General features: G+C 39.1%; 88 protein-coding genes (2 of these 88 cut by a window edge). 34 read left to right on the forward strand and 54 right to left on the reverse strand.

Annotated elements, in window-relative coordinates:
• Positions 1-889, reverse strand: the 5' portion of a protein-coding gene (mgrA, locus tag Q4597_RS07920; RefSeq protein WP_303405694.1) for an L-glyceraldehyde 3-phosphate reductase. The gene continues 122 nt to the left of window position 1, outside the view; the window shows 889 of its 1,011 coding nt (coding positions 1-889); its start codon is at positions 887-889; its stop codon lies beyond the left edge, outside the window.
• A gap of 213 nt (positions 890-1,102) precedes the next feature.
• Here mgrA and Q4597_RS07925 point away from each other — a divergent pair, with 213 nt between their 5' ends.
• Positions 1,103-1,330, forward strand: coding sequence for a CDGSH iron-sulfur domain-containing protein (locus Q4597_RS07925; RefSeq protein ID WP_215439353.1), 228 nt, complete (start codon positions 1,103-1,105; stop codon positions 1,328-1,330).
• Positions 1,331-1,384: 54 nt separating this feature from the next.
• Here the strand turns inward: Q4597_RS07925 and lpdA are convergent, their stop codons facing one another.
• Positions 1,385-2,791, reverse strand: coding sequence for a dihydrolipoyl dehydrogenase (gene lpdA / locus Q4597_RS07930; protein ID WP_303405696.1), 1,407 nt, complete (start codon positions 2,789-2,791; stop codon positions 1,385-1,387).
• Between the two features lie 131 nt (positions 2,792-2,922).
• On the opposite strand from lpdA, the gene nhaC reads away from it, so the two are divergent.
• From nhaC to ribB, 10 genes are all read left to right on the forward strand, one after another.
• Entirely contained in the window at positions 2,923-4,404 is a 1,482-nt protein-coding gene (nhaC, locus tag Q4597_RS07935) for a Na+/H+ antiporter NhaC (protein ID WP_215439349.1), read from the forward strand.
• 237 nt (positions 4,405-4,641) lie between these two features.
• The gene (locus tag Q4597_RS07940; RefSeq protein WP_215439347.1) at positions 4,642-5,286 is read left to right on the forward strand and encodes a peroxiredoxin; all 645 of its coding nucleotides are present in this window, start codon (positions 4,642-4,644) and stop codon (positions 5,284-5,286) included.
• A 92-nt stretch (positions 5,287-5,378) separates the two neighbouring features.
• Positions 5,379-5,693, forward strand: coding sequence for a co-chaperone YbbN (locus Q4597_RS07945; RefSeq protein WP_215439345.1), 315 nt, complete (start codon positions 5,379-5,381; stop codon positions 5,691-5,693).
• Positions 5,674-5,931 carry a DUF6952 family protein gene (locus Q4597_RS07950; RefSeq protein ID WP_215439343.1) on the forward strand — a complete coding sequence of 86 codons (258 nt, stop codon included), beginning with the start codon at positions 5,674-5,676 and terminating at the stop codon, positions 5,929-5,931. The genes Q4597_RS07945 and Q4597_RS07950 overlap by 20 nt, the downstream gene beginning before the upstream one ends.
• A 175-nt stretch (positions 5,932-6,106) precedes the next feature.
• Complete coding sequence (gene tpx / locus Q4597_RS07955; RefSeq protein WP_215439341.1) at positions 6,107-6,613, forward strand: thiol peroxidase; 507 nt, start codon at positions 6,107-6,109, stop codon at positions 6,611-6,613.
• Entirely contained in the window at positions 6,606-6,974 is a 369-nt protein-coding gene (locus Q4597_RS07960) for a diacylglycerol kinase (RefSeq protein WP_215439339.1), read from the forward strand. Before tpx ends, Q4597_RS07960 begins: the two co-directional genes overlap by 8 nt.
• Positions 6,975-7,515: 541 nt before the next feature.
• Complete coding sequence (locus Q4597_RS07965; RefSeq protein ID WP_289040044.1) at positions 7,516-9,906, forward strand: DNA translocase FtsK; 2,391 nt, start codon at positions 7,516-7,518, stop codon at positions 9,904-9,906.
• Positions 9,907-9,932: 26 nt separating this feature from the next.
• On the forward strand, positions 9,933-10,577 hold the full coding sequence (locus Q4597_RS07970) for an outer membrane lipoprotein carrier protein LolA (protein ID WP_303405699.1): 645 nt from the start codon (positions 9,933-9,935) through the stop codon (positions 10,575-10,577).
• 31 nt (positions 10,578-10,608) lie between these two features.
• The gene (locus Q4597_RS07975; RefSeq protein WP_303406056.1) at positions 10,609-12,162 is read left to right on the forward strand and encodes an LptF/LptG family permease; all 1,554 of its coding nucleotides are present in this window, start codon (positions 10,609-10,611) and stop codon (positions 12,160-12,162) included.
• An 8-nt stretch (positions 12,163-12,170) separates the two neighbouring features.
• The gene (gene ribB, locus Q4597_RS07980) at positions 12,171-13,301 is read left to right on the forward strand and encodes a 3,4-dihydroxy-2-butanone-4-phosphate synthase (protein ID WP_303405700.1); all 1,131 of its coding nucleotides are present in this window, start codon (positions 12,171-12,173) and stop codon (positions 13,299-13,301) included.
• Between the two features lie 20 nt (positions 13,302-13,321).
• Here the strand turns inward: ribB and Q4597_RS07985 are convergent, their stop codons facing one another.
• The 9 genes from Q4597_RS07985 to Q4597_RS08025 all read right to left on the reverse strand — a co-directional run bounded on the left by Q4597_RS07985 (position 13,322) and on the right by Q4597_RS08025 (position 31,258).
• Positions 13,322-17,359 (reverse strand): hybrid sensor histidine kinase/response regulator transcription factor, encoded by a 4,038-nt coding sequence (locus Q4597_RS07985; protein WP_303405701.1) that lies wholly within the window; start codon positions 17,357-17,359, stop codon positions 13,322-13,324.
• A 63-nt stretch (positions 17,360-17,422) separates the two neighbouring features.
• A complete protein-coding gene (locus Q4597_RS07990; protein WP_303405702.1) occupies positions 17,423-19,732 on the reverse strand; it encodes a GH92 family glycosyl hydrolase in 2,310 nt (769 codons plus the stop codon).
• Positions 19,733-19,745: 13 nt separating this feature from the next.
• Positions 19,746-21,800, reverse strand: a complete 2,055-nt coding sequence (locus Q4597_RS07995) for a glycosyl hydrolase 115 family protein (RefSeq protein WP_303405704.1) — start codon at positions 21,798-21,800, stop codon at positions 19,746-19,748.
• 106 nt (positions 21,801-21,906) lie between these two features.
• Positions 21,907-23,556: a RagB/SusD family nutrient uptake outer membrane protein gene (locus Q4597_RS08000; protein WP_303405706.1), complete on the reverse strand. Its 1,650-nt coding sequence runs from the start codon at positions 23,554-23,556 to the stop codon at positions 21,907-21,909.
• A gap of 17 nt (positions 23,557-23,573) precedes the next feature.
• Positions 23,574-26,618 (reverse strand): TonB-dependent receptor, encoded by a 3,045-nt coding sequence (locus Q4597_RS08005; protein WP_303405709.1) that lies wholly within the window; start codon positions 26,616-26,618, stop codon positions 23,574-23,576.
• 380 nt (positions 26,619-26,998) lie between these two features.
• Positions 26,999-27,784 (reverse strand): DUF1080 domain-containing protein, encoded by a 786-nt coding sequence (locus Q4597_RS08010; protein ID WP_303405711.1) that lies wholly within the window; start codon positions 27,782-27,784, stop codon positions 26,999-27,001.
• A 121-nt stretch (positions 27,785-27,905) separates the two neighbouring features.
• Entirely contained in the window at positions 27,906-29,096 is a 1,191-nt protein-coding gene (locus Q4597_RS08015) for a DegT/DnrJ/EryC1/StrS aminotransferase family protein (protein ID WP_303405713.1), read from the reverse strand.
• A gap of 78 nt (positions 29,097-29,174) precedes the next feature.
• Positions 29,175-29,807 carry an NAD(P)H-dependent oxidoreductase gene (locus Q4597_RS08020; RefSeq protein WP_303405715.1) on the reverse strand — a complete coding sequence of 211 codons (633 nt, stop codon included), beginning with the start codon at positions 29,805-29,807 and terminating at the stop codon, positions 29,175-29,177.
• A gap of 152 nt (positions 29,808-29,959) precedes the next feature.
• A complete protein-coding gene (locus Q4597_RS08025; protein ID WP_303405717.1) occupies positions 29,960-31,258 on the reverse strand; it encodes a DUF2254 domain-containing protein in 1,299 nt (432 codons plus the stop codon).
• 172 nt (positions 31,259-31,430) lie between these two features.
• Between Q4597_RS08025 and rlmF the strand changes: the two genes are divergently transcribed.
• Together rlmF and lpxD are read left to right on the forward strand one after the other, a co-directional pair.
• Positions 31,431-32,384, forward strand: a complete 954-nt coding sequence (gene rlmF / locus Q4597_RS08030; protein ID WP_303405719.1) for a 23S rRNA (adenine(1618)-N(6))-methyltransferase RlmF — start codon at positions 31,431-31,433, stop codon at positions 32,382-32,384.
• 282 nt (positions 32,385-32,666) lie between these two features.
• Positions 32,667-33,662, forward strand: coding sequence for a UDP-3-O-(3-hydroxymyristoyl)glucosamine N-acyltransferase (gene lpxD, locus Q4597_RS08035; RefSeq protein ID WP_303405721.1), 996 nt, complete (start codon positions 32,667-32,669; stop codon positions 33,660-33,662).
• A gap of 141 nt (positions 33,663-33,803) precedes the next feature.
• On the opposite strand, the gene Q4597_RS08040 is transcribed toward lpxD, so the two are convergent.
• The 3 genes from Q4597_RS08040 to Q4597_RS08050 form a co-directional block, all read right to left on the reverse strand.
• Positions 33,804-34,445: a response regulator transcription factor gene (locus Q4597_RS08040; RefSeq protein ID WP_215439307.1), complete on the reverse strand. Its 642-nt coding sequence runs from the start codon at positions 34,443-34,445 to the stop codon at positions 33,804-33,806.
• Between the two features lie 725 nt (positions 34,446-35,170).
• On the reverse strand, positions 35,171-37,030 hold the full coding sequence (locus Q4597_RS08045; protein ID WP_303405724.1) for a PorP/SprF family type IX secretion system membrane protein: 1,860 nt from the start codon (positions 37,028-37,030) through the stop codon (positions 35,171-35,173).
• A 172-nt stretch (positions 37,031-37,202) separates the two neighbouring features.
• Positions 37,203-38,339: a cell envelope biogenesis protein OmpA gene (locus tag Q4597_RS08050; RefSeq protein ID WP_303405726.1), complete on the reverse strand. Its 1,137-nt coding sequence runs from the start codon at positions 38,337-38,339 to the stop codon at positions 37,203-37,205.
• Between the two features lie 493 nt (positions 38,340-38,832).
• On the opposite strand from Q4597_RS08050, the gene Q4597_RS08055 reads away from it, so the two are divergent.
• From Q4597_RS08055 to Q4597_RS08070, 4 genes are all read left to right on the forward strand, one after another.
• The gene (locus Q4597_RS08055) at positions 38,833-39,393 is read left to right on the forward strand and encodes a TetR/AcrR family transcriptional regulator (RefSeq protein WP_303405727.1); all 561 of its coding nucleotides are present in this window, start codon (positions 38,833-38,835) and stop codon (positions 39,391-39,393) included.
• A 54-nt stretch (positions 39,394-39,447) separates the two neighbouring features.
• Complete coding sequence (locus Q4597_RS08060; protein ID WP_215439303.1) at positions 39,448-39,894, forward strand: DUF1348 family protein; 447 nt, start codon at positions 39,448-39,450, stop codon at positions 39,892-39,894.
• A 202-nt stretch (positions 39,895-40,096) separates the two neighbouring features.
• Entirely contained in the window at positions 40,097-41,086 is a 990-nt protein-coding gene (gap, locus tag Q4597_RS08065) for a type I glyceraldehyde-3-phosphate dehydrogenase (RefSeq protein ID WP_303405730.1), read from the forward strand.
• A gap of 122 nt (positions 41,087-41,208) precedes the next feature.
• A complete protein-coding gene (locus tag Q4597_RS08070; RefSeq protein WP_303405732.1) occupies positions 41,209-42,303 on the forward strand; it encodes an aldose epimerase family protein in 1,095 nt (364 codons plus the stop codon).
• Between the two features lie 26 nt (positions 42,304-42,329).
• Here Q4597_RS08070 and Q4597_RS08075 read toward each other — a convergent pair whose 3' ends face one another.
• The 8 genes from Q4597_RS08075 to Q4597_RS08110 all read right to left on the reverse strand — a co-directional run bounded on the left by Q4597_RS08075 (position 42,330) and on the right by Q4597_RS08110 (position 51,266).
• The gene (locus Q4597_RS08075; protein WP_303405733.1) at positions 42,330-43,178 is read right to left on the reverse strand and encodes an SDR family oxidoreductase; all 849 of its coding nucleotides are present in this window, start codon (positions 43,176-43,178) and stop codon (positions 42,330-42,332) included.
• Positions 43,179-43,199: 21 nt separating this feature from the next.
• A complete protein-coding gene (locus Q4597_RS08080; RefSeq protein WP_215439299.1) occupies positions 43,200-43,397 on the reverse strand; it encodes a hypothetical protein in 198 nt (65 codons plus the stop codon).
• A gap of 130 nt (positions 43,398-43,527) precedes the next feature.
• Entirely contained in the window at positions 43,528-43,977 is a 450-nt protein-coding gene (locus tag Q4597_RS08085; protein ID WP_303405735.1) for a MoaF-related domain-containing protein, read from the reverse strand.
• Between the two features lie 97 nt (positions 43,978-44,074).
• Complete coding sequence (locus Q4597_RS08090) at positions 44,075-44,938, reverse strand: AraC family transcriptional regulator (RefSeq protein WP_303405737.1); 864 nt, start codon at positions 44,936-44,938, stop codon at positions 44,075-44,077.
• Between the two features lie 220 nt (positions 44,939-45,158).
• The gene (locus tag Q4597_RS08095; protein ID WP_303405739.1) at positions 45,159-46,274 is read right to left on the reverse strand and encodes a fasciclin domain-containing protein; all 1,116 of its coding nucleotides are present in this window, start codon (positions 46,272-46,274) and stop codon (positions 45,159-45,161) included.
• 112 nt (positions 46,275-46,386) lie between these two features.
• The gene (locus tag Q4597_RS08100; RefSeq protein ID WP_303405740.1) at positions 46,387-48,234 is read right to left on the reverse strand and encodes a cytochrome-c peroxidase; all 1,848 of its coding nucleotides are present in this window, start codon (positions 48,232-48,234) and stop codon (positions 46,387-46,389) included.
• Positions 48,235-48,321: 87 nt separating this feature from the next.
• Positions 48,322-49,857 carry a hypothetical protein gene (locus Q4597_RS08105; RefSeq protein WP_303405742.1) on the reverse strand — a complete coding sequence of 512 codons (1,536 nt, stop codon included), beginning with the start codon at positions 49,855-49,857 and terminating at the stop codon, positions 48,322-48,324.
• Positions 49,858-50,126: 269 nt separating this feature from the next.
• Entirely contained in the window at positions 50,127-51,266 is a 1,140-nt protein-coding gene (locus Q4597_RS08110) for a Gfo/Idh/MocA family protein (protein WP_303405743.1), read from the reverse strand.
• Between the two features lie 147 nt (positions 51,267-51,413).
• Here Q4597_RS08110 and Q4597_RS08115 point away from each other — a divergent pair, with 147 nt between their 5' ends.
• From Q4597_RS08115 to Q4597_RS08135, 5 genes are all read left to right on the forward strand, one after another.
• Complete coding sequence (locus Q4597_RS08115; RefSeq protein WP_303405744.1) at positions 51,414-51,698, forward strand: hypothetical protein; 285 nt, start codon at positions 51,414-51,416, stop codon at positions 51,696-51,698.
• 73 nt (positions 51,699-51,771) lie between these two features.
• A complete protein-coding gene (locus tag Q4597_RS08120; RefSeq protein WP_303405745.1) occupies positions 51,772-52,245 on the forward strand; it encodes a hypothetical protein in 474 nt (157 codons plus the stop codon).
• A 13-nt stretch (positions 52,246-52,258) separates the two neighbouring features.
• Positions 52,259-52,945, forward strand: a complete 687-nt coding sequence (locus Q4597_RS08125) for an SGNH/GDSL hydrolase family protein (RefSeq protein WP_303405746.1) — start codon at positions 52,259-52,261, stop codon at positions 52,943-52,945.
• Positions 52,946-53,051: 106 nt separating this feature from the next.
• Positions 53,052-54,755 carry an NAD(P)/FAD-dependent oxidoreductase gene (locus Q4597_RS08130; RefSeq protein WP_303405747.1) on the forward strand — a complete coding sequence of 568 codons (1,704 nt, stop codon included), beginning with the start codon at positions 53,052-53,054 and terminating at the stop codon, positions 54,753-54,755.
• 110 nt (positions 54,756-54,865) lie between these two features.
• Complete coding sequence (locus tag Q4597_RS08135; protein WP_289040074.1) at positions 54,866-55,078, forward strand: hypothetical protein; 213 nt, start codon at positions 54,866-54,868, stop codon at positions 55,076-55,078.
• 8 nt (positions 55,079-55,086) lie between these two features.
• On the opposite strand, the gene Q4597_RS08140 is transcribed toward Q4597_RS08135, so the two are convergent.
• The 4 genes from Q4597_RS08140 to Q4597_RS08155 all read right to left on the reverse strand — a co-directional run bounded on the left by Q4597_RS08140 (position 55,087) and on the right by Q4597_RS08155 (position 62,800).
• Positions 55,087-56,247, reverse strand: coding sequence for a mandelate racemase/muconate lactonizing enzyme family protein (locus tag Q4597_RS08140; RefSeq protein ID WP_215439274.1), 1,161 nt, complete (start codon positions 56,245-56,247; stop codon positions 55,087-55,089).
• A gap of 27 nt (positions 56,248-56,274) precedes the next feature.
• On the reverse strand, positions 56,275-57,579 hold the full coding sequence (locus Q4597_RS08145; protein ID WP_215439272.1) for an MFS transporter: 1,305 nt from the start codon (positions 57,577-57,579) through the stop codon (positions 56,275-56,277).
• Between the two features lie 248 nt (positions 57,580-57,827).
• Complete coding sequence (locus tag Q4597_RS08150; RefSeq protein WP_303405748.1) at positions 57,828-59,579, reverse strand: RagB/SusD family nutrient uptake outer membrane protein; 1,752 nt, start codon at positions 59,577-59,579, stop codon at positions 57,828-57,830.
• Between the two features lie 20 nt (positions 59,580-59,599).
• Positions 59,600-62,800, reverse strand: a complete 3,201-nt coding sequence (locus tag Q4597_RS08155; RefSeq protein ID WP_303405749.1) for a TonB-dependent receptor — start codon at positions 62,798-62,800, stop codon at positions 59,600-59,602.
• Positions 62,801-63,081: 281 nt separating this feature from the next.
• Between Q4597_RS08155 and Q4597_RS08160 the strand changes: the two genes are divergently transcribed.
• Both Q4597_RS08160 and Q4597_RS08165 read left to right on the forward strand, forming a co-directional pair.
• Positions 63,082-66,462: a VCBS repeat-containing protein gene (locus tag Q4597_RS08160; protein ID WP_303405750.1), complete on the forward strand. Its 3,381-nt coding sequence runs from the start codon at positions 63,082-63,084 to the stop codon at positions 66,460-66,462.
• An 86-nt stretch (positions 66,463-66,548) separates the two neighbouring features.
• Positions 66,549-67,826: a family 43 glycosylhydrolase gene (locus Q4597_RS08165; protein WP_303405751.1), complete on the forward strand. Its 1,278-nt coding sequence runs from the start codon at positions 66,549-66,551 to the stop codon at positions 67,824-67,826.
• A gap of 70 nt (positions 67,827-67,896) precedes the next feature.
• On the opposite strand, the gene Q4597_RS08170 is transcribed toward Q4597_RS08165, so the two are convergent.
• The 18 genes from Q4597_RS08170 to Q4597_RS08255 all read right to left on the reverse strand — a co-directional run bounded on the left by Q4597_RS08170 (position 67,897) and on the right by Q4597_RS08255 (position 89,280).
• Positions 67,897-70,434, reverse strand: a complete 2,538-nt coding sequence (locus Q4597_RS08170) for a glycoside hydrolase family 2 TIM barrel-domain containing protein (RefSeq protein ID WP_303405752.1) — start codon at positions 70,432-70,434, stop codon at positions 67,897-67,899.
• A gap of 112 nt (positions 70,435-70,546) precedes the next feature.
• A complete protein-coding gene (locus tag Q4597_RS08175; protein WP_215914498.1) occupies positions 70,547-71,563 on the reverse strand; it encodes an L-rhamnose/proton symporter RhaT in 1,017 nt (338 codons plus the stop codon).
• Positions 71,564-71,622: 59 nt separating this feature from the next.
• A complete protein-coding gene (locus Q4597_RS08180) occupies positions 71,623-72,666 on the reverse strand; it encodes an aldose epimerase family protein (RefSeq protein WP_303405753.1) in 1,044 nt (347 codons plus the stop codon).
• A gap of 31 nt (positions 72,667-72,697) precedes the next feature.
• Positions 72,698-73,792, reverse strand: a complete 1,095-nt coding sequence (locus tag Q4597_RS08185) for a mandelate racemase/muconate lactonizing enzyme family protein (protein WP_303405754.1) — start codon at positions 73,790-73,792, stop codon at positions 72,698-72,700.
• Complete coding sequence (gene aldA / locus Q4597_RS08190; protein ID WP_252735937.1) at positions 73,793-75,247, reverse strand: aldehyde dehydrogenase; 1,455 nt, start codon at positions 75,245-75,247, stop codon at positions 73,793-73,795.
• A gap of 4 nt (positions 75,248-75,251) precedes the next feature.
• Positions 75,252-76,646, reverse strand: a complete 1,395-nt coding sequence (locus Q4597_RS08195; protein ID WP_303405755.1) for a sulfatase — start codon at positions 76,644-76,646, stop codon at positions 75,252-75,254.
• Between the two features lie 42 nt (positions 76,647-76,688).
• Complete coding sequence (locus tag Q4597_RS08200; protein WP_215914840.1) at positions 76,689-77,453, reverse strand: SDR family NAD(P)-dependent oxidoreductase; 765 nt, start codon at positions 77,451-77,453, stop codon at positions 76,689-76,691.
• A gap of 30 nt (positions 77,454-77,483) precedes the next feature.
• The gene (locus Q4597_RS08205) at positions 77,484-78,500 is read right to left on the reverse strand and encodes a zinc-binding dehydrogenase (RefSeq protein WP_215439254.1); all 1,017 of its coding nucleotides are present in this window, start codon (positions 78,498-78,500) and stop codon (positions 77,484-77,486) included.
• 15 nt (positions 78,501-78,515) lie between these two features.
• Entirely contained in the window at positions 78,516-79,739 is a 1,224-nt protein-coding gene (locus Q4597_RS08210; protein ID WP_215439252.1) for a family 43 glycosylhydrolase, read from the reverse strand.
• A gap of 45 nt (positions 79,740-79,784) precedes the next feature.
• The gene (locus Q4597_RS08215) at positions 79,785-80,474 is read right to left on the reverse strand and encodes an AraC family transcriptional regulator (protein ID WP_289040084.1); all 690 of its coding nucleotides are present in this window, start codon (positions 80,472-80,474) and stop codon (positions 79,785-79,787) included.
• A 253-nt stretch (positions 80,475-80,727) separates the two neighbouring features.
• Complete coding sequence (locus Q4597_RS08220; RefSeq protein WP_303405756.1) at positions 80,728-81,519, reverse strand: IclR family transcriptional regulator; 792 nt, start codon at positions 81,517-81,519, stop codon at positions 80,728-80,730.
• Positions 81,520-81,876: 357 nt separating this feature from the next.
• On the reverse strand, positions 81,877-83,481 hold the full coding sequence (locus Q4597_RS08225; RefSeq protein ID WP_303405757.1) for a sulfatase: 1,605 nt from the start codon (positions 83,479-83,481) through the stop codon (positions 81,877-81,879).
• A gap of 173 nt (positions 83,482-83,654) precedes the next feature.
• A complete protein-coding gene (locus tag Q4597_RS08230; protein WP_215439235.1) occupies positions 83,655-84,539 on the reverse strand; it encodes a phytanoyl-CoA dioxygenase family protein in 885 nt (294 codons plus the stop codon).
• A 64-nt stretch (positions 84,540-84,603) separates the two neighbouring features.
• A complete protein-coding gene (locus tag Q4597_RS08235; protein WP_303405758.1) occupies positions 84,604-85,398 on the reverse strand; it encodes an alpha/beta hydrolase family protein in 795 nt (264 codons plus the stop codon).
• Between the two features lie 6 nt (positions 85,399-85,404).
• A complete protein-coding gene (locus tag Q4597_RS08240; RefSeq protein WP_303405760.1) occupies positions 85,405-86,523 on the reverse strand; it encodes a Zn-dependent alcohol dehydrogenase in 1,119 nt (372 codons plus the stop codon).
• Between the two features lie 21 nt (positions 86,524-86,544).
• A complete protein-coding gene (locus Q4597_RS08245) occupies positions 86,545-87,801 on the reverse strand; it encodes an NAD(P)/FAD-dependent oxidoreductase (RefSeq protein WP_303405762.1) in 1,257 nt (418 codons plus the stop codon).
• 1 nt (position 87,802) lies between these two features.
• On the reverse strand, positions 87,803-88,111 hold the full coding sequence (locus Q4597_RS08250; protein ID WP_194527603.1) for a 2Fe-2S iron-sulfur cluster-binding protein: 309 nt from the start codon (positions 88,109-88,111) through the stop codon (positions 87,803-87,805).
• Positions 88,112-88,116: 5 nt separating this feature from the next.
• On the reverse strand, positions 88,117-89,280 hold the full coding sequence (locus Q4597_RS08255) for a cytochrome P450 (protein WP_303405764.1): 1,164 nt from the start codon (positions 89,278-89,280) through the stop codon (positions 88,117-88,119).
• 186 nt (positions 89,281-89,466) lie between these two features.
• Here Q4597_RS08255 and Q4597_RS08260 point away from each other — a divergent pair, with 186 nt between their 5' ends.
• From Q4597_RS08260 to Q4597_RS08300, 9 genes are all read left to right on the forward strand, one after another.
• Entirely contained in the window at positions 89,467-90,306 is an 840-nt protein-coding gene (locus Q4597_RS08260; RefSeq protein WP_303405765.1) for an AraC family transcriptional regulator, read from the forward strand.
• Between the two features lie 170 nt (positions 90,307-90,476).
• A complete protein-coding gene (locus tag Q4597_RS08265; RefSeq protein ID WP_303405766.1) occupies positions 90,477-92,018 on the forward strand; it encodes an alpha-L-fucosidase in 1,542 nt (513 codons plus the stop codon).
• 173 nt (positions 92,019-92,191) lie between these two features.
• Positions 92,192-93,208 (forward strand): zinc-binding alcohol dehydrogenase family protein, encoded by a 1,017-nt coding sequence (locus tag Q4597_RS08270; protein ID WP_303405767.1) that lies wholly within the window; start codon positions 92,192-92,194, stop codon positions 93,206-93,208.
• Between the two features lie 47 nt (positions 93,209-93,255).
• Positions 93,256-94,908, forward strand: a complete 1,653-nt coding sequence (locus tag Q4597_RS08275; protein WP_303405768.1) for a UxaA family hydrolase — start codon at positions 93,256-93,258, stop codon at positions 94,906-94,908.
• 39 nt (positions 94,909-94,947) lie between these two features.
• Positions 94,948-96,396 carry a tagaturonate reductase gene (locus Q4597_RS08280; RefSeq protein WP_303405770.1) on the forward strand — a complete coding sequence of 483 codons (1,449 nt, stop codon included), beginning with the start codon at positions 94,948-94,950 and terminating at the stop codon, positions 96,394-96,396.
• Between the two features lie 22 nt (positions 96,397-96,418).
• Positions 96,419-97,246 (forward strand): amidohydrolase, encoded by an 828-nt coding sequence (locus tag Q4597_RS08285; protein ID WP_303405771.1) that lies wholly within the window; start codon positions 96,419-96,421, stop codon positions 97,244-97,246.
• An 87-nt stretch (positions 97,247-97,333) separates the two neighbouring features.
• The gene (locus Q4597_RS08290) at positions 97,334-98,128 is read left to right on the forward strand and encodes an SDR family oxidoreductase (protein ID WP_215439211.1); all 795 of its coding nucleotides are present in this window, start codon (positions 97,334-97,336) and stop codon (positions 98,126-98,128) included.
• Positions 98,129-98,153: 25 nt separating this feature from the next.
• Positions 98,154-99,500, forward strand: coding sequence for an L-fucose:H+ symporter permease (gene fucP / locus Q4597_RS08295; protein WP_303405774.1), 1,347 nt, complete (start codon positions 98,154-98,156; stop codon positions 99,498-99,500).
• Positions 99,500-99,841, forward strand: coding sequence for an L-rhamnose mutarotase (locus Q4597_RS08300; RefSeq protein ID WP_215439207.1), 342 nt, complete (start codon positions 99,500-99,502; stop codon positions 99,839-99,841). Before fucP ends, Q4597_RS08300 begins: the two co-directional genes overlap by 1 nt.
• 40 nt (positions 99,842-99,881) lie before the next feature.
• Here Q4597_RS08300 and Q4597_RS08305 read toward each other — a convergent pair whose 3' ends face one another.
• The 7 genes from Q4597_RS08305 to Q4597_RS08335 form a co-directional block, all read right to left on the reverse strand.
• A complete protein-coding gene (locus Q4597_RS08305) occupies positions 99,882-100,601 on the reverse strand; it encodes a 3-ketoacyl-ACP reductase (RefSeq protein WP_303405776.1) in 720 nt (239 codons plus the stop codon).
• A gap of 22 nt (positions 100,602-100,623) precedes the next feature.
• On the reverse strand, positions 100,624-102,159 hold the full coding sequence (locus tag Q4597_RS08310) for a Dabb family protein (protein WP_303405778.1): 1,536 nt from the start codon (positions 102,157-102,159) through the stop codon (positions 100,624-100,626).
• A gap of 7 nt (positions 102,160-102,166) precedes the next feature.
• On the reverse strand, positions 102,167-102,658 hold the full coding sequence (locus tag Q4597_RS08315; protein ID WP_408065832.1) for a GlcG/HbpS family heme-binding protein: 492 nt from the start codon (positions 102,656-102,658) through the stop codon (positions 102,167-102,169).
• Between the two features lie 196 nt (positions 102,659-102,854).
• Positions 102,855-104,534 carry a sulfatase gene (locus Q4597_RS08320; protein ID WP_303405780.1) on the reverse strand — a complete coding sequence of 560 codons (1,680 nt, stop codon included), beginning with the start codon at positions 104,532-104,534 and terminating at the stop codon, positions 102,855-102,857.
• 151 nt (positions 104,535-104,685) lie between these two features.
• Positions 104,686-105,789, reverse strand: a complete 1,104-nt coding sequence (locus tag Q4597_RS08325; RefSeq protein ID WP_303405781.1) for a 6-bladed beta-propeller — start codon at positions 105,787-105,789, stop codon at positions 104,686-104,688.
• 64 nt (positions 105,790-105,853) lie between these two features.
• Entirely contained in the window at positions 105,854-107,368 is a 1,515-nt protein-coding gene (locus Q4597_RS08330; protein ID WP_303405783.1) for a DUF1501 domain-containing protein, read from the reverse strand.
• 25 nt (positions 107,369-107,393) lie between these two features.
• Positions 107,394-110,642, reverse strand: coding sequence for a DUF1553 domain-containing protein (locus Q4597_RS08335; RefSeq protein WP_303405785.1), 3,249 nt, complete (start codon positions 110,640-110,642; stop codon positions 107,394-107,396).
• 231 nt (positions 110,643-110,873) lie between these two features.
• Between Q4597_RS08335 and Q4597_RS08340 the strand changes: the two genes are divergently transcribed.
• Positions 110,874-111,737, forward strand: coding sequence for an AraC family transcriptional regulator (locus tag Q4597_RS08340; protein WP_303405787.1), 864 nt, complete (start codon positions 110,874-110,876; stop codon positions 111,735-111,737).
• A 3-nt stretch (positions 111,738-111,740) separates the two neighbouring features.
• Here Q4597_RS08340 and Q4597_RS08345 read toward each other — a convergent pair whose 3' ends face one another.
• The 3 genes in view from Q4597_RS08345 to Q4597_RS08355 are tightly spaced (at most 8 nt apart) and all read right to left on the reverse strand, a layout consistent with a single transcriptional unit that may run on beyond the window.
• Entirely contained in the window at positions 111,741-113,063 is a 1,323-nt protein-coding gene (locus tag Q4597_RS08345; RefSeq protein ID WP_303405788.1) for a Gfo/Idh/MocA family protein, read from the reverse strand.
• A gap of 3 nt (positions 113,064-113,066) precedes the next feature.
• Positions 113,067-114,890 carry an arylsulfatase gene (locus Q4597_RS08350; RefSeq protein ID WP_303405789.1) on the reverse strand — a complete coding sequence of 608 codons (1,824 nt, stop codon included), beginning with the start codon at positions 114,888-114,890 and terminating at the stop codon, positions 113,067-113,069.
• Positions 114,891-114,898: 8 nt separating this feature from the next.
• Positions 114,899-115,343, reverse strand: partial view of a two-component regulator propeller domain-containing protein gene (locus Q4597_RS08355; protein ID WP_303405791.1) — the 3' end only. The gene runs 3,788 nt beyond the window's last position; 445 of the gene's 4,233 nt are visible here — the last part of the coding sequence; the start codon falls outside the window, past its right edge; it ends in the stop codon at positions 114,899-114,901.

Here is a 115,343-nt window from a genome sequence, read left to right on the forward strand (position 1 = left end):
GCCTATTTAAAAGCCAAGCAATGGCCATTTGAGATAGCTTTTGGCCCCGCTTATCCGCAAGAGCTGCCAAATTTTTAATCTTATCCAGGTTTTTTTCTACTTGTTCCCTGTCCAGGTAGGTCAGATTTTTTGCCGCTCTAGAGTCATCTGGCACACCATTTACATATTTGTTGGTAAGCATTCCCTGTGCCAAAGGAGAAAAAGCAATGCAGCCCACTCCACTATCCCCTAAAGTATCTAGCAGCCCATCTTCTACCCACCTATCAAAAATTGAATACCTAGCTTGGTGCAGTACAAACGGAACCTTTAACTCCTTTAGTAAAGCAGCTGCTTCTGCCGTTTCTTTAGGCTGATAGTTGGAAATACCCACATAAAGAGCCTTTCCTTGACGAACAATATCCGCAAGAGCAACCATAGTTTCCTCCAAGGGCGTATCCGGATCAGGCCTGTGGTGATAAAAAATATCAACATAATCCAATCCCATTCTTTTTAGACTCTGATCAATACTGGCCATTAGATACTTTCTAGAGCCCCAATTGCCGTAAGGCCCGGGCCACATATCAAATCCCGCTTTAGAAGCTATGAACATCTCATCTCTATACCCTTTAAAATCTTTCTTAAAAAGCACTCCAAAATTTTCTTCTGCCGAACCATAAGGAGGTCCATAATTATTGGCCAAATCAAAATGAGTAATACCTAAATCAAACGCTGTTCTTAAAATTTCCCTAGCGTTATGCTGATTATCTATAAAACCGAAGTTATGCCACAAACCAAGGGAAATAGCGGGCAGCAAAACACCACTATTTCCACAGCGATTGTATTTCATTGTGTCATACCTCTTAGAATCTGCAGTATATTCCGTAATACCTGACTTGTCATTTATATGCATTGAAAAATGTTTTAATTACTAAAACCTAAAGCTACATAGAAATTACGAATAGAGATATCACAGCTCAGAACCGGATCCAGAAAAACATTATCGACTTTACACATCCGAAGCAACATGTTATTAGGACTGAATCAAAATAGACGGTAAAACATAAACCCTTGAAAGGATTCTACTATTTTTATCCCTTCAACTAAAAACAAAACAATAGCAAACATGAGCGATAAAAAGTTTACCCCCGTTAAATTGGCATTGGAAAAAGATAAGAGATATGCCTGGTGCACTTGCGGCCATTCCGAAACGAATGTTTTTTGCGATGGCTCTCATAAACAACACCAGAAACCCGGCTCTTTAGTTTTTCAAGTTGATGAAGATAAAGACGCCAGAATCTGCACTTGCAAGCTTACAAGCAACCCACCTTATTGTGATGGAAGCCACAAATAAAAAAATCCCGTCTAGAAGTTAGACGGGATTTTTTTTTAAAATATTCTGTAAAGTCTAAATATGCAATGCACGGTTATCCGTAGCTGCAAGAGCAGCTTCTTTTACCGCTTCGGCAAAAGTAGGATGCGCATGGCTCATTCTAGAGATATCCTCAGCAGATGCACGGAATTCCATAGCAGTAACCGCTTCGGCAATTAAATCCGCACTACGGGCACCAATCATATGAACTCCTAAAACTTCGTCCGTTTTCTTATCGGCCAATATTTTTACAAACCCGTCCAAATCCATACTGGCACGAGAGCGACCTAAGGCACGCATTGGAAATTGTCCCACTTTGTATGCTACACCAGCTTCTTTAAGTTCTTCTTCCGTTTTACCAACAGAAGCAACTTCTGGCCAAGTGTAAACCACACCTGGAATCAAGTTATAATCTATATGAGGTTTTTGACCTGCCAATTGTTCGGCAACCAAAGTTCCTTCCTCTTCTGCTTTATGGGCCAACATGGCACCACGAATAACATCTCCAATAGCGTAGATGTTAGAAGCAGAAGTTTGCAAATGGTCGTTCACCTCTACTTTACCTCTAGAATCCAATTTAACACCAGCGGCTTCAACGTTCAATCCATCGGTATAAGGTCTTCTACCCACAGCAACCAAACAGTAGTCACCTTTCAACTCTATCTCCTGACCTTTTTTATCATCGGCCTTAACTACAACCTCGTCTCCGCTTCTCTCAACGGACTTCACTTTACTGGAAAGGTTGAATTTTACCTTTTGCTTCTTTAAAACCTTGGTCAATTCTTTGGAAAGCGAAGCATCCATAGTAGGAATAATGCGATCCATATATTCAACTACGGTAACATCCGCGCCAAGACGCTTGTAAACTTGACCGAGCTCTAAACCAATAACCCCTCCACCTATAATAATTAAATGCTTAGGTATCTCTTTTAGCGTTAAGGCCTCTGTAGATGTAATTATGCGTTCTTTGTCTATTTTGATGAAAGGAAGCGTAGACGGTTTACTTCCTGTAGCTATAATTGTATTTTTAGCTTCAATGGTTTCCGTAGTCCCATCATTTTTCTTGATATTAATATGTGTAGCGTACTTAAAACTACCCAATCCTTCAAAAACATCAATTTTATTTTTGTCCATCAAAAACTTGACCCCATCACATGTCTGTTTTACAACAGCCGCCTTTCTGGCGATCATCTGCTCCAAGTTTACCTTTATCTCGCCAGGAATATCAATTCCGTGATCCGAAAAATGTTTAATGGCATCCTCGTAATGGTGAGAAGAATCCAACAAAGCTTTAGATGGTATACAACCAACATTAAGGCAGGTTCCTCCTAAAGTACTGTACTTTTCTATTATTGCCGTTTTCAACCCCAATTGTGCGCAACGAATAGCCGCCACATATCCTCCTGGTCCTGAGCCAATAATGGCCACATCGTATGAACTCATAAAATTTTCTTTGAATTTGAAATACAAAATTAATACTATTTTCCGGTTTAAGGTACCCTTTATCGATTTATACAAAAGTTGCACAAACCCCATCAAAATTGTAATATTACCTAATAGCTAAACCGTTATTAATGACAAACCAAAATTCAGGGGAGCACAGAGAGAACGAAAACATCGTTAAAAACAAAGAATTAAATATCTGGGAAGCACTCACCCCTGTTATAGCCCTAGTAGCCATGCTGGCCTATAATGTTTATGTATTTGGAGATGATGCGCTTAGCGGATCCAACCAATTTATTCTCCTCTTGGGAGGCGCCGTTGCCGCCATTGTAGGTGTAATGAACAAGGTATCTTACAAGCAAATGATGGCAGAGGTAGCGGAAAACCTGAAATCTACCACCGGAGCATTGCTCATTTTATTAATGGTAGGAGCATTAGCGGGTTCTTGGCTTATAAGTGGTATCATTCCCGCTATGATCTATTACGGGCTTCAGATTCTCAATCCCACTATATTTTTAGCTGCCAGTGTTATTATCTGCGCCATCATATCCATTGCCACAGGAAGCAGCTGGACTACTTCCGCAACAGTAGGCATAGCCCTTATAGGTATTGGCGAAGCACTGGGCATACCATTAGGAATGACCGCCGGCGCCGTATTGTCCGGAGCCTATTTTGGGGACAAACTATCTCCTCTTAGTGACACTACCAACCTAGCACCTGCCATGGCGGGCGGAGAGCTTTTTGAACACATTAGATATATGCTCTACACCACAGTGCCAACGGTTAGCGTTACCTTGATCTTTTTTATCATATTAGGATTTTCAATTGAAACGAAAGGGGCCGCGGATATTGATTCCATTTTAACCTCTATTAATTCCGCTTTCACCATTACACCTTGGCTTTTTCTTGTACCTATAACCGTAGTAGTTCTAATCGTTAAGAAAACTCCGCCATTGGCCGCCCTGCTCATAGGAACTTTATTGGGAGCAATATTCGCCCTTATTTTCCAACCCGATGTTGTAGCAGGTATTACGGAGGCAAAGACACTTACATTTAAATCAGGTTACGAAGGCGTCATTAAAGCCATAACCGTTCAAACCTCCGTACCAACGGATAACGCTGCGCTTAACGACCTATTTTCATCAAAAGGAATGACAGGAATGATGGGTACCATTTGGCTCATTATCTGCGCCATGGTTTTTGGTGGTATTATGGATGGTATTGGCGCATTGGACCGTATTACAAAATCCTTATTAAAAATGGCAAAAACTACATTCGGGCTTTTTGCCAGTACTGTAGGAAGCTGTTTGGCATTGAATATTACCGCATCAGACCAGTACCTTGCAATAGTTGTTCCCGGTAAAATGTTCAGCAAGGCCTATGCCGATAAAAATTTGGCCCCTGAAAACTTAAGCCGAACTTTAGAGGATTCCGGAACGGTAACTTCCGTTCTTGTTCCTTGGAACACCTGTGGAGCATATCATAGCAGTGTTCTTGGAGTTGGAACCGCGGAGTACGCCCTTTTTGCCGTTTTCAATTGGCTGAGTCCAATTATGACGCTTATTTTTGCTGCATTACAGATCAAATTAAAGCAACTGACTACATCGTCTTAAAAAAATAAAGATTTCTTAAAATCGCTTAAATGTGAATATCAAAATAACAGGTCATTAAACTAAGAATTTGGTAATTTAAGCTGTTTGATTTTACCGATTTAACACTTTATGTTAGATGAAATACATCGCATCTACAATACTTATTCTTCTATCAATTTTTTAAATACACATTACTTTTATCGCCATAATATTGATGTAATTTTGTAATCAAATTGAAACATTAAAAAACTATATCATATGGCTTTTGTAGGTAAAAAATTCCCCAATCTGAGTGTAAACGCAATGAACGATTTGGGAGACACATTCAAATTAAACGTTTTAGAGGAGGCTCAAAAAAACAACAAGAAGGTTGTTCTTTTCTGGTACCCTAAGGACTTTACATTTGTTTGCCCAACTGAATTGCACGCTTTTCAGGCTGCTTTAGGTGAATTCGAAAAAAGAAATACATTGGTAATTGGTGCGTCTTGCGATACCGCAGAGGTTCACTTTGCTTGGTTAAGCACAGACAAAGATAACGGTGGTATTGAAGGTGTTACATATCCTCTATTAGCGGACAGTAACCGTAACCTTGCCTCCACTTTAGGTATTTTGGACATTACTGATGAGCAGTACAATGAAGAAACCGGTGTTGTTACTGTTGAAGGAGACAATGTAACCTACCGTGCAACATACCTTATTGATGAAGAGGGTACTGTTTTCCATGAAGGCATCAACCATATGCCATTAGGTAGAAACGTAAACGAGTACCTACGCCTTATTGATGCTTATACGCATGTACAGGAAAAAGGTGAGGTTTGTCCAGCAAACTGGGAAGAAGGAAAAGAAGCAATGACCGCTGATAGAAAAGGTGTTGCCGAGTACCTTTCTGCACATAGCAACTAAATAATTGCTTTAGTTACAAGTTAACCGCTTGTACAATTAGTGCAAGCGGTACTTTTTCAACTCAAATAGTATAAATTTTAAAACCTATAGATATGGTATTGGAATTGGAACAAGACAATCTGCAAGAAATCATAGCAGAGAAGAAAAATGTAGTAGTACAATATTCTGCCGGATGGTGTGGCAACTGCCGTATCATGAAGCCTAAATTTAAGAAAGAAGCTTCGGCTAACGAGGATTTTACTTTCGTCATAGCCGATGCCGAGAAATTCCCTGAAAGTCGAAAATTGGCCAATGTAGACAACTTGCCTACTTTTGCCACTTTCACCAACGGAGAGTTTAAAAATCAAGTACAAACGAACAAATATGATGTTCTAAAAGAATTGATCAGTGAAGCTTCCAGTAATTAAGCACTTAACAAATTTCATTGAAGAGAACGATGAGGATTTTGTTATTGAAACCATTGAGACCTTAGAAGCATTGACCGAAGTGCCTTCTTTAAAGGACGAGGAACTTGATGTTATTGGTGAACTTATATCTAATATGTACGGCGCTCTTGAGGTACAGAAAGGTATAAAGGCCGGCAAACCGCAAAAGGAAGCCTTGAACGAATTTATGCAACGTGTAATGGGCTCTATAGACAAATAGAACACCCCATTTTACAACGATTTAAAGTGAAGTAACTATTGATTTTTTAAAAGAATCAATTAAGTTGTTTCACTTTTTTCATTTTATACGTTTTCATAAACCACATTTATCATATGCAACACCTTTAATTAGCTATAATTTTATATTTTCACAGCGAATCTAAATAGAACATATCATGGCAACAGTAACCTTAAAAGGAAACGAAATACATACTTTAGGAAATCTTCCAGCAAACGGAAGCAAAGCTCCTAGCTTTACATTAACAAAAAGCGACCTTTCACCTGCATCTCTTTCTGACTACTCCGGAAAAAGAGTGGTTTTAAATATTTTTCCCAGTGTAGACACGGGTACATGTGCCCAGTCCGTTAGACAGTTCAACCAAGAAGCTGCCGAACTGGACAATACCGTAGTTCTATGCGTGTCCAAAGACTTACCTTTTGCCCAAGCCCGTTTTTGTGGCGCTGAGGGTATTAAAAATGTAGAAATGTTATCTGATTTCCGTGACGGAAGTTTTGGCAAAGACTACGGAGTTGCCTTCTCCGATGGTCCCCTAGCCTCTTTATTATCTAGATCGGTAGTGGTACTTAATGAGTCCGGTGAAGTAATTCATACGGAACAAGTTACCGAAACGGTAGATGAGCCCAACTACAAAGCGGCTCTTGAAGCTTTAGCCGATGCCTAAAGAAGAGTCGTTTGCAGTAAACAGAATAAAAAGTGTGGGCTTCGCTTTGCGTGGAGCCCTTCTTTTAGTTAGGACGGAGGCCAGTATAAAAATCCAAGTATTTTTGGCCATTGCCGTTACTATTGCCGGATTTTATTACGAAATCTCTGCTACGGAATGGATTTTTCAAGTCTTTGCCATTTCTATGGTCGTAGGCATTGAAGGGGCCAATACGGCCATAGAAAAATTGTGTGATTTTATTCATCCGGATTTTGATGAAAGAATCGGTTTTATTAAAGATGTAGCCGCTGGCGCCGTAATGCTTGTATCCATTGGAGCAATTATTGTTGGCTGTATTATCTATATCCCAAAAGTATTTTAGTCCCTATTTCATCTGCATTTACAATTCTGTTTGGTTGCAATTTTCCATGTTACAATACCAAACCCATCACACACCTGTATTAAACGGAAGACTCCCATATCGGCCAAAAACCATTCCTTCAACAAATATTTTCATCGCTGTAGCTAGCTACCTATGATTCCAAAATGATGTTTCAAAAATTCTAAATTTCGCATTTTCCTACCCTATCCCCAATCAAACGCCCTTATAAAATTTGTTGCTACAAAAATCGGTAATTAAATAGTTTGTGACTCTGCAGGTTATCGATAAGACCCCATAGAACAACATAATCCAGAAAAACCCGTTAAAAACAAAAAAGGACAAATTAGATAGCAAAAAGCTATGTTCAATAGCATACGGAAAGCAGTTTTCATTAGGGCTTTCAAGGGCGAAAAATCAAGTGTCAAAAAAACCATAACCCCCTTTTAGGGAGTATGTACTTTATAAAAACGAAAAGACTTTTCACAATCCCTACTTTGAAAACTTCGTAATACGTATTTTTGCATCCAGTGGAAAAAAAGTAATGGCCAAAAAGAAAACAACGACAACCAAAAAAAAGACGCCCACCAAGAAGGCTAGTCTTAAGGTATCCAAAAAGAACAAGATTATTTTAGGAAGCCTACTGATACTTTTCAGTATGGCACTATTTTTCTCATTTGTGTCCTTTTATTTCACTTGGCAGGATGACCAAAGCCTATTATCAGAATTTGCTAATAGAAACGAACAAGCCAAAAACCTGCTCAATAAGTTTGGGGCTAGTGTAAGCCACTTTTTTGTTTACAAAGGTTTTGGTGTGGCTTCTATTATCTTAACAGTTCTAGTTTGTATTACGGGGCTACACCTGTTCTTAAGCTTGGAGAAAAAAGGGCTTCTAAAAAAATGGATATGGGGTCTAGTCTTTATGATTTGGATATCTATTGCCCTAGGTTTTCTAGCAGACACCAAACCCTTATTGGGCGGACTTGTAGGCTATGAAATGAACGACTTTTTAAGAGATTACACAGGTAATATAGGTGTGGTACTTATTCTTCTTTTTGGTCTGGTATTCATATTAGTGCGTTTCTTCCATTTTACTCCTGAAGGAATGGCCCAGTTTTTCCGCAAAAAGACATCAACCTTAAAATCTGAATTGGAATCTACAACAAAAGAAGCATCCGATACGGTTAGAGATGTAAAGGAATCCATTAAAAAGACCGAAAAGGAAGAACCAATAGTACTTGACACATACACGCATAAAAAAGACATTCCGCCTTTAAAAAAGGAAGAGATTCCTTTAGATGATTTTGAAGTTACCGTTCCCGTGGAAGAAGAAACCACAGATGAACTTTCTATGGAAGTAGAGAAGATTGTGGAGGAGCAGGAAGAAACTGATAATATAGCGGATAAACTAGTGGAGGATTTTGGTGAATTTGACCCTACCCTAGAATTAGGCAACTATAAATTCCCCACCATGGAACTGTTGGACCAGCACGGTGTAACAGGTGGTATCACCATAAATCAAGAAGAACTTGAGGAAAACAAAAATAAAATTGTAGACACCCTTAAGAATTACAAAATTGGTATTTCTCAAATCAAGGCTACCATTGGTCCAACCGTAACCCTTTACGAAATAGTTCCCGAAGCCGGTGTACGAATATCCAAGATTAAGAACCTAGAAGATGATATTGCCCTTTCGCTTGCTGCTCTGGGTATACGTATTATTGCACCTATTCCAGGAAAAGGAACCATTGGTATTGAAGTGCCCAACAAAAATGCGACAATCGTTTCTATGCGTTCGGTTATAGCTTCCAGTAAATTCCAAAAGGCGGAAATGGAACTGCCCATTGCTTTTGGAAAAACCATTAGCAACGAAACTTTTGTTGTAGACTTGGCAAAAATGCCCCACCTTTTAATGGCTGGTGCTACAGGGCAAGGTAAATCCGTTGGATTAAATGCGGTGCTTACCTCGCTTCTTTACAAAAAGCATCCGGCCGAGGTAAAGTTTATCTTGGTAGATCCTAAAAAAGTGGAACTTTCCATCTACAATAAGATAGAAAGGCACTTTCTTGCGAAATTACCAGATTCTGAAGAAGCCATCATTACGGATAATGCAAAGGTTATCAATACCTTGAACTCCCTTTGTATAGAGATGGATGACCGATACGAGTTATTAAAGCATGCCCAAGTACGTAACTTAAAAGAGTACAACGTAAAATTCAAGGCCCGAAAGCTTAACCCCAATGACGGACATAAATTCTTACCGTACATTGTATTGGTGATAGATGAATTTGCAGATTTGATCATGACCGCGGGCAAAGAAGTAGAAACCCCTATTGCGCGTCTTGCCCAATTGGCACGGGCTATTGGTATTCATTTGATCATTGCTACGCAACGTCCTTCGGTAAACGTTATAACAGGTATTATCAAAGCGAATTTTCCCGCCAGGATTGCGTTTAGGGTAACCTCTAAAATAGATTCAAGAACTATTTTGGATGCACAAGGAGCTGATCAGCTTATTGGTCGTGGAGATATGCTCTACACACAAGGAAACGATGTTACCCGTATTCAGTGTGCTTTTGTAGACACCCCGGAAGTAGCCAAAATAACAGAATATATAGGTTCGCAACGCGCCTATCCAAACGCCCATGAACTGCCAGAATATTCGGGCGAGGATTCTGGCACAAGTATTGATGTTGATATAGCGGACAGGGATGCCCTCTTCCGTGATGCCGCCGAAGTAATTGTTACGGCGCAACAAGGTTCCGCATCTTTGATTCAAAGAAAAATGAAATTGGGTTACAACCGTGCAGGTCGTATCGTAGACCAGTTGGAAGCGGCCGGAATTGTAGGTCCTTTTGAAGGAAGTAAAGCACGCCAGGTTTTAGTACCTGACCTTGTAGCCCTTGATCAATTGCTGAGCAACGAACGCTCCTAATTAAAACTCTTAACTTAAACAGTAAAATGAAAAAGATTATTCTAGTATTTACCCTTGTGTTACTTTCAAACGTAACTTTTGCCCAAAATTCAGAAAAAGCAAAAGCCCTATTAGAAGATGTATACGCCAAGGTTAAAAGCTATGACAATATTTACGTAGATTTTAAATACGTACTTAACAATTCAGAAGCAGGTATAAATCAAGAAACACGTGGTGAAGTTACTTTACAAGGAGATAAGTTTATTGGTAACTTCTTTGGCACTACACTATTGTATGACGGCTCTAAAGTCTATACCATTATTCCAGAGAACGAAGAAGTGACCATAGAAGACAAATCTGACGATGGGGGTGCATTGACCCCAGCTAAAATGTTAACTTTCTACAGAGAAGGTCATAATTACGAAATGGATATCCTTCAAAACGTAAACGGAAGAAAAATACAGTATGTAAAGCTTACCCCTATTGATACAGATTCTGAAATAAAGACCATTTTATTGGGTATTGATGCGGAAACAAAGCATATTTACAAATTGATAGAAACCGGTAAAAATGGTACCACTACGACCATTACCGTTAATTCTTTCAAAACTAATCAACCTTTGTCAAAAACCTTATTTACTTTTGACGAGGCCAAGTACAAAAACGACGGGTACTACATAGTAAGAAACTAATATTACCACATTGAGAATTCTAGACCGATATATATTATCGCGGTTCCTTTATAATTTTTTGAGTTCGTTCGTAATATTGATGTTCATCTTCATATTTCAGACGATATGGTTGTTCATTGATGACTTTGCCGGGAAAGGTCTGGATATGGGAATTATTGGAAAATTTTTCTTTTATATGATGCCCAGTTTAACGGAAAAGGTACTCCCGCTTACCGTGCTTCTTGCATCAATACTTACGTTTGGAACGTTGGCCGAGAATTATGAGTTTGCCGCAATGAAAGCCTCTGGTATTTCTTTGCAGCGTTCTATGCTCAGTCTTATTATTTTTATGATAGGTCTAGGTGGCGTTACCTTCTATTTTGCGAATAGCGTTATTCCCGCATCCGAACAGAAAATCTACAATATGCGGCGTAATATAGCCAAGGTTAAACCTGCCGCAGCTATTGAAAAAGGAGTGTTTAGCGACTTTGAGGGTATGAGCATCAAAGTAGATGAAAAGTATGGTGAAAAAGACCGTTTTCTAAAAAACGTAATCATTCATCAAAAGACGCCTACTAACGTAAACAGTACGGTAATAAAAGCCAAAACTGGCGAACTTATCAGTAGTGAAGATTCGGAACTTATTCAATTGGTTCTGCGCGATGGTCATTATTATCGTGACATGGATAAGAAGAAAAGCACTGAAAAGAGAAAATACCCTTTTGCCAAAAGTAATTTTGAAATTTACCGGATGAACATTGAAATTCCGGAAATGGAACAAGATCTTGAAGAAGAGAATGTATCCAATCGTGAGAAAATGAAAAATGTTTCCCGATTGATTAAGGATATGGATTCCATTGAAAAGGATAACAAGAGAATAGTTCAAGCGTTTTCAAAAAACATTGTGTATCGTATGGGCGGTTTTATTCCGCTTTCCCCAAAAGACACTGCTGCTACGGAAAAAATGAACCTGTTGCGCCAAAAAGAAGCCTCTAGCAAGTCTATGACAACAACTGCGGTTGATACTAACAAAGTACAAAATATCGAAGCAGCCCAAATAGATTCGGTTTCTCAAACTAGTAATGTTATTAAGTCTGAAGAGAAAACGGCTCCTAAGGAAATAATTTCATTGTTTAAAGACTGGCAGAAGGTACAGGTAATGAACTCCGCCAAAAATTCGGTTTCCAACATTATGACTTCCATTGAGGGAAAGAAACAAGAATTGAACAAGCGTTATGAAATACATAGGCGACATATTTTTTCATTACACGAAAAATATGCCTTGGCCCTTTCCTGTATTATCCTATTCTTTGTAGGTGCACCTTTGGGAGCAATTATTCGCAAAGGAGGTATAGGACTACCAATGGTAATAGCTATTTTACTTTTTCTTGTCTATTACTTTTTAGGTGTTTTTGCAGAAAATTATAGTTACAAAGGAAATATTCACCCCATTATAGGAGCATGGCTATCTTCAATGGTTATGCTACCTTTAGGCGTTTATTTAACGAGACAAGCTACGGCAGACCAAGGAATGATGAATTTTGGAAATGTCATAGACTTTTTCAAAAAACTTTTTTCAAAAAAAGACAAAACTGAAGAAGAATAAATAGCGATATGGAAAAGAAAATTCAATTGAATACTATTGAGGAAGCTATTGAAGAAATAAGAAAAGGAAAAGTCATTATCGTTGTTGATGATGAGAATCGTGAGAACGAGGGTGATTTTCTTGCCGCTGCAGAACTCGCTACACCAGAAACCGTAAACTTTATGGCCACTCACGGTAGAGGTCTTATCTGCGCCCCGTTAACTGAAGGTAGATGTAAAGAATTGGGTCTGCACATGATGGTCAATAATAATACGGACCCCATGGAAACTGCTTTTACCGTTTCCGTAGATTTACGTGGTGGCGGAGTTACTACTGGTATTTCAGCTTCGGACAGGGCCAAGACCGTACTTGCCTTAACCGATGCCAACACAAAACCACACGATTTAGCTCGCCCTGGACACATTTTTCCACTTGTAGCTAGAGAAGGTGGTGTCCTGAGAAGAACAGGACATACAGAAGCTGCCATTGATTTTGCTAGATTGGCAGGCTTACAACCTGCAGGTTACATTGTAGAAATCATGAACGAAGATGGTAGTATGGCCCGTCTTCCACAATTGGTAGAAGTCGCTAAAAAGTTTGATTTAAAAATTGTTTCTATAGAAGACTTGGTTGCCTATAGAATGGAACATGACAGCCTTATAGCCAAAAAGGAAGATTTTGATATAGACACTCGTTTTGGGCGGTTCCGTTTACGAGCGTATCAACAGACCACCAATAACCACGTACATATTGCATTGACCAAAGGTGCTTGGAGCAAATCCGAGAAAGTTTTGACTCGTATCAACTCCACTTTTGTCAACAATGATATTCTGGGAACATTGACCAATAACCCAGATGCCAAACTTGAAGATATGTTCAAGGCGATAGATAAAGAGGGAAAAGGCGCTATTGTTTTTATAAATCAAGATTCAGAATCATTAAATCTTTTATCCCGGTTGGCCGAGTTAAAAGAGCTACAAAAGAAAGGAATTCAAAAAGCACCAAAAATTGATATGGATGCCCGTGATTTTGGAATTGGGGCACAAATTCTACATGATTTGGATATTGCTAAAATGAGAATCCTATCAAACTCGCCACAAACCAAAAGAGTTGGTATTGTAGGCTATGGCCTAGAGATTGTGGAGTATGTAGCCTACTAGAGCCTGCTCTTATTTCTAATCTATTTTATTAACTGACTGGGCGGATACCCAAATTGTTTTTTAAAACAGCGACTAAAATATAAGGGATCACTAAAGCCTATTAATGTGGTTACTTCGGATACGTTGTATTTTTTGGTACGTAATAACTGTGCCGATTTTTTCAACCTAATTGTTCGCACAAATTCATTGGGTGCCAAATCTGTTAGTTCTTTTACTTTTCGGTATAGTTTTGAAGAGCTCATACCCAATGATTTACACAAAAAAGAAGTGTTTAACTGACTATTGCCCATATTTTCATGAATCAGTTCCGTTAGATTTTCCATAAAAGATTGATCTATGGGCGAGTGTGTTAAGGTGTTTACCTGACTTTCGATTTCCTCGGAAAATCTACTTTTTAGTTCTTTTCTTGAGTTGATGATATTCTCAATTCGTGTTTTTAATAAAGCCGGATCAAACGGTTTTACCAAATAACCATCTGCACCAGAGCTGTAGCCGTTTATTTTATCATCATTGTCCGATAAGGCGGTTAATAAAATAACCGGAATATGGCTAATATCCGCATCGTTCTTCAATGCTTTACAAAATTCCAATCCGTCCTTAACCGGCATCATAATATCTGCTATGCAAATAGCAGGTTTTACGTTTAGGCAAACTTCCAATCCCTTTTCGCCATTTTCCGCTTCAAAGACCTTGTAATAGTCCGATAGGAAATCTACCAAATAATTGCGTAGTTCTGCATTGTCCTCAATAATCAGAATACGCTCTTTTAAATGTGTACTCTGTATAATTTTCTTAGCTGTAATGAGTTGTGGCGAATCTTCGGTAACCTGGTTTTTCTCATATTCAAAAACTTCATCATCTCCATATGCGTTGCGGCTTACAGGAAGTTTTAACGTAAATACACTTCCTTTGTTCAGTTCGCTCTCCACAGTTATAGAGCCTTTATGCAATTCTGCCAAAGCCTTAACCAAAGATAGGCCAATACCTGAACCCGTATTAAGACCGGAACTATTGGGTGCTTGATAAAAACGCGAAAATATTTTCTGCTGACTTTCTTTTGGAATTCCTATTCCGTCATCACTCACTTCAACCATTAAAAAAGCCTTCCCCTCCTCTTCTTTTACTTCTATAAAAAGATCTACATGGCCATAATTGTGGGTGAATTTTAATGCGTTGGACAGGAGATTATATAACATTTTATCATACTTGTCTCGATCAACATACCCTTCGATTGCCTCGTTTTCCGATATTAGGTTGAAATTTATTTTTTTATCGTCCGCCAATTCTTCAAATGATCGAAAGGTATTTTGGGTATACAGAAGAATATCCGTCTTGGTAACCTTTAGGCGCAATTCCCCTGATTGGGCCCTTCTAAAATCCAATACTTGATTTACCAAATTCAACAATCGGTTGGCGTTCTGATGAATAAGGTTATAACGACTCTGCTGAAAATAATTCCCAGAGTCCTTACCGTCCTCCATTAACTGTTTTGCGGGCCCTAAAATTAAAGTGAGCGGAGTTCTAAGTTCATGGGATATGTTGGTAAAGAAGCGCAATTTTTCATTATTCAGTTTTTCATCGCGTTCTCGTTTTACTTTTTCCATCAACCATTGTTGTTTTAAGACAATACGTTCCCTGACCTGTTTACGAATAAAATAAAAAGCCAGTGCCAGTATCAACAGTAGTATAAAGAGTGCTTTATAGGTAAACCAAAAAGGAGGAAGTATTTTAATCTGATATTCAGAAGTAGCACTCCACACCCCGTGACTGTTCATAGCCTTCACCTTGAAGACATAATCCCCCGAAAATAAATTGGTATACTGAACCGTACGCTGCCTCATATCTACTGTATTCCAGTTTTCATCAAAACCTTCTAAAATATAACTGTACCTGTTCTGTCTGCCATTTACGTAGGATGAACTAGAAAAGGTAAGCGAAAAGTTTTTGTTGGCATTTTCCAGAACCAAACTGCGGTTTAGGTTTAAGTCGGTTTTAAGTATTTCCTGTCCGTTTATTACTGAACCAATTTCAATCGCCTTGTTCTGCACCCGTATATTTGTAATTATAGGTTCTGGTGCATACCCATTTACCGAAAGTTCTTTAGGGGAAAAGCTAATAACACCTTCTTTCCCTCCAAGGTACATATGCGTATCATCTGCAAAATAAAACCCTCTGGTACTAAAAACATCCAGCCGGTTGCCACTTTCTGTATGATAGAGTTTTAATTCTTGGGAAGTTATATCATACTTACCCAAATTATTATTGTTCATATTCAACCATAGAAAACCATCTTTCCTAGATACAAGATTTGTAATCCACCTATTTTTTACCCCATCAATATCGTCTACCGGCAAAAAATCATCCAATGCCGAATCATAATAACACAAACCTTTACGGGTAGCTGCCCAGATTTTTCCGGTTTCATCTATAGCAATATCGCTTACATTATTATGGGGCAAACCAACCTTGTCATCAGATTGCGCTTCATACGCCCTGACTTCCATAGATGAACGATTATAGCAAAAGACCCCTGTTTGAGTAGCGAACCAAATTCTGCCATTCTCACTTACCTTAATAGAATTAATATCTACTCCGGGCAACAAATTACCATACGAGGACTTTACATTGTTGGTGTTTAAATCCAAAATTACAGCTCCCTCACCATGCGAAGCAATAACCATTTCATCATTACCCATAGGTTCAAAAGCCAAAATAGTGGCATGCTCAAAACCAACGTCAATTACCTTTTCCGTTTTTTTCTGATAATCGAAAATCAGTACTTTTCCGTTCCAAAGCCCGCAATAAAATATTTTGCCGTCCGGGGAAAACATACTGGAAATATCTTCTTGTGTACGATAAAGCGGGATATAACTTTCTCCGTTAGATATAAACAAACCATTGTGCCTGGTAGCCACAACTATCTTATTATCATACGTTTTGGAAAAATCCCGTATACGAGGAATTTGATTATCTATAAACCTGCTTATAGAGGTATTGTATTTGAACTGGTTCTCATAAGGATCATATTTGTCCAGTCCCTCTTCTGTACCTACCCAAAGTACACCTGAGGCATCAAAATAGAGTGCAGATACCAAATTATCAACCAAAGAATCATCATCCGACAATTCCGAATAATACCAATCATAGCCTTGCTCCCGAACATCTTCAAGTTGGTCTACCCTTAGTATTCCTCCAAGAGTACCAAGCCAATACTTTCCGCTTGATGACTTTGCTACGGATATAAAATAGGGTCCTAGTTTATCTCGTACCTCGGAGTCTTCAATAAATAGATTTTGAAAACGGTCATCAGCTATATTCAATTTGTACAGGCCATTTCTACTTCCTGCAAAAATATCCGACTTATGGTCTTCGTAAATAAAATTTAAATAGGGGCTGGGTTCATTTGTATTTTGGTCAGATAACGAATAGTGCTTTATTTGTACGATTGAGCCTAAGTTATCCAAGGAAATTCTAGCTATTCCCACATTACCGTAGCTACCTATCCACAAACGCCCTGTGGAATCTTCAAAAATTTCTTTTACATAGGTAAACCCATCTAAATCAACTTTACTGAAACTTTCTTTTTTAGGGTCATATAGAAACAAACCTTTATCCCTAGTACCAACCCATACCCTTTTTAAGCGGTCAATATGTACGGACCTAATTTCCTTATCCTGTATTGAGCCTGTTCTATTAGGGTCCGGCAGAAAAACTTTGAACTTGTAGGTGTTTAAATCCAAAAGGGTAAGCCCATCACGCGTTCCGATCCAGAGTTGGTTTCCTTCTTTATCAAATTCCAATGCGGTTATATCATCATTGGGAATTGTATTAACAGCAGGAGTAGCATTGGTGTACGACTTAAACTCGTACCCATCAAACCGATTAAGACCAGAAAAGGTACCGAACCAAAGAAATCCCTCATTATCTTGAACAATGTGTCTTACTGAATTGTGCGAAATTCCACTGGCATCATCATAATGCTCAAATTTTAACGATTGAGCGTATAGTCCCCATAGTGAGAAGACCAACCAGAATACACACGTTAACAGATAGTTCATTGGTTTTTGCGTTGCTACTACACAATTTAAGCTTTTAAAAAACAACACCAAGATTAACCGCGTTTATTCTAGAACAGCATCCGCAGCCATTTCAAAATCTAGTGTACCCCCTTTACTAAGCAAATCATGCGTAATATGATATTGATCATAGGGTTCTCCGTTCAATTGAATGTTTTTCACATAAACATTGCCACTACTAGCACCTAGAGAATTTAGAATCAGTTTTTTACCATTTTGAAGCGTTATGCTAACCTTCTCAAAACTGGGGCTTCCAAATTCATATTTAGGGTTCTCCTCTGTTCCGCCATTCATTTGGAACAGCCCTATTTTCATCAATACCGCTAAACTACCCATTAGTCCTTGATCTTCATCTCCGTTATATCCCGTAGATGGGGAAAGTCCTCCAAAGACAGTACTTGTTACTTGTCGCGACCAATATTGCGTTAGGTCCGGCCTACCCAATTTATTAAATATAAATGCGGTCTGGATAGAAGGCTGGTTTCCGTAATTTATAGGAATGTTTCTATACTCTGGATGCAATTCTTGTGCATGGGAATTCCCTGCCGTAAACCCCAATTTTTGGGCCGTTTTAAACTGTTGGTCTAATTTTTCTACGGCTGCCGAGTTTCCTCCCATTAATTGGGCCAGCCCTTCCGAGTCATGTGGCACGAACCAAGTAGATTGTGCACCATTGGATTCTATAAATCCGTTTTCATGCTCATAGGGACTATAATCTTCTTGCCATTTACCATCTACATCCTTAGGTCTCATCCAACCTATGGAAGTGTCAAATACATTTTTATAATTTTGCGAACGTTTTAAAAAATAGTCCACGTCTTCTTTTCTTCCCAGTTTTTTCGCCAACTGTGCCAAGGTCCAATCTTGGTAAGCATACTCCATGGTCATACTTGCCCCGTCTTGGTGCCCCCCAAATTTACCTTCAGGTATGGGGTGCGGCACATATCCATTTTTCAGATAGTACTCCAGTCCACCTCCAAGTATGGTATTGTGCTCATAGCCCGCTTTTGCCATGATACCACCGGACATATGATTTTTCTTTAAAGCTTCATAAATCCTGTCTAAATCTTCCGTGATGATTCCTTTTTGGATTGCCGTAACTATAAATGGGGTTGATGATGCTCCCGTCATAACATAGGTATAATTTCCGCCGGATGGCCCTCTTGGTAGCATTCCGCCATCTTTATAATATTGCAACATAGAGTGGACAAATTCTTCCATAACATCAGGATACACCAAGCCCCACAGGGTGTTCAAAGTCCATTGTGCGCCCCAAAACGAATCCGAATTGTAATGATTAAATTTAGGTTTTCCATTCTCGTTGAGCGGTATTTGACCTACCCTAAAAGATTCCCCTGTATTATCCGGGTAGGCGCCATTAGTATCACTAATTATTCTTCGGCCTTGCAATGCATGCCACAAATCCGTGTAAAATCTTTTTTGAGCAATTTCAGTACCGCCCTCAACCTTTATTCGGCTCAGTAACGTGTTCCATTCTGATTGAGACTCTTTAACTACTTGGTCAAAATCCCAGTGCTGCAATTCCGTATCGGTATTACCTCTGGCATTCTTAATTGAGGTATAGGATATACCCGCTTTCATAAGAACTTCATCTGCCCCTTCTTTCAAAAAAACTAAATAGTTTCCGGTTTGATCATCTTTTTCTAGGGAAGCAATCTCCGTATTTAAGTCGATAGTAAAAAAAAGTTTTGTGGGCTTAGGCCTCCTACTGGTTTCAGCAATAAGCAATTCGCCCTGTAACGAAGTTTCATTTACTTGTTCCAGTACTCCATCTGTATTTTTATTGGGGCCCAACATTCCGTTTAGATTAAAAAGTACGGCTGCCCTCTTTCTGTTTTTAGGAAAGGAATACTTGTGTAGCCCTACCCTTTTGGTACTCGTAAGCTCTACATCTATATTATATTTTTCCAGTTCCAAGGCGTGATAGCCTGGAGCTACTTTTTCTTTGTCATGGCTGAATTTCGATTTAAAATCTGTGTATATGGATTTTGCATTTGAATCATCAACGGTAACGGGCATGACGGACAGACCGGAAAGTTGCCAAGCGTGAATATGGCTAAATCCTTGAACGGTATCCACCTTATATCGGTAACCACTTCCCCAAGCACCGTCTACCTCTGTATCCGGACTTAGATTAACCATGCCAAAAGGTCTACTGGCAGATGAAAAGAAAAACCATCTTGAATTTTCAGTGTCCAATTGAGGGTAGACCAAATCTACAGGCTCTAAAGCGGTTACCTTTGGTTTGGACTCTACTTTAGTCTCGCAAGATGTGAATGCCATTATTAGCAGGAGACAGATTCCGTAGAAAGAAATTTTTGAAAATAAACTCATATAATACGTTTCTTTAACTTTTTGAATTGAGATTTGATTCAATTTGTTCCAACATTTTAAAAGTTGGAAAACCATTGTTAGGTCTTCTAATTTTAGGGTTGTACCAATTATCCCATTTTGCTGATTTATCGCCACTGTTTCTATTTTCATAGATTTCTTTTAATTGCAATTTAGTTTGAGGCAATAAAGCTTTAATATCCGTAAGTAAGGCTTCATTAGGAACATCTTCATACTCCTTCTTTAAAACGGACATTTGATGCAACGTTCTTTCAAATTGAATTAAATCTTGATATAATACCGCAGGCAAATAAATATAGTCATGGAAAAAAGTCTCATTTTCTGTAGCAAGCTCAAGGCCCTTTTCAGCTTCTTTTACCGCTAGATTTATACGCTCTTGAATGACTTGTACATGTTCCAAATCATTTTCAACTCTGTTGTAATCATGAGAAACAGGTGATTTTCCTGGTCTTTGTATAGGGCTGTCCGATAGATAAGAAATGGCCTCCCTAATTTCCCAAAGGTGCTGCACATAACCAATCCGATTAGGTTGCGCCATATGTAACAACTTCATTGAAGATACGGCCAAGGTAGCACTGTTGTCATTAAAATAGCGTTTGGTCCATTTGCTATAAAATGAAGCAGCTTCAAAATTATCAGGGTCATTACAGACCTCGGAATAGGCTTCTATATTTAGTAGAAAGGGTCTAAAATTCTGTCCGTTTACCAAGCAGAACTTATCTGCATCATAAGTACTGAACATATCCTTCATTACAGATTCTACCTTCTCTGGATAGGGATTGTGCACCGTATGGTTCAGCCAAAAACCTGCATGCATATAGGTCCCAAAGTTATAGCCGTCCGTGGTTTTTGGGAGATGCTCAAAATCTCCAAAACCATGGTCGGACCAGGCAACAATCCAATCTTTTGGCGGTCTAAAGCCATCGTTCCACATTTCCATACCGTCTGAGTAACACACCAACACTTTATCTGCATTGGGCTTGTACTCATCTACCAAATCCCCAAAAGCCTTGTAAACCTGATTGAATACTTCAATTTTACTTTCTCCACAACTACTTTCATACTCCCAATCCCATACCTGATGTCGTGGTCTAAGAATAAAAATATCTGTTTTTCTAAGTGGGGTTTCCTCTAAATAATAGCGCCAAGCTGTTAACCAATCTTCTTTATAGTCTTTCCAACAGGTAGCTTTATCTGCGGACATAGGATGTATTTGATAGCCCAGCGCAAAATCTATCGCCACCTTCATTCCTTTTTCTTGCGCGTAGTCTATCATCTTTTCAACATAGTCTACATCTACTTTATAGTCCGTTAGGTCTTGGTATTCAGGACGAATAAAAAACTCCGGTCTGCCCAACATATCAAATAATTGAATAGCGTTGTACCTGAGTCTTACCAGTGAATTTATCATCTCCGTATAACTCTCCCAATCATACTCCAAAAGCTTACCCCTATAATTGGCCAGCTCATCTACATCATTCTCAAAATAACAAAGAATCGGTACTTTTGGCGGTACTATTTTCCTTTCCGAAAAGGCAAAAAGGTCAATTGCTTTCTTTTTTGGAATTTCTTTTCCCGTCCAATATTGCAATGGATCAATCTCCAAAATTTCTTGGGCATAGTCATAAATGGCATATTGGAGCCCTTGCACATCGGAACCGGCCAATACAATTATCTCTTTCCTCTTCTTACTAGTTACTTTTGACCAAATACCACCTCTGGGACCGGGATTTTCAGCAGTAATATTTATTTTTTTGGATTGATTAAAAGTGGCTATCAAAGAATTTGACTGTGGCGTTCCTATAAGAATTGCCATTGCTTTTTCAGGAACTATATTGATATCATTTACCACTACCACCTCTCCCGATAACACCTTTTCCAAATCCTTTTGTAAATCTTCGGCAACATTTATCTCGGTTTCACTTACTTGCTTTCCGATAACAACATAGCAAATTGGTGATGGTTCTATGCTAAAGGAAGACAAGAGAAACAGCCCTAACAGCGGGAGTAGTGGATAAAATTTTTGGCTAAATGGTAATATCTTCATCATGAATCTTAAATATACATGTACGGACTAGCATCCTTTTAAAAAATATGGACAGGAATACCACTCCCGCCCATATTCAATCAACTCAAATTAACTAAACTCAACTATTCTAGTATCCGGGGTTCTGGGTCAAAGAACCATCCGAAAGTTCCAACTCGCTAGAAGGAATAGGTCTCAAAAGATGAACGTTAGGGTCAAAAGCACCATGATCTTGTACATGTGGATTATGCGCGTTTATGCGTTCTTCCAATTTTCCCGTACGTTTTAGTACGGCCCATCTGTTGGCTTCACCCGCTAGTTCCACAGCCCTCTCATCTAGAATATCATCTATGGTCACTGATGTGTATTCATTAGCTACTCCGGTGGCACGTTCTCTAACGATATTTAAATGGGTTAAAGCCGCTGAAGGATTTCCAGCACCCAAGTAAGCCTCGGCAGCCAGTAAGTGCGTTCCTGCTACCCTAAATACAAAGGTGTCGCGGGCGCCATCCGTGGCTTCACTAAAAATTTCATCATCAAACTTTTTGAAAATAGGAAAGTTGGTACGTTCCGGGTTCAAAGAGTACAAATAATTTACACCAGGTACATTTTCCGGTTGTCCAAATAAATACTGATCGGGTTGGTAAACCCAGTATCTGTCCAAGCGTTCTGCCAATTCTACGGCATCCAAGGCTACTTTAGGGTAGTATACGATCGTATCTCCGGCTACAATTGGGTCAGGCCCTTCCGGCTCATCCCCATCTGCAAGTATGGCCCTGTGTAGTGTTGCTTCGTCCCTGCTATCGTTGTCCGCAAGTAGGGAATAGAAAAACGGAGTAGGCATTGCATTAAAATCACTAAAACCATAGGGAGTTGTAGTTCTATTCACTCCTGGATAATTAGCTACCTGATTCATAAAAATGGAATGCTTGGTATTCACTTGATCAGTAGCAAGCCCATTGGTACCCCATTGAACAGCGAACAAAATCTCATCGTTTTCCTGATTGTCATATGCAAAAACTTCGGCGTAAGATTGACTTCTAATATCGTATGACCCGATTGCTTCTTCGGCAAGAGCTGCCGCAGTATTAAAATCATCCGTACTTCCGAATGAAGTATATGCTCTTGTTAAATATACCTCTGACAATAAATGTTGAGCGGCTCTTTTCGAGAATCTACCCGTTTCAGGCTCATCTAGTAAAACTGGGATAGCGTCTTCTAAATCACTAATAATCAAATTATAAGTTTCTTCTTCCGAACTTCTCGTATAATCCGATCGGATGCTAGTAGGTTCTTCTAAATCTAGAACCAACCCGCCATATTGTTGTACCATATTAAAGAATGCCAGAGCGCGTAACGCCTTTGCCTGAGCAATCCCATATGCTTTATCGCCCAATTTTGATTCAGACCAACTTATCTGGTTTTCGTATCGGTTAATGGCAGTATTGGCCTTGGCCACCACATTGTAATTTTTTGTCCATAAGGAACCCCCAACACCGGAATCAAAACCGAAATAATCATTAACTGCAGAAACAGAATTCAATTCGGCTTTGACCGTAAATAAATCCGTTCCCAAAAATTGCAGATTATAGTCTTTATATACTTCCCTCAGGGTGGAATATACACCTACGACCAACTGATCGGCCGTACCTTCATCAATAAAATTTTCACTTGTTATATCAGAAAAAATATCTTCTTCAATATAACTATCGCATGCGCTAAAAGTAATCATACCAAGTAGTACGACGCCTATATGCTTTATTTTTATATCTAGTTTCATCTTAATTTTTTATAATGTTAAAAGGCAAGTTTAAGACCTAATAAAACTGTTTTTACCGCATAGGTCATGTTGTAAGAGTTCTGAAGCGCAGTCTCTGGATCAGGCCCTTTGTAATCCGTAAATGTGAACGGGTTTTGTACATCAAGGGACATTTTTAATCTTGACATTCTTAACTTGTCCGCCAAAGTTTGCGGAAATTGATAGCCTAAACCTATATTACCCACCCTCACAAAAGAAAGGTCTTCGTACGTCCAACCTGTATCTCCATAATCTGGAATGGGGTAAGTACCATCTGGGTTGTTAGGTGTCCAATAGTTTAAGTCCAAACTATTAAAAACGGCACCGTCTCCCGATGTTGAGAAATTCTGATAGAACTCAGAATGTCCGTAAGAACCTTGTCTGGTGTACACCTGTACATTTAATTCCAAGTTTTTGTAGTTGAAAGTATTGGTCATACCCCCAATCCAATCTGGAGAGTTTTGACCTAGCAACACCTTGTCATCCTGATCAATTGTTCCGTCATTGTTCTGATCAACATATTTGTACTGACCGGGAAGGTCACCATAACTAGCCGCTTCTGCAGCTTCGTCTACTTGCCAAATGCCAGCAACTTCAGTATTCCAGATAGCATCAACAGGTGCTCCAATTTTTAAAACTCCATGATCACCAAAGGGAATTTCATCCAAATCACCATCAATCTCTACAATTTCATTTTTGTTTTTTGTAAAGTTGAAGTTGGTTCTCCATGAAAAATTATCCGTTCTAAAATTAACCGTATTTAAAGTTACCTCTATACCGCTATTACGAACAGAACCAAAATTACCAAGAGCACTGTTATAACCGGATATGTTGGATAAGGTTCTGGCCAGAATACTACCCTCTGTTTTCTTGTTGTAATATTCAAAACCTAAACCTATTCTATTGTTGATAATAGAAAGATCTAAACCTAAGTTATATTCCTTTGACACTTCCCAAGTTAAATTTTCATTAGGCAAGCCAGCAACGGTCTTTCCTACACTGGCATTCTCTCCAAAAAGATAGTTTGAGGCGGAAAGAAACGCTAACGAACTGTATGCATCTACAGTACTGTCATTACCGGCCTCACCATAACTAACACGTAACTTTAGGTTGTTAAGCCAATCTGCATTTTGAAGAAAAGCCTCTTCGCTAGCCCTCCAAGCAAATGCTGCTGATGGGAAGAAATTCCACTTGTTACCAGCAGATAATTTTGAAGAACCATCATATCTTCCGGTAAACGTAAACAAATACCGGTCTTTAATGGAGTAATTTAAACGACCTGCAAAGGAAGCCAAAGTTTCTTTTTGATAGAAACTACCAAAATTGCGTATATCCGTACCCCCTTCGGTATTATAGAAAAGATAGGCATCCGTATCAAAATTTCTGACCTGTATATCACTACCTTCTTTATTGTTGTAATAAATAGAAGAAATTAAAGTGGTCTTTAAATTATGATCTGGAGCCAAATCAAAATCAAAATCCAATATATTATCCCACGTATAAGCAGTATTAAAATCCGACTGGTAGTGAGATTGTATTCTACTAGGATCGTTACGCGATGATTTGGTCAAAAGGCCTCGGTACTCACCAAAACGTTGCGAAGTTATATTAGGCGCAAACTGTGTTTTAAAGTTCAACCATTTTGTAGGCTTATAGTTTAAAAATACGTTTGCGATTACATCTAAAGTCTTTGTGTTTAACCTCCAAGCCCCTTCTGCATCATAAGTTGGGTGAACGAAACGAAGATCTTGATCATCTGGAAACAAAATAGGTTCTCCGTCCGAATCGAAAGGGTTTACGGTTGGTGCCAAACGAAGCGTACTTCTAAACAGTTCCCTACTACCTTCTTCACGCTCCGCAAATGCTAAATAGGCCTTAACACCCACCGTAACTTTGTCCGAAACTTTCTTTGAAACCGAAGCACTTATATTGTACCGTTCGTATCCCTCAATCCCCATTACACCTTCATCACTTAAATATCCTAAAGATGCATTGTAGACCAGACCGTTAGTACCTCCGGACATTCCCAAAGTGTGACTTGTTTGAATACCTGCTTTACGGTAAAGCTTCATCCAATCCGTATACCTACCGTTGGCAACATTATCCGCTTCCTCATTGGAGCTTTGGAATTCTGTAGAGCGGTCTATAACCACATTATTGTAATCCGCTACGGAACCATTTCCTTTCCAAGCTCTTGCCCTTAACACATCGTCAACATATTGTACATACTCTGGACCGTCAAATAAATCGGGAATATTAGTAGCAGTACGAAGGCCAAAAGAAGAATCATATGTAAAAACGGTTTTACCTTCAATACCATTTTTAGTTGTAATGATTACAACCCCATTTGCACCTCTAGACCCATATATTGCCGTGGCTGAAGCATCTTTAAGAATATCCATTTGTTCAATATCCGCAGGATTCAACACGTTAATATCTTCAAAGAAAATACCGTCTACTACGTACAACGGTTTAGAAAGGTCATCGTTGAGATTATCACTTACACCATCACGACTTGCATTGGTGTTGGTAATTACCGTGTTACCTCTAATTTTTATGGAAAGTGGCGCCCCCGGTTTAGAACTCAACGTACGCACATCTACACCGGCAACCCTACCTTGTATGGCCTGGCCTATATCCGTTTTCTTTTGTTCCGTTAAAGTTTCCGTATCCAATGAAGCCACCGCCCCGGTTAAATCGCTCTTTTTTACGGAACCATAACCAATGACCACTACTTCATCAAGGCCCGTTGAGGCTTCTACCAATTCTATGGTATATGTTGATGCGCTTCCTAGAGCAACTTCTTTGGTTTCATAACCAATATATGAAACCACTAAAATTCCATTACCATCAGCTACCGAAATCGTGAAATTTCCATCAAAATCAGATACAACACCGTTACTGGTGCCTTTTACTAAAACACTGGCACCTGGCAAAGGTACATTTGCCTCATCAACAATGACACCCGAAATTTGTGTCTGTGCCCATGAAACAGTTGTCACCCCTATAAAGAGGAATGCCAGTAAAAGTTTGAGTTTTTTCATTTTAATTAAATTAGTTGAACATTAGTCCAAACCTAAGCTTCTTACCTCCCAACCTTATGGACATATTATTCAAAAACATGGATGAATCCCGCAACACCCCATGTTACAAGGGGTTAACATATATCTCAAATACTTATAAAAAACCTTCAGTTTGATAAAATTTCCTTCAATACATTGTTAATCGTTCAATTTTAGAGCTCATATTTATAAAAAAGAAAATTTTACTTCCTTTATTACATGAATGCTAAAACCATACAAAACTCTATCACCAACTAACCCAAATTCCATAAAAAAAACCTCTTGAATTCACATGAATCCAAGAGGTTTTTCAGTTTAAAAAAGACTCTAAATTACCGTCTGTTCAGACTAAAATTTGTGTTCTATAATTTTCTTAACCAAATATTTCTAAACTGAGTTTTGTTACCATGGTCCTGCAATGAAATAACATCATCTCCATGAGCAGAAGGGTAATTATGAAGGCCTATATAATAGGTGTTTCCATTTATTACGGTATGGTTCTGAATCAAAACACCGTTATGAAGCACCGTAATTTCAGCTTTTGAATCCAATGTACCATCTTTTTTAAACCTTGGCGCTCTGTAGATCACATCGTAAGTATTCCATTCTAATGGGCTACGCATTGCATTAACCAAAGGCGCATGGTCTTTGTAAATACTTCCTGCTTGTCCGTTACGGTAGGTTCTATTATTGTATGAATCCAAAATCTGTAGCTCATATCTATTTTGTAAAAATAGACCGCTATTGCCACGTCCTTGGCTTTCTCCTTCTACCTTATCCGGTGCACTAAACTCAATATGCAACTGGCAATCACCAAATTTCATTTTTGTGCTGATACCGCCCGATCCAGGTACTACCTCAAAATGATCGTTATCTACAATTTTCCATGGTGCGGGCTTGGTATTGTCTGTTTGGCTAACCCATTGATCAAGACTACTTCCATCAAACAGAATAATGGCATCGGAAGGGGCATCGCCTAAAGTTTTTGCGGGAGTTACCACAGGGACTTCCGGTTCCCAGATTTCGGTCATTTCCGGCTTCATTGGCATTGGTGATACTTCCGGAGGAGTACTAGAATGTTTCTGTGCCGTTACTTGAAACGAAAGGGCCGCAGCGGCCAAAAAGAAAAAATAATTTTTTGAGTTCATAATGGTAATTACATTTTGTTTTAGTTCAGTATAATTTTAAAAAAACTAAATATAGTTATAACTTCTTAAAAGGAAATTTTATCTATTGAAGAAATATGCTCCGTGCTATTCAATTAATAGATTAAAGCTTAGAAATTACCTCTCGCATTTTTTGAGCGCGTTGCTTAACCTCCGCTTGGGACCACCCTAATTTGATTAAGCAAGAAACGGTACGACCTACCCAATGGTCCGATGTTGAAAAATCGGATTTTGAATAATCTGGTAATTGCCGGTACACTTCAGCCGGTAGTTTCCCCAAGGATTTTTTCTCTATTAAGTGTTGCCATTCACGATAGTAGTGCCAGTTATTATCATACCAATAAAAACAGGCGTCTACTCCTGCTTTTCCTAGTTCCGCGTGAGCTTTTTTTGCTGTTTGGGCATCCGGAAGAAAGAACGTTAGGAATGCATAACTCTCCTCTCCTCCTTCTGGAACTTTTCTAAATTCTACATTGGCCAAGTCTTGTAAAGCTTCCTTCAAAACCGAATAATTGTTCTTCTGAATAGCCAGAAACTCGTCCAACCTTTCTATTTGGGCCAAACCTACGGCCGCATGCAATTCTGAAATTCTATAGTTATACCCTAAAAACGGATGGGTTTCCGCTCCCCTATCTTTTCCTACATGGTCATGACCATGATCGGAATAATGATCGGCATTGGTCTTATATTCGTCGTTGTTGGTTATAACTGCACCACCTTCCCCACAAGTAACGGTTTTCACATAATCAAAAGAAAAACAACCTAAGTCTCCATAACTGCCTAAAGGTTTGTTTTCAAAAGTACCTCCTATTGCCTGACATGCATCTTCCAGTAATAACAAATTATGTGTGTCGCAAATGGACTTTAAGGCTTTTAAATCTGCCATAGAACCGCACATGTGTACAGGCATAACCACTTTTGTTCGTTCCGTTATGGCGTTTTCTACCGCTTTGGGATTTAACGCCAGTGTATCATCTACATCAACTAATATAGGAACGGCACCAATGGCCAAAATAGACTCAAAACTAGCCACAAAAGTAAATGTGGGCATTATGACCTCATCACCAGCTCCAACCCCAGCACTTGCCAAGGCTACGGTTAACGCCGCGGTACCACTACTCACCAATTGGGCATGTTTCACCTGCATTCTATTAGCAAGGACTTTCTCCAGTTCAAGTGCCTTCCAGTGGCCTTTACGCATTCCGTCAAAACCGTAACGCATGAGCACTCCGGAATCCAATACGTCGTTTACCTGTTGGCGTTCCTTGTCTCCAAATAATTCAAATCCTGGCATATGTGTTCTAGTTGTTAGGTGTTAGGTGTTAGGTGTTAGGTGTTAGGTGTTAGGTGTTAGGTGTTAGGTGAAAAAACATCAATTTATCTCAATGATGCTTTCTTCTATATTCTTGCGTACTTTCTTAAATTCCGAAAACATATCATCATTAGCTCTATATCCCACGGGAAGTACCAGAACAGATGTGAGTCCGTTTTTCTTTAAATTCAGCATATCGTCATAGGCGGAAGGAATGAAACCTTCCATAGGACACGAGTCTATTTTTTCCATGGCACAGACCGTTAAAAGATTTCCCAAAGCCAAGTACGCTTGGTTTTTAGACCATTGCTCTATTTCATGTACCTCTTTTTTAGAAAAATCAGCCATCATAGCATTTTTGAACGGATTTAAAATTTCATCGCTCGTTCCCCTTACCTTTCTAATCTGCTCAAAATAGCGATTAATATAATCTTCGTTTATGTCATTCTGAATACAAATAACCAAGACATGAGACGCTTGCCCAACTTGCTGTTGACCAAAAGAATGCTCAACCAGTTTATTTTGAAGGTCTTTATTGTGTATCACGGCCAAGGATATGGGCTGTAGGCCGTAAGAAGTTGCAGTAAGGTTAAAAGCTTGTTTTAAACATTCAATTTTCTCTTCTGAAAGTATTCTTTCCGAGTCGAACTTTTTTACGGCATAACGCCACTCCAAATATTTTATAGAATCCAAATTACTTTATTTAGTTTCCGTTTTGACGGAAAATGATAATTGGCCCTATTATGGGTAGAAGCATACATACAACGGTGCACTATGTTTTCTTAGCCAATCTTTCGCAAAAATAGGATAATTATAAAACACCGCCCAATCTACTCCAACCTTGTCTAAAATTGGTTTATTCCATTTTCATAAAGCGCTAGAAGTTGGTTTTTATCGGTCTCGTTACCAATGTTCGATTTAATATCCTCTTTTAGATTTTCAAGCTCCATATACACAACCTTTCTATTTTCGTCCGAAATGTTGGCGCCGTTAGTTACAAAATGGAGTGCACCTATTAATTCATGCATAACGGTATTATCCTGTTTTGCATATAACCTTATGGGCTGTACCAAAGTGCGCATTAGTTCCGCAGCTGTTATACTATGATATATTAAAACGCATTTACCATTCTCTACGGGTTGTGAAGTTATATGCGGAAATTGCAGATATTTACGCAACAACCTTCCTAATTTGGCAATAGCATCAATAGCCGTTCCCGGATCGTTAATACCTGGAGACATAGCCTTTACGGCAATTTCCATTAATTTAATCATCCCTCCTACACCTTTATCATCCTCATGACGGTCAGATGAAATATCCAGACAGAACATTAAGTTTTCTATCTCCTCGTCAGAAACTGTATCCTTTACTTTTAATATGGGCATTCCTTCCCATAGATGTTTATTTAGGTATGGTAGAACCTCAATCTGATTTTCTTGTTTCTCAATTGACTTTTGGAGCAGTTTGCTATCAAATCCCCTGAAATAACCGGTCTTGTTACTATTTAAGACCTTCCAGCCCGAGGTATCAACATATTGCAGGGCTATTTTTTTTGTATCGGCATTCATTAAAACATTATCTGCATAAGCATTACACCTTTTAAAAATTTTATCGATTATATTCTGAATTTGAATGGCTCCTGAAATACTGTGTATAAAATAAACGAACAACCCTATGCAGGTTAACGAAAGTATTGCGGCAAACATGGTAGAAAGCCCCATAGTATCTGCATCTATACCACGAGCACCCAAAGAAGTAATGATAATGATACAGTAAAGCAACGTACCAACATACATACCTAAAATAAATTGATGTCTACTGTTAGAAACCAGTCCGGGAAGTAATCTGGGTGAAAAATTGGATGATGCCTGGCTTAACACAACCATAACCATTGAAAAACTAAATACAGTAAGTGAAATTATCCCTCCAATAAAAACCGATAAAATAGAACGGGCCGTTTCATAATCCTGAATAAACAAATAAGGCACCTTATCCTTAATAGACCTTACCACTTCCCAATTTTCGGCCGTTAAAGCCAAAATCGCCAGGATGACGCATAATACAGAAATAAGGACTGGATAAAAAGCAATACTCCGCAACACATGTCTATATGTTCTTTGTAAAAATTTTATAATTCTTTTCATTCTTACAGTCAGATTTTAGCGCCCTTTTTACGTTGTTGAATATTATTAAAGTAACCCAATCCAAAAAGTTGGCCCGTTATTTATATCTTGCCACTTTAACAACCAACAATATGCGTAAATATGCTATTAAATTTAGGCACTATTGAAAATCTTTATAACTCTAAAGTAAATCATGTCCTCAGAAAAATCAGCAGAAAAAGCGCGTCTACACCCTCGCAACAGAAATAGGGAACGATATGATCTAGAAGCCTTAAAAGAATCCAACCCAGAGTTAAAAAGCTTTATAAAGCCGAATAAATTTGAGGTGGAATCCATAGATTTTTCCAATCCGCGTGCGGTAAAAGTTTTGAATACAGCTTTGCTGAACCATTATTACGGTATTAAAAACTGGGAATTTCCCGATGAAAATTTATGCCCTCCCATTCCCGGAAGAGCGGACTATATTCACCACATTGCAGATGCGTTGGCCAAATTTAATTTGGGAACAATACCTACTGGTGAAAAAATTTCTTGTTTTGATGTAGGCATTGGGGCCAGTTGTATCTACCCTATTATTGGAGTTACAGAATACGGTTGGCAATTCTTTGGTTCGGACATTAACCCAAAATCAATTGCATCGGCAAAGCAAATTGTTAGTTCCAACCCATCGCTCAGAGGAAAAGTTGAATGTAGATTACAAAAGAGCGCCAGGGATATCTTTCGTGGGGTTCTTTCCCCAGAACAGCAAATTGACTTGGTCATAAGCAATCCTCCTTTTCATTCTTCAATTGAGGAGGCACAAAAGGGAACACGGAGGAAAATCAAAAACCTTTCCGGAAAAAAGGTAAAAACACCAGAACTCAATTTTTCCGGGGTTGGAAACGAACTCATTTATGATGGTGGCGAGGCAAGGTTCATAGAAAATATGATATGGGAAAGTAGAAAATTAGCGCAGAGCTGTTTTCTTTTTTCAACTTTAGTATCAAAAGAATCCAACCTTAAGCGGATTTATAAATTATTGGAAAAAGTTGAGGCACAAACTGTTAAAACAATCCCTATGGGAACTGGCAATAAATCTAGCCGAATTGTTGCCTGGAACTTTCTTTCGGCTGAAGAACAAGACCAATGGCAAAAGAGTAGATGGTAACAAATATTGATTTCTAATCGATAGTTTTATCATCAACCAACTATTTTTTGACTATATTCCCGTGAAAATGTGACAAATAGCAATGTTTATCACATTGTATATTCGCTATGAATTATCAGAACACCTAGAATTGATAATTCAATGGCCAAGTCCTCTCAACATTACACTAAAGACCTGCTAAATAACTAATTATGAATTAATAACCAACAGTAACATCCTTGCTTTTAAAGCAATATTGATTTCACTTTTCTGTTTAATTAATAACTAACCAACCTTAAACCAATGACATCCTATTCAATAAGTGAAATTAACCACATTCTAAAAGGCGAATTAATTGGCTCAACCAGTCAACAAATAGAAGGTCCTGAAGAAATAAAAAAAGCGAATAACAATCAAATTACCTTTATAGGAAATACCAAATATTCTAAATTTTGGGCTACCTCAAATGCCTGTGCGGCACTTGTATGTCCAAAATCTACCATTGAACCCGGAGATAACCGGGCCTTTATCAGGGTAAAAAATGTGGATTTGGCAATGGCCGAAATCTTAACCCTTTTCAAACCTTCTACTCCCAGTTTTGATACGGACATACATCCTACCGCCGTTATACATGAAACCGCAAAAATTGGTGATGGCTGTAAAATTGGAGCCAATTGTTACGTAGGCAAAGATGTAGAATTAGGGGCAAATGTAATTTTGTACCCTAATGTATGCGTATTTGATGAAACCTTAATTGGAGACAGTACAACAGTTTGGTCAGGAACGGTCATACGCGAACGCTGTGTTATTGGCAGTCACTGTATTTTTCATACCAATGTAAGCATTGGCGCAGATGGTTTTGGATATAGACCAAGTGATGATGGCCGAGGACTGGTGAAAATACCTCAAATAGGAAATGTAATCATTGGAAATTATGTTGAAATTGGTGCCAATTCATGTGTAGACAGGGCAAAATTTAGTGCCACTATTATTGGAGATGGTTGTAAAATTGATAACCTAGTTCAAATAGCGCATAATAGCGTTATGGGCCGTTTTTGTATAATGGCCGGACATAGCGGACTTGCCGGATCTGTTACATTAGGAGATGGTGTTATCATTGGGGGCAGTGCTTCAATCAAAGATCACACTACTATACATTCCGGAGCAAGCGTTGGGGCCGGGTCCGGTGTCATGAACGATGTAGAAGCAGGAAAAACCGTTCTGGGCTACCCTGCCCAAGATGCTAGGGATATGCTTAAAGAATGGGCTTCCATAAGAAGGTTGGTAAGAAATAAATAGCATGTTTATCAGTAAAAAGAAAGCCTAATATCCAAATAAAGACTTCATTAAAAAAAAGCTTTACATACAAGATGTAAAGCTTTCTTTATAAGCTGGAGGTCCTCCTATTGAACCTCCAAGGAAAAGCAACTATTCCTGTTTTTATACCAGTGCATTGGAATATTCCAATTCTTGTAACTTTCTAAGTGCTTCCGATTTGGAATTGACATCTAATTTTAAATAGATGTTCTGCACGTGAAAATTGATTGCACTTGCGGTAACGAATAATTTCTCGGCAATGGTCTTATATGTGGCTCCCTGGCACAAATAATCTATTACCTGGTTTTCTCTTTCTGAGAAAAATTCATTGGATTTACGCTGAAACTTTGAAATGATCTGACTAATAATATCATTGCTCATGGTAGCGCCTTCTGACTTGATCGAGTCTAGGGCATTATAAAGGGCGCGTTCAGTCACCGGTTTGGATAGGTAGCCATTTGCGGTATTTTTGAACGCTTTTTTCACCAAGTCAAAATTGTTCTGGGCGCTGAGCATGATAATCTTTACCTTAGGATCCTTCTTTCTAAAAAGACGAATACCTTCTATGCCATTAATTTCCGGCAATGAAACCTCGGAAAAAATAATATCCGGAGAAATACGGTCGTAATCTGCCAAAGCTTCTTTAACCGAAGTATAGATTCCTTTTAAAGAATACTCCGTGTAAGAGCTAAAATACATTTCATAAGATTCATGCGATGTTACATCATTATCGATCACGATAATTTTTAAAATGTTTGATTCCATGGTAGTGGGATTTTTTGGTATCTATTGAAAACCAACAGAATACCTGGTTAAATTTGGGTTAACTATTAATAGATAATCGCTCGGTAAAGCGACATTTTTTTCAAATTTGGGCGTAAGAAGGCTCTTTCCCTGTGATTAAAAAATCAAGAGATTTTGTTATCCATTCTTTTAAAGCTTAGAAAAAGACCTATGGTTATGACAGTATTCTGCCGGGTCTTAGTTTAAAGCTAAAACAGATATACGCGCTATACGCTGGGTGAATCGTTATGTTTTAGTGCTGTAGGTAAGGCGCTAAAACCTAAAATGATTGCTTTGAAATTTTATCTCTATCAGACGCAGAGATGTTGCACTTTTATGAAGTGATCAAGTGTGCTTTGCTTGTAGTGCTGTTGTAGGTAATAATGGTACATGGTTTGTGAGATTTGGGGATTAATAAATAGGTTACTTTTGGTATGATTATAATCAAACTTAAGAATTATTTCCTATGCGCTTACTGTATGATCGCCCATTTTCGTTAAACTACCGCTAAAGTCCCTATCTCATTGCATTATATCGGTAATTTCGTACCAATTATCGATATTTAAAAATCAAAAAAAGAGTTAAAAAAGGTGTGAAACCTATTAAAATAGTGGTAAAAAACAAAAAAAACAGCGGAGCCTCCCCCGCTGTTTATAGCCTAATTTTCTACCAAAAAATCAGGTCCCACTAACCATAAGTTAATATTGTTATTGATCTTCATACATGTTGTTCACTACTGCAGAATGATCATCTACTTGCATAATCCATTTTTCGTCGTTGTATTTTCCGTTTAAATTGGAAACGTAAGCTGTTTTTGCATCTTCTTTATAATTGTAATCTGCCAAGTATACATAGTGCAGACCGTTTTCTTTGTTGTAAAACTGTCTAGCGTTAAGACCTTGCTCCTTTAAAGTCTCCATAAAGGCATTTAAATACTTTTTGTTCTTATAAACATTGGCTATTACGTAATATCCGGACTTTACACCCACTATATCTGACTGGTTCAATATCTTGATAGGAAGCTTTACGTAATCCTTAATTTCTTTCTTATCTGCGCCTTCTTCTACAATTGGCTTTGTTTGAGTCTCTGCCACTACTTCTACAGTCTTCTCTACTTCTTTAGTACTATCTGACATTTGCGTGTCATTGGCGGCCAAGAAATCCTGTACATCATTAAATCTTGCTTCATTGTCTTGCTTAGCTATTGTTTTCTTAGAAGTATTGTTTTCTGTATTTGCAGCTAAAGCCGTATATTCTGGTGGAACAGGCTCCACATCTTCTTCAATTTGTGGTTTTAGGTTCTCTTTAATTTCTTGTTTCAATACGTCTACCAAAGACTTTAAGCGTTCTTCAAAAGCGGCATCTCTTGCGGCATCAATAGAGTCTTGTCTTAAAATCATCTCATCCAAAATCAATCTGTTTTCGTAAGCCATACCGCTCATTTCATCCTCTATTTCGGTAGAAATTGTATTTTTAAAGCTTCTATTTGCCAGAGATGTATTGTTTCTTTGACTGTTCTTTTTACTCTCTTCCTTTAATCTTAAAATCTGTTCCTCATAATTTCTTACGATACGATCTACTTTAGCATCTTCAGAACCATCTGCAAAGGTGTCCATACTAGAGCCATGGTTGTCAAAAGTATAGGCTAAGGATACCTCATGGTTCCATCCTAAATCGGCATCATCTGTCATTAAATCCTTTTCTAACAAATACCCCAAGGACATACGCTTACTAAGGTTAAAACCTAAACCTAAGGAAAGGCCATAATCATCATCAAAATTTGTTTGAAACCAACCGTAGCTAGGCAAGTCCAACAATATAGAACCTACATATCCCAATCCGCCATCCTTGTTCTTACCAACTTGAACCATAGGCATTAAACGAGCGTTGGCAAAAAGACCTCTATTGGCCAAAAACTGGTGAGAATACTGTACCGAAGCTTTTACACTCTTGGTACTTAAGTTCGTTAAAAATTCATTGGTAGTTTGGTTATATTTAAAAAGATCAGTTGCATAAAGTCCAAAATCAAACCCGCCCAATGACAAGGTTACCCCTGGTTGTACCGCTACCTTACTTTCCTTCTTAGCATCCGAAATTTTTGTATCCGTATCTGCTACAACTATTCTATTTTGGTCTAGCCCTTCTGTATAGTAGGTTATGTTCGTGCCAAAAGTTAATTTGCTCTCATCTCCTAATTTTACGGCCGTAGCGTAATTGGCGTTGAACCCAAATTCCTGAACAACCCCGGACCATTGGCTATATACACTAATTCCTAATGCAGCATGATCATTAAGTTTGTTACTAAAACCTAAAAAGTAGTTCTGATTATTATCTTCAAACGTAGCATATTGGTTTCTGTGAAGAATGTTTATGTACGATTTGTTCTCTCTAACCAACGAAAACGTTGGGTTGATCAAAAATCTGTTAAAGAACAACTGGTTGTGATAGGTGCTCTTAGTATTGATCTCTGTAACTGCTTCTTGTCCGTAGTTAGACTGCGTACCAAAGATGGTAGCTAGTAAAAGGAGCAGAAAAATTGTGTTGATATTATTTTTTTTGTGGCTCATGGTAGTGATATTTGGGATTATTGAAAACTGTGGTAATACGGTGAATTCTATAGTTTTGAAATTTGGAACTCTTGTGGTAGATGTCCGCATTTCTTAGAACATTTAGATTACCTAAATTTGGGTTATAAACCGGCGACGGTAATCGCCGGCTTTATCTTATCCCCCATTTTTATTAATCTTCCTCAAACAAATTGGAAGTATACGTTGCTTTGGAATCTACATTAAAAGCTTCTAGCGCTCTATATTCGCCCTCGTCTTCTACGCGTCTTTTGTTGGCATAGGTGAAAGCTACTTTCTGAACCGAGGATTTATTGTTCCCTCGGATAGACATTACATAGCCTTTACCATTGGCCGATGTGAACGATATGGCAAAATCATCTTCACCACTATTGATCGGGCTACCAAGATTAACGGCTAGGTCTACACTTTTTTGACCAACTTGTGTCATATAAACATCCAGTCCGCCCTGGCCCTTTCTTCCTTCGGAAGCAAAGAACAATGTGTTGGTACCAACTACATTAGGATACAGGTCATCTTTTTTAGTGTTTACCTTTTGACCCAAGTTTTTGGCTACACCCATACTACCGTCTTTACGGATCGCAGATACATAAATATCATACTCACCAAAAGTTCCTGGCATATTGGAGGCAAAGAATAAACGTTTACCGTCCGATGATATAGAAGGATGCATTGCAGACGCATGTTTGGGAGCTACGGCAACTTCTTTAAGGTTCCTCCATTCACCATTTACTTTATCTGCCCTGAAGATTTTATGTACCTCTTCACTTTTGGAAAAAACACCGTACAAGGGTTTTATTTTCACTTTTTTACTAAAGTAAGCCGTCTGTCCGTCCGGAGTTACGGCAACGGGCATTTTATACCCATTATGATCTTCGGTCTCCTCACCTAGTAAAGTCCTAAGTTCATTCTCAACTATGGTCTGGTCATCTACTATAAACTGACCGTCCTTACGTTGAAAATCTAATTCTCTATACCTTTCTGTTAAAGGTTGATCTAAAAAATTTTTAGAATTTTGTTTTTTTACTTTATAATCAGACTCAATTTGAGCGACCCAATCATTCATATCGGAACTGGTAGCTGATCCAATATTTTGATATTTGGCCATAGCGTAGTCATAACGCTTCTGATAATTCTTACTTAAAGAGCCGGTACTGCTTACTTCTTTTAACTTATCATACCAGAACAAGGCGGTATCGTAGTTTTTGTTCAAGAAGTTGGCATTACCCAAGTCTTCAAAGATGGCTTTATCCTTATATCCTTGTTTTTTAAGGTATTGATAATTTTCCATCCTCTTGTTGTTAGCCTGGTGAATCTCGGTAGCATTACTACTACTAGAATACTGAGCGTCCATAGAACTGCAACAGCACGAAAAAACGCAGGCAAAAAGCACATTGTAAGTTAGCGCATTTTTCATAATAAATTCGATTAGGGGTTAATATCTTCGACAAAGTTCTATAAAACTCTCCTATCTATACTTAGTAATAATTCATAGGTTTTCACTTAAATCGCGTTTTTTTATGTTAAAATCATCGATAAACTGCATTTTTTACGGTTCAAGAGCAAAAAAATCAGATTAAAGAACATTTTTATTACTAGTAACTACTAGTAATCTTTAAAAGAGTGTTCATATCAAAAAATCACTAAAGGACTAAAAATCAACTCAGAAAAGAACAAGTGTAAAAATTTTAACAAGTAGCATAGTGTAGCATATTAATATTTTTCCTACTTTTGTTGAAGCGTACAGACTTGTCTGTTTATAATAGTCCTGCTACCTTTAATTCATGGGAAAAGAAACCGTAAAGGATAAGATACTATTAACGGCTTGTGAATTGTTTTACAAAGACGGGTATAACCAAACAGGAATCAATAAGATTTTAAAAGTCGCCGAAGTATCAAAAGATAGTATGTACCGGCACTTTAAATCTAAAGAAGCTATTGCCGTTGCGTATTTGGAAAGGCAGCACAAAATGGTGATGTCTCTTTTAAAGAGTAATATGGACAAAGAAGAGCCTGGCGCAGATGCGGTTCTTTCCATGTTTGATTTTTTAATTGACTGGTTAAAGGAATCAGGATACAGAGGATGTGGCTTTCAGAATATTTTTACGGATATCCCAAAAGATCAGAACTCTATTAAAGAGATGGTCTATATGAACAAAAATGAAATTCGGCAACTTGTATATAATGAATTAAATAAAGCCGAATCAAATGAGATGGATATTAAGGAATTGAGCGATGAAATTCTAGTACTATGGGAAGGAGCTATTATCCTTTCTCAAATCCAAAAAAATAATTGGCCCATTTTGGCCGGCAGAAAAGCTTGTGAAAAATTATTAAACCGTTAAACACTATGTAAAACTATCATACAGAGCAATCTGTAGAACTAACACCAACGCATTTTGAAACAACTACTACAAAACCCACCCTTCACCCTAGAAACAGCCAAGCAAAAAGTTCATTTAATTGAAGAGACTTGGAGTACAAAAGACCCTCACCAAATTTCCATGATATACTCCATGGACTGCAATTGGTATGTTAACGAATCTACCCTTCTATCCTGCCGTAGAGAAGTTCAAGAGTTCCTTGAACGCAAATGGCAGAAAGAATTGGATTTTGAAGTAACTAAAACCTATATGGCCCATACGGATAAAAGCATAGCGGTTCAATTTGATTATGACTACAGAATTGAAAATAACAAATGGTTTTGCTCCTATGGAAACGAAATCTTTGAATTTGATGAAGAAGGACTCATAGAAAAATGTATTATGAGAATCAACCATTCTTCTATAGAAGATAGTGCAAGACCTATATCTCAAGACCTACATAATATTTTACAAGATTTATAACACATAAAATATTTTATTGAGCGCAACATTTGCATTCCTATTCTGTACTATGGAATCGTAAAACAAAACCCTGGCATTAACTTCAATTTAACGAAGAGATTGTTGGTTTCAGGGTTCATTTACGACAAACAGAGTGTAGATGACATACAATAAATAATGGTTGTCTACTAAACCTAAAAACTAATAGTATAGAAATTAGACTATGAAAAAAATAGCTATAAATGGAATGGGCCGTATTGGCCGTACCGCATTAAAAGTATTACTTGAAACTCCGGAATTAGAGGTAGTAGCCGTAAATGATATTGCCAGTATTGAGAACATTGCTTACTTATTGGAGTTTGACAGTGTTCATGGTAAATTTGAAAAATCGGTTGATTTTGAAGAGGGTAAACTTATAGTAGATGGCAACGCCATTAAATTCTTTAACGAAAGAAATCCAGAAGACCTCCCTTGGAAAGAACTGGATATAGACGTTGTAATTGAGAGTACCGGTATTTTTACTAAATATGACGATGCGGATAGGCACATCAAAGCCGGAGCCAGAACTGTGGTGCTTTCAGGTCCGGCTAAAAGTCCTGAAATACCAACTGTTGTTCACGGTGTTAACTCTGAGGATGGTAAGACCAGTATCTTTTCCTGTGCCAGTTGTACCACCAATAACATTAGCCCTATTATAGAAATTTTAGGGCGTCGTGTGGGTATTAAAAAGGCTATAATGACTACCATACATGCAGATACCAGTTCTAATGCCATGGTAGATTCTCCCAGCAAAGGGAACTTTAGAATGGGACGTTCAGGTATTAATAACCTAATACCTACCACCACGGGAGCTGCCGTAGCAACCACAAAAGCATTACCAGAATATGCGGGTAAATTTGATGGTATGGCGGTACGTGTTCCAGTTGCGGTTGGATCTATTTCGGACATTACTATTGTAACCGAAAAAACCGTGACCGCAGAGGAAATCAATTCCATATTGGAGGAAGAAGCACAAACGGACCGTTATAAGAAAGTATTACAGACCACTTACGCGCCTTTGGTTTCTAGCGATATTATTAAAAGCCCTTATGGTTCCATTGCAGACCTTTCCCTTACCAAAGTAGTGGATGGCGATTTACTCAAAGTTTTGGCATGGTACGATAACGAATGGGGTTTCACCAATCAGATGATACGCCAAATACAGAGTTTATAAATAGAACTGAATTACTCATAATTCAATTTCAAAAAACAGGTCAAGCTTTATAGTTTGACCTGTTTTTACTTTATGCCCCTTTTTGTTTTTCGTAATTTGATGCGATTTTTAAATTTTAAATTTTGAAAAAGACACTATTCATAGCGGCCTTTTTAATGTTAATCAACTTTACCGTAAAGGCACAGTCCATAGAAAAAGAACATTGGGGAACTGTAAAAGGTAAGGAGGTTTCTCTTTATACCATTACCAATGCTACGGGCATGAAAATGCAGATTATGAATATGGGCTGCATCATTACTTCGCTTTTTGTACCGGATAAAAACGGAGAACTAGACGATGTAGTTTTGGGCTTTGATAATTTGGATGATTACCTGCAAGACCACCCTAGTTTTGGTACAACCGTGGGTAGGTATGCCAATAGAATAAAAAATGCACAGTTTATCATGAATGATTCCGTTTATAAACTTGCTGCAAACGAAGAAGGCACTGCTATTCACGGCGGAAATGAATTTAGGGATGCCGTTTGGGACACCAAGGTTGTCTCCAACGAAAAAGGCGATGGTTTACAGTTTCATTATTTATCTCCAGATGGTTCTTTTGGTTTTCCTGGTAATCTTGATGTTTATGCCACTTACCTTCTGACGAAGAACAATTCAATTTATATCACCTTTGAAGCCAAAACCGATAAGGACACGCATGTAAGTATGACCAACCACAGTTATTTCAACTTGAATGGTGCCAAGGACTTAATCTATGACCATAGGGTTATGGTAGATGCGGACAGGTATACCGAATTTGATGAAGACATTACCCCTACAGGAAGATTGCCCCTTTTAAAAGGTACGGCTTGGGACCTTTCTAACTTTACACGAGTAGGTGATAAAGTTCATGATATACCCCTTAACGGGTATCACCATTGTTACGCACTGAACAAAAAGGGTGATAAAATGACAAAGGCCGCTGAAGTTATAGAACCCAAATCCGGCAGAAAACTAGAAGTATTTACCACACAGCCGGGAATAACGGTCTACGCCAGTAACGGCCTTGATAATATTACAGGAAAGTATAATATCGCTTATACCCCTCACATGGCACTCTGCTTAGAGACCCAAGATTTCCCCGATGCCATGAATCATCCTAATTTTCCCTCTACCCTATTAAAACCTGGAGAAAAATATATGGAAACTATAATTTACGATTTCGGGATTGAAAAATAAAGGGAGGATATTACTATCCATTCCCTTTAACCATTCTTAAAGCAGGCTATCATTTCTTTAGGTGATTTATGTGGCCTTCCCGCAGCTTTTTCATAATCGGATGGTACATCATAAGCTCCATTTCTCATACTTTGATAAATGCCGCCTATTATTGTGCCTATAAACTCCCCTAGTGCTTCTTTACGTTCCTTCTCATAAGTTTCAACGGGTACAGAAGTATATTTTAAATCCGTACCATAAGCACCATTTATGTAATTTGCCAGTTGTTTTTGTGTAATAGGTTCACCCACCAGATTGTAAATATGACCATTATGATTTGCCTTTAAAAGCATTTGCGCATAGGCATACCCCAATTCTTCCCTACTGGTATAACCACATTTTCCGGTATCCGCAGAATTTTGGATTTCACCTTCACTTATATATGTATCTATATATTCCAAATCCGGTTCTATATAAATTCCGTTTCTTCCAATGACCCACTGCATTCCCGAATCCTTCACATCCTTTTCGGTCTGTCTGTTGCTTTCTACCACAGCGCTAAATGCAGACGCTTTCTCCTCTCCAACGATACTGGTGTATACTATTTTTCTAACACCGTTTGCCTTGGCCGCATCAATAACATTCCTATGCTGCTGTATTCTTTTCTTTGGGTCGTCCATACCAGAAACTAACAGAACCGCATTTACACCTTTTAAAGCAACATCAAAATCCTCACGATTGTTATAATCTCCCTTTCTAATTTCAACCCCAAGAGATTCTGCCTTTTCAGGAGTTCTAGCTATACCTATAACATTATCTTTTCCTATCGCATCAATAAGGTGCTTTACAATTGAAGAACCCAATTGACCGCTGGCTGAAGTAACTGCAATTTTCATAACTGTATGTTCTTAAGTAGATTACATTTTTAATTTTAAAGCTTCAAGCTCCTGTTCTAGCTCTTCTGCTTTTTTCTTGAATTTTTCCATGGCCTTTTTCATCTGACCTATTTTTTTAAAGGCCTCTTCGTCTTGAACTGCTTGATAGCTAACAACGCCTTCCTTTTCCTTTACTTTAGATTTGCTCCCACATGTGGGGCATGTTGCTACTTGACTCATAATACAATATTTTGTTGTGCAAAGTTTATAAAACACGAATCACTGTTAAAGGTGAATCCCTGCACAAAAATGGTATATATGGGAATCCATCTTAAAAATCATGGCACCATGATGAACTAAAAGAATACCCCTATTCCTTTATTTTCAGGTGATCTATAATACCACTCTGAGAAACTGTTCTAAGTTTTCTTTCTGGTTTATTCTGATAACCGATTATGATAGAGTTGTGGACAGTCATTGTTTTAAAATCAAAAACAAGGGTCAAATAATCCTTTAAACCCGTTTCATGCCAACTTACCATATATAATTCGTCTCCCATTTTAAGGGATTTATAGGAAATATTCTTGTTTCCATTACCTTTTGATGGCCCTGTAACCCATTCATACTTGGCTTTTCCTTCATCAAATTCCATATGAATAGCGGTACCGTTTTGATATTGAAAATTAAAGGAATAACCATCCAAAAAATACTCTGGCTCTCCAAATTGATATTTACTTTCTTCGGGGGTCTTGTATTGACCAAAACTAGATCCAACACTAAACAGGACCAGACCTATACAGATTACTAATTTTGAATTCATTTTCTTTGATTTAAAAGTTCAGTACAAAATTGGCAAAATGCCCATCTCTAGAGTAGGTAAATCGTTGAAAAAGAATGGTAAATATGAGATTAAAGGTCTACAAGTCTGCTTTAAACCGTTTTGGAGTTACCTCTGTGTGTTTTTTAAAGAATTTGGTGAAGTTGGTTACCTCGTCAAAACCCATGTCATAGGCTATTTCCTTTAGGCTTTTATCCGTACTTAGTATGGCACGTTTTACCTCCAGAACTACATACTGATCAATGAAATGTTTAGGGGTGTTCAATGTAAAAATATGCACTAGTTTCCCTAAATGCTTGGTAGAGATACGCATCTTAGAAGCATAATCCTTCACGTTTCTAGTTGTGGCAAAGTCTTTTTCTACAAGGTTTTTGAATTGAAGAAACAACGGATAGTAATCTCTATCCTGATTGGAGATTCGCTTAGCCCCAGAAATGCGTTCTAACTTTAACAGGTACAGTTCCAGTATTTTGGCTAGAATATTCTGCTGTCCATAACTGTATTCTACCTGTAATTCTTCCCGTAATTGATGGACAAAAGAATCATTTAAACCACTGTTTTGGACCAAGGGGTCAGAAATATGGTAATTGTATAAATGGGAAATGAACTCAATTGATGGTTTTGAAAAAAATCTAAGAATAAAATCTTCTGTAAAAATGACGAGGAAACCTTTATAGCCAATTTTTTGCTGAAAGGCTTGCACTTGCCCTTTTGCTATTTTCAATACTGAACCTACTTTTACCTGGTACCTTTGCAGGTCAATTTCATGATACCCCTCCCCCTCGGTAATGACGAGCAAAGCAAAGAAGTGGATACGATGGGGCTTTTTAGGGTCATGGTCTAAACCTCTATCTATTTTTGCTGATAAGTCGGATATCGTCAGTACGTCGAAATCCTTGATATGTTCCTCTCCTTCAAATGCTATGTTGGGAATATCAATCACCCGTATTCTTTTTTCTGCTGTAATAACGATTCTAAATTGAAGATAGGAAAATTACGAATAAAGAAGGACCATAGCATCATAGAAAGGTATTACCGACTAATCATTGAATCTGTCTATTAACTTTACCAAACAAAAAATCAAAATAAAACCGCCCTATTCCAATGCATAACATCTGAATAGGGCGGTTTAAAAATTTCAAAAGAATCTTGGGAAACTTTGCTTAATTAATAAGCAAAAGTGCTTTTTGAGGGATAAGAATCTTATCTATAGTATGGATAACCCCGTTAGAAGCTTCAATATCAAATTCAACAAAATTAGCTTTAAACTCAGAAGCATCTTGAAGCGCCAAACCTGCGGCTCCTTCTACAACATCTACTGAGTCATCTTCAATTAAAGTGGCCAATGTGCCTACTTTTAAGTCATTACGAGCAATTACCTCTTTTACGGCATGACCTAAAATAATTTCTTTAAGCGCTTGTTTCTCCAAAATATTGGTGAAATCCGAAAATGAATTATAATCATCTCCCAAAGTTTTGAACAACTGTTCTATAGCGGCATTGGTAGGTGCAAAAACCGTATACTCGCCCGTGTTGAATATATCTTCTAAACCAGCTTCTGCAATACCTTCTGCAAACAAGGATAATTCCTCGGTCTGGTTCACTAAATTAATCAAGGTACTTTTTGGGAATAAATCTGCCAAAACGGATTCGGGTATAAGAACCTTATCTATGATATGAAGAACACCGTTGGCCACCTCAATATCCGCTGCAGTTATTCTAGCATCTATCTCCGTAGTATCTATGATATACACATCACCATCTACCGTAATTTTAATTTCTTCGGATTGTAGGGTCTCTAAAATGGAACCATTGGAAAGTTCAGTAGAAAAATTAGCTCCTCCAATAATGGCGTGGTATTTTAATACTTGCGAAAGGATTTCCTTTTCCAAATCCTCATCAAAATCCAAAACATCCGTATACTCTTTTAAAGAAGCTAAAAATCCTGTAAACGCTTCATTGCTAGGTACAAAAAATGTAATCTTTTCGCTTTCATCGGAAAGCATGTTTACTAACGAATCATCTATAGTATCCAACGCATTGGCAGAGATGCTTAAACTATCTACGGATTTAATAAATTCCGCGGCATTCAACAAGGTTTCCTCCGGTGTCCCCTCTTCTGGAGTTTCGGTTACCGGTTCTTCGGTCTTGTCCTCTTCTTTTCCAATCTCGTTCTCTATATCATCTGAAATATCACTTCCTTTGGAACATCCTATAGCCATGGACACCCCCAAAAAGAGCATGCATAAATTTTTAATAAAGCGGGTTGTGCGTATCATTTTCATAACGGTTTTATCTGGGCGACAAATTAGTTCTTTATTAAAATTCATAGCCTAGCCTTAGTTTAATTCTAGGTTAGCTAAACTTTAAATCTAACTGTAAAAAATTGGATTAGGGAGCGGTAACCACCAATTGAGCCGTTTTTTCATCATCTACGTTTGTATCGGACATGGTCTTTAAGAATGCTATAATAGCCTTTTGTTCTTCTTGGGTGAGTTCCAATTCATCAAAAGGTAAGGTCTGGTGTTCCAAATCAAAGCCCATTCCGCCACCACCGCCTTTGTTGTAGAAATCCATAACCTCTTCCAACGTATTGTACACCCCATTGTGCATGTAGGGTGCCGTAAATTCCGAATTACGTACGGTAGGAGTTTTGAACATTCCTAAATGCTCCGGTTTGTTATAACGCCAGTAAAAGCCAAGGTCGTCATCCAAAATTTTGTTTTCGGCCGTTTCCGGAACTCCTATGACCTCTTTTTCGGTCTCTGCGTAAAACGGTGGCACTGTTCCATTTGTTAGCGGCATGAAGTGACATGTAGCACATAACGCCTTACCCATAAAAAGATTCATACCCAATTTTTCTTGGGAAGTAAACGAATCTTCTTCGGCTCTTATATTCTTATCGAACTTAGAATCAAATCCGTTTAAAGTAGATATATAAGATGAAATAGCTTTAATGATGTCTGTGTTCCTATTTGAAATTCTTCCAAAAGCCTCCTCAAATAAAACGTGATAAGTAGTATCCTTTAATATATCCGTAGAGAATTCATGCACACCTGTATTAAATTCCTGTTCATTATTGAATACGGATGAAATTTGATCCAAAATATTCTCTGCACGGCCATCCCAAAAGAAGCTTTTTTGAAACGCAACATTTATTAATGTAGGTGCATTACGCTGTAAAGGGCTTCCATTGTTACCCGTATTCACCGGTATACCATCCGTATAGGCTTTTTCCGGCATGTGACAAGTTACACAGGCCATTTTACCCGTTTGCGACAAATTAGGGTCAAAAAACAGTTTTTCGCCCAAAGCAATTTGTTTTTCGGACGGATTTCTATTTATAGGTGGCGTAAAATAGGTTAGGTTAAAAGCATCCTTTTCAAAAAAAGTAGGCGCATCAAAATTAAAAGGCTTATTATCTACGCCGCTCCAGAGTCCGCTTTCCTTTCTTATGCTAACCCAATTTCTCGTAATAGGATTCATATAATCCCGTATAAATGTGTAACGGTCAAAAGTGTTGAAATCGTTGTTTTTTTGAAGAAAATTGGCCGCTTTTGCTATATTTTGATGAAATTTAGTATCCAAATCACTGTTTTTCACCTGTATGATATCACGCAATGTATGATCATACACCTCTTCCAACCCTCGCAACGAGACCTCACTTTCCGAAAGTCCCAAACCGCTTACCGGTGTATCAAAACCAGATATACCTAAACTAATAATGCGTAAAAGCTGCTGGTGAGTTGCAATAAAAAAACGCTCCGCATTCAACTCTCGCTCAGATACGTTTTGGAGTAAATTAACCAATAAGCCTTTGGTAAGGTTTGTTTCTCTTTTAAAAACCGCGGGCACTTCCCCGCCCTCATAAATTGACTCCTCTATTTTCTGAAGTCCGATAGGGTTCAATATACGTTCTGTATCTTCTGCAAAAACAGGCAAGGCCGGACCATTGGCACGGTGGCCTACTTCTGGATTAAGATAAGAAGCGTAAGGTTCCGCTTTTTTAAATGCAACACGCAGCTTTATGAAGGTTTCCTTTGCTTCTTGCGATTCTGCATCCATCTTGCTCAAGGCATCGATCAACTCAACGGCCTCGGTCATATTTTTTTGATAAAACTTCTGGGCACTGCTCCAATCTACCGTATCTATTGGATGTACAGCTGCCAGTTCTTGGGTTTTGTCCTTACAAGAAAGAAAAAGGGATAGCGTTAAAAGAAAAAATAAAAATCTACTCATGATATGAACAGGTTGAAACTAAAATTATAAAATAGGGAAAGACCCCCATTGAAATATGGAGGTCTTTGTCCTTAAAAAATTAAGGTCTTATCTAGGTAATCCTCTTAGGATAACTATTTGTCCTCCTTGGTTATCTTCTCTAGCACCAGAAGCGATAGCATCAGGGTTATCAGACTCTAAGTCGTGACCATCTTTGCTCTTGAAATCATCATTTTGCCAGTAGTGTGGCTGAAGGTTCAACAAGAAAGTGTCATCAACACCAACCTTGTCAGAGATATCTACCAATGCACCAAACTCACCACTGAAACCTGTGCTTCCAGATGGATCAAGGTCATTTCTAACTACCAATTCCAATACAACTTTAGAATTCTTACCGTTCAAATCTGTTTGGTAGATTGCAGCTGCATGACCTCTATCAAAAGAGTTAGGATCTTCTTGAAGGTATACGAAGTTTTCAGTAACGGTAATGTTATCAGGACTCTGAAGTCTTGAGATATTTCCGTCCATGTTGTTCGTGTCTGTATTACCACTTACGATTTGAGTTAATTTACCTGTTAGAGGAGAATCTTCGTCCAACTCCAACTTGTAAGCAGTACCCCAATCGTTATAAGTACCTCTACCAGGACCTCTACCCGTTACAGCAAAAAATACGTTTCTTGCATTGTCTACAGAACCTTTTTGGTAATCTACATCCTCTACACGCATGAAAGCTGAGGCACCTACGGCAACACAAGCATCTTCCATTTCGTTTTTGGTCATATCCGCTCCGTTTTCGATTTCAACGAACTCAACTTCGTAAGTTTCGCCAAATGCCAACTGACCTTCATTGTAGATTACACCTTCTTCAACAGCCATTGGGGCAATTGGGTTTCCATCTTTATCGGTAGAACCAGAAGCTACTTCCTTGAATTTCAAAACATAGATTTTACCATTGTTGAAATCGGCATCGCCATTTTCAGAATAGTAAAGTGTAACCTGACCTTCTGAACCTGAAGAATCATCATCACCTCCTATAATAACTGTTTTACCTTTGTAGGTATCTCTAGGCAATGGCACAGCATTTTCCCATGAAAACTCACCCAAAGCATCCAAACCAAAATCTGCAGTTGGTGTTGGAACGGCAACATGAGGATCTATACCTTTAACATCATAGTGAAAGCTTTCAGAGGCAGAGAGGAACATATCTCTTGCTCCACCGTGAATATCTGCTTCCCACATAGTACCTGAACATTGACGGGCAAAATCTGCAACACCAGAATTCAACAACCAATCTCCACTAACCGGGTTAAGGTTTTTATCTAAGCGAATACGACTAACCGCATAATTGTCTTCTGCGTTTACGACGTACATATAACCATCACCATCCTTTAAGAAACCTGCACCATCTTGAGCTCCTACCAATTGGAAACCATCTTCAAGAACATCTGTTGAGCTAATTAAAGAATACGCCTTAACAAAGTTGAAGTTTGAATTGATCGCTACTAAAGGATCCAACTCAGATTTGTTTTCAAACATTGTTCCTTCTTCTTCCTGGCCACCGTGACCAACAAAGTTTTCTAATTTTTCACAGGAAGTGGTTGCTACCAAACCTGCCAGTAATACCATTTTAGATACTGTTTTCATTTTGTTCTTTTGGTTATTTGTTACAATAATTTTGAACAAAAATATCCTACCAAACCCCAAATATTGTTAACTGACCGTGGTCATACTTTAAACTAAAGTTCAAGTTTGTGTTAAATCGTTAGCTTAACGTTACCATTTATTTTAATTCTAAATAGCAGGTAGATTTTGGCATGAAAAACGGATTTATAATATGCCACATGGAATTATAAAATAAAAAAAAGGATGGCTTTTACACCATCCCAGTTATCATTATTAAGTTTTGAAATAACCTACCCGCGAACGATACCCATATCACCTAAATCCAAAGGAACCTTTTTTCCTCCTTCTTTAATTGATTTGTAAATGGCTTCTACAATAATCATATCTCGTTTGCCCATTTCACCAGGTGCATAATTTGTAGTCCCCAACATAATGTGTTTTGCAAAATCGTCCATCTGAACTTTTTGCTGACTCTGGTGCGGGAATTTTATTTCCTTTCCGTCTGATGTGCGTCCGCTCAGCGGCCCATAATTATGGCAAGGATTAAGTTCTGCCCAACCTTTTTCAAAAGACACAAAAAGCCTATTGGCATTGGCATTATGTGAAGTAAATAGGTTACCTACAACTCCATCAGGGAATTCCATCTGTGCGGTAATGCTCTCATCCGTATCCTTAAAGTACTCCGGTCTAGAACTAAACTCCTGTGCAGCAACGGATATTGGGTTTTGACCCGTACCGTATATGTTACTCTGTATGCTGTACACACCCATATTCATTAATGCCCCACCACCGGAAAGCGCATGGTTCAATCGCCATTGGTCAGGATTTCCCCTAGAAATATATCCCGCATCGGAAGAAACGTAGCGTACGCTACCAAAAGGTTTTTGCTTTACCAGTCGTTTAATTTCGTTGGTATAAGGGTCAGATTGCATACGGTAACCAACAGATAATTTTACTCCAGCCTCATTGCACGCATCAATAATAGCATCACATTCCTTTACGCTTATGGCCATTGGTTTTTCACAAATAACATGCTTTCCTGCCTTTGCTGCACGAATACAGAACTCCGCGTGCATACTGTTGGGTAACACTACATAGACTATATCAATATCCTTATTCTTGGAAATAGAATCAAAATTATCATAGTTGTACACATTCTTTTTAGGTATGCCGTACTTCTCCATCCACACCTTTTCCTTTTCCGGAGTTCCGGTCACGATTCCTGCTAGATAACAATTCTCGGCATCCTGTAACCCTGGAGCTAATTGTCCGCTACTGTAACTGCCCAAGCCTACTAAAGCTATACCCAGTTTTTTCTTTTCCTTTCCCGAAGAAAAACCATAACCTAATCCAACACTGCTCAAAACAGCTGTTCCCGCGATACCTTTTGATAGTTTAGAATTAAAACTTCTTCTTGATATTTTTTTCATTTTATGTCCCTTTTAAATTTCCCCTCCTAAAATACAGATAATATTGGTTTCTAAAGTGAAGCATCTCAAATTCAAAATAGAAAATAAATTCTTTCCAATACCCGTAACATCTTGAAAGAATTAACTACCTATACATAAAAATAACATATGGCAGGTGAAGGTTTTATGGCACATGCAATTACGAGTTTAAGAACCAACAGGTCACTTTTAAAGAAGCGTAATTTTAAGGACTTAAAGGAGCTTTGTCAAAATGGAACGAGTAAAACGGAAGTTGAATTTAAAAAACTAAGTGCCCGAGAATGGGCAATATTGAAACAAAATATTAGAATGCAGCATAAAAACAACTTGCGCATTGAAACCATGATTTACGTTTTATCAATAGTCCTGACCTTTATAATTCTATTCTATATCTATTGGGCTTTTTTTATATAGCCCTTGCTCAATTAATTTTTATATTTCCGGTTGAAAGGCTACCTTTATAAGCCTTTCTTAACTTAGAAATTTAATGTCTGCCAAACCTTCCTCATATTTCAAAACGTTATCTATAATTCATTTGGCACTGGTTGGTGGCATTATCGCCTTTGGGACATTTAAATACCTAAACAACGGTACTTTTATAGCCAATGCAGACCCCAATGACATCTTTATCTATGTCATACCCATTGTAGGTGCATTTGGTTATTTCATGAGTCAGTTTATATTCAAAAAACAATTGCAAGCCATAAAAAAAACGGATAGTCTTCTTTTAAAAATGCAAAAATATCAAGCGGCTACCATTGTAAAATACGCTCTTATAGAAGGTCCTGCTTTTTTGGCCATAATTGCTTACGGGTTTAACGGTAATGCTCTATTCTTGGTCATTGCTATATTTTTAGTGGTCTACCTCTTCATGCAAAAACCTTCCCAAAGAAAGTTCCTAGAAGAAGTTCCGCTTACACTAGAGGACAAAAAGGAATTCAACAATCCACCAAACAGATAACTCAACAAACACAATGAAACTAAAACCAACGTTACTCGCTTTATTAATGGGACTAGGAATAATCAATGGAATAAAAGGACAGGATTGGCCAAATTTAAGTCAATTTCAAGACGCCAATTCAAAACTGGCCAAACCGGCCGCCAATGAAAACAGAGTTGTTTTTATGGGAAATTCCATAACCATAGGATGGATAAATTCACGTCCAGAGTTTTTTGCCAACAAACCATATGTTAACAGAGGTATTAGTGGCCAGACCACACCACAAATGCTTGTTCGTTTTAGACAAGATGTGGTAGACCTTGAACCTAAGGTCATGGTTCTTCTGGCCGGCACTAACGATATTGCAGGCAATACAGGGCCATCTACTTTAGAAATGATTATGAACAACATAAAATCTATGGCAGATATAGCCGCGGCCAACAACATAAAAGTAGTACTTTCCTCTACGCTTCCCGCTTTTGACTACCCGTGGAAGCCCGGCATGGAACCGGCTCAAAAAATAGTTGAGCTGAATAAAATGATCAAGGCATTCGCCGAGAAAAAAGGCCATATTTATTTGGACTATTTTTCTGCATTAGCGGACGAAAGAAATGGTTTACCAAAGAAATATGCCAAGGACGGCGTTCATCCAACGGTTGAAGGTTACAAAGTCATGGAACCATTAGTAGAAGAAGCTATTGCCCAAGCTTTGAATAATTAAAATAAACTTATTTGCTGCGGAACATGTGCTGAACACAAAAAAATAGCTGTTTATACATATCTTCGGTCGTGATTCTATTTTTGAATCCTACACTTTAAACCTGCAAATGCAAGAAACAGTACAAAATTCCGATTCATCCAATACATATGATTCTATAATAATTGGGTCTGGAGCAGGTGGTTTGGCCACAGCTATTTGCTTAGCCAGGGCAGGTAAGAAAGTCATAGTATTGGAGCAACACGACGTACCTGGAGGCTGGTGCCACAGCTTTTACCTAAACGGACATAGATTTACACCTGGAGTACATTATGTGGGCCTGATGGCCGAGGGCGAAGCAACCAATGACCTATACCGAGGTTTAGGTATTGCCAACGATTTGGTCTTTTTTAGAATGAACCCTGATGCTTATGAACATGTACGAATAGGCAAAGAACGTTTTGATTTTCCCGCTAATCTTGATTTACTTATCGAACGGTTATCATCAAGGTTTCCCGAAGAAAAAAAGCAAATTCACAAATACCTTCACCTTACCCGAAAAGTAAGTGAAGAATTGTATTCCCTCCCCTACTTTAAGGGGTTTTGGCAAAAACTAACCATACCGTTCAAAACCAAACATTTTGGCAAATATGGAATGTTCAGCGTAAGGAAAGTTATAGGTTGGCATATAAAAAATCCGCTTTTAAAAAACATATTGAATATACAATGTGGTGATCACGGCGTGCAACCCAAAAAAGTTCCCTTTGTACTGCATAGTGCTTTAATGTACCATTACTTTCAAGGTGGGTATTACCCCATGGGCGGTGGTGGGGCCTTAATTAAAGCAATGACCAATACGTTAAAAAAACACGGTGGTGAACTTCGTACCAGTACGGCGGTTACGAAAATAGTATTGGAAGGAAATCAACAAAAAAAAGCAGTTGGGGTTGTTCTGGAAAATGGACAACAGCTTTATGCCAATACCATCGTATCCAATGCCGATGTGGGCATAACGTATAATGATTTAGTGGGAAAAGAAAATTTAAGTGCTAAATTTCAAAAGAAGCTCGCTAATACCAAATACTCAAGCACTTCTTTAATGCTGTTCTTGATCGTTGATATGGATTTGCGCAAGGCAGGATTGGATTCCGGAAACATCTGGATGATGCCCAATAAGGACACGGATGATTTTTACGATAGTATGTTAGCATCGGACATTTCAAAAGGAGATGCTTTTGAAGGAATGTTCATTAGTTGTACTACTTTAAAAGACCCATCTAGCTTTGACGGAAAACACCATAGTATTGAGGCTATCACCCTAGTTGATTACAAGGCCTTTGAGATGTTTAAGAACGAAAACCAGGAGCGCTCCCAAGAATACTTGGATTTTAAGGAACTATTGATGCAGAAAATGATAAACGGTCTGGAAAAAGCCATTCCGGGAATTAGCAAGCATATTATCCAGAAAGACTTAGGTACGCCTTTGACCAATAAGTTCTACGTAAACACCACGGACGGTAATATCTATGGTACTGAAAAAAGTTTAAAGCATATTGGTCCGTTTGCCTATAAAGCAAAAAGCGAAATTAAGAACCTCTATTTGTGTGGGGCCAGTATTCTTTCTCATGGCGTGGCAGGAGTTTCCCATTCAGGTGTAGATACCGCAGCCCAAATTCTGGAATGTGATCCGGATGAACTTAAAAAACCACAGGAAGACCAACATATTAGAATCTACGATGCTGAAGATTCCACAGATTACCCTGAGTGGATGTTGAAAAAAATAGCGGTCAAAACTGCTCGGGCCAAAAGCAAAAGCGAAGAAATTAATACATAAGGTACTTTTTCCTAGTACTTCTTAGCTTCGTCCCATGAAACAATATAATAGTTTAGAAAAATAATAACGGTACTATAAACGATAATTCTGATATAGATAAGGGATGGACCATGGAAATGGCCATCCCCTATTCAAATTTTGGTGAGCTTGGTGAAGTTGTTACGATTAAACCCGGTAATAGATGGGCTTTTCTTGCTATTAGGCAAGACCGTAATGATGCCAAGGGAAACAGGCGGTCTACTTCAACCATTTTCCCTATTTATGATATTTCCAAGAATGTACATCAAGCCAACCGTTTTGGCTTAATGGAATTCGTTGAATAAAAAATACGTTACCAGTTGGTAAACGAACCATCTTTGCGACGTAATCTTGGAATTTCAATAGGTTTAAAACCTTTTTCCAAAGCTAATTCCTCATTAAACTCCACTCCCAATCCCGGTGTATCCAATACAGGATAAGTTGGTCCATCCAAAATAGGACGTACCGGATAAAATTCCGGAGCATCCGTACCCATATATTGTGCAGGTGTATTCATTTCTTCTAACCAACCAAAGTTAGGGCTAGCGGCCGCCATGTGAATGGTAGCAGCTGTACATATAGGCCCTAATGGGTTATGGGGCATCAAATCAATGTAATGTGCTTCCGCTAAACTCGCTACTTTCATCGCCTCGGTAATTCCACCTACATTACAAATATCAATACGCGCATATTGAGTTAAGTTTCGTTCTAAAAATGGTAAAAACTGCCATTTACTTGAAAATTCCTCTCCTATCGTAAAAGGTATATCAACCATTTTCCTAAGATTCTCATAGGCTTCCGGATTTTCATCGCGAATAGGTTCTTCAATATAATCCAACGTTCCCGGTGGCATACGTTTTATAAATGAATAGGTCTGCGCAGGAGTAAGACGCGTATGGTAATCTATACCAATGGTTACTGCAGAGCCGACTTCTCTTCTTAAGTCCGTAAGCCATTCCGCTATAACAGCAATAGATTCTCGTGGTTCAAAAAGTTCCTTATCGCCTTCTGCTTCAAATTCTGCAGGAGCCAAACGCAACATGTTCCAACCCTCTTTTATACATATTTTAGAATACTCAAAAAGCTCTTCGCGTGTTCTAAAACGAACTGAAGCAAAACAGTCTACATGGTCGCGATGTTTCCCTCCCAAGAGCTCGTATACGGGTACGCCCAAAGCTTTTCCCTTTATATCGTACAGTGCAATATCTATAGCTGAAATAGCTGCTGTAAGCACCCTTCCGCCTTCAAAATATTGCCCTCTGTACATTTCTTGCCAAAGTGCACCAATATTGCGTGCATCCTTACCTATCAGGAAACCCTTAAAATGTTCTATTGCACCTATAACTGCCAATTCCCTTCCGGAAAGTCCCGAAGCGCCCCAACCGTAGATTCCTGAATCGGTTTCGACCTTAACGACCAACTGGCTCCCAAAACCTACGTTGATAGGAAAAGTTTTAATAGCTGATATTTTCATAAAATTTTTATTTATTAGTGTTTGAGTTTATTTTGATTTTGGTACGATACGCTCAACCTTACCAACAATAAAGGTGTAAGATATAAAACCAAGCAATGCAATACCACCAATAAAGAATAGTGCCGGGCTAAAGTCTCCATCCTCTACCAAATACCCAATAACAATGGGAACAACTATTCCTGCTAATCCGCCTATAAAATTAAAAGCACCACCGGTAAGCCCTATGAGTTTCTTTGGAGCCATAAGTGAAATAAAGACCCATGCAATGCTGGCCAGACCATTTCCAAAAAATGCAATGGCCAAAAATAATATGACAAAAAATGTGCTCTCTGTATAATTGGCCCCTATTATACAAGTAGAAAGCAACATACCAATAATGATGGGAGTCTTTCTTGAAATTTCAACGGAATACCCTTTTTTAATCATAAAATCAGAAGAAAATCCTGAAAGAAGTACTCCAAAAAAGGCCGCCAAAAATGGAATTGACGCCAAAAATCCTGATTTCAGGAAATCCAATCCTCTAAATTCTACCAAGTATGTTGGAAACCAGGTTAGAAAAAATATGGTGGTGGCTCCTAAACAAAATTGACCAATATATAGCCCCCACAACTTTCTGTAGATAAAAGCCTGTTTAAAATCGTGCCAATCAAATTTTTTCTTTTCTTCTTTTTTTACATCGTTCTTACCAATCAGTCCGCCACCTTTTTCAATATATTCCAACTCTTTCTGGCTTATGGATTTATGGTCTTGTGGGTTTCTGTAGAAAAAATACCATATTGCCGCCCATACTAGGCCTATAATACCAGAAATAATAAAGAGTCCTCTCCAACCAAAATAATTCTGGATAGCCACAAGAACGGGTGTTAGGAAAGCAAGCCCCAAGAATTGACCCGATGTGTAAACGGCAATAGCAGATGCCCTTTCATTTTCAGGAAACCATCTGGTAACCACTAAATTATTGATTGGGTAGGAAGGCGCTTCAAATACGCCTATACTGGCACGCAAGCCTAGTAATGCCGCAAAAGAGCTTACCATACCCTGTATAAGTGTTGCAACGGACCATAAAGCCATTATTGCAGAGTATAAGATTCGTGTAGGGAGTTTATCCGCAACAATACCACCTGGAATCTGAAGACAAGCATAAGTCCAGCCAAAAGCCGAAAAAACATACCCCATTTGCACATTGCTAAGCCCCATGTCTTCTTTCATGGCAAAAGCGGCAACCGAAATATTACTTCGATCTAGATAATTTATGACCACCGTAATAAAAATCATGGCCAGTATATTGTAACGTTTTCGTGAAGAATTCTCCTTTTGGTTTAAGTCAATCATGAATTTTGGTTCAATTATTTAGAAATACGAGCGATTAAAAATTAGCCTTTCAAAAACTATAACAGGATAATTTTGCACCCCAATCAAAAAAAGTTTCAAGATAACAATTAATATTTCTTGGAATAAAATATTTCTGTTTAAAATAAATTCAATTACAAGAATTTAGTTAGAAAAAAGAAACGGCAGCAGACCTAAAAGTCTGCCACCGTTTTCAAACAACTAACTCAACTAGTTTATTTTTACCCTTATTAATAAGCTGGGTCTTGCGTTAATACACCAGGCTGTAAATCTATCTGGGTTTGTGGTACAGGCCAGTGATCATCTTGTCCTGCAGTGTAAGTAGAACCTTGTAACCATGGTAATTTTTCATTACTTAACTCAGAGTCTAGGTATTTATTGATGGTAACATCATCTATTCCCCATCTTACCAAGTCTTGGAAACGCATTCCTTCCAAAGCAAATTCTAGACGCATTTCATGATATATAGCTTTTCTAGCATACTCTTGATTTGGAAATGAAGGGTACAGACCAAGATTGTAATTGGCCGCAGGTTGATCTTCATCAATATCCAATTCAGCATCACTTTCAAAAGTTGTATTGTTTACTTTACCCATTACTAAATCGTCTTGAGCACGTTCACGTATCTCATTTACCAAGTCTCTTGCCCTACCAAGGTCATTTTCTTCCATAGCTACTTCCGCTCTCCACAAAATGATATGACTCAGTCTAAACAAACGCCAGTTATTCCCGTTAAGACCATTTGACCAAATTGGACTAGAAATGGATATAACCCCTTTGTTTCTCTTATAGAACATAATTTTCTTGTTTAAGAAAGGTCCCATCCCTGCTTGATCCAACATCCAATCACTACCGGACATTGGTCCCCAATCCAAGAAAGGAATACCACGCCTACCAATGGTCCAATCTACTCTTGGATCTAAAGAAACATCAGTGGGTGTAAAAGGTTCAGTATCCAACAGTCCGTAATCTTCCAATAAAAGGTCATCTTGAAAATTATCTAACAACGGTAGACCGTCCGCATCTGTTTTAAATGCGTTGAACAAATCAAAACTTGGTGCACTATACGAACAACATGACCCAACATCACTACCTCTAGGAAACAAAGTTCTGTGGTCCGCGCCACTATTGGCATCACCTGCACCATCATTTACCGTGTACTGAACTTCAAAAATACTCTCTGCATTATTTTGCTTTTCCTCGTCAAAATTATCGTAGTAATGATCCATTAATTCAAAAGGACCGTTATCAATAATATCATCCAAATAAGGTTTTGCTTCGGCAAACTCTTGTTGAAACATATGAACACGTGCCAAAAGCGCTTTGGCGGCCCAACGAGAGGCTCGTCCTATTTCAACATCTTCGGCCATACCATTATCTATTCCCCACTTAATATCGGCTTCAATCTTATCCCATACTTCCTCGTTATTGGTCACTTCACTTGCAACAACATCGTCCGTTATATATGGAATCTTCTCAATTTTATTACGCAGTTGAAAATGGAACCATGCGCGCAACCAACGTGCTTCCGCCTCTAATTGTATGGCATCTGCAGGATCTACATTCTCTCCCGCTTTTTTAAGAACACGAATAGCATCATTAGCTCTGGCAATGGCATCATAATTTGCCGCCCATAAACCTTCTATCCATTGGTTGGCCGCATCGGTCTCATATCTTTCAATAAGGTTAATTGGATCCCAGCCCCCAGTTTGATCGCCACGGTGCATATCATCAGATGGCACATCTCCCCAAACCCAGTTGGTTGCAGATGCCTCTCCCTGACCGCCTGCTTCACCAGCAGAATACCCATCTATCCTAGAATAAGCTCCAACGAGCAAAAGGTCTACACCATCTGCGTTGGTTAATATTTCCTCACTTACAGCTCCTTTTGGTTTTTCTTCAAGAAACTCCTCTCCGCACGACCATGAAAGGGCCGTGACCATAGCGAGCAATCCCGTTTTTATAACTATATTATTTTTCATTTTTTTTGCAATTTTATGTTTTATAATGAGATGTTAAGACCAAAAATGATCTGTCTTGGGGAAGGCCAAGTACCCAAATCCAAACCTCTATCTATATCACTAGAGAAGTTAGAATCAGGATCATTATACAAAGCTATTTCCGGATCAAGACCAGAGTAATCCGTTATAGTGAACAAATTTGTTCCCATAACATAGATTCTCATTTTAGTAAGGCTTGTCTTGTCCAATATGCGTTGCGGCACATTAAACCCTATCTGTGCATTCTGCAAGCGTATATAAGATGCATCTTCAACTAAATCTGAATGTGTATTCTGCTCAAAACTAGTCTGAGAAGAAGCTTTTGGCAACACTGCATCTGCATTGTTATCTAAATATGGGCTACCCCAAGATCTATATAAACGGTCTGCACTTTTCGGTCCTTGAAACAATCCGTATCTGGTAAAACGGTTATAGTAGTTAATAGCGTCATTACCTTGACTAGTATATAAGCTTGCTCTAAAATCAAAACCTTTGTACTCCATTCCCAAGTTAAGACCTGCGGTGAAATCCGGATTTGGATTTCCTATAAAGGTTCTATCATCAGGAGTAATGTCACCACTACCATCGAAATCCCTAATCTTAAGATTACCCGGTTGATTGTAAGTACCATTTTCTGGATGGGCATCTGCTTCTGCTTGAGTCTGGAAAATACCATCTACAATATAGCCATAAAATTCCGGAAATGCTCTTCCTTGCTCTACTCTTGAATAGGTCTGAGCTCTTTGACTTCTACCTGTAATAAATTCATTTTCATTACCACTAAGTTTTTTAACGGTGTTCTTGTAGGTAGAGAAAATTACACCCACATTATATTTAAAGTCTCCTTCTTCAGAGCCACCTCCATTATAACTTAGTTCAATATCAACACCTTTGTTTTCCATGTCTCCAATATTTACACTTGGCGCCGTAGCAAAACCTTCTACTGCAGGAATAGCTATTGGGAACAACATGTCTTGCGTATCCTTTCTCCATAAGTCTACGGTAAGGTTTACATGACTGAACAAAGTTGCATCAACAGCGAAGTTTGTTGAGGTTGTAGTTTCCCATTTTGCATCAGGATTACCGATTGCGGTAGACTGGAAACCTTGTTTAATAGTATTATCCGAACCACCAAGGCCGTAAAAAGAGCTTCCCAAATCAGAACCGAAGGTGCTAAAACCATTGTAATTTCCTATTTGATCGTTACCTGATTGTCCCCAACCTGCTCTAAGTTTTAAGTAATTTAACCAGCTGCTATCTGCCAAGAAGTTTTCTCTTGACACAACCCAACCACCGGATATTGCGGGGAAATTACCCCATCTATTATTGGCACCAAATCTAGATGATCCATCACGTCTTACCGTAGCTTCAACCATGTATTTATCATCATAAGAATAGTACAGTCTTGCGAAATATGAATTCAGTGCCCATGCAGCGGCTTGAGAACCGTTTGTTTGATTTTCCGAACCGGAACTCAACAAAAAGAAATCATCATCCGTAGAAATAAAACTTTCTCTCCCGGCACTAATTTGATCATAATTAAAACGGGTAGATTCCGTTCCTAACAACACATCTAAGTTGTGCTTATCGTTAAATGTTTTTGAATAGCTAAGCGTGTTGGTAAAGTTCCAAGTTAAATCATTACTCCTTGTTTCTGTAAGTGTATGACCTGTGGTACCATTGGTGTTTTCTGGATCAGCAAAACGTGGGTCATGATTAGCGAACCAATTCATGTTATATCCTAAAAGCGTTTTAAACGTTAGGTTCTTAACTGGTTTTACTTCAACAAAAACATTACCTGTAACGTTCAACGTTGTACGTTTATCTTTTCGTTGTCTAAAATTATTTCCAACTGGGTTAGGACCATCATTTAATCCACCGCCAACAACACCTCCTGCAAAATTTCCAGCAACATCTCTCACAGGAATTAATGGGCTTGTTTCAATTATACTGTTAAAACCAACGGTATTACCTTTAGACTCACTAAGGGTAACCCCCAAACGTTCACCTATTTTCAACCAATCCTTTATTTCAGAATCTACGTTGGAACGAATTGCGTAACGGTTAAAAGAGTTATCACGTAAAACACCATCTTCCTTAAAGTAGTTTGCACTAAAGGCATATGTTGTTTTTTCTGAGCCACCCGAAACGGAAACTACAAAATCCTGTATTAATGCGGGTTGGTAAAGTTCTTCCATCCAGTTTGTACCTGCTTTGTTGGTCAAGGTAATGGGATATGTTCTTTCTTGGTACAAAGCCGGGTTCGTAGAAGGGTCTCCTATTGAAGCTCCGTTTGGAAATAAGTAATCATTTACCTGTGTAGCTCTTATATTATTCGGGTCAAAACGAAAATGAGCGTGATTAGGAGTAATACCGTCATTAGTCTGCTCCAACCAAATCTGCTGACCTATTAAGTTGGGGTCAGTAACAAATTCATAACCTGCTGTTGATGTACCCATACCGCTTCTTAAGCTTACATCTACTTTTGCCGGTTGCGCTTTTCTACCAGAGACCGTGGTTATAAGAATTACACCGTTTGCACCTCTTGAACCGTAAATAGCAGTTGAGGAAGCATCCTTAAGAACTTGCATAGATTGAATCTGGCTAGTTGGTGGTGGCGTTGCGCCAAAAACCCCGTCAACAACATACAAAGGACCGTTACCATTAATAGTACCTAAACCACGAATCCTTACCTGAGCATTCTGCCCTGGTCTAGCCGAAGCATTTACCGTTACACCAGCTGCACTACCTTGAAGTGCCCTTGTTGCATCGGCAGAAGCTTGTTGCTCTATGTAAGCCGTTTTTACGGTACTTACAGCACCTGTTACATCGGCCTTTTTTCTTGACCCATAACCAATAACAACAACCTCGTCCAACAATTGTGAGTCAGGTTGTAGTTGTACATTGATGCTAACGCCGGTTTCGGCAGTAACTTCTTTTGTGGTATACCCTGTGTAAGAAATAACCAGGACATCCCCAGACTTTGCGGCTAACGTAAAATTACCGTCAAAATCCGTTACAACACCATTGGTGGTGCCTTTTACTAAAACATTGGCACCGAACATGGGTTGATTAAGTTCATCGGTTATGGTTCCACTTACGTTGGAATCTTGTGCGTATCCCATAGAGACACAAGTCAACATAAGCCCAAACAGCAACCAATGCTTGCGTTTTGTTAGTTGTTTAAATAAACATTCTTTCATAATAATGTCTGTTTTTGTTAGTTAGTATTTTGATTAAACAACAGAAGATGCTCTGAAAATTTAGGATTTTCACTTTCAAAACTATCTTCTAATGAGGAATCAATAATTATTTGATCAAAGAAAGTATATTGTATTAGTTAGCAGTCGGTACTAATTGATCAAAATCGGGTAATTATAGGTCATATGGATTTTTATGACCTATAATTACCTAAGCATGGTCCTATTTTACCCGATTCATTAAACTTGTTTCCGTATTTTGACCCTTATATATAAAATTGGTAATGCTTCATTCGTACATAAAAGGTGGTTCAAATACAATCTTATTTCTATTGATTAGAAAATGGTCTTTAAGGTTGGTATGCGTTCTATTTGTCCTTTCTGCTTCTTGTAACAAATCAATAGAGAAACCTATTGATAATGCTACTACTTTATTCACCTTGGTAACTTCTGAAAATTCAGGGATTGACTTTGCAAATACGCTTACGGAAACGGCAGAGGAAAACCACTTGTTGAATGAAAACTTCGTTACCGGAGCTGGAGTGGCCATTGGGGATATTAATAATGATGGTCTTCCTGACATTTATTTTGCCGGCAATCAAGTTCACGATAGACTTTACCTCAATAGAGGAAATATGGAGTTTGAGGATATTACCGAAAAAGCGGGTATTTTAAAAACAAATAGCTGGTCCACAGGAGTAACCTTTGCAGATGTAAATAGTGATGGGTTCCAGGACATCTATGTCTGTAAGAACGAACAAAAAAACAGGGATAAAAGCACCAATTTACTTTATATAAATTCTGGTAACGGTACATTTAAGGAAATGGCGGAGCACTATGGTGTAGATGATAAAGGATTTTCTACACAAGCTAGTTTTCTGGATTACGATAAAAACGGACTCATTGATCTTTACGTTATAAACCAGCCACCAGGATATGGCAACAGGCAAGGTGGTAAGAAAAGAAAAACGGGCACAAATCCAATGTACAGTGATAAGCTATATAGAAACCTAGGGCCTGATATTGGTTTTATTGAGGTCTCCCCCATGTCTAAAACTGAAAATTTGGCTTTTGGCCTTTCGGTAGCCGTTGGCGACCTTAATAATGATGGGTGGCAAGATATGTATGTTGCCAACGATTACAATGAACCAGATTTCTATTATGTTAACAATACAAAAGGAGCTTTCAAAGAAAGTCTAAAAACTCATTTTAAGCATATTTCAAATTTTAGCATGGGTACTGATATTGCCGATTTTGACAATGACGGTAATCTAGATATTATGGTATTGGATATGGTTGCGGAAGACCACAAGCGTATTAAAACCAATATGGGGGGCATGAACCCTAAAAATTTCTGGAACATTGTTGCAGAAGGAGGTCACTACCAATACATGTTCAATACGCTACAGAAAAACAATGGCAACGGGAGTTTTAGTGATGTTGCTCAAATGGCGGGAGTCTCCAATACTGATTGGAGTTGGGGACCATTAATCGCCGATTTTGATAATGACGGACTAAAAGACCTGTTCGTTACCAATGGCATTAAACGCAATATGCGCAATAGCGATGTAAACAAAAAGTATGAACGCCTATTGGACAGTATTGATAATCTAGCCAAAAAAGAGAATAAAAAATTTGAAGAGGTGGTAGATGTACTGTCATTGGCCAAACTTGCTCCGGAAGACAAACTTCAAAATTATATCTATAAAAATAACGGAGATCTGACTTTTGAAAAACAAAACAAGAAATGGGGTTTTGAATTGGAGACTTTATCAAATGGAGCCGCTTATGCAGACCTTGACCAAGATGGCGATTTAGATTTGGTCGTAAACAACATTGATGAAAAAGCATTTATCTATGAAAACCACACGGTAGACAAGAACAAGGGAAACTATCTTAGAATAAACCTTTTTCCTTCTACCCAAACCGAAGCTTTAGGCAGTAGAGTAGTTGTTTATAAAGATACTGACCCTTGGCAAACCATAGAGGTAACCAATGTAAGAGGGTATATGTCCAAAAGTGAAAATACGGTTCATTTTGGATTAGGTGAATTAATGAATGTTGAAAAAATACGCATCCAATGGCCCAACGGTCAGGTGAGTGAACTAAAAAATATTAAGGCCAACCAAAGTTTGGATATTCATCAGAAAAACGAAGAATTCGTAAATACCTCAAATATTTCCGTTAAACCTATTTTTAAAGAAAATACCGTACAGACCAACTTAAAATACAAGCATCAGGAAAATACGTTTGATGATTACCAAAAACAAGTACTCTTACCGCACAAAATGTCTCAATTTGGACCAACAATAGCTGTAGCTGATGTTAATTCAGACGGATTAGAAGATTTTTATGTTGGTGGTGCTTCGGGAAAAAGTGGAATGTTGTTCGTCCAGAATACCCGAGGTCAGTTTGATTCCATTCCACAAAAAGATTTTCTTATCGATAAAACATCTGAAGATTTAGGGAGCCTCTTTTTTGATATAGATAATGATGGAGATCAAGATCTATTTGTGGTCAGCGGGGGTTATGAATTTCAGGAAAACAGTAAACACCTTCAAGACCGCCTCTACCTTAATGACGGTACCGGATATTTTAGCAAAGATAACAGCAGGTTGCCAAAATACTTAGAAAGCGGCTCGCAAGTTATTTCGGCAGATTATGATAAGGATGGAGATCTTGACCTTTTTGTGGCTGGCAGACAAATACCGGGCAAGTACCCTTCACCGGCCAACAGCATACTATTGGAGAACGACAATGGTTACTTAAAAAACGTTACCGAGGCAAAAGCTCCTGGTTTTATGAATTTAGGAATGGTAACCTCCGCTCAATGGGCACACATTAACGATGATGACAGATTGGATTTAATTGTTGTAGGTGAATGGATGCCCATTACAACATTCCTACAAACCAAAAATGGAACTTTTGAACCCTCTACTATAAAAGGTTTAGAAAAGACCAATGGATGGTATTACAGTGTTACCAAAGCTGATATGGATAATGATGGTGATGATGATTTTATTGTCGGGAATTTAGGATTGAACTACAAATACAAAGCTACACCGGAACATCCTTTTCAAGTCCATAGCGCCGATTTTGATAAAAACGGAAAACAGGATATTGTTCTTAGTTATTTTGAAGAAGGCGAGGTTTACCCTATTCGCGGAAGGTCTTGCTCCGTAGAGCAAATTCCCGAATTGGATGCCAAATTCCCAACATTTGAATCTTTTGGAGATTCAGATTTAAAGGACATTTATGGAAACCAACTCAATGATGCCCTTCATTTATCCGCATATACCTTTGCTTCCTATTATATTGAAAATATAGACGGAAAATCCTTTACACTGCACGAACTTCCCAAATTGGCACAGGTTTCTAGTATTAATAGCATCTTAGCTGAAGATTTTGATAAAGATGGTCATAAAGACCTTCTAATTGCCGGAAATCTATTTACTTCCGAAATTGAAACCACAAGGAATGATGCCGGTATAGGTCTCTTCCTGAAAGGCAACGGCAAAGGAGATTTTTTTCCTATAACAACTGCCCAAAGTGGATTTTATGCCCCATTTGATGTCAAAAACATGAAAATTATTAAGAAAAAGGGCAAATCCAATATTCTAATTGGTAATAACAACCATTACCTTCAGCTTATGGAGTACAACTAATAGTGACAAGTCACGTTTAGACCAAAAACTAAACAGTTACCCCAAAAAATAAACGCAACAATTAATAACCAAACTCACTCCAAAAAATGAAAAAAACACTGTTAAGTATAGTGTCACTAACCGTATTAATATCATGTAATCAAAAAGAGCAAGGGTTCAAAAGTAAGCCCGTAGAACAAGAAATAGTTCAAAAAGATTTTCCTTACGGTAATGTGCCCCGTGAGAAGCCGGACAGAAATCTAAGTTCTGCTTTTGAACGAATTTATGATGGTACCTATGGCGGGCTGGAAGTAAGCTCTAACGAACTTTTTTCAAACTTTAAATACACGCCTTTAAAAGGCTTTGATTACCACGGTCATGATGGCACGGTGTCCAGAAGAGATGCCAGCAAAATAGTAAAGGTTGATGATACCTATTATTTCTGGTATACCCACCGTGAGACCAGTGTCCCTCCCAATGAAAATGGTGGAAACGATACCATTCCTTCACGGGATTGGGATCTATCCGAAATATGGTATGCCACAAGTAAAGATGGTTTTACTTGGGAAGAACAAGGTGTAGCCGTTCCCAGAACCGAAAAACCAAACCCAGGTTGGCGTTCCGTCTCAACACCTGATATTTTAATCTATAAAGGTAAATACTATTTGTATTATCAGGCATACTTAAATATGCCCGGAGGCCCAGGCACTAAAGGAGATGATTGCCCCGTAGCAGCCTCTGTCTCCGATTCGCCAAATGGTCCATGGACACCTTCCAATAAAGTGGTTCTGGACAATGGACCCGAAGGCTCGTGGGACCAGTACGTAATACATGACCCCTACCCTCTAGTACGGGATGGAAAAATTTATATTTACTACAAAGGTGAGATGGGTGGTGACCCCAAAGTACGTGCACAAGGCTTAGCCATTTCTGAAGACCCTTTTGGTCCGTTTGAAAAACACCCGTTAAATCCGGTAATAAACTCTGGTCACGAAACGGCTCTTTTCCCTTTTAAAGAAGGATTGGCGGCATTGGTGAGCCGCCATGGTCTAGAGCACAATACCATACAGTACGCACAGGACGGTATTAATTTTGAGGTGGCCGCCATTACCGGATTAATGCCCATTGCCCCTGGCCCCTATGTTCCAGATGCCTTTACCGACACCAAAGATGGTCGAGGAATCTCCTGGGGCCTCTGCCATTTTAGGAATGTAGGGAAAGCTGAAGGTAAAAGCCATAGCTTTTTTGCAAGGTTTGATTGTGACCTGAGCTTAGATGTAGATGACCCACAGATGAAAGAAACCGATATTTTTAATCACCCTGAAATCTATTTTCAATTTGGTCTTTCAGGAGAGCAATTAAACCGAATTAAACAAACTAATTAGTATAACTCCCTAAATTGTAAAAGCCCAATTTCCTAGGAAATTGGGCTTTCGTTTTTATCGTATTTCTCTATTATTTATCAGCTTTGATTTTCAATATAAATTGGCCTGCTTTTAAACCTTCTGATTCTGCATTAACCGTAATATTACCCAAATTGAGATTGGATTGAAGGAGAAGCAAACAACGACCTTTATCTGTTGTAATTTGGGTAGATTGATAATCCTGAACATTCCTGGCAGAACCATTATCCACACCCAATACTTTTGCGTCTCCAGTAACGGAAAAAGAAATTTTGGCGTTAAGATGCCTCACGGGATTTCCCTTACTATCCACTATTTGCGCTACTACGTGAGCTACATCGTTACCATTGGCAGATAATTCACTTTTATCTACAGAAAGTTCTATGGCATTTGGAGCTTCAGCAGTTTGCATCCGTGCTTGGGACTCTACTTTTTTTCCATCAATATATCCCTCTGCCCTAAGTTCTCCAGCACTAAAAGGAACGGCCCACTTGTAAATATGGTCGTCAAAGTTGGCTAGTTTTTTTCTTCCCAGTGAAGCATCGTTTAAAAACAATTCTACTTCATCACAGTTGGAATATATTTCTACAACCGTAAGTTCGTTAGAATCATAATTCCAATATTCATTACTTTCGTGCCAAAACCATAACGCCTTTTCCCACCCGTTTTCTTTCTTTTCTATGGGTTCTCCAGCTTTGTTCAATTTATAAATAGATTTCTCCAAAGACTGCGTAGTCATGTGTAAATGCGGAGCATTGCTCCATAAAGTTTTCATCATGTGGTATGATGTTTTTTCAAAACCAGCCTGATTTAACAACCCGCTCTGAGTTCCCTTTTTAGGCCAACCTCCATTGGATTCTCCCATATAATCTATTCCTGTCCACAAAAATAGCCCAGCAATAAACGGACGTTCCATAACCGCCTTCCATTCATGCCATTGGGGAAGGTTCTCCGTTCCCATAATAACTTTGTTTGGATAATTTCTGTGACCATAATCATAGATTACCCTTCGGTAACTATAGCCTACTACATCCAGAGCATCGGCATAACCGGATAAATGACTCGCTGAAGGCAAGATACAATTAGCCGTTACATAACGTGTAGTATCCAGCTCTTTTGTCCATTTTGCTAATTTTTTCGCGGTTTCGCCTATATCGTATTTCCCTTTGGGCAAAATATTCAACTTTTCCTTTATCTGCTCTACGGAGAACGGTGGTTCCGAAAAGAAGTAATTGCCCTGCCATCCCATATTGTTAAAAAAACCGGTGGCGTCCGCATTTCTAGGATAGGTCCACTCTATCTCATTCCCAATGCTCCATTGTATGATACTAGGATGATTTCTATGTGCTAAAACGGTATTGGTCAAGTCCTTTTTGGCCCACTCTTGAAAATGCTCTGTATACCCCCTAGTTATAGCATCTACACTCTGCTCATTCATGTTTTTTCTTTTGTCCTTTGGATTATCCCATTCGTCAAAGAACTCATCCTGTACCAAAAAGCCCATTTCATCACATAAATTCAAAAATGCCTCCGAACCGGGATTGTGTGAAATACGGATAGCGTTACACCCTGCTTCTTTTAATTTGCCCAAACGTCTTCTCCATACATCATCGGGAACAGCTGCACCTACTAAACCTCCATCATGGTGCAGGCAAACCCCTTTAATTTTTCTATTCTTACCATTAAGAAAAAAGCCCTCATTAGGGTCAAAACGGATGGACCGTACGCCAAAATTAGTTTCTTGTTGGTCCACAACTTCTCCGTCATAAATAATAGAGGTTACAGCTTTGTAGAGATAAGGAGCATCAATATCCCACAAAACAGGATTTTTAATGACAACAGAATGCCCTTGAACGTATTGTTCATTTCCATCAACAGTTATTGGGCTGATTTCAGTACTGACCTTTTGACCTGTTTGATTATAAATTTCCGTTCGTAGTTCCGCTTTTTTACCTTCGGAAAAATCATTCTTAATTGAGACCGAAACAGATACTTGGGCTTTCCCTGCTTCTATTTTTGGAGTAGTCACAAACACGCCCCAAACCGGTATATGCAACTTGTTCTTCACCAAAAGTTTTACGTCTCTGTAAATTCCCGAACCGGTATACCAGCGACTATCCGCATAGCGGGTTCTATCTACATTTACCTCTATAATATTCGAATCTTTTTCTGAATTCAAATAAGGGGAAATATCATAGTAAAACGGAGAATATCCGTAGGGGTGTTCCCCTACCTTTTTTCCATTTAATGAAACCTCAGAATTATTATAAACCCCGTCAAACAAAACATAGGCCTTTTCATCGGGCTTAAGCCGAAGAGGGAATTTTTTACGGTAGGTTCCCGTACCACCGGGGAGATAACCCGTAGCACCTTCTCCGTTTATAGAATCAAAAGAGGCCTCTACGCTCCAATCGTGAGGAAGCCTCACATTCTTCCAATCGGCCGTTTGCCCGTTAATATCAACCAAGCGAAATTCCCAATCAAAATTAAAATCGGTTACGGTGCGAGATGAAGCTTCAGTTGATACTTGCTCATTACATGCCACCAACGGCAAAACCACACCTATTAAATAGAAAAAGTACTTTTTCATATATAAAATCTTAAGATTAAACCCTGAACTAAAAAAGTCCGATTGAATAGGAACAAACAACCGGACTTACTACTAAAAACAATATTTTCAACTGCCTAAACCAAACTATTTTCTATCCCAAGCCATTGGCATAAGCAACAATTACAATTCCTGCAATCATACAACCAAGGCCTCCGTACAATAAGTTCCTTGCTTTAGGCGAGGCACTCACCCACTCTTTAGTGACCAAACCACTAACAATTGCCGTGGCCACAGATGCTGTATTAAATATAGCGTAGCCTACGGTATTACCAGAAGCTCCAAGTTTAAAAGCAGCGTATGCAAATAGTGCAGATGCGGCATAATGGAATACGGCCATAATTAAAATAAGGAACAGGTTTTTGCCAAACGCAGGTGTCTTAAAATCTCCCCAAGCCTTTTTGGCATTAAGTTGCCATAGAAAATAGGCCGTCATAACAATACCCCCACTAATAAAAATAGGGAACATAACCGCTACGGCAGTAATCCAGTCGGCATTGCCTTGCGCTACACTTGCTTCGTGTAAATAAGGTCTCCCGGCAGCATTGGCATAACTGAAGCCTGTAGCCAATAATCCGCCCACAATAGCAATCATAATACCCGTAACCATAGATCCTTTGGCCGGAGTGCCCTCAGATGCCATTTTTGCTTCATCTTTTTCACGGGTAAGGCCAGCTTTACCATTTAAGATAACTCCCAATAATACCACTAAGATACCTACCAAAATATAGGTCAACACGTTGGAAGGTGGTAGTCCATCCTCTATGAAAGGTAATAGGGAACCTACCAAAATAATAGTCCCTATAAAAATGGAAAAACCAAGGGAAAGCCCAATATGGTTAATAGCCTTACTCCACATCATAACCCCTATACCCCAAAGAAAACTGGTAAGTCCCATTTTTACCCAAATATCCGTTGGCATGTTTCCAAAAATCTCACCAAACCCTTGAATTAGGGTAACAGAGGCAATAATAGGTACAACGAACATCGTTAGGAGAAAAAAGAGACTCCATGTATTTTCATACTTAAAGCCCTTTGTGAACTTTTCAGGAAGGGCATAAAGGCCCAACATCAATCCAGCGAAAATCGCCAATAATACTCCTTCAGTCATAATTTGAATATTTAATTAAGACCCGACTTACGCTTACTGTAAACGGGACCATTTTTTATTTACCAGTTGAATTTGAAAATAGTGGTACTGTCATAAGATTCCCCCGCCCTTAATATACTTTTGGGAGCATCCGGAATATTCATACCATTGGGATAGCGGTGCGTTTCACAACAGAAACCACGGTATTTTCCATACTGAAGCCCAGATTCACGTTTTAGTTCATCAGAAGTATATTTGCCGGTATACAATAACATTCCCGGTTCCGAAGTAAAAACTTCCATGGAACGCCCACTTTTAGGCTCCTTAATTTCCGCCACTTTATCAAGCTTAAATCCTTTGTTCTCAAACAGATAAAAATGTTCAAAACCATCACCCATGGCATCATGAACCTCTTTTATAGTTTTTTCGGACCGTAAATCATCGGCTTTACCATCTACCGAAACATTTTCTCCCGTGGCAGCGCCCGTCTCATCCCACACTTGTTTGCAATCCGAATTTACTATAACCGAATGACCTTCAACATTTTCAGAAAATCCCGAAAGATTGAAGTACGTATGATTGGTTATCGTAAAAGGAGTGTCTTGGTCACTTATAGCCGCGTACTCTATTTTAAGTTCGTTAGTATCGGTTAATGAAAAAGTTACCTTTACCGTTACATTACCTGGAAAACCTTCCTCTAGATGCTCACTTTTCAGTTCCATCTCAATACATGCCACATCATTGGAGAAAGAATTTACTTGCCACACTTTTTTATCAAAACCAACTTTACCTCCGTGAAGGTTGTTTTCTCCAACAATTTTTGCCAACTCATATTCCTTTCCGTTCAGAGAAAACTTGGCATCCTTTATTTGAGAACAATAACGACCTACCGTACCTCCAAAGTAAGGAGCGTTTGCTTTATACGCATCGGAAAAATAACCGTTGAACGAATCAAAACCACAAACAATTTCTTCTGTACTACCCTCTTTTTGAGGTAAAAGAATTGAAGTAATGGTAGCACCGTAATTAGAAATTTTTACAGTTAACCCATTATCGTTTTCCAATGTGTATTGGTGAATCGTTTCTCCGTCCAATACACCAAAATCCGTTTGTGTTGTTTTCATTATCGTAAGCGTTTTGATATATTAATAGCTATTATTTAGATTGATATGGAGCTAGTTTCTCCCAATCAAACTCCACTCCCGTTCCTGGTGAATCCGGTGCTACGGCAAGATGGTTCTCAACAACTAAAGGCCTCTTGGTATATTGGTCAATAGGAAAACTGTGCACCTCTAACCAGCCCGAATTAGGCTGTGCGGATACCAAACTTACGTGTAGCTCCTGCATACCGTGAGAACATGCCGGAATATTGTGCTTATCAGCTAATCTTGCTGCGGCCAACCAACCTGTGATTCCACCACAATTGGAAGCATCCGGTTGTACAAAAGATAGTTTTGCCTGGTCCATGGCATATTCAAATTCATGAATAGTGTGTAAGTTCTCGCCCATAGCCAACGGAAAGCCCGTGGCATCTGCAATTTGAGAGAACCCCATGTAATTATCAGGTATAATAGGCTCTTCAAACCATGTAATATCGTATTCTTTAAAGCGATTGATAGCTTCAATGGCTTTGTCTATGGTCATGGAATAATTGGCATCTACCATAAACGTTACATCTGGACCAATAAATTCACGCACTGCTTTGATGCGCTCAATATCCTCATCTAGGTTTTCACGTCCTATTTTAATCTTGACCGCGTTAAAACCTGCGGCCAAATATCCTTCCATATTCTTCAAAAGCTTGGGAATAGGGAACTGTAAATCTATTCCACCACAATAGGCTTTGCACGTATTTCCAGCACCACCGGCCATTTGCCAAAGTGGTTTTTCTGCTTTTTTACAGCGGATGTCCCACAAAGCAATATCAATTGTAGAAACAGCAAAAGAAACTATTCCACCGCGGCCTACATAATGCAAGTGCCATTCTAGGAAATCATAAATTCCTTCTATATCCGTACCGTCCTTACCTATCAATGCCGGAGCTATATCATGGTCTACCATGGCTTTAATGGCGTTTCCGCCTTTTCCACCTGTATACGTGTAGCCCGTACCCGTACTTCCATCCTCTAAAGTAATGGTAGAGGTAACCAACTCAAAATGCGTGTGGTCTCCGTGTTTGGCATCGTTCATGACTTCCGGTAGCGGAACCCTGAACAACTTACAATCAACCGATTTGATACTTGTGCTCATCTATGCCTTGTGTCTAATGTAAAATGTCTTTTTCTCCATGTATTGCTCAAAGCCATACTTACCATCTTCACCACCAGAACCACTTAATTTGTAGCCGTTATGGAACCCTTGGTGTTGCTCTCCATGACCTCTGTTTACGTATATTTCGCCGTACTCAAGTTCATCGTTACATTTCATGATCGTATTCATATCATTGGTAAACACCATAGCCGCAAGACCATATTCGCAATCATTGGCATATCCAACCACTTCTTCAAAAGTTTTGAATTTCAATACGGGTAGGATAGGTCCAAAAGACTCTTCATGAACAATGGTCATATCTTGCGTTACGTTGGTCAAAACGGTTGGTTCAAACCAATATCCTTTTTCAAAAGCACTTCCTTCCGGTTTTTTACCTCCGGTAGCCAAAGTAGCTCCTTCTTCAAGGCTTACCGCTACCAAGTGCTCCATATGCTTTAATTCCGAAGCATTTACTTTAGGTCCCATGTCCGTATCCTCCAACATTGGATCTCCCACTTTTATGGCCTTTGTTTTAGCTAGGAATTTTTCCATGAACGTATCATAAATACCTTCATGCACATACATTCTTTCGTTACAGGTACAAACTTGTCCACAGTTGTCAAAACGGGAATGTAATGCTGAATCTACAGCAGCATCAATATCCGCATCTTCAAAAACAATAAATGGTGCTTTACCTCCCAGTTCCAATTGAACGTGGGTCAGGTTTTCCGCAGCATTTCTTGCAATAGCCTGCCCCACAGGAGTAGACCCGGTCATTGTTACCATCTTGGTAATAGGACTTTCAACAAGTGCATTACCCATAGCCCTACCCGGACCGGTCAAAATATTGATAACGCCATCTGGAATACCCACTTTTTTGGCCAAATTACCCAACTCAAGTGTTGCTAGCGGTGTTTCTGAAGTTGGCTTGATAACGATAGTATTTCCTGCGACCAAAGCTGGTCCTAACTTACGTCCTGCCAATGCCAACGGAAAGTTCCAAGCTGTTATAGCAACCACTACCCCACGAGGTATTTTTTGAATCCAGATTTGCTCATTTGGATTATCCGAAGGAACAATATCCCCTTCTATTCTTCTTGCTCCTTCACAGGCATACTCAATAAACGAGGCCGTAACGGCAACTTCACCCTTTGCTACTTTCAACAACTTTCCTTGCTCCTTTACCAAAAGCTCCGCCAAGAAATCTGAATTAGCCTTTATCTCATCTGCCAATTTGTACAATAACTCCGCACGTGAACGCGCAGGTAGTTTTTTCCACTCCTTTTGAGCTTTATCCGCTGCAAGAAGTGCTTGTTGCGCCTCTTCTACGGTTCCGTTTTGAACCCGTGCTACAATTTCTTCTGTAGAAGGGTTTACAATGTCAATGGTTTCTCCAGACGTAGATGTCACCCACTTTCCGTCTATAAATAGTTGGTATTCTTTAATTGCTGACATGATGTTATGATTTATGTTTTCTATATGTGTCCATTCTTGTTGCTGCTTTGCCCTCAAACCTTCTTTCGAGTTGCCAAAGCGGTCGTTCTAAAGTAAGTTCCCAATCAAAAAGCATTTTGTAAAGTTCCCGTACTTTCTCAGGGTGCTCCGTGGCCAAATCGTTAACCTCGGAGATATCCTCTTTAATATTATAAAGTTCTGCAGGACGATCAGGAAAGCGTACCAATTTCCAGTCGTTATGCCTAATAGCTCCTCTAGCCTCTTTCTTCCAATACAGGGTCTCATGAGGTTTTCCCGTTTTGGTATCCGTTAGAAACGGAATAAGGTCCACACCGTCCAAACCTTTAATATCACTTACATTACCACCAGCTGCAGTAACAAAAGTTGGTAGTAAATCTAGTGTACTGATTGGGTTGTCATAAACGGTATTTGGCTTTAATTTACCCGGCCATGACATTAAAAAAGGAACGCGAATGCCACCTTCTAAATGGTTTGCTTTGGTACCACTTAACGGATGGTTAGAGGATTCGTTTGAATCAGACGGTCCGCCATTATCATTTGTAAAAACAATAAGAGTATTTTTATCCAGACCCAATTCCCTAATTCGGTTTAAAACTTTGCCACAGGCTTTATCCATAGCGATAGCCATAGCCGCCAATGTTTTTCTCTTACCCGTTAGGTCCTGAACCTTTACCAAATCTTCTTCCTTTGCCTCCATTGGGGTGTGTACCGCGTTGAAGGACAAATAGATAAAAAAGGGTTTTTTTTGGTTCCTTTCCATAAATGAAATAGCCTCATCTGCTAATCCATCCGTTAGGTAACCTTCATATTCTTCATACCCCCCAAAACCTCTTTCTAACCTATCCTCATTTCTTTTAAGTTGATTTTCCGTTCCGTAAGGCATATAACTTCTTGCGCCTCCGCGGAAACCGTAAAACTCATCAAAACCTCTTTTAGTAGGGTGAAACCGGTCTGCATTGCCTTGATGCCACTTGCCGAACAAGGCTGTTTTATAGCCTTGTTCTTTAAGGTAATCTGCCACAGTCTTTTGATCCAGCGGAAGCCCCATATCATCTCCGGTGAGTCCGCTTTTACTCATAAGACCAGGAACATTGTTCTCTTCAAACCCGAATTTCTGCTGATATTTTCCTGCCAGCAGTCCCGCTCGTGAGGGACCACATACGGCCGCAGAAACATATGCTTGGGTAAAACGCACCGAATTTTTAGCGAATTTATCAAGTTCAGGGGTCTTAAATTCTTTGCTTCCCTGAAACCCAAAATCTGCGTAACCAGCATCATCCGATAGTATAAAAACTATGTTCGGTTTGTTTTGCGCCCAGCCATTTAGAAGCATAAAAAGGGACGCAAAGAGCAAGAAAACCTGTCTAGGCAATTTCATTTTCCGTATTTATTATTGGATCTTTTCTTCTTCTTGAGTTGATTATCTACCCATCCAACCGCCGTCTACCAACATGGTAACACCGCTCATATAAGCTGCAGCATCTGAACTTAAAAAGACTATAGGTCCTGCAAAATCTTCTGGCTTGCCCCATCTACCTGCTGGTATTCTAGACAAGATAGATGCAGACCTATCCGGATCATTTCTTAGTGCCTCAGTATTATCCGTACTGATGTAACCCGGCGCTATAGCATTTACATTAACACCTTTACCTGCCCATTCATTGGCGAAAGCCATGGTCATTTGGCCAATTGCCCCTTTACTAGCGGCATAGCCCGGTACTGTAATACCGCCTTGGAACGTTAGCAATGAAGCTGTAAAAATAATCTTGCCTTCACCGCGAGCTACCATTTCCTTACCTATTTCACGGGTTAAAACGAATTGTGCAGTTTGGTTGATTTCAATAACCTTATCCCAGTATTCATCAGAATGCTCAACTGCAGGGGCACGAAGAATAGTACCTGCGTTGTTGACCAGAATATCAATTTTAGGGAAATCATTTTTCACCTCTTTTATAAACTCGTACAATGATTCCCTATTACTGAAATCGCACGTATAGGCCTTAAATTTTCTTCCGGTAGCTTCTACTTCTTGCTCTACCATGCTTCCATGCTTCTCCAAAGAAGCACTCACACCAATAATATCTGCTCCGGCTTCTGCCAATGCTACGGCCATAGCTTTACCAATACCTCTTTTACAACCTGTTACTAAAGCTGTTTTACCTTTTAGGCTAAATTGATTCAATATGCTCATTTTCTTATGCGTTGATTCTCTTAATTATTGTTGACAGTCCATTAGTACTTTCATACCGTCAGGATTATTATCTATGTTCTCAAAAACTTGTTGAATATTGGTCAGCGGCTGTACGTCCGTTATCATATCTTCAAAAGGAAGTTTATTCTCCGTAATAAGCTGAATGGATTTCTCGTAATCTTCTTTCTCGTAAACTCGGGCTCCAATCAAACTAAGCTCTTTCCAGAAAAATTTGAAAAGGTCCACTGGCTTCTTCTCTCCGTGAATAGCTACCATCAATATTCTACCACGAATACCGGCTACCTCGCACATAATATCCAAAGCGGGCTGTACACCTGCAACTTCAAAAACCACATCTGCACGGCGATTATCGGTTTGCTCCTTAACATATTCAACCAAATCCACTTTCATAGGATTTACGGCATGTAACCCCATAGACTCAGCTTTGGCAATACGTTTTTCGTTTACTTCCGAAATAATAACATTTGCCCCTACATCTTTGGCCACCATAGCCACCAAAAGACCTATTGGTCCGCCACCCAGAACAACTGCAGTTTCCCCTGCAACCAATCCACTTCTACGAACATCATGCGTAGCAACCGATAATGGCTCTATTAATGCGGCCAATTTTAAATCGGTTTCCGCTTTTAGTTTATGAAGTACAAATGAAGGTACATTCCAATATTGTTGCATAGAACCCGGACTATCAATACCAATGAATTTTAATTCTTCACAAATATGATTGAATCCTTTATCAGAAGCCTTAACCTTACGATCATCCAAAGGACGAACAACTACCTTGTCCCCCACTTCAAAACCTTCTACTCCTTCTCCCACAGCATCAATAACGCCGGACATCTCATGACCAATGGTCTGAGGCATGGAAACCCTTTTATCCATCATACCATGATAGATGTGCACATCCGTACCACAAACCCCTGAGTAAGCCACTTTGATCCTAACATCACCTTTTACAGGTTCTTCAATCTCCTTTTCTACTACAGAAAACGTTTTGTTTCCTTTATAAACTGTTGCTTTCATTAACTATATTCTCTATTATTTAGATTCGCCTTTTGCTGTGTGAGACGTTTTTCTCTCTGAAGAAAACCGCATTATACTTTGATAATCACTATTATTATAAACGTGTGTTAAACCCCATCGTAAAATTTCCGTAGGTTCTTTTTCAACATCTGCCGTCCTATTCAAACCAATGGCATGTGCATTAACTCCCGGAATTACAGATTTAATTTCAAAATTGATGCCGTCCGGTGCCCATTGAAGGGTGTTTTTTTCCGGACCGTCCGTAGTTATCAAAGATGCTATACCGCCATTATAAGGCCATACACAGATTTCATGACCACTATTACTGATCGGGTTATAAGGTGATTTTACATACGGCCCTTTAGGATTATCCGCTATTGCCACCCCATGACGAATTTGTCTTCCACCAAAAGTAATTTCCTCACCCATTTGCTCTCCTTTGTAGTACAAATAGAATTTTCCTTTATACGGTAGAATACAAGGATCATGAACTTTATGACTATCAAAATCTCCCTTTTTCTCAACTAAATGGCGGTTTTGCTCCTCACCTTTCCAAATTCCATTATCCGCAGGGCTCAAAATAGGCTCTTCGCTTTTGGTCCATGGTCCGTTTGGCGAATCTGCCCAAGCCAGGCCTACTTGATTCTTTACCCGAACATTATATGGGGATTTTACCGTTTGATAGCAGAGGTAATATTTATCTTCCCATTTCATAATCTCTACCGTAAAGACAGAACGGTCATCATAAGCGCCCTTTTCACCTCTAGTAACTGCAGGACCTTCTTCTTTCCACGTCCACCCATCTTCAGAAGTTGCATACCAAATATCGCAACGGTCCCAAGGAAACACTTTTTCTGTCTCAATATCACCACCAAAACCTTGGGTTGGACCCGTACTTTTCGTATACCAAACGTAATACTTGCCGTCTTCTTTAATAATAGCACTTGGATCACGACGAACAACACCCTCTTCATAAGCCAAATCCCCTTTTAAAGGTTGAAGTGGACCAAACTGAATGAACCATTCATTACCCAAATCCGTTGGCCACTTTAAAGCTCTTTTTGATGCTGCACTTAAATGGTTTGTGTCCGTTATACCAAGATGGTCTATTTGTTCTGCGGTAAAAGTTACCTTATCATCACAATCTGTGGTAGATTTCATTTCATTAGATGTTTTGGGAGAGTTGCAGGCCGAAACTAGCACCGCAGCAAGAATTAAAAAATGTGAGTATTTGTTCATGATTATCGGTTACTTGATCTATAATTAAATATACCTATTTCTTTACTAACTGGCACTGCTTAACATGCTATAATCAGAAGGTGAAGTACCATAAAATCTTCTGAAACACTTACTAAAATAATTGGGGTCACTAAACCCTACTTGATAGCTTACCTCTGCAATGCGCAATTGCCCTTTTTCCAACAACTCACCAGCCCTTAAAAGCCTTATATTCTTCATATAATCTTTAGGAGCATGACCTGTAAGTTTTTTTAATTTTCTAAAAAACGTAGACCTACTTGTATTCATATCAAAAGAAAGGTCATCTACCCAATAGGTATCATCGGACATATTCTCTTCCATAAAAAGTGTAATTCTGTTCAAGAATTCCCTATCACGCACACTTAAAGACGAAACCTCCGCCTCCTTTTTTTCTAAGAAAGTTTTCTGAGCGCTAATATCCTTAACCGCGTTCTTTTTCTCGGACTTCTCCTTAAATACACGCAACCGCTTAGTTGAGCCTTCTCCAATCTCCGTTTCCAAAACTTTTAACTTTACACCTAATGAGTTTAATGCACCTAATATTATTGCCGGCATATTCAAACCCTTATTGAATACTCCGTTATATACAGGTACATCGGCTCCACAATCGTCTATAAAATCAACTTTTATGCGTAGTTCTCCATTTTCGAACACTCCCTCACCATTTTCAATAGTACTAGGAGCATTCTTTTCATTTAAAATAGTTGCTTCCATGTGGTGTTGTTTTTGATTCAAATAAGAAACTAGTTTCATATTTGAATCAAAAATATATAAAAATTTGACATATCCATATATTTGAGTGCTATTTTTTTAAGATTTCCTTCACAAACCCCCTAAAAAACATCAAATTCTTGCATACGAGACCATTAGCGTTGAAAAACACTACAAAAAATAACAAGAAAAAAGTACAGAATATTACCCTAAAGATCTATACCTTAGGACTATTTAAGAAAACTAATTATGATAATCAATGGGTTAGATATCCCAATTTTGTGGAAATCTCTAATGCATATCGCTTAACGATTTTGCCCTTGGCCTCAAATTCCGATGCCGGGAGACGTCCGTAAGGAGCTGTAATCCATAGTGCGGCAACTGGGTAACCGTGTTCATTAAAAATGGGAGCGCCTACACAGTTTATTCCCTGTATGTCTTCACTGTTATCCACAGCAAAACCCTTGGCCTTAACCTCTTTAAGAACGGTTTTATATTCCTTTTTAGAAGTAATAGTGTTTTCGGTATATTTTCTTAACGTTTTTCCCCTTAAGGCTTCATCTGCCTCTTCTCCAGAAACATTGGCCAGAATACATTTGCCTCCTACGGAACTATGTAAATCAAATTGGGTGCCCGGTTCTACAAAAAGTTTTACGGGATGCGAAGATGGTACTTGTTCCAAGATAGTACCCGTAGCCCCTAAAAGCACGCCCAGCATTACCGATTCTTTTAACTCATCGCGAAGCGCACGCATTACGTCTATGGACTGCTCTACTATACTCTGCTCGTTCATGGAAGATATTCCCAGGGTGAGCATTTTTCTAGAGAGTGTAATTTTCTTGGTTGTTTCGTTTTTCTGAAGATAATTTTTAAAAATCAAAGTGCTTACGATACGAAAAGCACTGGACTTTGTAATGGAAAGTGCTTCTATAATTTCCGCAAGGGTCAACCCCTTGGTGCGGGTAGCCAACAATTCTATAATAGACAAACCTCTTTCTAAATTGGGGACATTATAAGTTGATTTTATCTCTACTTTCGCTTTCTTCATTACAAAATATTATACCCGCAATTTAACACTCTTCTTGGTATTTTGATAAAAAATATCAGGGGATTAAACATATTTAGCTAAACATAAACTCAACATCTCATAAATTGAAATAGCAATTGTCTTATTACGAAATCTAACGCAGAACGGACGAAACGAGTAGCAATTGCCTATATAAACATCACAAATTACCATTCCTTACATTTAGATATAAGTTAAACAAGAAAAACATCCTCTCCAATATTCTTTACTTCTATATTCCCATCATAATTCAAAGGAAAACAAAAAAAGGAGGCGAAAATCGCCTCCTTTTCCTAACTCGCTTATTTTAAAACGTTTAAACCTCAGACCGGTTTCATTTTAATCATTGGTAACTTTACTACCCCACCAATCATTTTTTGGGTCAAAATCCGGAGAGAGAAATTCCAGTCTTTGTTGTTCTAGTGATGGCAATTTTTTGTCTACTATTTTCTTGAGATAGGTATTTTCCTTTTCCACACTATACTCAGGGTCTTTTGACGGATAACGAGCTCCAACTTCGTCTAGATAGGTAAACAGTTGTTCGCTTAACTGTTTTTGCAAATCCGGATGGTCTTTAACAACATCAGTCAACTCTTCTATATCATCCTTTAAATTGTAAAGCTCTTCTCTATCATCTTCATAATAGTGAATCAACTTCCAATCGCCTTTTCTTATCACCGAAGACGGTTCTCCTCCCTGATTACCGTAATGTGGGTAATGCCAGAATAAAGGCCGCTCCCCTATGCTCTCACCTTTAAGAATTGGTAATAAACTTTTTCCATCTATATGTTGTTTCGGTTTTAAATCAACTCCGGCAATATCCAAAATGGTGGGGTAAAAATCTGCTCCGGTAACAGGTTCGGAAGAAGATGCGCCACTTTTCAATAACCATGGAGCTTTAATGAAATACGGCTCACGAATACCTCCTTCAAACTGATACCCCTTTCCTCCTCTTAGCGGTAGGTTTGATGTTGAAAACGCATCTCCAGCGGAAACTCCTCCGTTATCAGAAGTAAAGACTACCATTGTATTTTTATCTAAGCCTAAAGAATCCAACGTTTGTAAAACTCTCCCCACGGCATCATCCATAGTCTCTACCAAGCCTGCATAAATAGGATTATCCTGTACTTGGCGTATTGGAAGGAATTTTGCCATTTTGTATCCTGTATCGGCTATACCGTTTTCCACTGCTTTTTTCTGATACTTTGCCCATTTCTCCTTGGTGGTCTGTATAGGACCATGAACGGCGTAAAAAGAGAGATAGGCAAAAACTGGCTGACCTGTTTCCGCTGGGTTGTTCTCTTTAAAAAAGTTTACGGTTTCCTCCGCTAAACGCATGGTTAAGTTCTCGCCATCTTTATGATGCTCCAAATTTGGGTTGATAAAAGGTGCAAAATAACCTCCATTGGGACTACCTACATCCCATCCGCCTTTATTGATATCAAAACCATGGTCTTCCGGCCACGAACCCTTTTCTCCTAAATGCCATTTTCCAGCAAAGAAAGTCTTGTACCCAGCCGCTTTCATAGCTTCGGGTAAAGTTATAGCCTCCGCCGGCAGATTATGTTCGTATTCAGGAGGAAGCAATCTATTAAAGCGACCGGCCTTGCGCCAATCCGTTCCTGTTTTGGCTCCAATCCAATCGGTAATACCATGTCTGGCAGTAAAAGTCCCCAGCATAATACTGGCTCTGGACGGGCTACAAACCCTACTAGTTGCATAGCCATTGGTGAAATTCATCCCCTCGTTGGCAATTCTATCAATGTTGGGAGTTTCGTAGAATTTACTTTCTGAAACACTCAAGTCATGATACCCGTAATCATCTGCTAAAATGAACAATACATTGGGCTTAATGGCTGTTTCTTCAACTTTCCTTTCATTGTTCTTGCAACTTGTCAGAACCATACCGGTTACTGCGAGAACAGAGCAGAGAAAATGCTTCATATCTTTCTGAAAATTTTATGGTGAAATCTTTTACAAGAGGAAAGATACTAAATAATAGTATTGTCAATTTTTGACATCTACAATTTCAACATAGTGGAAAAAGTAATTTAAACCTGAATTAACAATTCATAAAATAAAACTGCCCCATTAATAGGGGCAGTTTTATCAGAACTCTATTTTTTATCGAAAAGAAGAGGGAAGAATTTTCCATCCATTTTTTCTCCTTTAGGCACCTTAATGGGTGTCCCCCTGAGCATTTCCCCATCGGTATCACTAACGGTGCCATCTGCGAACACATTCAAAACAAAAGCTCTTCTGCTAAAATTGGACTTGTTCTCGTAGGAACCATGAATCATTAAAGGGTGATGGAAAGAAGCATATCCTTTTTTGAGCTCAATGGGCACAGGGTTAAAATTTGCTTTTTGCTCATCGGTCATAAATTCCATAAGACCTTCCATTTTTCCTGCAAGTTCCGGCTTTTGCAAAAGTCCCCATTTATGACTTTTGGGCACATAGTAAAGACAGCCATTTTCGGTGGTGGCATCATCAAGGCCTGTCCAACATGTTAAATGTTGCATAGGCACGGTTCTGACCCAAAAAGAATAATCTTGGTGCCACGCTACTACGCCACCATGGTTTGATGGTTTACAGAACAACTGATCATGCCAAAACCTGACATTACTATTACCAAGTAATTGACTTGCGGCCATCGTAAAAGCTGGGTTCCATAACAAATCATGAAAACCTTCTGTAATCCGCCAGTGTCCTAAAGAATGAAAAAGCACCGTATTGGGATCCGTAGATTGGTTTCCGTGAAACTCATAAAAAAGTCCGTGTGCAGGGTGTTTGGGGTCACGGATTTCCTCCAGTTCCTTTCTCAACACCTCAATCTGGGTATCATCTAACAATTTTATTCCCGAAACATAGCCATACTCGTGAAAATGTGCTACTTGTTCATCACTAAGCCTATACTGTTCCCATTCCTCGGGCGTTCTTGGTTGCTTAAAAAGGTCTGAAATCAATTCGTGACGATTAGCCAAATCTTTTACTATTTGCATTACCCGTGGTTTTTAAATTATAAATCAATTATTTATATAAATCCTTTAAATCGTTCTTTATTCACTATTTACAGTGTAATGCAAAAAAACGTAACGTATCCCTAACATGTTCACTCCAATACACCCATTCATGGGCTCCTTCAAATTCTTCGTAGACGTGGGGTATATGGTTCTCTTTCAATTGCTGGTGCAACTCGCGATTGAACCCTATAAGTTGGTCTTCGGTGCCACAATCAAATCGTAATTTTGGCAGCCTATCACGGTTCTGGTCTATCTGTCCCCACACAGAGTTTTCCTTGGTATTTTCTTGATAGTAATTCTCCAACGGCTCTTCTACAAAAAGGTTCATTTGCTCAACATCCGTAATGGACGAATGCCCTGAAATGGCCTTAAATCTATTGGCGTATTTTACCCCTAAACGCAAGGCTCCAAAGCCTCCCATGGAAAGCCCGGAAATGAACAATTCCGATTTTTCACTAACGGATGCAATATTCTCGATAACAGCGTTAGGCACATCATCTACAATCCAACTTTCAAAATCTTTTTGATTATGCGGAAGATAACCGGAACCATCTCCCCAAAGTCCGTCTGAGGGCATAGCTATCACCATAGGCGGAATCTCTCCTTTTTGCATCATCTCAAGGGCCGAAATATGGACTCCCGCCTTTTGAGACCATACCCAAGCACTGCCATAAACTCCGTGTAACAAAATTACAAGTGGTAGATTTTCTAGGTCTGCCATTGGTGGCACAAACACACAAATATCCCCTCTTCCCTTTAATTTGTTAGTCTTAACGGTAATAAACCTAAGGTTTCCTCTCTCGTAAGCAGCATCTGAAATTTCGGTGGTTCTAAACATGTTTTTCTAATCGAAAACTATTACTCCTTTTGCATTTTTACCCGCCAACATATCGTCTAGGGCTTGTTGCAAATCATCTAGTTTATATTCTTTCGTAATCATTTCATCCAATTTCAAGTCGCCCTTCTTATAAAGTCGGACTAATTTTGGAAAGTCTATTTGAGGCCTACATTTTCCATAAAGCGGATTAATGTATATTTTATCCCATTCAAAAAGACGCATATCAATGGTGATATCTTCTTCTATACCACTAACCTGAACGGCCGTTCCGGCATTACGAACCATTGCCAAGGGTGCTGCTCCCAAAGCTGGAATGGCAGTACACTCAAAAGCATAATCGGCCCCACGACCACCAAGCATGGTTTTTACCTGCTCTGCAACATTGACCAATCCTAAATCTTCTTTATCCGCCAAAATAACATCCGTAGCACCAAACTGTTTGGCAAGCTCTAGTTTATTCGGATTGATATCTACCGCTATAATTCTACCGGCTCCAGAGATTTCACAGGCATTGATTACATTAAGCCCAACTCCACCACAACCTAATATTACGGCCGAGCTTCCTGCTGCTAAATTTGCAGAGTTTACTACCGAACCGTAGCCGGTCATTACCCCACAACTGATAATACTTGCCGCAGAGAAATTCAAATTTTCCTCTTCTATTTTTACCACAGCAGATTCTTTGACCAAAGCATACTCACTAAGAGTACCCAAATTAAAAGACCGTTCAATAGGTTTTCCCTCCCATTGGCTACCGTCTAGATGGGCATGACCAGGAGTATGACCGTTTCCACCGGCCACTACCGGAGAATTGTTTTCACATATATGCTGATTGCCCTCTTGACATTGAAAGCAGCTCAAACAAGGTGTGGCCCAGTTCAAAAGAACTTGGTCCCCTACTTTTAAACCTTTTATTCCTGAGCCTATTTTTTCTATAGTTCCTGCACCCTCATGGCCCATTACAATTGGCTTTCCCCACGTAAGGGAATCATAGTCCGTATGACAAAGACCGGCGGCCTTTATTTTTATAAGCAGCTCGTCTGCCTTTGGTTCGGCAAGGGTTACATTGGTAATAACAAAGGTGCCGTCTCCTTTGGCAACTGCACTTTTTGATTGAATGGACATGTAGTATACTTTAATATATTGTTATTGAGCTATAAGGTTGGCCGGTTTAAACTCCGCTTTTGGATCGCTTAATTTTTCTTTATCGATTTTCTCTCCGCCTTTTATAAACTTTGTACCGTACACATAGGCTTTTGCATTGTTTACCGCATCTACGGACAAAAGTGTATCCCCTTTAAAATACCATACGGAAAAACAGTTTTTCTTATCTACTTCCTCACGTACAACTACCTGATCATAACCTTCGGAAAGACCTACCATTTGTAGTTTTACATCATATTGATCGGACCAAAACCAAGGTATAGCATTATAACAACATTCTTTACCGGCAATGGCAGCCGCAGCAATTTTAGCTTGGTCAACAGCATTTTGCACAGACTCCAACCGGATATATCTGTTGTAGTGTAAATTATGGTGAAACGTACAATCACCTATAGCATAAATAGATGCATCATTGGTCTGCGCCCTTTCATTTACGCGAATACCGTTCTCAATAGTCAAACCAGCCTTTTCGGCTAATTCCTTGTTTACGTGAATACCAACACCCACAATAATCATATCGGCCTCATAACTAGTCCCGTCCGAACAGATCACCGTGTTTTTATTCTGATTGTTTTCTATAGAAATTACGTTCTTTTCTGTCAGCACCGCAACATCATTATCAGCGTGAAGTTTCTGAAAAAAAGCGGACATTTCAGGAGCTGTAACTCGGGCGAGAATTCGTGACTCCCGTTCCAAAACCGTAACATCTGCACCCAACTTTTTGAGCGACGCAGCAGTCTCAAGTCCTATATACCCCCCACCAATAATAACCACTTTAAGTGCCTTATTCGCAACTACTGTATTCCTAATATTGGCCACATCGGCCGCTGACCTAAGCGGAAAGAGGTTCTGAGCAGTATTTAACCCCGGTATCGGCGGCATAATGGGCCGCGCTCCCGTAGCTAACACTAATTTATCATAGGGTAATGCACTGCCATCGGCTAGATTAACAGTTTTGTTTTTGCGGTCTATGGCATCTACCCAAACCCCAAGCCTAAGTTCAACATTCTCTTTTTTATAACTTTCTTCGGACTTAAGAAGGTTTTTCTCAATACCGTCCTCACTGGTTAAATATGCTTTTGATAATGGCGGCCTATGGTAAGGTAAGGTAGGGTCAATATCTATCATGGTAATTGAACCCTGCCAACCTTCGCGACGTAAAGCAAACGCAAAGTTTACACCTGCATGACTGGCACCAATTACAACACAGCTTTGGTCGTTAGTATTATTTCCTGACATTTTATTTGGCTACTTTCAATACTACTCCATCAATAGCATCCGTAATATCTATTTGGCAACACAAACGGCTATATTCATCTGCATTATCATCAAGCTCAAGCATATCGGTTTCTATTTCGCTTGCGCTCCCTGTTTTCTCCATATCCTCAGGAGCTACATGAACGTGGCAAGTGGCACAAGAGCAAACACCCCCACAATCGCCATCAATACCCGGAACTCCATTATCTACGGCCAAAGCCATTACAGAACCGGATGTACCTTCTAATGTTATTGTTTCTTCGTCGTTGGTTATAAATGTGATTTTTGCCATGGTTGTTATTTTGTTAAAGGGTTGAATTTCATATGAATACTGTGGAAACCTACTTTACGTTTAAAGTGATGCAAGTCTTCTATATTCTCCTTGCAATCAAATATTTCGAAGGAAGCCACTTTTTCCGCTAATGTCATAAGCAAAGTTTTCATTATCTGACGGGCATGTGTTGCCCCTAAACAGTTATGGTGACTAAAACCGAAGCCTACATGCGGATTGATTTTACGGTCCATTACAATTTCATGAGGGTTCTCGAACACATTAGCATCCCTGTTGGCAGAGGCCCAACATAATGACACCCTGGTGTCTGCTTTTGCCGCATGTTCGCACACAAAAGTATCTTCCGTAACTACACGCCCCATATGGGTAAGTGGAGAAAAATAACGAATCATTTCCTCAACGGTCTTTCCTGTAATTTCCGGCTCATTACGTAAACGCTTTAAAGACTCCGGATGTTCGGCCAAATAAGCAATGGCGTTGGTAACGGCATTTATAACCGTGTCCCTACCGCCCGCAAAAGTTAACACCATTACGCCCTTTACTTCTTCTTTAGTTAACTTTCGACCTTCAAACTCAGAATCAAGAAGTATAGAATACATATCTCCCGTAGGGTTCTTACTGGCACGTTCTATTTCGGCATCTATATAATCATACAGAATATTTGCTTTATCGCCATCTAATGCCTCACCTTCACTCCTAAAGACATGGGTTCCCCAAGAAATCCAAGTTTCAGACTCAGAATAAGGTGTATTTAAAAGTAAGGTTAGTGCCCGTGACTGTAGTTTTAACGCAAACTCGGTTACCACTTCAACTGAATCTTCTTGGAGCACGTCATCTACTAAACTTTTAATTTGTTCCGCTAACCTCTCTTGATATTCCGGTTGCAAAGGCCTTTTAAACCAAGGTTCTACCAAAGCTCTGTAAATACCATGAACCGGTGGATCTACCTCAAAAGGTATTTGGCGGGTTTCACGAATATTGACTTCCGAAGGCACAACGATCCGCCCAGGCACGGCACCGGATTGAAATGTTTTATAGTTATGTGCAGTTTTACGAACATCCTTATGACGTAAAAGCATGGTTACCGGGTCATTTTGATCATCCATCTCTCCATAACCCTTTGATTCTCTTTTGCTTTCAAATGGGTCAGGAAATTCACTTTTCTTCATATCAACGACATTAATTTAAGTATCGACATTTTGTGGAGCTACAAATTTGATTATTTCTTTAAGACTAATAATTGCCTTTTTTAGCAAATAAGTACCTTATTCTGTATCAATCCATTAAATTTTACGTAATTTGAAACAAAATAAACAACATCACCAAATCCCAGAACCCTATTTATCCTTAGCGATATGGAACCTATTTTAGAGCCCATACATTTAGATGATAAGCGTACCATTACCAGTTTTTATCATTCTAAAAAAGATTTTGATACGCCTTGGCATTTTCACCCTCAACACGAGCTTACCTATATAGAAGAAAGCGTAGGTACAAAGTTTGTGGGTGATTACGTTGGACCCTATGAGCCTGGTGAACTGGTTTTATTGCGGTCCAATCTTCCCCATTGCTGGAAGAACAACACAGAACAAAAAGGGTTGTCCAAATCTATAGTCATCCAATGGAATTTAGGTGTATTTCCTAAAGTTCCGGAATTGGCCTCGCTATTCCAAATGTTAAGGACTTCCTCCAAAGGCCTATTGTTCAATACTAAGGATACAGCCCCACTCCTATCCCGTTTAAAAAAATGCCCGGAACTAGAAGCGCATGACCTATATATAGAACTGCTCACAATTCTAGTAAAGCTATCCAGTTGTGGTTACAAGACGTTATCCAGTGCCAGTTTTACAGAAGACCTCCCTTCTGAATATGGTAATCGTATGGCACAAGTTCACGATTTTGTTAGTGCAAACTACAGCCGCAAAATTTACTTGAAAGAACTGGCCGATCTAGTGAACATGTCCGAACAGTCTTTTTCCAGATTCTTTACTAAAATGATGGGGCGTCCGTTCTTTACTTTCTTAAACGAATACCGCATCAATATTTCTGCTAGAATGCTCTTGGACACTCATGATTCCGTCTCCCAAATAGCCTTTGCATGTGGTTATGAGAGCTTGCCTTTTTTCCACCGGCAATTCAAAAAATTCATGGGTTCTTCACCACTGTCTTACCAAAGAAAATACGCAAAACCTTAAATTACTGCACTTTAGAAACTCATCAAAAACACTACAAAGCAAATATTTAACCATTTGTTATAGTTATTTGAACAATTCGCTCTTTCGTTTGCGCTATTAAATTGCAATTTAGCAACTCATTAGAAGCGCCTGTGTCGCACATCACTAACCAACCTTATAAATTATTTTTAATGAATAAAATATTCACACTTATATTGACCGGAGCTGTTCTTGCTTCATGTGGTTCAAAAACAGAGAAGAAGAAAGAAGAACCAGCAACCCAAGAAACTGCGGCTGTATACGAAGCCAACTGGGAGTCCATTAAGAAAAACTATAAAGACCCGGAATGGTTCAATGATAGTAAATTTGGAATATTCATTCACTGGGGGGCTTATGCCGTACCCGCTTACGGATCGGAATGGTACCCACGCCAAATGTATATGGACACGGCCACATTCAGTGCCCAGTTAAACCTTGGTAAAAAAGGACCTAACGCAACTTACCTTCATCATAAGAAAACATATGGTGACCAAAAGGAATTTGGTTATAAGGATTTTATACCCATGTTCAAAGCCGAAAAATTCGATGCTAAGGAGTGGATAGATATTTTTAAGAAATCCGGTGCTAAATATGTGATTCCTGTAGCGGACCACCATGATGGTTTTGCCATGTACAAATCCAACACAACCCGATGGAATTCAGTAGACATGGGCCCTAAACGTGATGTGTTAGGTGAACTTTTTAAAGAAGGTCGTGAGCAAGGTATGATTATGGGAGCGTCTTCGCACTATGCTTTCAACTGGTCTTTCTACAATAAAAAGGACAAGTTTGACACGACAGACCCGCAATACGCGGACTTATACTCTCCAAAAGGAAAAGACCTTACCGAGCCTGTATCAGAAGAGTTCAAAAAAATGTGGTGGGACAGAACCGTGGATCTAATCGATAATTATCAACCGGACATTCTTTGGTTCGATTTCTATTTGGATATCCCAGATTACAAAGAATACCGTCCTAAAATTGCCGCTTATTACTACAATAAAGGTATTGAATGGGGTAAAGAAGTAGTTATCAACGATAAGAACTTTGACCATGAAGCTTTTCCAGAAGGTACCGTAATCTATGATTTGGAACGTGGTAAGCTTCCTAGTATTAGAAAATTACCTTGGCAGACAGATACGTCCATAGGAAAGAATTCTTGGTGCTACGTAACCAATTGGGAGTCGCGCACAGCAAATAGTCTTGTTGACGATTTAGTTGATATTGTTTCTAAAAACGGAAACCTATTACTTAATGTAGGACCAAAAGCGGATGGTACCATCCCAGAAGACCAAAAAGAAATATTGTTTCAAATAGGCGATTGGTTAAAAGTTAATGGCGAAGCTATTTATGACACGGAGTACTGGAGCACATTTGGCGAAGGTCCTACCGAAGTTAAAAAAGGTCACCATAGCGAAGGTCAGAACAAAGACTTTACAGGCCAAGATATTCGTTTCACCAAAAAAGGCGATAAGTTGTATGCCATCATGATGGAATGGCCAGAAGGAAATAAAGTAGATATTAAGTCTTTAGGTAAAGCCAGTGAATATGGTAAAGACCTAAATATCAAAAGTGTAAAATTACTGGGTAGTGATGCTAAAATTTCCTTTGATGTGAAAGACGATGCGCTTTCAATTTCCAATCTTGGAAGTAAATCCGGAGATTTTGCACACGTGCTTGAAATATCGTTATAGCACCTTAATAAAGAAGTTAGTTGAGTTAGTTTTTTTAATTTAGGAGCGCACCATAACGGTGCGCTCTTTTTCAGTAGTACACCAATTGCAATAGGTGTAGATTTCAAAAACTGGATAGTATTAAGAGAAGTAACTTGTTTTCATATAAATGTGACCAAAAACAAATTAAACACATGAAATATATTGTATGCGAGAAGCCGGGAGAGTTCATTCTTAAAGAGAAAAATGAACCAACAAGAAAAGCCGGTGAAGCTATATTAAAAGTTAAAAAAGTGGGTATCTGCGGAACGGACTTACATGCCTATGCTGGTAATCAAGCCTTTTTCACCTATCCAAGAATCCTTGGTCATGAACTAGCTACTCAAGTTGTAGAAATAGATGAGAATCCTCAAGGTATTAAAGCGGGAGACAATGTTGTGGTTATGCCTTATGTAAGTTGTGGTACATGTATTGCCTGTAGAAACGGTAAAACCAATTGTTGTACCAACATTAAGGTACTAGGGGTTCATACAGATGGTGGCATGCAAGAAAAAATTACGGTTCCTACCAACTTGCTTATACCTGCACAACAATTAACAGATGACCAAATGGCCGTGGTTGAACCGCTGGCTATTGGAGCACACGCTATACGCCGCGCCAATGTTCAACCTGGTGAAACCATTGTGGTAGTAGGTTGTGGCCCTATTGGTATAGGTATCATGAAATTGGCACAAATTGCCGGGGCAAAAGTAATTGCCATAGACATGAACCAACAACGTTTGGACTATGCTAAAAACGACATTGGTGTTGATTATGTGGTTTTAGGAGGAAAAGACGCTGTAGAACAAGTATCTGAAATTACCAATGGTGATTTAGCTACTGCGGTTTTTGATGCTACGGGTCACAAAGGAGCTCTTGAAGCAGGCCCGGATTATATGTCACATGGTGGAAGATACGTTTTAGTTGGCCTTTCTAAAGGAGAACTGGTATTTACGCACCCTAAGATCCATGCCAAGGAAACAACTATTATGTGTAGTAGAAATGCTACTTTGGAAGATTTTGAACATGTTATTTCCGTTTTGGAAAAAGGCGAGTTTCCAATAGACTCCTTCATTACCCATAATGTCCCTTATACAGAAATGATTGCCAACTTTGATGGCTGGTTAGACCCAGCTAACGGAGTTATCAAGGCTACTGTTGATTTTGAATAGACGTTCACCAACCAAACCATTAAGCACAGACAAAAGTAAAGAACACTATGTCCAAGCAATTTTTGCAAATTCATCCAGAAGATAACGTTCTGGCAGCCCTTACCGATATTCCTAAAGGTTCTGATATTGTTCATAACAATGACAGCTTTCAGGTAATCCTGAACGTAAAGGCAAAACATAAATTCACTACTACCCAGCTAAATGTTGGGGACCCTATTATTATGTACGGTTCATTAGTGGGCAAGGCCACTAAACTAATTGCCAAGGGAGAGACCATTACTACCGAAAATGTAGTACATGCATCTTCCGAGTATGCCGTTGGTCAAGAGAAGTTGAGCTGGACCGCACCTGACGTAACTAAATGGAAAGACGTAACTTTTAATGGATACCATAGAACGGATGGTAAAGTTGGCACGGCCAATCATTGGTTGGTAATTCCTTTGGTTTTCTGTGAGAACAGAAACGTAGACGTAATGAAATCCGCTCTTTTAAAATCCTTGGGCTACCATACCACAACGGATTTTGTAGTAGATACTGAAGTACTTGTCAATCACTATAAAAATGGTGCTTCCGATGATGAACTTTTATCTTCGGATATTATTAAAACCCCCGAAGAAATCAAACAAAACCGCACTTTCCCGAATGTGGACGGTATTAAGTTCCTGAACCATGACGGCGGTTGCGGTGGTATTCGCCAAGATTCGGAAACCCTTTGTAATCTTTTGGCAGGTTACATTACCCACCCAAATACGGCAGGTGCTACTATTCTTAGTTTGGGTTGCCAAAATGCTCAGTTCAAATTATTGGAAGCGGCCATAGCCAAGCTTGACCCTAATTTTAACAAGCCACTTTACATACTTGAACAACAAAAGAGTTCCGGAGAGCGTCAATTTATTGAAGAGGCGGTTAAAAAGACCTTTGTGGGGCTCATTGAAGCCAATAAAATAGAAAGAAAACCAGCACCACTTACCAAACTCGTTCTAGGTTTGGAATGTGGTGGTTCAGATGGTTTCTCCGGAATATCCGCAAATCCATCATTGGGCTACGCATCGGATTTATTAGTGGCGCTGGGTGCCACTACGGTACTTTCGGAATTTCCTGAGCTTAACGGTGTTGAGCAAGAACTCATCAACCGTTGCGAAACTGAAGAAAATGCAACCAAATTCGCAAAACTTATGCGCGCCTATTCAGACAAGGCAGTTTCTGTTGGGTCTGGATTTGAGAATAATCCATCACCTGGAAATATAAAAGACGGACTTATTACAGATGCGATGAAATCTGCCGGTGCTGCCAAAAAAGGGGGCACAAGCCCCGTAACCGATGTACTGGATTATACGGAGCCGGTTAGAAAAAAAGGACTGAACCTTTTATGTACGCCCGGAAATGATGTAGAGAGTACTACCGGTCTTGCCGGATCGGGATGTAACGTAATCTGTTTTACAACAGGTTTAGGAACTCCTACCGGAAACCCTATTGCACCGGTCATTAAACTATCTAGCAACAATACGCTTAGTAGTCGCATGAAAGATATCATAGACTTTAATACCGGAACGGTAATTACGGGAGAGGATACTATTGAGACAAAAGGCGAAGAGTTATTGGAATACATTATTAAAGTAGCCAGCGGAGAAGTTGTTCCTGCGGCCGTACGTTTGGGCCAGGAAGACTTTATCCCTTGGAAAAGAGGTATATCACTTTAAATATCTCAACTAAATTTTAACTTGACAAACAGCTATTTAATGCAGATTTTAAATCATACAACCGTACCAAACAGAGTGCAACGCCCTTTAAAGGTAATGCAGTTTGGCGGCGGAAACTTTTTACGTGCCTTTGTAGATTGGATGGTACACGTACTTAACCAAGAAACTGATTTTAACGGTGACATTGCTATAATAAAACCAACAGCTGGTGGAGATTATGCCGAACTAAAAGAACAAGACGGTCTGTTTACCGTTGTTCTTGACGGAATAAAAAACGGAGAACTCGTTGCCGAAAAAACATTGGTTACAGAGGTTCAGCAAGTGATTCATTCTTATAATGAATGGGCTACCTATCTTAAATTGGCCGAAACCGAAGACTTACGTTTTATTGTCTCCAACACTACGGAAGCAGGTATTAAATTTAATGCCGAGGATAAGTTTAATGGGGAGCCGCCAAAGGAGTTTCCCGCTAAACTAACGATATGGCTTTACCACCGTTACAAACACTTTAAAGCAGATATTTCCAAAGGATGTATTCTGCTTCCTTGTGAGCTTATAGAGGACAATGGCACCGCTCTTCAACAGACGGTTTTGCAATACGTAGATCATTGGGGGCTAGAAGAAGGTTTTAAAAACTGGATCCTGACGGCCAATCATTTTTGCAGCACATTGGTAGACCGTATTGTTTCGGGATATCCATCTGACCGGGCAAATGAAATTGGACAAGAACTAGGTTATAAAGATGAACTTTTAGTTGCAGGCGAGTATTACCATAGCTGGGTAATTCAAGCTAACGAAACAGTTCAAAAAGAACTTCCGTTCGCTCAAACCGATCTTAATGTGGAGTTTGTAAACGACCTTGCCCCCTACCGTGAGATGAAAGTGCGCATTTTAAACGGGGCACACACATCTATGGTTCCTGTAGGCTATTTGGCGGGCATCCGTTTTGTAAAAGAAGCCATGGAAAATAAAGAGGTAAGCCATTTTGTAGAAAGTCTTCTTTTAGAGGAAGCTGCAAAAACACTGGATTTTCCAGATGACGTAAAAAACAAATTTGTAGCGGACGTACTTGATCGTTTTAGAAACCCACTTTTAAAGCATCAACTCATTAGTATATCCTTAAACAGTACTTCTAAGTTTGTAGCGCGCCTATTACCTACCCTAAAGGACTACAACAATGCGCAAGGCAAATTACCCAAACGTATTGTATTTGGTCTTTCGGCTATGCTTCGGTTTTATAAAGGGGAATTCAATGGAGAGTCTATTGCTCTTAATGATGACAAACAAGTACTTCAATTTTTTGCTTCCGAATGGCAAAAAGTAGATGATGGTCCCTCTAGCTTGAGCACATTTACGAACAATGTACTTAAGAACGCCTCCATTTGGGGAGAAGACCTAACGCAGATTAACGGACTAGAAAATAGCGTTTCGAGAAATATTGAGGGTATTGAAACAGAAGGAGTTGCTGCTTGTCTGAATAAACTATAATTGAAGTTCTAAAAAAAGAAAAATGACAATAGATAGTCACCAGCATTTTTGGCACTATGAGCCGGTTAAACATTCTTGGATAGATGATAACATGGCAGCTATTCGGAAAGATTTTCTTCCCAACGACCTCAAGAAGGTATACGAAGAGAATTCAATTGATGGTTGTGTAGCCGTGCAAGCGGACCAAACTCTGGTAGAAACCGATTTTTTATTGGATCTGGCCAAGCAGAATAATTTCATTAAAGGTGTTGTTGGTTGGGCAGATCTAAGATCCGAAACTATTGATTCCGTATTGGAAAAATATAGTACCGATAAAAATCTTAAAGGGTGGAGACACGTAGTACAAGGTGAAGCCGATCATAACTTCTTGTTACGACCAGATTTTTTAAGAGGGATTTCCAAACTTGAAAAATATGACCATACGTATGATATTTTGGTTTTTCCGCATCAGCTAGGCTCTGTTCTAGAGTTTGTAAAAAAATTTCCTAATCAAAGATTTGTTATTGACCATATAGCCAAACCCTACATTAAAGATGGTTTTTACGACGGATGGGCCGCTTTGATGAAAGAAATAGGAAAACAGGAAAACGTGTACTGTAAACTCTCCGGGATGATTACCGAAGCAGATTATAAATTATGGACTTCAGAACAACTACAACCGTACATGCACCTTGTTCTAGAGTCTTTTGGCAGTGAACGCATCATGTTCGGGTCTGATTGGCCCGTTTGCCTCGTAGCTGGAAATTACGGTCAAGTAAAAAGCATTGTAACCCATTTTATTGCAACGCTTAGCAGCCAAGACCAAGAGATGATCATGGGGGGAAATGCTGAGGCATTCTATAATCTATAAACAAATTATGCAGGGCAAAATGAGATAGTTTTCAATTACTGAAACATCTCAAATTATACTCTGAGCAATTTATAAAACAATAAAACAATGGATTTAAATTTAAAGGATAAGGTAGTTGTAATTAGCGGAGCTGCCGGAAAAGAAGGCAGTATTGGCGAAACCATATTGCAGCGTTTAGCCGAAGAAGGAGCCATACCGGCCGTAATTGACCGTAATGCCCGAGGTTTTGGGTATGTTGAGAAAATTCAAGAGAAAGGAATAGATGCCATTTTCTGTCAAACTGATGTAACCGATCCCGTCCAGATTGAAAACGCCGTTTCTACCATTGTAAAAAAGTATGGTCGTATAGATGTTGTCATTAATAACGTAGGTGTAAATGACGGAGTTGGGCTTGATGCCACTTACGAAGAGTTTATGGATTCGTTAAAGCTGAATATGGTAAGTTATTTTCTTATCGTTAAGCACGCGTTGCCTTCATTAATAGCGTCTAAAGGAAACATACTGAACATTGGCTCTAAAGTAGCCCTTACCGGTCAAGGTAGGACTTCTGGTTATGCCGCTTCCAAAGGTGGAGTTCTTGGTCTAACCCGTGAATGGGCGGTTGATTTAATAAAACATGATATTCGTTCCAACGCCATTATAATTGCCGAAAGTTGGACTCCGTCGTATGATACTTGGATTCGCACGCTGCCTAATGGAGAAGAAAAACTTCAGTCTATTGTAAAGAAAATTCCTTTAGAAAATAGAATGACCAGCACCAACGAAATAGCGGATACTTGCTTGTTCACTATCTCAAACAGGTCATCTCACACTACCGGTCAGTTTATTTTTGTAGATGGTGGCTATGTGCATTTAGACCGTTCACTACTTACCGAAGATTAAACGCAACCAACTTAAAAATATACCAATGACAAAGAACACCAAAACACCCGTAGTTCCTAAGAATTTGCTCGTTCCCTTTATTGCTGCAACCTCAATTTTTGCACTATGGGGCTTTGCCAACGATTTAACAAACCCCATGGTGGCGGCCTTTAAAAAGGTTATGATTCTTTCAAACGAAGAAGCTTACAACGTACAGTTCGCATTTTACTTTGGGTATGGTGTTATGGCAATTCCAGCCGCATTGTTTATCCGTAAGTTTAGTTATAAATCCGGATTATTACTTGGTCTGGCCCTTTATGCGCTTGGAGCTATCCTTTTCTATCCTGCAGCAGAAAATGGTTCGTACACGTATTTTCTAATTTCATTGTTTGTCATCACTTGCGGATTGGGCTTTTTGGAAACCACTTCAAACCCACTTATTCTTTCCATGGGAGACAAAGAAACTGCTACCCAACGATTAAACCTGGCGCAGTCTTTTAACCCAATCGGTTCACTTACGGGTATGCTGATCGCCAAATTTGTTGTTTTGGATAGAATCCTTTCCGCAGATTATGCAGACAGTTCTGAAATTGTCGCTTTAGGTACCGAAAAGGCCGCTGAAATAAAGGCCTTTGATCTTAATGTAATTAGCGGCCCCTACATAGCGGTTGGTATCTTTGTAGCTTTAGTTTTTCTTGTCATTTGGAAAACTAAAATTCCGGCAATGGTCATGGGAGACCATTTATCCATTAAAGAATCTTTAGACAGAATTTTTAAAAGTAAGACCTTTCTATTGGGGGTCATTGCACAGATGTTTTACGTAGGAGCACAGATTATGTGTTGGACGGCCATTTTTCAATTGGTAGAATATCTTAACGAATCGCAGAGTTTAGGAGTTGATGCCACTTGGTGGAACATAACCGCTATGGTATCTTTTGTAACCACCCGTTTTATAGGAACTGCTTTGATGAAAAAAATAAACCCGGCAAAAATGTTGGCTTATTTTGGTATTGCGGCTGCCCTTATGTGTGGCGGTATTATCATGTCTACCGGTATCATTAGTTTGGTATTCTTGGTTTTCGTTTCTGTATTCATGTCTATTATGTTCCCAACAATATATGGACTTGCACTTAAAGATATGGGCGAGGAAGCCAAATTGGCCTCATCCGGACTTATTATGGCTATTGTAGGAGGTGCCTTTTTACCAAAGCTACAAGCCAGTATAATGGACTTTGGTGATACTGTAAATGGACAGGAAGTTTTTGGTGATAAAATAGCCGGAAACATTGCCGAAATTCATTTTTCTTTCCTGTTACCAATGATATGTCTTCTATTTGTAGCTTTCTACGGTATGTACGCCTATAAAGTAACCAAAACTAAAATTGCAGCATAATGAAAACTACCAGATATTGCTATTCATGTGACCTTAAGGATGACCCAAAGCTTATTGCGGAATACAAAGAGTATCATGCAGAAGGTAATGCTAGGCCCGCTATAACCAAAAGTATAAAAGATGCCGGTATCGTGGATATGCAAATTTTCTTGACAGGAAACCGCATGTTCATGATTATGGAAGTTAATGAAACTTTTGACCCTGAAAAGAAAGCTGAGATGGACGCCAACAATCCTGCAGTACAGGAATGGGAACAACTTATGTGGAAATACCAGCAAGAGCTTCCTTGGGCCAAAAACGGTGAGAAATGGATAGCCTTAGAAAAGATTTTTCAATTATAGTAAATTAAAAAAAGCTACTCTTTGAGTAGCTTTTTACTTTTTAAGGATTTGTAGACCACAATGCGGCAGATTTTAACATCGCCCTACGTGGTAATTTTAAACCCGATACAATGAGTTCCGCAAAATCTTGAGGTTGTAAGATATTCTCTTCGCTCCCTTTTTGTGCAAATCCGAGATCAATGGTCATATCTGATTCAATAGTACTTGGTGTCATGGTGATTACACGTACATTGTGCTTTCTCACTTCTTTCATCAAGGATTCTGACATACCGATGACCGCAAATTTTGATGCCGAATATGCCGAAACATTTGGATTACCATTAAGACCGGCGGTAGAAGAAATATTGACAATATCCCCCTCACTACGTGCTACCATTTGGGGTAAAACTTCTTTAGTAACATAATACGTACCCATTAGATTGGTTTGTATCATTTGTTCCCAGTCGTTCACTGGCATGTCTAAAAAAGAACCAACACCTGCAATACCTGCATTGTTTATGAGAATATCTATGTGTTCCATAGTGCCCATGATAGTTTTTATACCTCGTTTTACAGCCTCGTAATTCCCTACATCAAAAACAGCATAGGTAGCTTTTACCCCTAATGCTTCTATTTCTTTTACGGTTATTTTTAGCGTTGCTTCGTTTCTTCCGGTTATGGCAACGGCTACCCCTTCCTTAGCTAATGCCAAAGCGGTAGCTTTTCCTAATCCCCTGCTACCTCCTGTAATAAGGGCTGTTTTTGTATTTAAGTTTTCCATCAATCTAAATTTTAAACCTTTTTTATTGTTTCGCTGTCCAGTAATCCACCACTAAAACGCCACCGATTATAGGGCCTACCTTTTTAACCAAGTCTAAATGGGTTTTATGGAACAGGTATTTTTCTCGTCCATGCTCATCATTAAACGTAAGAATAAAAGTATGGGTAAATCCATCACTATGACCTTCCGTGCTATCATTCTCTCCCCATTCAATAGAAACAATTTCAGGAATGGTTTTCTCCAGATCTAAAAAAGTCTGTACGGCCTCTTCTACCTGTTTTGGGGTAGCCTCTTCTTTATATTTTAAATTGACAATATGGCGCAATAGCTTGCCTCCTCTATCAATTTTAGGCGCTACTTGATAACTTGCTACTTTATTAAAATCAAAACTCATAGAGCCCGCTACCAATAAGGGGTTGCCTTCGATTGTTAAACTTCTTAAACCGTAATAGATAGGAAAACCCGTTTCTAAATAATTTAAGGGCGTTAATGTACCTTGTGCATCTAATTTTACTAGCTGAACACTAGCATCATCCCGAGTACCTACCGCAAAAATGGCATAGTCTTCCTCCACAGAAACTACTTCAATACGTGTCTGTCCTCGTAGTTTGGTTAACTCATCATCCTTTAAAACAAAATGCGGAACCAAAGCGCCTTTTCTATTCACCTTGAACACACTTACCCCATCTCCGTGGTATGTAAAATCTTTGTTTTTAATGAATTTAGGGGCATAATCATAATATTTATGATGTCTATGGCCCACTACCACATAATGATTGCCTCCAAGTGTTGCACCAGTCACTGGATACGCTCCTGTTAGGTAGCGGTCTGTTGTATTGTCATGGATATTGTTCACATTTCTAAATGTACCATCCTCATAAACTCTAAAACTACTTACACCATTGTCCTGAAATCCGCTGGTATACAGATAGGTTTTCCCTTTTATTTTATGAACGAACATACCAATAATTCCATCGGTGTGTAACTCATCCGTATCTTTCATTGATTGAACATGGGTTAAACTTCCGTCAATATTTATTTTAAAAGAACTTAACCCCGGGGTTTCTCTTTCTAAACCACCTGCGAACAAAAAAGATGCATTCTTCATGTGAACAACCTGTAGGGTGATACCAACCGCAAGATGAGTATCTTCAGTATCTTCTATCATAGCGGCACGTTCCAAAGAACCGCTTTCTAAAATTCTAAAGGTTTCTACTACATTACCAAATTTGTTGGCTACAAAAAGAAAATCGTTTCCACCAATATTGTCAGCAACCATGCCCCTGGCCGGCCCTTTTTGCTTATACAATTCGTGATTGCTCACAGGCGTAAGTATGCCATCTGCATCAATTTGATAGACATCTACATTACCAGCACCTCCAGCATACACATAATGCTTTCCGTTCTTCTCATAACTGGTAATAGAAACCGTATTTTTTCCAGAAATATCTTTAAAATCTTTACGATACAACATAGGGTCGCTTAAATCTTGGGCCGTAATTATGCCACAGCCTAAGATTGCAATAGCTTGTAAAAAAATATTAGTAATAGTTCTCATCAGTATTTTAGTTTTCAGTTAAAAGGAAATCTGCGCCTGCGTTAGCAATAATTCTATCTTCTTCTATGGTGCCGCCACTTACACCAATGGCGCCAATTATTTTACCGTCTTTATTTTTAATGGGTACACCTCCGGGAAAGGTAATAAGGCCATTATTACTAAGTTCAATGTTATAAATGATGCCTCCCGGCTGGGTTAATTCGCCCAACTTGCCCGTATCAATATCAAAATAGCGAGCGGTTTTGGCTTTTTTTATGGCGACATCTATACTGCCTAAGTAGGAATTATCCATTCTTACGAAAGACTTTAGATTCGCACCTGCATCTACCACCGCTATATTGACCAAAACATTCATTTCTTCCGCTTTTTTCTTAGCAGCTTGTAAAGAATTTAAAGCCTGTTCTGTGCTAACATCATACGGGTTTTGTGCTTTTAGTTGAACTACGGATACCATTAAAAAGAAGAGTGTCACATAAATTTTAATCGATTTGTAAAACATGATTTAGTAGTTAAAGATTAATACTTACAAAAATCAAAAACCTCTGTTACAAAAAAGTTGAACTAGTTCAACTGTCCCAAAATTTTTTAACCGAATTGCTCCTCTCAGAAACATTATTCAATAAAAAAAGCTGCTATCCTTATAAATTGGATAGCAGCTGATTTTTCTCTATTTTAGGGTTCAAGAAAAGCCCTATTTAGTCGTTCCAGTGGGCATCAATAACTTTTTGAATATGAGGATATTTCTCATCCGTTTCGTTCAAGTCCTCACGAAGTCTAAGTAATTCTTTCTTTAAATCTGCAATGGTCTCCGCATAGGCTGGATCTGCATAGGCGTTGTTCATTTCTTTGGGATCTTTCTTTAAGTCATAAAATTCCCAACCCGCAGGGGTATCGGTATCAAAATCATTGCCCCAGTTTTCCTTATCCCATTCCGCATTAGGGTCTGTGGTATCTACATAATATTTTCCATAGAAAAATATTAATTTATAATCTTTGGTGCGTACTCCAAAATGTGCCGGATTTTGATGACGATGCGCCATGTGCATCCAATACCTGTAATAGGTAGATTTTTGCCAATCTTCTGGTTCCTCTCCTGTTTCTAAGATGGTTTTAAAACTTTTCCCTTGCATATAATCAGGAGTGCTTCCTCCGGCCAATTCAATTAGCGTTGGAGCAAAATCCGTATTATTGATGATTGCATCGGTACGGGTTCCCGCTTTAATTTTTTCTGGATAACGCACAAAGAACGGCATACGCATAGACTCCTCGTACATCCATCTTTTATCAATAAAGTCATGTTCTCCCAACATAAATCCTTGGTCACCGGTGTAAACAATAATAGTATTATCCATTAGACCTTCGGCCTCTAAATAATCCATTAAGCGCTTTACATTATCATCTACTCCTTTTACACAACGTAAATATTTCTTTACGTAGTCTTGGTATACTTTACTCGTGTATTTTCTTTCTTCATCATCCATTTCCCACTTTACATACTCTTCAGGCCTAATTTTATCCGCATCGCGGTATGAACGGTGAATTGAACTATCCACATAAATATTCATAGCCTGATTACGGATCAAGTTTCTATGTGACACGGATGAACCAATAATTCTGGTTAAAGAATCATTCTTTCCTCTTGTGGCAACAGAACCGTTGTTTCCTCTTTCGTAAAGACTCTCCGGCTCAGGAATAAATGTATCGGCCAAATACTCTTCGTAACGCGGTGCATTTTCAAAATCGTCATGCGGAGCCTTAAATTGATGCACTAGAAAGAAAGGTTTGTTAGGGTCTCTTTCGTTCTTTAACCAATCTAAAGAAATATCGGTAACCATATCTGATGAGTGACCTTTGGTCTGAACCGTATTCTTAGGCCATGGCTGATCACCACGAACCCTAAACTCAGGATCAAAATATTTTCCTTGCCCCGGTAAAACTTTATAATAATCAAAAGCCGCAGGCTCTTCTTTTAAGTGCCATTTACCCACTACAGCCGTCTGGTACCCCAACTTTTTCATTTCTATTGGTAAAAACTGGCGTGCCGGCTCTATACGACCATCTAAATCCAGAACCCCGTTCAATTGAGAATTTTGTCCGGTGATAATCGCGGCGCGACTGGGCGTACATATAGAATTACTAACAAAGCAATTGTCAAAAATCATCCCTTCATTGGCAATTTTATCTAGAGTTGGCGTAGGGTTTAACTTAGCCAAGCGGCTTCCATAGATACCAAAACCTTGAGTGGTATGGTCATCTGCCATAATGTAGATGATGTTCGGTTTTTTTTCGGTAATTACTGCCTTTTCCTCTTTACAGGACGAAAACACAATTAGTAGCAACAGTGCATACAGTACATTGTTTTTTTTGCTGCGCATTTAACTTTTGAATTTAGTTTATAAGTGTTTGATCGAAGTCTGCAGACTTCAATTCGAAAATTACACATATTTCATAGAGGGTGCTAAAAGATATGATCATTTGATTACCACAAATGGCTTTATCCCTACGCGTAGAAAAAAAATATAGAATTTACACCCGCTCTAATTTGATTGGGGGCGTTCTGTTGGCATTCCATTGACAGACATAAAGGTTCTTATCCTCATCAACGAAAACATCATGACCGTGATTAAATATGGCATTTTCCGATTGATACATTTGTTGAAGCTTGCCATTCTTATATTCAGGCGCATCTCCCCCAGGATTGGAAACTACTTTATTACTACCATCCATAATGGTCACAAACCCCGAATTACTAAAGCGGTGGCCCGCCTTATTTTCTGACCAACACACCCCAGCATAGATATTATCATCGTCTAGTACAGGTCTACATACATAGGCCCCGGGCAACTCTACGGTTTTAATAAACTTACCATCAAGCGTAAAAAATTTAAAGCTCATGTCCGAACGTGATGTAACCACAAGTACCGGGTTTTGTTTATCACGATAGTCTACCGCCACACCGTGGGCATTATGCAAATCATAGTTTTTATCGCTGTTATCGTGACCTCCCCATTTACGGATAAATTCGCCTTTAGGGCTAAACTGAAGAATAAAATCAGACCCGTAACCATCTGCTACATAGATATCGCCATTAGGGCCAATGGCAGTTTCCGTGGGTAAATACTCTTGCTCTTTGGTATATACACCAATAGTATGTGGATCGGGCAAATTAAATAAAAGCCTCCCGTCTACAGTAGTCTTACTAACAGAACCTGCTTGTTTACTCCATTTTCCGGTACGGTCTACAAACCAGCCACAGTCTACGATATACAACATATCCTCTCCCCCTTCATCATGAAGGGTTAGCCCATGCCCACCAGGATAGCGCGTACCCCAATAATCCAACAATTTTCCGGATTTATCAAAAACCAAAATATTATTATCCGTATGGTCTCCCAACATAATGAGCCTGCCTTTACTGTCCATCTGCATTTCATGACAGTTTAAAATTGGATTATGTGCAACAGACATCTGGGCCCAGTCTTTCACCACTTTGTATTTGAAATCTCCATGACCAATAATTTGGTCCTCAAGAACGGTTTTTTTTAGAATATTAAACCCGAAAGATGATGTTGTGGATAAAGCTGTGGCGCCCAAGGCGGATTTTTTTAAAAAACTCCTTCTGTTGTTCATAGGATACTGATGATTTTTATTTTGATGGTAAAATACAATGAATACTGGTCAAAAACAGGTAAATCTAGGTCAATAAATCTTTAACTACATGACCGTGAACATCCGTTAGGCGATAGCGCCTTCCTTGATGCTTAAACGTTAACCTCTCATGATCTATACCGAATAGATGCATAAGCGTAGCGTGAAAATCATGTACGTGAACAGGATCTTTGGTTACATTGTAACTAAAATCATCAGTTGCCCCATAGGTAAACCCAGGCTTCACTCCTGCTCCGGCCATCCACATGGTAAATGCTTTTGGATGGTGATCTCTACCATAATTTTCGCTCGTTAACTGACCTTGGGAATACACCGTACGTCCAAACTCTCCTCCCCAAACTACAAGGGTATCCTCAAACATACCTCTTTGCTTTAAATCCTTGATTAAGGCAGCAGTGGCCTGATCTGTTTTTTTAGATTGACTTTTTACTCCTCCTGGACAATAGTTGTGTTGGTCCCAACCTTGGTGGTACAGTTGTACAAACTTAACCCCTTTTTCAAGCAGTTTTCTTGCCATTAGGCAGTTTGCCGCATACGTACCGGGATCCCTACTATCTTTGCCGTACATATCAAAAATATATTCGGGCTCATTTGTTAGATCGGTTACCTCAGGTATGGAAGTTTGCATTTTAAAGGCCATTTCGTATTGGGCCATACGGGATTGAATTTCTGGGTCACCAAAGGCATCCGTCTGTAGGTCGTTCAAATTCTTTAAATAATCCAGCATATCCCTACGGTCATTACCATCATAATTTTCTGGATCGCTTAAATAGAGAACAGGGTCTTTACCCGACCTAAATTGTACTCCTTGGTGTTCTGTTGGCAAAAAGCCGTTCCCCCATAAACTTGCTTTTAGGGGCTGTCCTTTTCCGTTTTTAGAAACCAATGCAATAAAAGTTGGCAAGTTTTCATTGTCTGAACCTAAACCATAACTTAACCAAGAACCAATAGCAGGCCTACCTGGCAATTGATTTCCCGTTTGCATAAATGTAATGGCCGGGGTATGGTTAATTTGGTCAGTTTGCATACTTTTAATAAAACACAGATCATCTACTACTTCGGATAGGTACGGCATAGCATCGCTCACCCAAGCTCTAGACTCCCCGTACTGCTGAAACTTAAAAGTAGACGGAGCTATAGGCAGTGTACTTTGGCTACCGCTCATACCCGTAAGTCTTTGACCACTTATTACGGACGGTGGTAATTCCTGACCGAACATATTGGTAAGCTTTGGCTTATAATCGAACAGATCCATCTGAGATGGGCCTCCACTCTGAAATAAATAAATAATTCTTTTGGCCTTTGGCGCATGGTGCGGTAGACCTAATCGGTTCTTATTGTAAACCTTTAAAATCTCTTCTTCCGTACTGTTCTTACCTATACCGGCAAATGCTTTTTCTGCGCCCAGTAAACTTCCCAAAGCCATGGCACCGATACCAAGTGATGTCTTTTTAAGAAAATGTCTTCTATCCAGTTGCCTTTCGATTTTTTGTAAATCGTGGTTATTGGAAGTCAGTTTATTGTGATGATGATTACACATAGTTTCTTTTGTTTGCTGTTAACAATTATCGTTTTGTGATACTGGCATCGGCATTCATAATGGTACTTGCCACTACGGCGTTTGCAGCTATTGCCGCCTTATCATCGGTTTCGGAAATTTTAAACGCCCCGGTCTGCAACCAACCCTTGGTCTTATCTAAATTTTGATTGAACTTTTCAAATTCCTGTTCCCGTAATTGAGCAAGAACCTCAAGTTCTTGATCCGTAATACTTCTTCCTGCCAATTTCATGAAGGTTTGGGCAATACCGGTCTCTACGTCTTTGGCCTCCGCCATTTGTTTTCCTAGGACTCTTGAGGCTTCTATATAAGTAGGGTCGTTCAAAATTACCAAGGCCTGTAACGGTGTATTGGTTTTTTGCCTTCTGCTGGTACATAAATCCCTTGTAGGGGCATCAAAAGTTGAAATTGTAGGATTAGGCACCGTACGCTTCCAAATGGTATACATGCTTCTTCTGTAAAGGCCTTCTTCCCCGTCTTGAACGTAAGTATCTCCGTTTACTTTCCATAGTCCTTCTGGTTGGTACGGCTTAACACTTTCTCCTCCTATGGTCTCGTTCAACAGACCGGACGCATACAGTACATTATCTCTTAACATTTCTCCGGACAATCGTGTGGAAGGCCCTCTTGCCAACCATTTGTTCTCACCATCCCATTTTAAATGCTCCTCACTAACCACGGAACTTTGTTGATAGGTGCTGGACAACATTATGGTTTTATGCAATGCCTTAACATCCCAGCCGGACTCTACAAATTCAAGAGCCAACCAATCCAACAGTTTAGGGTGACTTGGCAATTCACCTTGATTACCAAAATCCTCAGAAGTCTTTACCAATCCTCTTCCAAAGAGATTTTGCCAATAACGGTTTACCGCTACCCTAGCCGTTAACGGATTGTCCTTATCTGTAATCCATTTGGCAAGGCCCAACCTATTTTTAGGTAAACTATCTGCCATTGGAAATATCTCCGTTGGAACATTTGGAAAAACTGAATCTGTTGGTGAATCGTAATTACCCCTATCCAAAATATAGGTCTGTCTAGGTGTTTTACGTTCTTTCATCACCATTATTTGCTTAATAGGCTCTATACTATCTACTAAGGCTTTACGATTCTCCTCCAAAACAGCAAGAGCTTCATTGTATTTTGGAGATTTATTGAACAAATAGTATTGAGCCAGCTGCTCTTTTTCTTGTTCGGTAAGTATTTCTTTTGTTTTGGCGATTAAGTTTTTAAGCCGATCTGTAGTGCTTATTTGCATTACTTCAACAGCACTCAATTCATTATCAAAAACCATTATATCATCTACAACAGCATTACCAATGCCCTTTCCTCTCCATATAGCTCCAATTCTTAAACCAGGTTCTACGGTTTCTTTATAGATATAATTGTTCATATTGTTAAAAACAATATCCTTGTACAGGTTATCAAAAGAAGTAGTGGTTTCAAGTTTTTCGCCATCCATATAAATCCCTATTCCCTTTGCCTTACTGGAACCGTCATAGGTAAGCGTAACCTGCACCCATTTTTCCTTTGGAATCTCCTTAACGGACTCTACTACCATTGAATTATCTGGCCACACATGGGCAAACAACGCTTCTAACCTGTTCTCTTTTACTTTTAAGTGGTACCCTCTAAAACTATGCAATTCAGGCCCTTGCATCTTATGAAATATAACTCCATCTTCAAGGTCCTTGGGAATAAAGACTTTTATAGAAACGCTAAAAGGCTGGTTACGTTTGTAGACTCCAATTTTATCTAGGTCCAACCACGTATCCCCATCCATAAATAGCCCTTTACCTGTAGCTCCCTCTTTAAAAACAGGTTTCTCGTTATCTACAAACTGCTGACGCATACGAATATGGTTTTTGCCATTTCCGCCAGCGGTGTTCACCAATTTTTGGTTATCAAAATTAAAAGAAGCAATCAACCCACGCGGCTTACCTTTAACCGGAATGTTCTTAAAAGAATTACCCGCCAACCACTGTTCAAACTTTTCATTTTCAGTTTTAGCGGTGCGCTCAACTTTGTCTTCGGATTCCTCAACAATTTTATCTAGATAAGCAAGCACCCCTTCCTGTTCTTCCGTGGGAAGTAACATGGCCGGAACTGGAGTAGCTAAATCCCAAGGAATCAATCCCGTCTCATCTACGTTGTTGAAAAAGCCGTACATCTCAAAATAGTTCTTTTGAGAAATAGGATCGTATTTGTGGTCGTGACACTTAGCGCAAGCATATGACAACCCCAATACTCCTTGGCTTACCGTAGCGGTTCTATCCGCAACATATTCCGATCTAAATTCTTCATCTATAATACCACCTTCCAAATTTTGAGGGTGCAACCTGTTGAAAGTAGTGGCCAGTTTTTGCTCCCGTGTGGGGTTTTCAAATAAATCTCCCGCTAATTGCCATGTGAGGAATTCATCATAGGGCATGTTTTTATTAAATGCATCTATAACCCAATCTCTCCATGGCGAGGTATCTCTATATCTATCGTTACTGTACCCATGCGTATCTGCATAACGGGCAACATCCATCCAGTCCAAAGTCATCTGTTCCCCATAATGCGGAGAAGCCAATAAACGGTCTATCTGTTTTTCAAAAGCATCCGGTGCGTCATCGTTTACAAAAGCTTCCATTTCCTCCAAAGTTGGAGGCAAGCCTGTTAGATCAATAGAAGCCCTTCTTAGCAACAGCTCCTTGCTCGCTTTTTTAGATGGAGAAACTCCTTTTTCCTCTAAATTGGCCAATACAAAATTATCTATAGGACTCTGAACGAAGTCGGTCTGTTTTACTTTTGGAACCTGATGCTTTTCCGGTTTTAAAAATGCCCAGTGATCTTTGTACTCCGCACCTTGATCTATCCACTTTACCAGCATAGCCTTTTCATAGGCCGATAAGTTTAAATTCGATGAAGGCGCAGGCATTATCGTTTCCGGATTATCTGTCAAGATTCTTTTAACCACCTCACTGTTTCCAGGGTTTCCAGGATCAATAGAGAACAACCCAGGTGTATTAATGGATTCGGCATATGCAAATTCAGGGTCGTGCAACTGTAAGCCACCCTTTATTTTTGCTTTATCCGGACCATGGCAAATAAAACATTTATCGGATAAAATAGGTTTTACATGCTGATTAAAATCTACCTTTTCCGGAAGCGTCTCATAGGCCTGTTCTACATCCTCTGGAAGGTCCGGGCCACCGCAGGAGAATAGCATCAAAGCCAAAGAAAAAATGAAATAATTTGATAATTTGAACATTCTTTATGAGAAATTTTATGTTTTCCACAAACTTAAAGTATTTGTTTTGTCAATTTCTTGCATAAATCAGGCTATGAGTTGTACAAATCCGACATTTTTAAATCACGAACGCATTATGCACAAAAATACTTTACAACTCAAAAAGCCCTGAAAATCAATTATTGAAAGCATAATTACTATCTTTACATAACGATTATAAGTGCATAAAATCCGATAAGAAGTAAATAGTGTATGAATAAAATTCTGCAATCCTTAAAATTGACCTTTCTACATGGTGGATACGGAAAATTAGATTCCACATGGGATTACGACAACGTAATCAGCCCTTTTTCCCGACTTTATTTGGTAACAAAAGGAACCGCCAAAATATACCACAGTTACGAAGAGTTTGACCTAGAACCAGGCTATCTATATCTTGTACCCAGCTTTACCTACAGCCGGTATAGGTGTGATGACCATTTAGAACTTTATTACATTCATTTTTTAGAAGAGGTTGGCGATGGGCTTTCCATTTATGATATGAAAGATTTTAGGTATGGTATTGAAGCAAATAACGACCATTATGGATATTTTAAAAAGGTTATAGAACTTCACCCAAAGCGTTATTTGGTAGACGATGACCCCACTATTTATGACAAGCAAAAATTTCTACTTGATACCGTGAAAAAGAACGATTTGCTCTCTACCAAGTCATTTATTGAGACTCAGGGACTTCTTCACCTCTTGTTTGCCTCATTTATACAAAACAGTAAAAGTTCCAAGTTGAATATTAGAAGTGATTTTCACGAGGTACTCAACTATATTAAAGAACACTTACATGAGCCCCTTACCGTAGCGGACCTTGCCAAACACAGCAACCTGAGTGCCGATCATTTTTCTAGGGTATTTCAGCAGAAATTTGGAATCAGGCCCAGCAAATACATACAGACCATACGTATTGAACGATCGGAAACCTTATTGCTCACCACAAACAATACCTTAGCGGAAATTGCGGAAAAGACCGGTCTAGGCACCATTTCCTATCTTTCTAGAATGTTCAAATTAAAAAATGGAATCACCCCCGGAACGTTCAGAAAAGAAAGACCCGGAGGTTGATTTTTAGTATTTTCTATTTTTTCTACTCTTCATTTTGTTGGCTTCACTATCACCTATAAATTTTTCTTTCTTTGGGTCCCACTCCAAGGTGCGGCCCAATTGATACCCTATATTACAAATGTTACCCACACTCGCGGAACGATGGCCTATTTCAACATCGGAAATAAGGGGGGTACCTTTTTTTATGGCATCTATCCAATTCTGATAATGATTGCCTCTAGATTTCAGCCCCTCTTTATCCGTTACCTGAGATTTTAAAATCTTAGGCGGGTCAGTTTCCAAATAACTTCTACTAATATCCAAATTACCTTTGGTCCCTATAAACCGAACACCCCATCCCCTACCAAAATCTTCGTGAACCATTTCAATTCCATTTTCATAGAACATCTGCATACCTCTTACCGCTTTTTTGTCCGCAGGAGGAATAAATTTTACCGGACCAGTTCTATCCATTCCCAATCCCCATTGGGCAATATCAAACATATGAGCGCCCCAATCCGTTAATATGCCACCTCCGGTCTCACTAAACAGTCTCCAATCCGGAAAGAACGCTTTACTCTCCTGTGGCGCAAGTCTTTCATTATAGGGCAACAACGGTGCCGGACCACACCATTGGTTCCAATCTATTTGAGAAGGTACCGGCTGAGAATCCATATTGAATGGAATAGCAGGGTCACCCACATTAACAAGTACTTTTTTGATATCACCTAAATAACCGTTCCTTACCATTTCCGTAGCTTTTTGGAACGTGGCCCACGAACGCTGCATACTCCCTGTTTGTAAAACCTTACCCGTTTTTTTAACGGTGCTTACCATGTCTATGCCTTCCTGAATCTTCAAAGTTAAAGGTTTCTCGCAATACACGTGCTTGCCAGCCTCCATAGCCCCAATGGCTTGTATGGCATGCCAATGATCAGGTGTTGCAACCACTACGGCATCTATGTCATCTCTTTCTAAAATTTCAAGATAATTTCCTGTTGTTGTAAGGCCTTTATAGTTATTCTGTTTGCGCTTATCTGCATACAATTTACTTACATGTGCCTTAAACCAATCGTTTTTAGTTGTCCACACATCGGAACCAGCTACGATTTGCGCTTCGTCTGTATTTTCTAAAAAAGCATTGGACAGCGTTATACTTTGCTTACCAAGGCCAATGTATCCTAAATTTACCTTATCGCTTGGCGCGACAAAACCCCTACCTAAAACATGTCTGGGAACAATACTTATAGCACCCGCAGCTAGAGCCGTTTTAGAAAGAAATGACCTTCGGGATAATGAATCCGTCTTTTTTGAATTTGCTTCAATATTTTTCTTGGCCTTTTTCATGGATTATCCTTTTTTTTCGATTACTATATAATATGCGGAAAACGCGTTTCCTTCATCCGTAATAAAATGACTATTAAGCTCGTAGCTTCCTTTTTTCAATTCCCCCTGTAGCTGTGCATAGGGTTTGTCCAGGTCAACATTTCCTTCTAGAGAAACATCACCTAGTTTCACTTGAGCACCCTTAAAATTGATGCGCCTTCCTACAGGCAATTCATTTACCGTTGATGATCCCATAATAACATCTGAAGCAGCATTAAGAGACAAGCCCGATTCTGGTGGATATCTATACAATTTAAACTCATACTCACCATCTTCAACAATATTCACGCTATAATAGCCTTCCGGAGAAAACTCCCCCTCACGAATTTGAACTTGGTTCCAAGGTATGTTCTCTTTTGTATGCATATCATGAACTGTAATCGTAACGGGATTTGCTTCTTCATGACCAATAGGAATTTCGGCATATCTCATTTCGGGTTCTATACCGGACCACCACTGATCATAAAAAGCCTGCATTTTTTTAACCATGTCCGGATGTTGGTCCGCAACGTTATTTTTTTGTCCCGGATCATCAACAATATTATATAGCTCGGTACCACCGATCAATCGCCATTCCGTATTCATAACACAGCTGTTCTTACCTTTTTCAGGCCATTGAGCACGCTGCGTATCTATAACCAACATACGCTCCTTACTTTCTGCACCCTCCTTTAATACGGCTGACATATCTGCCCCATCCAAAGGTTTTTTAGGCTGAAAAGATACTCCTGCCATTTTGGAAAGTGTAGGTAACAAATCTACATTGGCTACCAATTCATTACTCGTAGTTCCCTTTTTTATATTGCCTTTAGGCCAGCTTATAAAAAATGGCACCTTATGCCCACCGTCATAGTGACTACCTTTAGTACCCCGCAAACCAGCGTTGTAACCTAAAACACTTCCATCCTTGCTTTTTGCTATTCCTGCAGCAGTACCATTATCCGTTGTGAATATGATTATAGTATTGTCAAATAATTTTTCGTCTTTTAAAAAATTGACCAACCTTCCAAAGTTCTCATCAATATTGGTAATCATTCCATAAAAACGCTTCTGAACATCGGTTAACGGAGCATCTTCGTATTGTTTGGCATAACTTTCCGGAACGTTAAAGGGTGAATGTGCCGCGTTAAGTGGTAAATACAGGAAGAAAGGTTCTTCTTTCGTACGCTGTACATATTTAATGGCCTCGTTAAACCAGACATCCGTTGCGTATCCTTCCACTTTTTCCGGAACACCATTTCTAAAATAGGTATCGTTAAAATAGGTATTGTTCCAATAATCCGGAGTTTGCTGCACACCTCCTCCGCCATTATAAAGCGTTTCTTGGAACCCTCTATCAAAAGGTCTGTATGGGTAATTATCCCCCAAGTGCCATTTTCCGAACATAGCCGTTTTATACCCCTCGTCTTCAAACACTTCCGCTATGGTGGTTTCATCTTCCAACAAGATAGAACATCCACCAATAGTATGCCAAGCATTGTTCCTATTGCCGTTACGTCCTGTCATAAGACCTGCCCGACTAGGCGCACAAGTCGTTCCCACGTGAAAATTTGTAAGTTCCAAAGCCTCTTTACCAAAAGCAGACAAATTAGGAGTTTTTAGTATAGGGTTGCCATGTGATGCTAAATCTCCATAACCTTGATCATCTGTAAATACAATAATCACATTTGGTTTTTGGTCGTCCGCTTCAATAGCGGATACGGTTTCGGTTTTGTTTTTCTGCCCACAAGATAGTAGGGCTAGAAAACAGACTAAAAGGCCAAACTTGGTACCTAATTTATTTTTCATTTTTAAAGTTATGAGGTTGTTTTTTTATCTTTTAAGTTGGCAACATATTCACTAGGAATTACGCCAAATTGCTTTTTGAAACACTTAGAAAAATAAGAAGCCGTATTAAAACCTGTTTTGTACATAATTTCTTTGACGGACAAATCGCTCTGCTCAAAAAGCTGAACGGCTCTTTTTAGACGAATGTTCCTAATGAACTCACTGGAAGATAGACCGGTAATCTCTTTAAATTTCATATAAAGGTTACTTCGGCTATAGCCCATTTCCTTTACAAGCATTTCTACGTTAAAGTCCGTATTCATCATGTGTTTTTCTACAATTTCAATAGCAGTCTGTAGAAAAGACTCATCTACCGAAGTAACGGCGATTTCCGTAGGTTGCAGCGTAATATTCCTAGTAAACTGCTTTCTAAGTTGATCCCTCTGCTTAAGAATATTGGAGAGCGTTAGTTGT

Origin of the sequence: Zobellia sp. 1_MG-2023 (assembly GCF_030549125.1) — a bacterium.
GTDB lineage: Bacteria > Bacteroidota > Bacteroidia > Flavobacteriales > Flavobacteriaceae > Zobellia > Zobellia russellii.

What these genes read in the sequence shown, in the direction of transcription:
- Q4597_RS07925 (WP_215439353.1), top strand. Translation starts at nt 1,103, where the DNA reads ATGAGCGATAAAAAGTTTACCCCCGTTAAATTGGCATTGGAAAAAGAT.
- lpdA (WP_303405696.1), bottom strand. Translation starts at nt 2,791, where the DNA reads ATGAGTTCATACGATGTGGCCATTATTGGCTCAGGACCAGGAGGATAT.
- nhaC (WP_215439349.1), top strand. Translation starts at nt 2,923, where the DNA reads ATGACAAACCAAAATTCAGGGGAGCACAGAGAGAACGAAAACATCGTT.
- Q4597_RS07940 (WP_215439347.1), top strand. Translation starts at nt 4,642, where the DNA reads ATGGCTTTTGTAGGTAAAAAATTCCCCAATCTGAGTGTAAACGCAATG.
- Q4597_RS07945 (WP_215439345.1), top strand. Translation starts at nt 5,379, where the DNA reads ATGGTATTGGAATTGGAACAAGACAATCTGCAAGAAATCATAGCAGAG.
- tpx (WP_215439341.1), top strand. Translation starts at nt 6,107, where the DNA reads ATGGCAACAGTAACCTTAAAAGGAAACGAAATACATACTTTAGGAAAT.
- Q4597_RS07960 (WP_215439339.1), top strand. Translation starts at nt 6,606, where the DNA reads ATGCCTAAAGAAGAGTCGTTTGCAGTAAACAGAATAAAAAGTGTGGGC.
- Q4597_RS07965 (WP_289040044.1), top strand. Translation starts at nt 7,516, where the DNA reads ATGGCCAAAAAGAAAACAACGACAACCAAAAAAAAGACGCCCACCAAG.
- Q4597_RS07970 (WP_303405699.1), top strand. Translation starts at nt 9,933, where the DNA reads ATGAAAAAGATTATTCTAGTATTTACCCTTGTGTTACTTTCAAACGTA.
- ribB (WP_303405700.1), top strand. Translation starts at nt 12,171, where the DNA reads ATGGAAAAGAAAATTCAATTGAATACTATTGAGGAAGCTATTGAAGAA.
- Q4597_RS07985 (WP_303405701.1), bottom strand. Translation starts at nt 17,359, where the DNA reads ATGAACTATCTGTTAACGTGTGTATTCTGGTTGGTCTTCTCACTATGG.
- Q4597_RS07990 (WP_303405702.1), bottom strand. Translation starts at nt 19,732, where the DNA reads ATGAGTTTATTTTCAAAAATTTCTTTCTACGGAATCTGTCTCCTGCTA.
- Q4597_RS07995 (WP_303405704.1), bottom strand. Translation starts at nt 21,800, where the DNA reads ATGATGAAGATATTACCATTTAGCCAAAAATTTTATCCACTACTCCCG.
- Q4597_RS08000 (WP_303405706.1), bottom strand. Translation starts at nt 23,556, where the DNA reads ATGAAACTAGATATAAAAATAAAGCATATAGGCGTCGTACTACTTGGT.
- Q4597_RS08005 (WP_303405709.1), bottom strand. Translation starts at nt 26,618, where the DNA reads ATGAAAAAACTCAAACTTTTACTGGCATTCCTCTTTATAGGGGTGACA.
- Q4597_RS08010 (WP_303405711.1), bottom strand. Translation starts at nt 27,784, where the DNA reads ATGAACTCAAAAAATTATTTTTTCTTTTTGGCCGCTGCGGCCCTTTCG.
- Q4597_RS08015 (WP_303405713.1), bottom strand. Translation starts at nt 29,096, where the DNA reads ATGCCAGGATTTGAATTATTTGGAGACAAGGAACGCCAACAGGTAAAC.
- Q4597_RS08025 (WP_303405717.1), bottom strand. Translation starts at nt 31,258, where the DNA reads ATGAAAAGAATTATAAAATTTTTACAAAGAACATATAGACATGTGTTG.
- rlmF (WP_303405719.1), top strand. Translation starts at nt 31,431, where the DNA reads ATGTCCTCAGAAAAATCAGCAGAAAAAGCGCGTCTACACCCTCGCAAC.
- lpxD (WP_303405721.1), top strand. Translation starts at nt 32,667, where the DNA reads ATGACATCCTATTCAATAAGTGAAATTAACCACATTCTAAAAGGCGAA.
- Q4597_RS08040 (WP_215439307.1), bottom strand. Translation starts at nt 34,445, where the DNA reads ATGGAATCAAACATTTTAAAAATTATCGTGATCGATAATGATGTAACA.
- Q4597_RS08045 (WP_303405724.1), bottom strand. Translation starts at nt 37,030, where the DNA reads ATGAGCCACAAAAAAAATAATATCAACACAATTTTTCTGCTCCTTTTA.
- Q4597_RS08050 (WP_303405726.1), bottom strand. Translation starts at nt 38,339, where the DNA reads ATGGAAAATTATCAATACCTTAAAAAACAAGGATATAAGGATAAAGCC.
- Q4597_RS08055 (WP_303405727.1), top strand. Translation starts at nt 38,833, where the DNA reads ATGGGAAAAGAAACCGTAAAGGATAAGATACTATTAACGGCTTGTGAA.
- gap (WP_303405730.1), top strand. Translation starts at nt 40,097, where the DNA reads ATGAAAAAAATAGCTATAAATGGAATGGGCCGTATTGGCCGTACCGCA.
- Q4597_RS08075 (WP_303405733.1), bottom strand. Translation starts at nt 43,178, where the DNA reads ATGAAAATTGCAGTTACTTCAGCCAGCGGTCAATTGGGTTCTTCAATT.
- Q4597_RS08080 (WP_215439299.1), bottom strand. Translation starts at nt 43,397, where the DNA reads ATGAGTCAAGTAGCAACATGCCCCACATGTGGGAGCAAATCTAAAGTA.
- Q4597_RS08085 (WP_303405735.1), bottom strand. Translation starts at nt 43,977, where the DNA reads ATGAATTCAAAATTAGTAATCTGTATAGGTCTGGTCCTGTTTAGTGTT.
- Q4597_RS08095 (WP_303405739.1), bottom strand. Translation starts at nt 46,274, where the DNA reads ATGATACGCACAACCCGCTTTATTAAAAATTTATGCATGCTCTTTTTG.
- Q4597_RS08100 (WP_303405740.1), bottom strand. Translation starts at nt 48,234, where the DNA reads ATGAGTAGATTTTTATTTTTTCTTTTAACGCTATCCCTTTTTCTTTCT.
- Q4597_RS08105 (WP_303405742.1), bottom strand. Translation starts at nt 49,857, where the DNA reads ATGAAAACAGTATCTAAAATGGTATTACTGGCAGGTTTGGTAGCAACC.
- Q4597_RS08110 (WP_303405743.1), bottom strand. Translation starts at nt 51,266, where the DNA reads ATGAAAAAAATATCAAGAAGAAGTTTTAATTCTAAACTATCAAAAGGT.
- Q4597_RS08115 (WP_303405744.1), top strand. Translation starts at nt 51,414, where the DNA reads ATGGCAGGTGAAGGTTTTATGGCACATGCAATTACGAGTTTAAGAACC.
- Q4597_RS08120 (WP_303405745.1), top strand. Translation starts at nt 51,772, where the DNA reads ATGTCTGCCAAACCTTCCTCATATTTCAAAACGTTATCTATAATTCAT.
- Q4597_RS08125 (WP_303405746.1), top strand. Translation starts at nt 52,259, where the DNA reads ATGAAACTAAAACCAACGTTACTCGCTTTATTAATGGGACTAGGAATA.
- Q4597_RS08130 (WP_303405747.1), top strand. Translation starts at nt 53,052, where the DNA reads ATGCAAGAAACAGTACAAAATTCCGATTCATCCAATACATATGATTCT.
- Q4597_RS08135 (WP_289040074.1), top strand. Translation starts at nt 54,866, where the DNA reads ATGGAAATGGCCATCCCCTATTCAAATTTTGGTGAGCTTGGTGAAGTT.
- Q4597_RS08140 (WP_215439274.1), bottom strand. Translation starts at nt 56,247, where the DNA reads ATGAAAATATCAGCTATTAAAACTTTTCCTATCAACGTAGGTTTTGGG.
- Q4597_RS08145 (WP_215439272.1), bottom strand. Translation starts at nt 57,579, where the DNA reads ATGATTGACTTAAACCAAAAGGAGAATTCTTCACGAAAACGTTACAAT.
- Q4597_RS08150 (WP_303405748.1), bottom strand. Translation starts at nt 59,579, where the DNA reads ATGAAAAATAATATAGTTATAAAAACGGGATTGCTCGCTATGGTCACG.
- Q4597_RS08155 (WP_303405749.1), bottom strand. Translation starts at nt 62,800, where the DNA reads ATGAAAGAATGTTTATTTAAACAACTAACAAAACGCAAGCATTGGTTG.
- Q4597_RS08160 (WP_303405750.1), top strand. Translation starts at nt 63,082, where the DNA reads ATGCTTCATTCGTACATAAAAGGTGGTTCAAATACAATCTTATTTCTA.
- Q4597_RS08165 (WP_303405751.1), top strand. Translation starts at nt 66,549, where the DNA reads ATGAAAAAAACACTGTTAAGTATAGTGTCACTAACCGTATTAATATCA.
- Q4597_RS08170 (WP_303405752.1), bottom strand. Translation starts at nt 70,434, where the DNA reads ATGAAAAAGTACTTTTTCTATTTAATAGGTGTGGTTTTGCCGTTGGTG.
- Q4597_RS08175 (WP_215914498.1), bottom strand. Translation starts at nt 71,563, where the DNA reads ATGACTGAAGGAGTATTATTGGCGATTTTCGCTGGATTGATGTTGGGC.
- Q4597_RS08180 (WP_303405753.1), bottom strand. Translation starts at nt 72,666, where the DNA reads ATGAAAACAACACAAACGGATTTTGGTGTATTGGACGGAGAAACGATT.
- Q4597_RS08185 (WP_303405754.1), bottom strand. Translation starts at nt 73,792, where the DNA reads ATGAGCACAAGTATCAAATCGGTTGATTGTAAGTTGTTCAGGGTTCCG.
- aldA (WP_252735937.1), bottom strand. Translation starts at nt 75,247, where the DNA reads ATGTCAGCAATTAAAGAATACCAACTATTTATAGACGGAAAGTGGGTG.
- Q4597_RS08195 (WP_303405755.1), bottom strand. Translation starts at nt 76,646, where the DNA reads ATGAAATTGCCTAGACAGGTTTTCTTGCTCTTTGCGTCCCTTTTTATG.
- Q4597_RS08205 (WP_215439254.1), bottom strand. Translation starts at nt 78,500, where the DNA reads ATGAAAGCAACAGTTTATAAAGGAAACAAAACGTTTTCTGTAGTAGAA.
- Q4597_RS08210 (WP_215439252.1), bottom strand. Translation starts at nt 79,739, where the DNA reads ATGAACAAATACTCACATTTTTTAATTCTTGCTGCGGTGCTAGTTTCG.
- Q4597_RS08215 (WP_289040084.1), bottom strand. Translation starts at nt 80,474, where the DNA reads ATGGAAGCAACTATTTTAAATGAAAAGAATGCTCCTAGTACTATTGAA.
- Q4597_RS08220 (WP_303405756.1), bottom strand. Translation starts at nt 81,519, where the DNA reads ATGAAGAAAGCGAAAGTAGAGATAAAATCAACTTATAATGTCCCCAAT.
- Q4597_RS08225 (WP_303405757.1), bottom strand. Translation starts at nt 83,481, where the DNA reads ATGAAGCATTTTCTCTGCTCTGTTCTCGCAGTAACCGGTATGGTTCTG.
- Q4597_RS08230 (WP_215439235.1), bottom strand. Translation starts at nt 84,539, where the DNA reads ATGCAAATAGTAAAAGATTTGGCTAATCGTCACGAATTGATTTCAGAC.
- Q4597_RS08235 (WP_303405758.1), bottom strand. Translation starts at nt 85,398, where the DNA reads ATGTTTAGAACCACCGAAATTTCAGATGCTGCTTACGAGAGAGGAAAC.
- Q4597_RS08240 (WP_303405760.1), bottom strand. Translation starts at nt 86,523, where the DNA reads ATGTCCATTCAATCAAAAAGTGCAGTTGCCAAAGGAGACGGCACCTTT.
- Q4597_RS08245 (WP_303405762.1), bottom strand. Translation starts at nt 87,801, where the DNA reads ATGTCAGGAAATAATACTAACGACCAAAGCTGTGTTGTAATTGGTGCC.
- Q4597_RS08250 (WP_194527603.1), bottom strand. Translation starts at nt 88,111, where the DNA reads ATGGCAAAAATCACATTTATAACCAACGACGAAGAAACAATAACATTA.
- Q4597_RS08255 (WP_303405764.1), bottom strand. Translation starts at nt 89,280, where the DNA reads ATGAAGAAAAGTGAATTTCCTGACCCATTTGAAAGCAAAAGAGAATCA.
- Q4597_RS08260 (WP_303405765.1), top strand. Translation starts at nt 89,467, where the DNA reads ATGGAACCTATTTTAGAGCCCATACATTTAGATGATAAGCGTACCATT.
- Q4597_RS08265 (WP_303405766.1), top strand. Translation starts at nt 90,477, where the DNA reads ATGAATAAAATATTCACACTTATATTGACCGGAGCTGTTCTTGCTTCA.
- Q4597_RS08270 (WP_303405767.1), top strand. Translation starts at nt 92,192, where the DNA reads ATGAAATATATTGTATGCGAGAAGCCGGGAGAGTTCATTCTTAAAGAG.
- Q4597_RS08275 (WP_303405768.1), top strand. Translation starts at nt 93,256, where the DNA reads ATGTCCAAGCAATTTTTGCAAATTCATCCAGAAGATAACGTTCTGGCA.
- Q4597_RS08280 (WP_303405770.1), top strand. Translation starts at nt 94,948, where the DNA reads ATGCAGATTTTAAATCATACAACCGTACCAAACAGAGTGCAACGCCCT.
- Q4597_RS08285 (WP_303405771.1), top strand. Translation starts at nt 96,419, where the DNA reads ATGACAATAGATAGTCACCAGCATTTTTGGCACTATGAGCCGGTTAAA.
- Q4597_RS08290 (WP_215439211.1), top strand. Translation starts at nt 97,334, where the DNA reads ATGGATTTAAATTTAAAGGATAAGGTAGTTGTAATTAGCGGAGCTGCC.
- fucP (WP_303405774.1), top strand. Translation starts at nt 98,154, where the DNA reads ATGACAAAGAACACCAAAACACCCGTAGTTCCTAAGAATTTGCTCGTT.
- Q4597_RS08300 (WP_215439207.1), top strand. Translation starts at nt 99,500, where the DNA reads ATGAAAACTACCAGATATTGCTATTCATGTGACCTTAAGGATGACCCA.
- Q4597_RS08305 (WP_303405776.1), bottom strand. Translation starts at nt 100,601, where the DNA reads ATGGAAAACTTAAATACAAAAACAGCCCTTATTACAGGAGGTAGCAGG.
- Q4597_RS08310 (WP_303405778.1), bottom strand. Translation starts at nt 102,159, where the DNA reads ATGAGAACTATTACTAATATTTTTTTACAAGCTATTGCAATCTTAGGC.
- Q4597_RS08315 (WP_408065832.1), bottom strand. Translation starts at nt 102,658, where the DNA reads ATGTTTTACAAATCGATTAAAATTTATGTGACACTCTTCTTTTTAATG.
- Q4597_RS08320 (WP_303405780.1), bottom strand. Translation starts at nt 104,534, where the DNA reads ATGCGCAGCAAAAAAAACAATGTACTGTATGCACTGTTGCTACTAATT.
- Q4597_RS08325 (WP_303405781.1), bottom strand. Translation starts at nt 105,789, where the DNA reads ATGAACAACAGAAGGAGTTTTTTAAAAAAATCCGCCTTGGGCGCCACA.
- Q4597_RS08330 (WP_303405783.1), bottom strand. Translation starts at nt 107,368, where the DNA reads ATGTGTAATCATCATCACAATAAACTGACTTCCAATAACCACGATTTA.
- Q4597_RS08335 (WP_303405785.1), bottom strand. Translation starts at nt 110,642, where the DNA reads ATGTTCAAATTATCAAATTATTTCATTTTTTCTTTGGCTTTGATGCTA.
- Q4597_RS08340 (WP_303405787.1), top strand. Translation starts at nt 110,874, where the DNA reads ATGAATAAAATTCTGCAATCCTTAAAATTGACCTTTCTACATGGTGGA.
- Q4597_RS08345 (WP_303405788.1), bottom strand. Translation starts at nt 113,063, where the DNA reads ATGAAAAAGGCCAAGAAAAATATTGAAGCAAATTCAAAAAAGACGGAT.
- Q4597_RS08350 (WP_303405789.1), bottom strand. Translation starts at nt 114,890, where the DNA reads ATGAAAAATAAATTAGGTACCAAGTTTGGCCTTTTAGTCTGTTTTCTA.